The organism is Stenotrophomonas sp. TWI169 (assembly GCF_039674705.1).
In the GTDB taxonomy this organism is placed as follows: Bacteria; Pseudomonadota; Gammaproteobacteria; order Xanthomonadales; family Xanthomonadaceae; genus Stenotrophomonas; species Stenotrophomonas maltophilia_P.
Genome location: NZ_JBDJOB010000002.1, coordinates 1 through 115,343 on the forward strand (window position 1 = coordinate 1; position 115,343 = coordinate 115,343).

Sequence of the window (115,343 nt, forward strand, 5' to 3'; positions counted from 1 at the left end):
GCCGCGCCTGTTGCCGGTGGGTGGTGGGGTGGGTGGGGTCCGGGGGGGTGTCCGCGCCAGGTAGCCCGCGGCCAAGCCTCCAGGGATGGATTCACGGCGTCCCCCGCGAACCCAACCCGTCCCGCCAAACCCTCGGCCCCGCTGTTGCTGTTGCCGTTGCTCCGGCTTCAACGGCGGGTGCAGGGCCGCAGGCCCTGCAATGCAGAACCCCTTACTTCACCCGCAGGCGGCTGTGCCGGAAGCCGTAGCAGAAATAGATCACGAACCCGAAGAACGTCCACACGCCCATCAGCATCCAGTTGTGCATGGTCATCGTCGACAGCAGCGCCAGGCAGCTGAGCACGCCCAGGCTGCAGATCAGCCACGCCATCGGCATGCGGAACGGGCGCGGCAGGTCCGGTTGGGTGCGGCGCAGGATCAGCACGCCCGCACACACCGCCGCGAAGGCGATCAGCGTGCCCATCGAGGTCAGTTCGCCGAGCACGTCCAGCGGGAACAGCGCAGCCAGCAGGGCGATGCCGATTCCGGTGATGACCGTATTGATATGCGGAGTGCGGTACTTCGGATGGATCCGGGTGAACACGGGCGGCAGCAGGCCATCGCGACCCATGATCATGAAGATGCGCGGCTGCGCGATCACCATCACCAGTACGACCGAAGAAAGGCCGACCAGTGCCCCGATTTCCACCACCACCCGCAGCCAGCCCAGCTGGGGATGCGCCGCGACGGCGGTGACCACCGGCTCATCGGTGCCGAGCAGGGTGTACGGCACCAGGCCGGTCATGACGGCCGCCATGGCGATGTACAGCACCGTGCAGACCACCAGCGAGAGCATCATGCCGATCGGCATGTCGCGCTGCGGACGGTGTGACTCCTGGGCCGCCACCGAGACCGCCTCGAAACCGATATAGGCGAAGAACACCATGGCAGCGCCACGCAGCACGCCCTCCATGCCGTACTTGCCGGGCCCCTGATTCTCCGGAATGAACGGGGTCCAGTTGGCCGGATCGACGTACTTCCAGCCAACCACGATCACCAGCACGATCAGGCCGGTCTTGAGCACCACCATGGCCATGTTCATGGCCGAGGACTTGCTGATGCCCACGTAGCACAGCCAGGTCAGCAGCAGCACCAGGATGGCCGCCGGCAGGTTGGCGATCGCGCCGGTCGGGCGCAGCTGCCCGTCCAGCGGTGCGCTCACCAGTGCGGCCGGCAGGTGGATGTCGAAGTGACTGAGCAGGCTGAGGAAGTAGCCGGTCCAGCTGACCGCCACTGCCGAGGCGGACACGCCGTACTCCAGCACCAGCATCCAGCCGATGAACCAGGCCGAGAGCTCGCCGAAGGTGGCATAGGTATAGGTATAGGCGCTGCCCGAGACCGGCACCATCGAGGCGAACTCGGCGTAGGCCATGGCGCAGAACGCGCAGCAGATGGCGGCCAGCACGAAGGACAGCATGATGGCCGGGCCGGCATGGTTGGCTGCGGCCTGTCCGGTGATGACGAAGATGCCGCCGCCGATCACTGCGCCGATGCCCAGGGCGGTCAACCCCCAGGGTCCGAGGTGGCGGCGCAGGCTCAGGCCATTGGCGTCTTCATGGGCGGCATGCGGGTGCTTGGTGGCCCAGAGTTGCTTGAACATGTGTGGGGATCTTGTCGATGCGCGCCGGGTGGGTGCGCGGGCGGAAACACTGGCAGGAGCAGACGGGCCGGCGCAGGGCCGGCCCGCAGGTTCAGGCGGACTTGGCCAGCTTGCTGTTGCGCATGCCGTAGCCGAAGTAGATCAGCAGGCCCAGCACGGTCCAGCCGACGAACAGATGCCAGTGCACCACGAAGGCCTGCCAGAACAGGAACAGGCAGGCCGCCGCGCCCAGCGGGCAGATGATCCACACCACCGGCACGCGGAACGGACGATGCAGCTCCGGACGGGTATAGCGCAGAACCAGCACGCCGATGCATACGGTTGCGAACGCCAGCAGGGTACCCATCGAGACCAGTTCGCCCAGCACGTTCAGCGGCATCAGGCCGGCCAGTGCCGCAGCGATCACACCGACCACGATCGTGGCCCAGTACGGGGTGCGGAAGCGGGCATGGACCTTGCCGAAGAACTTCGGCAGCAGGCCGTCGCGGGAGATCGTGTAGGCGATGCGGGTCTGGCCCATCATCATCACCAGCACCACCGAGGACAGGCCGGCGATGGCGCCGATCTCGACTGCGGTCTTCAGCCAGGACAGGCTGGCATAGGGCTCCAGCGCGGTGGCCACGGGCTTGTCGGTGCCCAGCAGGTGATACGGCATCATGCCGGTCAGCACGGCGCAGACGATGATGTAGACGAGGGTGCACACGGCCAGCGACCCGAGCAGGCCGATCGGCATGTTGCGCTGCGGGTCCTTGGTTTCGCCGGCTGCGGTGGAAACCGCGTCGAAGCCGATATAGGCGAAGAACACGATGGTGGCGGCACGGAACACGCCGCTCCAGCCGAACTCGCCGGATACGCCGGTGTTTTCCGGAATGAAGGGCTGCCAGTTGGCCGGATCGATGTGGGCGGCGCCGAAGCCGATGAACAGGCAGATCACGGTGACCTTGATGGCCACGATGATGGCGTTGACGAAGGCCGACTGGGTCACGCCGACATACAGCAGGCCCGAGACCGCAGCGACGATCAGGACCGCCGGCAGGTTGAACAGCTTGCCGGAAGAGATGAACTCGCTGCCGGTCCATGCGATCGGTGCCGCACTGAGTGCGTCAGGGAACGGCATGTGCAGCGTGGTGGTGATGAAACTGATCAGGTAGGCCGACCAGCCCACCGCGACCGAGGCCGAGGCGAACAGGTACTCCAGTACCAGGCACCAGCCGATGAACCAGGCCATGCCCTCGCCGAGCGTGGCGTAGGAGTAGGAGTAGGCGCTGCCCGATACCGGCATCATCGCGGCGAACTCGGCGTAGCACAGGCCGGCGAGTGCACATGCGATGCCGGCGAAGACGAACGAGAGCATCACTGCCGGGCCGGCGTGGTTGGCCGCGGCCTGACCGGTCAGTACGAAGATGCCTGCACCGATCACCGCCCCTACGCCAAGCAGGATCAGGTGTTTCGCCGTGAGGGTCCGTTTCAGCGTGGCTTCGCCGTCCAGGCTGCCTTCGATGGGTTCGCCGGCATCGACGTGCCCGGCCGGTTGCACCGGCTTGACCCTCAACAGAGCTTTCAGCATGCAGTACTTCCCTAATGATCGGTTTGGGGGCCGTCGATACGTTGCCGGCAGCCCTGAATGGTGAAGGCCGCGCGAACGGCCCGCTGTACCTTAGCCAAAGCTGAAGCCAACGCACAAGCGCAATCGCAACAATGAGCGGCGATAATGAACAGTATTTTTCCGAACCACCCCCATTCATGAGCCACACCGCCGAAACCCTTGCCGCGCTTGATGATCGCCTGCGCAGTCTGCTGCGGGACCATGCGCGCCTCGAGCCCGCCCACGACGCCCTGGCTGCCGAATTCGGCACATTGCTGGACGATCCGGAAGATCCGTTCCGGCGCGAGCGGTTGGCCGGCCACTTCACCGCCAGCTGCTGGCTGGTCAGCGCCGATGGCCAGCGCCTGCTGCTGACCCATCACCGCAAGCTGCAGCGCTGGCTGCAGCTGGGCGGCCACGCCGACGGCGACCGCGACCTGGCCCGGGTGGCGCTGAAGGAGGCAGAGGAGGAGTCGGGGCTGTCCGGGCTGGTGCTGGACGATCCGGCGATCTTCGACCTGGACAAGCACTGGATCCCCGAACGCGGGGACGTGCCGGGGCATTGGCACTACGACGTGCGCTTCGTGATCCGGGCGCTGGGTGGCGAGGACTTCGTGCTCAGCGAGGAATCGCTGGACCTGGCCTGGCGGCCGGTGACCGAAGTCGCGGCCGACCCGGAATCGGACGAATCGATGCAGCGCATGGCGCGCCGGTGGTTGGCGCGCTGACGGGGACGTCCACCTCATGCGCGGGCCGCCGGGCATGGCCCGGCGCTACCGTGATCGTGTGGACAGTGCCGGGCCGTGCCTGGCGAACCTTCAATCAATACAGGATGCGGGTGCGCAACGTGCCCGGAATGGCTGCCAGTTCTTCGCGCACCGCGGTGGCCTGCTCCTCGCTGGCGGTGATGTCGATCACCACGTAACCCACCTTCGGGTCCGTGCGCAGGAACTGGCCGTCGATGTTGACGTTGTGGCGCGAGAAGATCTCGTTGACCTTGGACAGCACGCCCGGCACGTTCTGGTGGATGTGCAGCAGGCGCAGGCTGTCTTCGTGTTCGGGCAGGGTCACTTCCGGGAAGTTGACCGCCGACAGGGTGCTGCCGTTGTCGCTGTAGCGCACCAGCTTGGCGGCGACTTCCACGCCGATGTTGTCCTGCGCTTCCAGCGTGCTGCCGCCGACATGCGGGGTCAGGATCACGTTGTCGTGGCGGGTCAGCGGTGATTCGAAGATGTCGCCGTTGCCCTTCGGCTCCACCGGGAACACATCCAGTGCAGCCCCACCGACATGGCCGCTGGCCAGCGCTGCGTCCAGCGCATCGATGTCGACCACGGTGCCGCGCGCCGCATTGATCAGGTGCGCGCCCTTGCGCATCTTCGCCAGCTCGGTGCTGCCGATCATCCACTGCGTGGCCGGGGTCTCCGGCACGTGCAGGGTAACGATGTCGGCACGTGCCAGCAGGTCGTCCAGGCTGGCCGCGGCACGCGCATTGCCCAGCGCCAGCTTGGTTTCCACGTCGTGGAAGATCACCTGCATGCCCAGCGATTCGGCCAGCACGCCGACCTGGGTGCCGATGTGGCCGTAGCCGATGATGCCCAGCGTCTTGCCCCGTACCTCATGGCTGCCGCTGGCGGACTTCGACCAGCCGCCGCGGTGGCATTCAGCGTTCTTCTGCGGGATGCCACGGGTCAGCATGATCGCCTCGGCGATCACCAGTTCGGCCACGCTGCGGGTGTTGGAATAGGGCGCGTTGAACACCGGGATGCCGGCCAGCTCGGCCGCGTCCAGATCGACCTGGTTGGTGCCGATGCAGAAGCAGCCCACCGCGATCAGGCGCTTGGCCTCGGCCAGCACCTCGGCGCTGAGCTGGGTGCGCGAACGGATGCCGACGATATGCGCCTCGGCGATGCGCGCCTTCAGTTCGTCCTCGGGCAGCGCCTTGGTGTGCGCCTCGATCTGGCTGTAGCCGGCGGCGCTGAATACCTCCACGGCGGTCTGGCTGACCCCCTCCAGCAACAGCACGCGGATATCCTGCTTCGGGAACGAGGTCTTCTTCGGCGACATGGGGCAACACGGCCAGTGGGACAGGGGCTGACCACTATGCCAGATCGGACCGCCCATGGTGCAGTGCGCAATTGGTTGCATCCGTAGCTATCTGTGCGGCACTGCGGGGCTGGACGCTGGCGCGTGCCACTGGCACGCTTGCCCGTTCGTCACGCACCGCGCTGGACCGACATGACCGATTCCCGCATTGCCTCGCTGCTGCAGGCCTGTCCCGGCCTGAAGCTGAAGACCGACCCATCCGACCTGGAGCATTACGGTCGTGACTGGACCCGGCGCTGGACGCCGGCGCCGCTGGCGATCGCGCTGCCGGCCACGGTCGAGGAGGTGCAGGCGGTGATGCGCTGGAGCGCGGCCGAAGCGGTTGCGGTCGTGCCCTCCGGCGGCCGTACCGGGCTGTCCGGCGGCGCGGTAGCCGCCCACGGCGAACTGGTGCTGAGCCTGGAACGGATGAACAAGGCCCTGGCCTACGACGCGGTCGACCGGACCCTGGTGGTACAGGCCGGCATGCCGCTCGAAGCGCTGCACAACGCCGCGCTGGAGCATGGATTGATCTATCCGGTCGACTTCGCCGCGCGCGGATCGTGTTCGATCGGCGGCAACATCGCCACCAATGCCGGCGGCATCCGCGTGATCCGGTACGGCAACACCCGTGAATGGATCGCCGGATTGAAGGTGGTCACTGCCAGCGGCGAACTGCTGGAATTGAACAAGGGCCTGATCAAGAACTCCAGCGGCTACGACTTCCGCCAGCTGCTGATCGGTTCAGAAGGCACGCTGGGCGTGATCGTCGAGGCGACGGTGAAGCTGACCGATCCCCCGCCGGCCAGCAACGTGATGCTGCTGGCGTTGCCCAGCTTCGAGGTGCTGATGCAGGTATTCGCCGCCTTCCGTGCGCGCCTGCAGCTGCAGGCGTTCGAGTTCTTCACCGACCGGGCGCTGGAACACGTGCTGGCACATGGTGCGCAGGCGCCGTTCGACGAAGTGCATCCGTACTATGTCGTGACCGAGTTCGCTGCCAATGACGAGGCACAGGAAGCCGCGGCCATGGCGGCCTTCGAGGACTGCATGGGCAACGGCTGGGTCAGCGACGGCGTGATCAGCGCCAGCGACGCACAGGCGGCCCAGCTGTGGCGCCTGCGGGAGGGCATCACCGAATCACTGGCGCGCTACAAGCCCTACAAGAATGACGTCTCGGTGCGTATCTCGGCGATGCCGGCATTCCTGGCCGAGACCCAGGCGCTGATCGGCCAGGCTTATCCACACTTCGATGTGGTCTGGTTCGGCCATATCGGCGACGGCAACCTGCACATCAACGTGCTGAAGCCGGACGACACCAGCGACGCCGAGTTCCTTGCCCAGTGCGAGCAGGTGACCAAGCTGCTGGCGCAGGTGCTGGCGCGTTTCGATGGCAGCATTTCGGCCGAACATGGGATCGGCCTGGTCAAGAAGGGTTACCTGGACAGCACGCGCGGACCGGCGGAAATCGCGTTGATGAAGGCGGTCAAGCGTGCGTTCGATCCCGAAGGGCGGCTGAACCCGGGCAAGCTGTTCGACGCCTGATCTGGGCAAACCCTTCACGCACCCGTTACGCTCCACCCATTCCTTCAACCGGCCTGCGACCGATGATCCGACCGTTCCTGCTGATTGCCCTGCTGTCCCTGCCGCTGGCCGGCTTCGCTTCCAGCTTCGCCGGCACCTCGGCCGGTTCGGCAACCGGTGCATCGTCCGGCTCGTCGGGCAGCAGCTCGGGCGACGACAAGGTCGTGCGCGCAGCGCGCGATGATGCCGCGGCCTTTGTCGCCAGCGACGGCCAGATCCGTGGCGCGCGCCTGCAGGCCGCGCTGGTCCATCTGCGCGAGCAGGACGCTGCCGCGCAGCAGCAGAGCGATCTGGAACTGGCGCGCGCCCTGCTGGCGCGTTGATCCGGGCCGCATGCCGCCCGCGGTTTCGCTTGCCGTGGCGCCGGCCGATGCACGGCTGAACGTCTTGCGTACGCGGGCAGCAGCAGATGCCGGCCGCGACCCGGCGCTGTCCAAGCGTGCCCTGCATGCAGGATGGGGTATCGCATTGGCGTGGCTGGCGATACCGGTGGCGCATGCGACCGACCGCCTGCAGCTGGACCCCGCAGGCCTTGATGCAGCACAACAACGGCTGGCCCGGCAGACTCTGGCCGACGTGCAGTCGCTGCTGCCCGAGGGGCTGCTGCGCGCGTTGCCGCCGCAGGTGCAGGTGCGCTGGAGTGAGGCCCTGCCGGCCGATGTGCACGGTCGGGCCTTTGGCGGACGCGTGTCGCTGCGTCGCGACCTGCTGGATGAGGAGGTGCCCGGCGCCCGCCGCGCGCGACGCAGCGCGCTGGTGCACGAACTGGCCCACGTTGCCGACCGCAACGGTGCAGGCTGGTCGCGCAGCGCGCGCTGGCGCGATCTGTCCGGCTGGCAGCGCAGGCCGTGGCATCTGGGCCGCGGTGACAATGATTTCCGTGACCGCAGCCCGGATCCCTACGAGCTGACGGATGCGGCCGAGTACCTGGCAGTGAATGCCGAGCATTTCCTGCTCGATGGTGCGTTCGCCTGCCGCCGTCCAGCCCTGGCGCAGTGGTACCGGGCGCATTTCGGCACGCCGCCATCGCTGCCACGCCCGCACTGTCACGCGACCCTCCCATTGCTGCAGGCCGAAGCGGAGGAGGGGGCAGCCTCGTTGCTGCAGCTGGATCCCGCGCGCGTCTATGCGGTGGACTACCTGTTCGCTGAAGGCAGCCGGCAGCCGATGAGCCGCTGGGGCCACAGCATGCTGCGGCTGGTCATCTGCCGGCCGGGCCGGACGCCGGGACCAGCGTGCCGACTGGATCTCGAACATCACCGCGTACTGTCCTTCCGCGCGTTCGTGGGTGATGTGCAGATTTCCAACTGGCGTGGCCTGACCGGCGACTATCCGTCGCGCTTGTTCGTGCTGCCGCTGCAGCAGGTGGTGGATGAATACACCAAGGTCGAGCTGCGTGGCCTGCAGTCGCTGCCCCTGCGCCTGCAGCGCGAAGAAATCGCCAGCCTGCTGGAACGCACCGCGCAGGTGCATTGGACCTATGACGGACGCTACTACTTCGTCAGCAACAACTGCGCGGTGGAGACTGCGAAACTGCTGCAGGCCGGCGTGCCCCGGCTCGGCCAGGCCGGGCTCGCCCAGCTCACCCCGCGGGGACTGCGGCGTCGGCTGGCACGGCTGCATGTTCTGGACGACCAGGTCCTGGCGGATCGGGCGGGTGCGCAGGCCCAGGGGTATTACTTCGCCTCCGCGCGTGATCATTACCAGCAGCTTTTTTCCGTGGCTGCCACCCAGCTCGCCTTGCCGGCGCGCGACGTGCGCGCATGGCTGAATCTGCCCGCGCGCGAGCGCGGCCCCTGGCTGCTGCAGGGTGATCTGCGCGCAAGTGCTGGCCTGCTGCTGCTGGAACAGGCCGCGCAGCGACGCGCGGAGCTGCGCGCGCGTGATGTGCTGAAGCGCCGTCTGCTGGCGGCGCCGGAGAGCGCTGAGGCACGCAGTCTGCGTGAACTGCTGGACCTGAGCGGGCAGTGGCTGCGTCCCGGGGAGCTGCTGGCGGACGGCGGCTACGGCTTGCCGCTGCCTGAGGAGCAGGTACTGCTGGCCGACCGCGTTGCGCTGGCCAGCGCCCAGGCGGTGCCGGCATGGCGGACCCTGCGCATGCAGCTGCGGCAGCAGCTGCCGGCGTCGCAGCGGGGGGAACTCGATGACATCGACGCGAACCTGGCGGTGCTGGGTGAGCGTCTGCGACGGCAGGCGACGCCTACTGACGCGGCAGTTCGATGACGAAGCGGCTGCCGCCGCTGCCACCGGGCGCGCAGTAGACCTTTCCGCCATGTGCATCGGCGATGGCCTTGACCACGGCCAGGCCCAGGCCGCTGCCACCACCCTGGCGCGAACGTGAACCGTCGGCGCGCATGAAGGGGCTGAAGATGTCCGCGTGCAGTGCCGGATCGATGCCGGGGCCCTCATCCTCGATGGCAACCTGCACGTGTCCCGGGGTGTCATGCACGGCAATCCGCACCCGGCCCGGGCTGGCGTAGCGCCGTGCGTTCTCCAGCAACGCAAGAAGCGCCTGCCGCAGGCGGGTCGGATCGCAGTGGGCGTTGTGCTCCTCGCGGCTGGTCTCCAGTTCCAGCACGAAGCCGGCCGCGCGGAACTGGGGATCGACCAGGGTCATCACCGAGTGCACTTCGGCCACCACATCGGTACGGGCGCGGCGCACGTCCAGCCGGGCGTTGTCCGCCAGGCTCAGCACGCGCAGATCCTCGATCAGCCGCGACAGCCCTTCCACCTGCGCCAGCAGGCTGCGGAACTGCGATTCGTCGGGGTGGAACACGCCTTCGGCCAGGCCCTGCAGGCGACCGCGCAGGATGGTGACCGGCGTGCGCAGTTCGTGGGCGATGGCGGCGTGCCACATCATCCGTTCGCTTTCCATGTGCTGCAGGCGGCGCGCCATCGCGTTGAAGTCGTCGACCAGCGCGGCGACCTCGCCGGGAGAGTTGCCGTCGGCGCTGGCACGTGCGCCCAGGTCGCCGCTGGCCAGCGCGCGCACGCTGTCGACCAGCGAATTCAACGGGGACAGGATACGGTGGGCGAGGCGGAACGATGCGGCGATCGCAAGGGCCAGCCCGGTCAGGATGACACCGACCATCCAGGCCAGTTCGGGACCGGTGGGCAGCCAGCTTTCCGGCTCGACCGTACTGGCCGGCGAAAACTCGACCAGCACCGCATACAGCAGCCAGGACGAGAGGATCATCATCACGATGACGCCGATCACCATCAGCGACATCGAGACGACGATGTGCCGGCTGAGCCCGGACCGGCGCATCAGCGGTCGGCCATCAGGCGGTAACCGACGCCGCGCACGCTGGCCGGGATGTTGACCATGCCCACGTCGTCCAGCTTGCGGCGCAGCTTGCTGACATGGCTGTCGACCGTGCGCTCCAGCGCTTCACTCTCAGGCAGGCATTCATGCATCAGTTCGCTGCGGCTGAAGATGCGGGTCGGTGCCAGGGCCATGCAGTGCAGCAGCTTGAACTCGGTCAGCGTCAGCAGGACTTCATGGCTGTAGCCATCGCCTTCCACATGCACGGCATGGGTTGCCGGATCGATCAGCAGCTGCCCGATGCGCAGTGCCGCCGGTGCATCCACGCGTGAGGATCTGAGCGTCCGCCGCAGCACCGCGCGCACGCGCGCAGCCACCTCGGCCGGGTTGAACGGCTTGACCACGTAGTCGTCGGCACCCATGCGCAGCGCGGTCAGCTTGTCCAGGTCCTGGTCGAGCGCGGTCAGCATGATCACCGGCGTTTCCCCGCGCTGGCGCAGCTGGCTCAGCACGCTCCATCCGTCCAGCCGCGGCAGTTGTACATCCAGCAGGACCAGGTCCGGACGCATGTTGCGGTGCAGGTCCAGTGCACTGTGGCCGTCGCCGGCGCGCAGGGTGCGCAGGCCCTCACGTTCAAGATAGGCAGTGAGGATGTCGGCGATCTCGGCCTCGTCCTCCACGATCAGGACCAGGGCGGCGAGGGCAGTGGAGGCGTGCATGCGTGGATCAGGCCATAAGGTGCTTGCCTCCATCGTATCTCCACACTTCCTCCATCGAAACCCCATCATCGCCGCGCAGACTGCGCGCTTCATGACCTATCCGCCGCGCCTGCGGCATTGTGCACAGCAATGAGAACCTTCAGGACCCCGGCCGCGTTGATCGCGGTCCTCGCCTTGGCCATGACGGCCTGTTCCTCGCCCGAAGCCAGCCCCGAACCCGCACCGCGCGTGAGTGTGGTCACCGTCGGCCCACAGGTCGTGCAGCGCGACGATGAGCTGCCGGGCCGCGTGACGGCCGTGCGTACCGCACAGATCCGTGCGCAGGTCGGCGGCATCGTGCAGCGTCGCCTGTTCGAGCAGGGGGCCGAAGTCACCGCCGGGCAGGCGTTGTTCCAGATCGATCCGGCGGCCTTCCGTGCGGACGTCGATTCGGCGCTGGCGGCCCTGCAGCGCAGCGAGGCGGCGCTTGCCCGCAGCCGTGTGCAGTCGCAGCGGCTGCACGCCCTGGCGGCGGCGCAGGCCGTCAGCCAGCAGCATCGCGACGACGCCAGCGCCGAGTACGAGCAGGCGCGCGCCGCGGTGAATGAAGCCCGGGCGATTCTTGCCCGCCGCCAGCTGGACCTGCGCTATGCGACGGTCAGCGCGCCGATCAGCGGACGCATCGATCAGGCATGGGTGACCGAGGGAGCGCTGGTCGGCGTGGCCGATGCCGAGCCGATGGCGGTGGTGCAGCAGATCGACCAGGTCTACGTGGATGTTCGCCAGCCTGCGTCCCAGCTGGAGTCGCTGCAGCGCAGCGCCGCGAGCGGTGGACAGTCGTCGGTGGCGATCATCGGCCCGGCGGGCCGGCCGTTGTCGGAACGTGGCGAGCTGCTGTTCTCCGGCATCAGCGTCGATGCGCGTACGGGCGATGTGATGCTGCGCATCCTGGTGAACAACCCGCAGCGCCAGCTGCTGCCCGGAATGTACGTACGGGCAAGAGTGCCGCGCGGTGCTCCGTCCAGTGCGCTGGTTCTGCCGCAGCAGGCCGTACTGCGCAGTGCCGGTGGTCAGGCCTACGCCTGGGTGGTCGGCAGTGACGGCAAGGCGGTGATCCGCACGCTGGAGATCGATGGCAGCGTGGATCGGCAGTGGCTGGTCCGGAATGGCCTGAAGGCGGGCGAGAAGGTGGTCGTCGAAGGCCAGGAGCGCCTGCAGGAGGGCGTGGTGGTCCAGATGCACGACTGGTCACGGCCCGTCGCCATTGCCGGGGCTGCACCGTCAGGTCGTCAGGGCTGAGTCCGCCAGGACCCGGCCGATCCAGGAAAACCCAACATGGCACGTTTCTTCATCGATCGCCCGGTGTTCGCCTGGGTGCTGGCGATCTTCATCATCCTTGCCGGTGTCCTGGCGATTCCGCGGTTGGCCGTGGAGCGCTACCCGGCAGTCGCTCCGCCCAGTGTCAGCATCTATGCGAGCTATCCAGGCGCAAGCCCGCAGACATTGAACGATGCGGTGGTCGCGCTGATCGAGCGCGAACTGTCCAGCGTCAAGCACCTGCTGTACTTCGAATCGTCGGTGGATACCTCCGGGGAGGCGTCGATCACGGCGACCTTCCAGCCGGGAACCAACCCCGAACTGGCCCAGGTCGATGTGCAGAACCGGATCAAGGCGATCGAGCCGCGGTTGCCGCGCAGCGTGCGCCAGAACGGGCTGTACGTGGAGGCGGCCGATTCCGGTTTCCTGATGCTGGTCGGCCTGCGTTCGCCGGATGCCAGCGTCAGCGAGGCCGCGCTGGGTGACTTCATGGCGCGCAACATCATCGAGGAACTGCGCCGCATCGACGGTGTCGGTCGCGTGCAGCTGTTCGGCGCGGAGCAGGCGATGCGCGTCTGGCTCGATCCCACGCGGCTGACCGGGTACGGCCTGACCATCGGTGACGTGGCCAGCGCCATCGAGCAGCAGAACCTGGAGATCGCACCGGGTCGCATCGGCGACTCCCCCGGTCTGCCCGGCCAGCGCCTGACCGTGCCGCTGACCGCCGATGGCCAGCTGTCCACGCCCGCGCAGTTCGCTTCGATCGTGCTGCGTGCGCGGGCGGATGGCTCGCGGGTACTGCTGGGTGACGTCGCCCGGGTCGAACTGGGGGCGCAGAGCTACGCCTGGGGTACCCGAGAGGATGGTCAGCCTGCGACGGCGGCGGGCGTCCAGCTGCGGCCCGGAGCGAACGCCGTACGCACTGCGGCAGCGGTGCGCGAAAGGATGGCCGAGCTGGCGCCGCTGCTGCCGCGTGGTGTCGAGGCGAGCATTCCGTTCGATACCGCACCCTTCGTCAGCATCTCGATCCGCAAAGTAGTGCAGACACTGCTGGAGGCCATGCTGCTGGTGTTCGCGGTGATGTACCTGTTCCTGCAGAACTGGCGCTATACGCTGATACCTGCCGTGGTCGCGCCGATTGCGCTGCTGGGTACGTTCGCGGCGATGCTGGCGCTGGGGTTCTCGATCAACGTCCTCACCATGTTCGGCATGGTGCTGGCGATCGGCATCATCGTCGATGATGCGATCGTGGTGGTCGAAGGCGTGGAACGGATCATGGCCGAGGAGGGGTTGCCACCCCGCGAGGCGACGATCAAGGCAATGCGCGAACTGACCGGCGCGGTGATCGGCATCACCCTGGTACTGACCGCGGTGTTCATTCCGATGGCGTTCGCCAGTGGTTCGGTAGGCGCGATCTACCGTCAGTTCACCGTGGCGATGTCGGTATCGATCCTGTTCTCCGCACTGCTGGCGCTCAGCCTCACGCCTGCACTGTGCGCCACGCTGCTGCGCGGAAGTACACGCGGGCATCATGGCCGCAGTGGCCTGTTCGGCGCCTTCAACCGCGGCTTCGAGCGGATGACCGGCCGCTACCAGCGTGGCGTGGCCGCTGTGCTGCAGCGAAGCGGGCGCGTGATGGGGGTGTTCGTCGCACTGGTGGCAGCGCTTCTGCTGGGCCTGAACGGGTTGCCCGGGGCATTCCTGCCGGAGGAGGACCAGGGGTACTTCATGACCTCGATCCAGCTGCCGGCCGAGGCGACCACCGAGCGCACGCTTGCCGTCGTTGAAGCGTACGAACGTCACGTGGCCTCGCGCCCCGGCGTTGCATCCAACCAGTCGATCCTCGGGTACAGCTTCTCCGGCTCGGGGCCGAGTGCGGCACTGGCCTACACGATGCTGAAGGATTGGGGGGAGCGTGCCGGTGCGACGGCTGCCGGCGAGGTGGAGGCGGTACGGAAGGCGATGTCGACGCTGGTCGAGGGCGAAGTCATGAGCGTGATGCCGCCGGCCATCGACAGCCTCGGCCGCTCGTCAGGCTTCTCGCTGGCGCTGCAGGCGCGGACCGGGCAGACCCAGGCCGAGCTGCGCGCTGCCCTCCAGCAGCTGCTGCAGCTGGCCCAGGCCAGCACACTGCTGTCCGATGTGCATGCCGATGGAATGCCCGCAGGTACCAGCGTCCGGCTTGACATCGATCGCGCCAAGGCCGAGGCGATGGGCGTGGCGTTCAGCGAGATCAGCGGAACGCTGTCGGCGGCAATGGGCTCGCAATACGTCAACGACTTTCCGAACAAGGGACGGCTGCAGCAGGTCATCGTCCAGGCCGATGCGCCGTACCGGATGGAGCTGGGCGACGTGCTCAAGCTGTATGTCCGCAACAGCGAAGGGGGCATGGTGGCGCTGTCGGAGCTGGTCGATCCGCAGTGGACGGAAGCGCCCCTGCAGCTGCAGCGCTATCTCGGCTTCCCGGCATTGAATCTGTCCGGCGCGCCCGCGTCGGGCGTTTCCACCGGGCAGGCGATGGACGAGATGGAGCGCCTGGCCCGGCAGCTGCCGGCGGGCTTCGCACTGCAGTGGACCAGTCAGTCGCTGCAGGAGCGCGAGTCCGGCGCGCAGGCCCCGTGGTTGCTGCTGCTGTCGATGCTGGTGGTGTTCCTGGTCCTGGCGGCGCTGTACGAGAGCTGGTCCATACCAATGGCGGTGATGCTGGTGGTGCCGCTGGGCCTGCTGGGAGCCGTAGCGGCGGTGCTGCTGCGGGGCATGCCCAACGACGTTTTCTTCAAGGTCGGCATGATCACGGTGATCGGCCTGTCGGCGAAGAACGCGATCCTGATCGTCGAGTTCGCGCGACAGCTGCAGCAGCAGGGACGCGGGCTGGTGGAAGCGGCCGTGGAGGCAGCGCGCCTGCGCCTGCGGCCCATCGTGATGACGTCGCTGGCGTTCGCGCTCGGCGTGGTGCCCCTGATGGTGGCGCAGGGTGCCTCGAAGGAAACACAGCAGGCAATCGGTACCGGTGTGTTCGGTGGCATGGTCAGCGCGACCGTGCTCGCGGTGTTCTTCGTGCCGGTGTTCTATGTGGTGGTGCAGGGGGTGCGGCAACGGATCGCGCGGCGCCTGCGCAGGCGCCGGCCACTGCCGGAAGGATCTACGGATGGGAACGGATAACGGTCAAACGCTGCACGACGTACAGCTGAAGGCGCTGGAACGGCGCCTGTGCCAGGCCCTGATCGAGGGTGATCGGCAGGCACTGTCGCTGCTGTTGTCGCCGGCGATGTTCATGATGGATGGCGATGGCGGGCGTCTGTTTGATCTGCCCTGGCTGGATGACTGGTTGGGCGGGCACCTGCAGGTGCGGGTGCTGCATCTGCAGGCGGTGGACACCCTGCTGTGCGGTCGGCTGGCGCTGCTGTCCAGCCCGGTGCAGATGGTGGTCGTCCGGCACGGGCAGGAGCAGGCATTGCGGGTGCGTCTGTTGCGGGTCTGGGCCTGTAGTTCCGGCGGGGAGGGCGCGCAGCTGCTGTCGATGACGGTGCTCGCGGCGTGAACGCGATCACATCGGTTTCAGCGCCGGCTCATCGCCGGATGATAGGGTGGTTATCTTCAGTACGGTCGACAAGGAGTCGAGTCATGCGTGTAGTTTCCAGTCTGTCGACGGCTTCGCTGGCCCTGGTGCTGGCGGCCTGCCAGCCATCGACACCGCCTGCCGCAGCAGGTGGCACGGCTGACCCGGCGCCGCCGGAGCCGCAGCCGCTGTCCACGAACTCGACCGCCAGCCAGACGGCCTATCAGTGTGGCGATCTGGCCGTGCGTGCGACGTTCAACGGCGAGGACGCAGCCACCGTGGTGATCGGGGATCGCACGTTCGCCATGACCTCCGAGCGTGCTGCTTCGGGGGCGAAGTACGGCGACGGGCAGGGCAACAGTTTCTGGACGAAGGGCCACGACGACGGGCTGCTCAGCCTGAAGGGCGAAGTGGACCGCGAGTGCCGCGCGGTGGAGACCACGGAAGGCGACGGCCGTGCCGGTGCTGCCGCGTTCAGGGCGACCGGCAACGAACCGGGCTGGCTGGCGGTGGTCGACGGTGACACGCCGGGCCTGCAGGTGCAGGTCGATTATGGCCAGCGGCACTTCGACGTGGGCGCGCCCAACCAGGGGGCGGACGGGTGGAGTGGCAAGGCTGCGGACGGTACCGACATCAAGCTCACCTTCCAGCGCACGACGTGCACGGACGACATGAGCGGCGAGCCGTTCGAGGCGAAGGCGATGCTGACCGTCGGCACGCGCCAGTACCATGGGTGTGGCAATTTCGGCGCCAGGCAGCCGTAAGTTGGTCGGCAGAGCCGAGCGGGGCTCGGCTCTGCCAGGCGCGTGCGGTCAGCTCAGTCCGCGCGGCCTGCGAACTCGCCGGTGGCAGTGTTCACCAGCACGCGTTCGCCATTGACGATGTACTCCGGCACCATGATCTCGATCCCGGTATTGAGCTTGGCCGGTTTCGGACGCTTGGTGGCGGTGCCGCCCTTCAGTTCCGGCGGGGTCTCGATCACTTCCAGCACCACCGAGGCCGGCAACTGGATGGCCACCGGCTGCTCGTCGATCACCTGCACGTAGATGCCGGTCAGGCCATCGGTGATGTAGCCGGCGTCGTCGCCGATGACGTCCGCATCCAGGGTGTAGGGGGTGTAGTCCTCGTCATCGAGGAAGACGAACGCATCGCCATCCTTGTACGAATAGGTGGACTGGCGGCGCAGCAGTTCGACCTCGACCAGATTGTCGTCGGCATCGAAGCTGGCATCGAGCTTGTTGCCGCCCGGCACGCTGTACATGATGAAGCGGAAGCGGACGTTGCCACCCCGGCCCTGCGGGGAGCTGCGCTCGATGTCGCGGATCTGGTAGACGCCGTTGTTGTACTCGACGACGTTGCCCTTCTTGATGTCGTTGGCTTTCATGGTGATCTGGGTCGTTGGGGGTGGACGCCGTCCCGGCGCCCGGGGGAATCACTTCGGAGCGAGGCGGGTAGCGCCGTCCAGGCGGATGGTCTCGCCATTGAGGTAGGTGTTGCCGAGGATGAAGCCGACCAGGCTGGCGAAATCCTCCGGCTTGCCCAGCCGCGACGGGAACGGGATCGAGGCGGCAAGCGACTGCTGTACGGCTTCGGGCATGCCATCGACCATCGGTGTCCAGAACACGCCCGGGGCGATGGTGTTGACGCGGATGCCGAAGCGCGAGAGCTCGCGGGCCATCGGCAGCGTCATCGACACCACACCGCCCTTGCTGGCGGCGTACGCGGCCTGGCCGATCTGGCCCTCATAGGCGGCGATGCTGGCGGTGTTGATGATGACACCCCGTTCGCCATCGGCGCCGGCCTCGTTGTGCTGCATGCGGTTGGCGGCGGCCTTGGCCACGTTGAAGCTGCCGACCAGGTTGACCATCACCGTGCCCTGGAAGCCGGCCAGCGGCATCGGACCTTCCTTGCCGAGCACACGGCCAGCGCCGAGGATGCCGGCGCAGTTCATCGCCACGTTGAGCCCGCCGAGGAAATCGTGGGCCTGGTCGATGGCCGCCGCCACGGCAGCTTCATCACTGACGTTGACGTTGAAATAGCGGGCGTTGTCGGCACCCAGCGTGGCGACGGCGGCGCTGCCTTTGTCGTCGTTGAGGTCGAACAGGGCCACCTTGCCGCCTTGGGCGACGAGGTGCTCGGCCACGGCCAGGCCAAGGCCGGAAACGCCGCCGGTGATCACGGCACGTACGGAAGACAGCTGCATTGCACGGTCCTGCAGGTTCGAGAACCGCCGATTCTAACGGAAGCCACGACCGCTGCCGTTGTGCACCGCGCCGCCCGGAGCCCGGGCGACGCGCCCTGATGAATCAGACGGCCGCGAGGGCCTGGCCGGTGCGGCTGGCGGTCGCACGCCCGAGCAGGCCGGCCAGCCAACGACCGGTTTCCGCCAGCGCCGGCAGGTCCACCCCGCTGTCCAGGCCAAGGCCCTGCAGCAGATAGACCACGTCCTCGCTGGCGACGTTGCCGCTGGCGCCTTTCGCGTAAGGGCAGCCGCCCGCGCCGGAGACGGCGCTGTCGACCACGCGCACGCCTTCTTCCAGGCAGGTGGCGATGTTGGCAATGGCCTGCCCGTAGGTGTCATGGAAGTGCACGGCCAGCGCGCTCATCGGGATCTCCGCGGCGACTGCCTGCAGCATCGCCCGCGCCTTGCGCGGCGTGCCGACGCCGATCGTGTCGCCCAGCGAGATCTCATAGCAGCCCATCTGGTGCAGGGCGCGCGCCACCCGCACCACATCGGCCAGGGGGACCTCGCCCTGGTAGGGACACCCCAGCACGGTGGAGACATAGCCGCGCACCCGTACGCCATCGGCGGCGGCGCGGCGCAGGATCGGCTCGAAGCGGGCCAGCGACTCGTCGATGCCGGCGTTGGTGTTGGTGCGGTTGAACGCCTCGGAGGCGGCCGTGAACACCGCCACTTCCTCCACGCCGACCGCGAGCGCCCGCTCGTAGCCCTGTTCATTCGGTACCAGCACTGGATAGTGGATGCCGGGCCGGCGCTGGATGCCGGCATAGACCTCAGCGGCATCCGCCAGCTGCGGCACCCACTTCGGGCTGACGAAACTGGTCGCTTCGATGCTGCGCAGGCCGGTGGCCGACAGGCGGTTGATGAGCTCGATCTTGTCGGCCGTAGAGACCGGTTGCTTTTCGTTCTGCAGGCCGTCCCGCGGGCCGACCTCGACGATGCGGACGTAGTCGCTCATGCCTCCGTCTCCGCAGCGGGGCGCTGGCAGACCGCCTCGATGTTGTTGCCGTCCGGGTCGAGCACGAAGGCGGCGTAGTAGTTCGGGTGATACCAGGGACGTACGCCGGGACCGCCATTGTCGCGTCCTCCGGCGGCCAGGGCGGCGGCATGGAACGCGTCCACCTGCGCGCGGCCGGTACAGGCGAAGGCGACGTGCACGCCATGGCTGACGCTGCCGCCATTGCCGATCCAGAAGAACGGCTTGCCATCGCGGCCGAAGCCGACCTGGTCGTGGGTGCCGGTCTGCTCCGCGGTGACTTCCATCACCACGCCGATCTGCAGTGGGGCCAGTGCCTGGCTGAAGAACGCCCTGCTGCGCGCCAGGTCGGTGCTGGTCAAACCAAGATGATCGAGCATGTTCAGGCCTCCGTGACCCAATGGGGGGCGCGCTTGTCGAGGAAGGCGCCCAGGCCTTCCTGACCCTCGGCCGAGACCCGCAGGCGCGCGATCAGGGCGGCATTGTCGCGGTCGAGCGCATCGCGGTCATGGCTGTCACGGACCTGCCGGACCAGGCGCTTGGCCGACGCTGAGGCGATCGGGCCGGCCTTGTCGAGCAGGGCCAGCTGGCGCTGCACCGCCTCGTCCAGCCGCTCCGGTTCCACCAGCTGGTGCACCAGGCCGATGCGCAGCGCGGTGTCGGCGTCGAAGTGCTCGCCGGTCGCGAACCAGCGGCGGGCCTGACGCGGCCCGATCGCCTCGATCACGTACGGCGAGATCACGGCCGGCAGCAGGCCAAGGCGGCTTTCGGTCAGGCCGAACCGGGCGCTGGTGCTGGCGATGGCGATGTCGCAGCAGGCGACCAGACCGACACCCCCGCCGAAGGCGGCACCGTGGACCCGGGCCAGGGTCGGCTTGGGCAGTTCGTCCAGGGTGCGCATCAGGCGCGCCAGGGCCAGAGAATCCTCGCGGTTGTCAGCCTCGCTGGCAGCGGCCATGCCCCGCATCCACTGCAGGTCGGCACCGGCCGAGAAGGATGCGCCGTGGCCGGCCACCACCACCGCGCGCACCGCGTCTTCCCGCCCGGCCGCCTCCAGCGCGGCGGTCAGCCGGGCGATCAGGCCGGCATCGAAGGCGTTGTGCAGCTCCGGCCGGTTCAGCCAGAGGGTGAGGACGGCGCCACTGCGCTCGATCTGCAAAGCATCGTTCATGGGATTCCAGGGTCACTCCATACCTGTATGGATCATAGCGGGCCATTGGTCATGGGCCATGACGCGACGCGGGAATGTTAGAATCGAGAACCATTTACATCCAGCAGAGAACAGGCTAGATGACGCTGTCCGAACTGCCCCTGCATACCTCGGCCGTGGTCGACTCCGTGCAGGACCTGCATGCCAACGATGCCATTGCCCGCCGCCTGCGCGAGCTGGGCTTCGTCAAGGGCGAGGAGGTCCGCCTGGTGGCCAAGGGCCCACTGGGGGGAGAGCCGTTGCTGGTGCAGGTCGGGTTCACCCGTTTCGCACTGCGTATCAGTGAAGCCAAGCGCGTCGTGATCGACGCTGCCAGCCAGGAAAGACGTGCATGACCGCATCCGCCACTGCCGCCCCCCTGCGCATCGCGCTGGTCGGTAACCCGAACAGCGGCAAGACCGCCCTGTTCAACCAGCTGACCGGCAGCCGGCAGAAGGTCGCCAATTACACCGGCGTGACCGTCGAGCGCAAGGAAGGACGCCTGCGCGCACCCTCCGGCCGCGAGTTCGCCGTGCTTGACCTGCCGGGTGCGTACAGCCTGCACCCGGCGAGCCTGGACGAGGCGATCACCCGCGACCTGTGCCGCGGCTTCTATCCGGGCGAGGCCGCGCCGGACGTACTGTTGTGCGTGATCGATGCCACCAACCTGCGCCTGCACCTGCGCTTCGCACTGGAACTGCGCGAGTTGGGCAAACCGATGGTGGTGGCGCTGAACATGGTGGATGCGGCCGAGCGCCGTGGCATCCAGCTGGACGTGGCAGCGCTGGAGCGCGAGCTGGGCGTGCCGGTGGTCGAGACCGTGGCGGTACGCAAGCAGGGTGCGCGTGCGCTGGTCGAGCGCCTGGACCGCATGGTGCCGCACCTGGATGCGCCGGTACCGCCGGCCGAGGACGGCATCGACTACCACGCCCGGGTACGCGACATCCTGGCGGTGGCCGTGCGCATGCCGGCACGCACCGCGAAGATCGACGACACGCTTGACCGCTGGCTGCTGCATCCGGTGTTCGGACTGGTGACGCTGGTCGTGGTGATGTTCCTGATCTTCCAGGCGGTGTTCGCCTGGGCGACACCGCTGATGGATGGCATCGAGGCCGGCTTCGGCTGGCTGGGCGAGGTGGTCGGTGGCGCGCTGCCGGAGGGGCCGCTGACCAGTCTGCTCACCGACGGCATCATCGCCGGCCTGGGAGGCGTGGTGGTGTTCCTGCCGCAGATCCTGATCCTGTTCGCGTTCATCCTCGCGCTGGAAGAGTCCGGCTATCTGCCACGTGCAGCGTTCCTGCTCGATCGGCTGATGGCCGCGGCCGGCCTGTCGGGGCGTTCGTTCATCCCGCTGCTGTCCAGCTTCGCCTGCGCGGTGCCGGGCATCATGGCCACCCGCAGCATCCAGGATCCACGCGACCGGCTGGCGACGATCCTGGTGGCGCCGCTGATGACCTGTTCGGCCCGCCTGCCGGTGTATGCCCTGCTGATCGCCGCCTTCATTCCCGATGGCAAGGTCGGTATCTTCAACCAGCAGGGCCTGGTGCTGTTCGGACTGTACGTGGCCGGCATCCTCAGCGCGCTGGCGATGTCGTGGGTCATGAAGAAGTGGCGCCGCGACAAGAGCGAGCATCCGCTGATGCTGGAGCTGCCCTCGTACCGTATTCCGCATCCGCGTGATCTGGCAGTCGGCCTGTATGAGCGCGGCATGATCTTCCTGCGGCGCGTGGGCGGCATCATCCTGGCGTTGACCGTGCTGCTGTGGTTCCTGCTGTCGTTCCCCGGTGCGCCCGCCGACGCCACGCTGCCGGCCATCGATTACAGCTACGCCGGCCGCATCGGCCATGCAATGACCGCGGTTTTCGCCCCGCTGGGTTTCAACTGGCAGATCTGCATCGCACTGATTCCGGGCCTGGCCGCGCGTGAAGTGGCGGTTTCGTCGCTGGCGACGGTGTACGCGCTGTCCGCGGCCGACGACGATGCGGCGATCTCGGCGCTCACGCCGGTGGTGGCCGATGGCTGGTCGCTGGCCACGGGCCTGTCGCTGCTGGTGTGGTTCATCTATGCGCCGATGTGCATCTCCACGCTGGCCACCATCAAGCGTGAGACCAACTCGTGGAAGAAGATGGGTTTCGCGGCGTTCTACCTGTTCGCAGCGGCCTACGTTGCAGCGCTGATCACCTACCAGGTGACCGTGGCGCTGGGAGGCGGCTGATGGACGCAGGACTGCTGCTCCAGTACCTGCTCGTTGCGCTGGCCGTGCTGGTCAGCGCGTGGGTCGTACTGAAAAAGCAGTTCCCCGGCACCGTGCGCAGGATGCGCGGTGCCTTGGCACTGGCGCTGCTCAAGCCCGGCCGCGCCGGCTGGCTGCAGGCGCTGGGCCGCAGGATCGCGCCGCCTGTCAGTGGCGGCGGCGGTGCCTGTGGTGGCTGCGACAGCTGCGGGCCGACGCCGCCGAAGCAGCACTGACGATGGCGGGAGAGAGCGGGGGCTGCTGCGCTCGCCGAAGCGTCAATCCCGCACCAGCCCACCGTCCACCACCAGATTCTGGCCGGTGACCGCGCGCGCCCAGGGGCTGGCGAAGAACAGCGCGGCGTCGGCGAACTCGGCCGGCGTGGTCACGCTGCGCAGTGGCGTGTTGGCGGCGATGTAATCGAACACCGCCTGCGGTGTCGCCGCGCTGGCATCGGTGCTGCGCAGCAGGCCGCCGGACAGCATGTTGACGGTGATGCCCTGCGGCCCCAGGTCGCCGGCCAAGGTGCGGGTCAGCGAAAGCAGGGCGGCTTTGGCGGCCGTGTAGTCGTGATAGGGCACCACCGGGTTCTGGAACAGATTGGTGCCGATGTTGAGGATGCGGCCGAAACCGCGCGCCTGCATGCCGGGCAGGGCGGCCTGCACGGTGTTGAGCGCGCCGCGCACGCTGCCTTCGAACTGCGCCTGGAACGCCGGCCAGCCAATGTCGGCGGCGCCGTCGCGCGCATCACCATTGAAGGAGAAATCGGCCAATGCGTTGTTGACCACGGTGGTCACGCCCTGGCCGAAATGCGCCAGCGCCTGCTGCAGCAGTGCCTCGATCTGGCTCCGGTCGGTGACGTCGGCGCGGAGCGCGAGTGCCTGCCCGCCCAGCTCCACCGCCAGCGCACGTGCGGCCGCCTCGCTGCGGTGGTAGTTGATGATGACCCGGGCACCCTGCGCGGCGAATGCGCGGGCGATATGCTGGCCAAGGCCGCGGCCAGCGCCGGTGACCAGTACCAGCTGTTCGCTGATCTGCATGGGAGATGCGGTCCATTGCATGAAGAGTCCTGCAGCGTAGCAGCGATGATGCTTGCCGGACCGGGCATGCTGCCGCTAGCCTGCGGGGCATGAACCAGACTCCCCTGCGATTGCTCATTCACGGCGCTTCCGGGCGCATGGGCCAGGCCCTGCTGCGGCTGGCCGCCGATCATCCCGAAACCCTGCAGATCGTGGCGGCGGTGACCGGCCGCGCGCCGGCCCAGCGGGTGGTCGACGGAGTGCCGTTCTTTGCCGCCAGCGAGCTGGCAGGGGCGCCGGCATTCGATGTGGCCATCGACTTCAGCCTGCCGGAAGGCTTCGATGCGATGCTGGCCCTGTGCGTTGAACGCGGCGCAGGCCTGGTATCGGGTACCACCGGCATCTCCAGTGCGCAGCGCCAGGCGCTGGACGCCGCCGCGGCGCGCATTCCGCTGGTATGGGCTTCGAACTTCAGCCTCGGTGTCGCGGTGCTGGACGAGCTGGTCGAGCGCGCTGCGCAGGCCCTGTCGGGCTGGGACTGCGACATCGTGGAATCGCACCATACGCAGAAGAAGGATGCGCCCTCGGGAACGGCACTGACCCTGGGCGCAGCCGCACAGCGGGGTGGGGCGGATCCGCAGTACGCCAGCCTGCGGGCCGGCGATATCGTGGGTGAGCATCTGGTGCAGTTCACCGGCCTGGGCGAGCGCATCGAACTGGTCCACCGGGCGACCAACCGCGACATCTTCGCCCGCGGTGCGCTGTTTGCCGCCCGCCAGCTGCAGGGGCGGACGCCCGGGAGCTACCGGGTGCGCGACCTGCTGGACACCCCGGCGGACTGATTCACGGGGTCGGATCCCTTTCCCACGGAAAGGGATCTGACCCCTCGCCGCGATTGGGGTCAGAGCCCTTTTCCCACATGAAAAGGGATCCGACCCCGGCCATCGCGCTTTGCACACGCGGGCGTATTGAAATGAATACGCAGTCGCCTGTTCATGAAGCGACTCAACCGCTGGCGCGAGCGCTCCGGCAGCGCTACAATTCGCACTCGCCGAATCACCAAAGCCGGACCGGTCCTGAACCGTACGTCCGCGCTTTTTTGCAACCGGATTTCCGTGAAGCACAGGCGTGACTTCGGCACCCCCTCGGTAGCCAAAGTGAGATTTCCGTGACCCAAGCCGCAATCCTCGTCCTCGAAGACGGCACCGTATTCGAGGGCGAATCCGTAGGCGCGCCCGGCCTGTCCGTCGGTGAAGTGGTGTTCAACACCGCCATGACCGGTTACCAGGAAGTGCTGACCGATCCGTCCTACGCCCGGCAGATGGTCACGCTGACCTATCCGCATATTGGCAACACCGGCATGACCGACCAGGACGACGAAGCCTCCAAGGTGTGGTCGGCCGGCCTGATCGTGCGCGATGTGCCGCGCCGCCCCAGCAACTGGCGCAGCCAGGTGTCGCTGCAGGACTGGCTGATCCAGCGTGGCGTGGTGGCCATCGCTGGCATCGATACCCGCAAGCTCACCCGCATCCTGCGCGAGAACGGCGCCCAGAACGGTGCGCTGATGGCAGGTGACATCGATGTTGAGAAGGCGCTGGAAGCCGCCCGCAAGTTCCCGGGCCTGAAGGGCATGGATCTGGCCAAGGTCGTCACTACCGAGAAGACCTATGTCTGGACCGAGGGCCAGCTGGACCTGGATGCCAACGCCTTCGTCAGCGTGCCGGCCCGCTTCAAGGTCGTGGCCTACGATTTCGGCGTGAAGACCAACATCCTGCGCATGCTGGCCGAACGCGGCTGCGAAGTGACCGTGGTGCCGGCGCAGACCCCGGCGGCTGAAGTGCTGGCGCTGAAGCCCGACGGTGTCTTCCTGTCCAATGGCCCGGGTGACCCGGAGCCGTGCGATTACGCGATCGCCGCGATCAAGACCTTCATCGACGTGAAGATTCCGACCTTCGGCATCTGCCTGGGCCACCAGCTGCTGGGCCTGGCCTCGGGCGCGCAGACCGTCAAGATGGGCCATGGCCACCATGGTGCGAACCATCCGGTGCAGGACCTGGACAGTGGCCGGGTGATGATCACCTCGCAGAACCATGGTTTCGCGGTCGATGAAGCCACCCTGCCGGCGACGTTGCGCGTGACCCACCGGTCGCTGTTCGATGGCACCAACCAGGGCATCGCACGCACCGATGTGCCGGCGTTCTCCTTCCAGGGCCATCCGGAAGCGTCGCCGGGCCCGCACGACGTCGGTCCGCTGTTCGACCGTTTCGTGACCCTGATGGAACAGGCCAAGGCGTGATCCGCAGGCCACCGGCCACCGGTGGCACCGCGATGGACCGTAAGCCCCCGCATTGCTGCTGCCTCCCGGCGCGGCGCTGCGGATCGAGATTCCTGATCGACAGCGTGCGATCACTCCCCCTTGTCACGCTGTACTGACTTAGAGAAGAAAATGCCCAAGCGCACTGACCTAAAGACCATCCTCATCATCGGTGCCGGCCCGATCGTCATCGGCCAGGCCTGCGAGTTCGACTACTCCGGCGCCCAGGCCTGCAAGGCCCTGCGCGACGAGGGTTACCGCGTGGTGCTGGTCAACAGCAACCCGGCCACGATCATGACCGACCCGGAGATGGCCGACGCCGTCTACATCGAGCCGATCAACTGGCAGACGGTCGAGAAGATCATCGCCAAGGAGAAGCCCGACGCGCTGCTGCCGACCATGGGGGGACAGACCGCGCTGAACTGCGCGCTGGACCTGGCCGACAACGGCGTGCTGGAGAAGTACAACGTCGAGCTGATCGGTGCCAAGCGCGAAGCGATCCGCATGGCCGAAGACCGCGAGCTGTTCCGCGTGGCGATGGGCGAGATCGGCCTGGAGTGCCCGACCGCCGCCGTCGCTCACACGCTGGACGAAGCGCTGGAGATCCAGACCCGCGTCGGCTACCCGACCATCATCCGTCCGAGCTTCACCCTGGGCGGCAGCGGCGGTGGTATCGCCTACAACCGCGAAGAGCTGGTGGAAATCGTCAGCCGCGGCCTGGAACTGTCGCCGACCACCGAAGTGCTGGTGGAAGAGTCGGTGCTGGGCTGGAAGGAATTCGAGATGGAGGTGGTGCGTGACACCGCCGACAACTGCATCATCGTGTGCTCGATCGAGAATCTCGATCCGATGGGCGTGCACACCGGTGACTCGATCACCGTGGCCCCGGCGCAGACCCTGACCGACAAGGAATACCAGCGCCTGCGCGATGCCTCCATCGCCGTGCTGCGCAAGATCGGCGTCGATACCGGCGGCTCCAACGTGCAGTTCGGCATCAACCCGAAGACCGGCCGCGTGGTCGTCATCGAGATGAATCCGCGCGTGTCGCGCTCCTCGGCGCTGGCCTCCAAGGCCACCGGCTTCCCGATCGCGAAGGTGGCCGCCAAGCTGGCCGTGGGCTACACCCTGGACGAACTGAAGAACGAGATCACCGGTGGCCTGACCCCGGCGTCGTTCGAGCCGTCCATCGACTACGTGGTCACCAAGATCCCGCGCTTCGCCTTCGAGAAGTTCCCGGCCGCCGATGCACGCCTGACCACCCAGATGAAGTCGGTGGGCGAAGTCATGGCGATGGGCCGCACCTTCCAGGAATCGGTACAGAAGGCGCTGCGCGGCCTGGAAACCGGCAAGGTCGGCTTCGACCCGACCGGTCTTGACCTGGCCAACGAGGAAGACCTGCAGACCCTGCGCCGCGAGCTGAAGGCACCGGGTCCGGAGCGCCTGTTCTACGTGGCCGACGCGTTCCGCGCCGGCATGAGCGTGGAAGAGATCCATGCGCTGTCGTTCATCGACCACTGGTTCCTGGACCAGATCGAGGAAATCATCGCTGCCGAAGGTGAAGTCGCTGCCGATGGCATCGATGCACTGGACGCCGCCCGCCTGCGCAGGCTCAAGCGTGCCGGTTTCTCCGACGCCCGCCTGGCCCAGCTGACCGGCACCAACGAAGCGGCCATCCGCGCACTGCGTCGTGCCCACAAGGTGCGCCCGGTCTACAAGCGCGTGGACTCCTGTGCTGCCGAGTTCGCCACCGGCACCGCCTACCTGTATTCGACCTACGAGGACGAGTGCGAGGCCGCGCCGAGCAACCGCGACAAGATCATGATCCTGGGCGGCGGTCCGAACCGCATCGGCCAGGGCATCGAGTTCGACTACTGCTGCGTGCATGCGGCGCTGGCGCTGCGCGAGGATGGTTATGAAACCATCATGGTCAACTGCAACCCGGAAACCGTTTCGACCGACTACGACACCTCCGACCGCCTGTACTTCGAGCCGCTGACGCTGGAAGACGTGCTGGAGATCGTCGAGCTGGAACAGCCGAAGGGCGTGATCGTGCAGTACGGCGGGCAGACGCCGCTGAAGCTGGCGCGCGCGCTGGAAGCCAATGGCGTGCCGGTGATCGGTACCAGCCCGGACTCCATCGACCTGGCCGAGGACCGCGAGCGTTTCCAGCAGCTGGTGGACAAGCTGGGCCTGAAGCAGCCGCCGAACCGTATCGCCCGCAACGACCAGGAAGCCCTGCTGCTGGCCCGCGAGATCGGCTACCCGCTGGTGGTGCGTCCGAGCTACGTGCTCGGTGGCCGTGCGATGGAGATCGTGTACGGCGAAGCCGATCTGGCCCGCTACGTGCGTGATGCGGTGAAGGTGTCCAACGATTCGCCGGTGCTGCTGGACCGCTTCCTCGACAACGCTGTCGAGTGCGATGTCGACATCATCGCCGACAAGGATGGCAACGTGCTGATCGGTGGCGTGATGGAGCACATCGAAGAGGCCGGCGTGCACTCGGGCGACTCCTCGTGCTCGCTGCCACCGTACTCGCTGTCGGCCGAGACCCAGGCCGAGCTGCGTCGCCAGGTGGTGGAGCTGGCCAAGGCGCTGAACGTGGTGGGCCTGATGAACACCCAGTTCGCGATCCAGACCAGCGACGAGGGCGACGACACCGTCTACCTGCTTGAAGTGAACCCGCGTGCCTCGCGCACGGTGCCGTTCGTGTCCAAGGCCACCGGCATGCCGCTGGCCAAGATCGCCGCACGCTGCATGGCCGGCAAGACCCTGGCCGAGCAGGGCGCGACCGAAGAGATCGTGCCGGACTACTACTCGGTGAAGGAAGCGATCTTCCCGTTCGCCAAGTTCCAGGGCGTCGATCCGATCCTCGGGCCGGAAATGCGGTCCACCGGCGAGGTGATGGGCGTCGGTCGCAGCTTCAACGCCGCCTTCGCACGCGCGCAGGAAGCCGGCGGCATCAAGGCCCCGCCGATCGGCAAGGCCTTCGTGTCGGTGCGCGACCCGGACAAGAAGCGCGTGCTGCCGGTCGCCAAGGCGCTGCTGGCGCGCGGCTACAGCCTGGTGGCCACCCGTGGCACCGCCGCCTGGCTGCAGCAGCATGGCATGCAGTGCGAGATCATCAACAAGGTGGTCGAGGGTCGTCCGCACATCGTCGATTCGATCAAGAACGGCGAGATCGTCTACATCGTCAACACGACCGAAGGTCGCTCGGCGATCAACGACTCGTTCTCGATCCGTCGCGAGGCGCTGCAGCACCGCGTCACCTACTCGACCACCATTGCCGGCGCCAAGGCGCTGGTGGATTCACTGGAATTCCGCGGCACCGGCCCCGTCTGGTCGCTGCAGGAGCTGCACAAGGAGTTGAATGCATGAGAGCCCCCATCACGATGAAGGGCGCGCAGAAGCTGCGCGACGAACTGGATCACCTGAAGTCGGTCAAGCGGCCGAAGGTGATCGCCGCGATCGCCGAAGCGCGTGAGCATGGCGACCTGAAGGAGAATGCCGAGTACCACGCCGCGCGCGAGGAACAGGGCTTCATCGAAGGCCGCATCAAGCAGCTGGAAGGCGAGCTGTCGCACGCCGAGATCATCGACGTGAGCAAGCTCAATGCCGGCTCCAAGGTGGTGTTCGGCGCCAGCGTGACCCTGGCCGACATGGAAACCGACGAAGAGAAGAAGTACCAGATCGTGGGTGACCTCGAAGCGGATATCAAGCTGGGGTTGATCGCGATTTCCTCGCCGGTGGCGCGCGCGATGATCGGCAAGCTGGAAGGCGATTCGATCGTGATCGACGCCCCGGCTGGGCAGCGCGAGTACGAGATCGTCAGCGTCAGCTACGTGGACTGAGCACGTGGCGACGGCGACCCTGCTGTTGCCCGCACGCAGCCGCTTTGCCGCGGCTGCGCTGCCGGACGATGTGGCACGTGCGCTCGGCCGTGCCACAGCGGTGCAGGTCGAGCCGGGTGAACGGGCGCAGCTGATGCGCCATTTCAAGGTCGCCGCGCCGCACTGGCCGGTGGCCGCGCTGACCCGCCAGCGTGACGTGGGCGATGCGGCCGGTGCCAGCTGGCTGCGCGCCGATCCGGCCTGCATGGTGCCGGACATGCATGGCGCGCGGATGATGGCCTACGGCGAAACCCTGCGACCAACCCTGGCAGACAGCCTCGCCCTGCTGCCGGTGCTGCAGCCGTTGTTCGCCGAGGCCGGCTTCGTGCTCGACGCGCCTGATCCGTCGCGCTGGTATCTGCGGCTGCCGATCGATACCGCACTGCCGGCGTTCGACGGTCCCGACGAGGTGCTCGGCGATGACCTGTTCTCGCACCTGCCGGAAGGCGAGGGCGGCCGCCGCTGGCGGGCGCTGATGACCGAGGCGCAGGTGCTGCTGCACAACCACTCCTGGAACCAGCAGCGTGCCGCGCAGGGCCAGCAGCCGATCAATTCGCTGTGGTTCTGGGGCGGTGGCGTGATGCCGGTGTCGGTCAGCACGGTGCATGCGCAGGTGCGCAGCCGCGATGCGCTGCTGCAGAGCCTGGCGCAGGCCGCTGGCGTGGCGGTGGATGGTGAGCAGGCTGTCGATGCGCTGGTTGACCTGCGCCAGCTGCGTTCGCTGCAGCAGTTGGGCAACGAGGCGATCCGCCCGCTGCTGGCCGCGTTGAAGCGTGGCGAACTGCAGCGGCTGGTGCTCGATTTCGAGGACGGCCTGCAGTTCCAGCTGGATCGCGGACAGCGCTGGCAGTTCTGGAAGAAGCCGCGCCAGCTGCACGACTGACCGGGGACTCGGTCGAGCGGGGGTCGGATCCGTTTTCCATCGGAGAACGGCTCTGACCCCGATGTTTGCCGGGGTTGCCGCCAGCGGCCGGCACTACCGCAGGTGCCGGGCGCAATCCCGCCAGCCTCTCCCACGCGCGGTATCATCCCTCTGTCTTTCGTAACCGGCGATGCCGATGTCCCTTGCCGCCGATCCAGCGCTGCCGTCTTCCGATACGCCGACAATCCGACGCCGTGAGGCAGCGACGCCGGCTGCATGGCCGGAGGGAACGCTGCCACTGCTTGCACGTCTCTATGCCAGCCGTGGCGCGGGGACGCCGGAACTGGCGCTGCCGAAGCTGGGCAATCTGCATGCCCCCGAACTGCTGACCGGCATCGACGCTGCGGTCGACCTGCTGGTCGAGGCCATCGCCAATGACAAGCGCATCCTGGTGGTCGGCGATTTCGACTGTGATGGCGCTACCGCCTGTGCGGTCGGCGTGCGCGGCCTGCGCATGCTCGGCGCACAGCATGTCTTCCACGCGGTGCCCAACCGGATGGTGCACGGCTATGGACTGTCGCCCTCGCTGGTGGAGGAACTGGCCGCGCTGAAGCCGGACCTGCTGGTCACCGTCGACCATGGCATTGCATGCCATGCCGGCGTCGCGGCCGCCAAGGCGCGTGGCTGGCAGGTGCTGGTCACCGACCATCATCTGCCGGGCCCGCAGCTGCCTGCGGCCGACGTGATCGTCGATCCGAACCTGGATGGCGACGCATTTCCCAGCAAGTCGCTGGCCGGTGTCGGCGTGATCTTCTACGTGCTGATGGCGCTGCGCCGGCGGATGCGCGAGGCCGGCGTGTTCGCCGATGGCAAGGGCCCGGACCTGACCACGCTGCTGGACCTGGTGGCGGTCGGCACCGTGGCCGACCTGGTGGCGCTGGATCCGAACAACCGCGCACTGGTCAGTGCGGGCCTGCGCAGATTGCGTTCGGGGCAGGGCTGTGTCGGCCTGAAGGCGCTGATCGAAGCCAGTGGGCGCGACGCGGCGCGGCTGACCGCGACCGACATCGGCTTCGCCCTGGGCCCACGCCTGAATGCCGCCGGTCGGCTGGAAGACATGGCGCTGGGCATCGCGCTGCTGCTGACCGAGGACCCGCGGCAGGCGCGGGAGATCGCGCAGACGCTGGAGCAGATCAATGCGGAACGCCGCGCCGTGCAGCAGTCGATGACCGACGATGCCGAGCAGGCGCTGACCCGAGTTGTGCTGGACATGGCCGGGCAGCGGCCGGTGGCGGCCTGCCTGTTCGATGCCGAGTGGCATCCGGGCGTGGTCGGTCTGGTGGCCTCGAAGATGAAGGATCGCCTGCACCGGCCGGTGATCGCCTTCGCGCCGGCCGAGCCCGGTGCCGACACCCTGCGTGGCTCCGCGCGTTCGATTCCGGGCCTACATATCCGTGACGCGCTGGCATTGGTCGATTCACGGCATCCCGGCCTGATCGAACGCTTCGGCGGTCACGCCATGGCGGCCGGCCTCAGCCTGCGGCTCGATCATGTCGACGCCTTCAAGGCGGCCTTCGTTGCCGTCGTGCTGGAGATGCTCGACCCAGCGGCACTTCAACAGCAGGTGCTCAGCGACGGTGAACTGGCGGCGGACGAGCTCGACCATCGCCATGCCGATGCGCTGCGCCTGGCCGGTCCTTGGGGCCAAGGCTTCCCGGAGCCGCTGTTCGATGGCCATTTCGAAGTGGCCAACTGGCGCGTGCTGAAGGAGCGGCACCTCAAGCTGGAACTGCGGCTGCCGGGCGTACCCGGCACGATCAACGCGATCCATTTTGGCGGCTGGCATGGCAATGCGCCGAGCCGCCATGTGCACCTGGCCTACCGGCTGGCCTGCGACGACTATCGCGGTGGTAGCGCCATCCAGCTGATTGTCGAGCATTGCCTGCCGGCGTGAGGCAGCGTTCGCGCACTCCCGCCGGGGCCAGCGTTGGCGACGGGGTCGCGGGGAAGGAAATGTGAGGAAATTCGCAGTTCCTTGAATTTCCTTAATGAATTCATCTCTTTATCCAGAGGCAAAAGCGTCAAAAAGCTGGCGCATGTCACCTGCCGGTGGCAAAGTCGGGCCACGACCAACATGGGACGACGGAACGCCCGATGTACGCCGAATCACTGCTTCCCGGCGCCGCACTGCAGCGCCTGCACCAGGACCGACGCCTGATCCGCGTCGAAACCGCACTGGATCCGGACACTTTCCTGGTCAAGCGTTTCGAGGGCAGCGAGGCGGTGTCCAGCCCGTTCGCCTACCGTATCGAACTGCTGTCGGTCCAGCCGCGGCTGGAGCTGAAACAGCTGGTCGGGCAGCCGCTGCGCCTGCAGCTGGGCGATGAATTCGGCAACCGCAGCGTGCACGGCTACGTTCGCGAGTTCGCCAGTACCGGCCAACAGGCCCAGTTCAGTGCCTACCGGGCCGAGCTCGCGCCCTGGTTCGCCTTCCTCGATTACACCTGCAACTGCCGGATCTTCCAGGACCGCAACGTGCTGCAGATCATCGAGGAGGTGTTCCAGGGCTACGCACAGCTGGCGAAGTTCCGCTACGACCTCAATGCCGGCAAGCTGCCGCCGCTGCCGTACTGCGTGCAGTACAACGAGTCCGATTTCGCCTTCGTCAGTCGCCTGCTGGAAGATGCCGGCCTGTACTACAGCTTCGTCCATGACGAAGAGGGCCATACGATGGTGATCAGCGACGATTCAACGCTGAGCACCGCGCACGGCGAACCGCAGCCCATCGCGTTCGTGTCCGACCAGGGCACGTTGGCCAGCACCGGTCTGCACCGCTGGGGTGCACGCCGACGCGTCGGGCCCAGCGTGCAGACCCTGCGCAGTTTCGACTTCAAGCAGCCGGGCCAGACGCTGGATGGCAACCAGGGCAATCAGGTGCCGCTGGGCCTGCTGCCGCCGCTCGAGCAGTACCGCTACGACGGTGCGGCGCGTTTCACCAACAGCCGCATTGGCCAGGCGCTGGCGGCGGTGCGCAACGAGGAAGTGGCGTGGCCGACCAAGCTGTTCGAGTGCGCGGGCAATGCCGGTGAACTCGATGCCGGCGCCTGCTTCGAACTGGAGCGGCACCCGGATTTCATCGGACGTGACGATACCGACCGCAGCTTCTTCGTGGTGAGTGTGCAGCGGGAAGGCCACAACAATTTCGCTGCCGATTTCGGCAGCGCTGAAGCCCCGAGTGTTGAAGTGCAGGCCGAGGTGCTGCGCCGTCGTATCCCCTACAGGCCGCTGCGGCGGACGCCGTGGCCGCGCATGCCGGGACCGCAGACCGCCACCGTGGTCGGTCCGCCGGGGGAGGAACTGCATGCCGACCGCTATGGCCGGGTGAAAGTGCAGTTCCATTGGGACCGCCAGCTCGATCGCCGCGAGAATGCCTCGTGCTGGATCCGCAGTGCGAGTCCGTGGGCAGGCGCCGACATGGGTGGCGTGTCGCCGCCGCGCGTGGGCCAGGAGGTGATCGTCGATTTCCTCGATGGCGACCCGGACCGCCCCATCATCACCGGTCGTGTCTACAACGAGGACAACATGCCGCCGTTCGGCATGGAGGTGAGCGGCCTCAAGTCGAAGACGGTCAAGGGCGCGGGCTGGAATGAGATCACCATGCATGATGGCGCCGGTGGCGAGCTGCTGAACATGCGGGCGCAGCGTGACATGGTCACCACCGTGCTCAACGACCAGAACGCCAGCGTCAAGAACAACAAGTCCACATCGGTGTCGGTCAACCATCGAATGGACGTCGGCGCCAACCAGGACATCAGCGTCGGCGGCAACCGTGGCATCACGGTCACCGGCACCGACACGCTCGGCGTTACCGGCACCCGCACCACCAATGTGACCGGCGCGGTGACCGAGAAGTACGAAGCAGGGGAAACCAAGACGATCTCTGCGGCCGGCTATACCGAAACCATCACCGGCGACTTCAAGACCACCCTGACCGGCAACTTCACCAGCCAGCGCACCGGCACGTGGACCGAGACCGTCACCTCGACCTCCAGTCGCACGGTTGGCGGACTGGTGACGGAGACGCTGAATGCCGCGCGGGAGGTGACCATTACCGGTCATGACAAGCGCAGCGTGCAGGGCAAGGTCGACGACAGCAATGTCGGCGAGCGGGTGATCGACGTCACCGGCAATTTCAGCCAGGACGTGACCGGTACGCACAGCCAGGGCTCGGATGGCGCGATGAGCCTGGAGTCGGCGGTCAAGCTGTCCACCAAGGTGGGTGGCTCGGTCATCGAGATCACCGACAGCGCCATCAAGATCACCGCCGGTGGCTCGGAAGTGGTCATCGACGCAGGCGGTGTGTCAGTCAACGGCAGCGAGATCAAGCTCAACTGCTGAACAGCACGGGAGATACACCATGCAGGACACCCCCATGCTGCGCGGCCTGAACGCATTGCGCGATGCCTGGCTGGAGGCCAGCGCCGACAGCAGCAGGCGCCTGTTGGTATGGCGTCTGCCGGCTGCCGCCAGCCGCCTGCTGGCCGCGTTCTTCGAGATGCAGCGCAACGACGCAGGGCGTGATACGCCGGACTGCTTCCTGCGCATCGATACCGCCTATGAGCTGGGCTTCCGTTACAGCCGGCAGGTCAAGCAGGATCTGCTCGACCGTTATCTGGCCAGCCAGGACGATCTGCGCGCGCAGCAGGTGCCATTGGGCTGGCGTGGCCCGAGCGAGGCGCATCCGGACAGCGCGCAGGGTGTGGTCGATGTGCTGGAGAGTTTCATCGACCATCACGGCGAGCATCTGCGCCTGCTGGCTGCCGTGCTGGAACCGGAGCGTTGCGTGCCCGGTGAAGGCTTCGAGCGCTGGCTGGATGCGGCGCTGGCCGCTGCGCCGGGAGAGCGCCTGCGACTGGTGCTGGTGGATACCGAAGAGGACCCGCGCTGGCAGCCGCTGCTGGAGCGTCATGCCAGGACCGCACGGGTGGTCACCGCACCGGTCGACATGTTTGCGATTGCCCGGGATACCGCCGCGCAATCCGGTGGTCGCGGTCCGGAAGTGCTGTACCGGCAGCTGCTGGCGGACCTGATGCTGCTGCTGGAGCGAGGCAGTCCGTCGCAGGTGGTGGCCCGCGCCGGACGCGCGCAGGGCCTGGCGCAGCGGCATGGCTGGCAGGACCAGCAGTCGGTGGTGCAGATGATGGTGGCTGGTGCCTGGCTGAAACATGGCGATCACAGCCAGGCGATCAACAGCTACCGGCAGGCACGCAGCGCCGCCGAAGGTGCACGTGCCGGCGGCAATCCTGCCGCGCCGGAACTGGTGATGCAGAGCTGGTTCGGTGAAGCGGGCTGCTGGTTGGCGGCCAAGCAACCCGAGCGTGCGGCACACACCTACCTGCAGGCATCCGCGTCCGCAGCCAGCATTCCGCACCCCATGTTCGCACTGGAGGGCCAGCGCATGGCGGGCTGGTGTCATGTGCAGGCGGGCCAGCGAGAGGCTGCGCGCACGCAGCTGCTGGAGGCGATCCGCATCGCCAAGCCGCTGTCGCCGGCCGATCGCAAGGCGACGACGCTGCCGCAGGCATTGTGGGATCTGCTGCAGCTTCAGGACGCACGACGCTGCCAGCAACTGCAGCAGGTCGCCACTGACTACCTGCAGGCCAGCACCGGCCTGCTGGAGAAGGCGGACGCGCAGGGGCGCGCACTCGGCCCGCGTCCTCCGCGTCCGGCGCTGGATGCCATCGACGCCGAGCTCGATGCCGCGCTGGAGCGCGGTTTTCATCGTGCGCAGCAGGAACGCGAGCGGCTGATCCAGGGCGGTGACGAATTCTTCCGCAAGATCGTGGCCGTCGGCCGTGATTTCCTCGACCCGGGCTGGAACGGCCTGCCGGCGATCGAACACCCGCTCGACCACGAGATTCCGGTGTGGAGCGAGCCCCCGGCGATGCAGCCGCTGCCCGATCCCAGTGGCCTGCTGCAGCCGCCCGTGGCGGCGCCTGCAGGGCCCGCCGTTACAGGAGTGGCTGTTGCATGAAGTCGAACAAGACCGTGGTGATGCTGGTGGCCATCGTGCTTGGCATCATCGTCGTGACCTGGATCAGCGCCGAGTACCGTGACGAAGTAAAGGCGTTCCTGCGCGCGTTGTTCCGCGCCTTGTAAAGCAACAGGGAGTGTTGCCGTGAGCATCGCCGCCAAGCATTTCGATCCGCAGTTGGGTATCGACATCCACATGTATGCGGTGCCGCCGTGCCCGCTGCCGACGCCGCACATCGGCCTGGTGCTCGATCCGTTCGACTACATCCCGTTCATCGGTTCGACCATCAAGGTCAACGGCGTGCATCGCGGCACCGCCGGTACCGGCGGCCTGGATATCCACATCCCGCTCGGTGTGTGGGGGCCGCCGTTGGCGGCACCGATGGGCCCTCAGTTCGACGGCGAAGAGATCTTCATGGGCAGTCGTACCGTGTCGGCCGATGGCGAGCCGTTCTCGCGGCTGGCGATGCCGGTGCTGGACTGCAATCTGGCCGGTATGATCAACCCGTTCCGGGTGAAGAAGCCGAAGAAGCCACTTCGGGCGATGTCACTGCCGACCGGCCTGAACGTGGCCATTCCCACCAGCGTCAAGGTGGGAGGACCGCCGACGGTGTCATGGACCGCGCTCGCGTTCCGCGCCGCCTTCGCCGGACTGGGCAAGCTGCGCAAGAGTGCGTTCTTCCGCAAGAAGATGGATGCCTTTGCCAATTGGCGGCGTGGCAAGTGGGGAAACCTGCCTTCGGGTTTCCTGAAGTGCAAGGTGCTTCGCGCCGAGCCGGTGGACATCCGTGATGGCAGCGTGGTGGTCAACCACCAGGATTTCGATGTACCGGGCCGCTTGCCGCTCACTTGGCAACGCAGCTACGGCTCGCGCCACGCGGACGCGCCGGGTCTGTGCGGCGCGGGCTGGCAGACGCCGGCAGACATCCGCCTGGAGCTGCTGGCCGATGGCAGCGTCTGGCTGTCCGGCCCCGACCAGGTCGCGTTCTTCCCCGAGCTGCCGCCCGCTGAGGGAGAGGCTGGGGCGATTCTCGATTTCGTCGATGGCGCGCGCCTGCTGAGGCGGCGCGGGCAGTGGCGGGTGCGCTTCAAGAACGGCCTGCAGTACGTGTTCGGTGGCGAGCTGCCTGCAGGTGTCAGCGCGTTGCCGGGCCCGCAGTCCTGGCCGATCGAGCGCATCGAGGATGCGCATGGCAACCACTGGCGCTTCGAGCGTCGCGACGGCCATCTGGTGCGCATCGTCGAGAGCGGTATCGGTGACCTGCAGGGCCGCTTCATCGAAGTGGAGGCGCGCCACGGCCACATTGAGCGCATGGCCCTGCACGACCCCGCCACCGGCCTGGCCCATCCGCTGGTGAGCTACCGGTACAGTGCCGAAGGTGACCTGCTGGCGGCAGTCGACGCACTGGGGGCGCCACGCACGTTTGCCTATGAACGTCACCGCATGGTGCGGCATACCGACCGCGTGGGCCTGTCGTTCCACTATGCGTTCGATGCGCAGGGCAGGGTGGTGCATTCGTGGGGCGATGGTGGTCTCTACGATTATCACTTCGAGTACGACGCGCTGCTGCGCGAGACGCGGGTGACCGACTCGCTGGGTCACCTGAGCGTGGTCAAGTTCGACGAGAACCAGCTGCCACTGTGCGAGATCGATCCGCTCGATGGCGTGACGCTGTTCGAGTACGACGATTTCGGGCGGACCGTGGCGGTGACCGATCCGGAAGGACTGCGAACGGCGTTTGCCTATGATGCGCATGGCAACCTGGTCTGCCTGACCCGCGCCGATGGCACGTCGATCCAGATGGAGTACGACCTGGACGACCACATGGTGTCGTTGCGTACGCCGGATGGTGTCGACTGGCAGCAGGCCTACAATGGCCAGGGCCTGCTGGTCAGCCAGACCGATCCATTGGGTGCAACCACCCGCTTCGACTACGACGCACAGGGCCAGTTGCAGGCGCAGACCAACGCACGGCACGCGGTCACGCAACTGCGCTATGACCGTCATGGACTGGTGGCCGCGGTTATCGATGCGCTGGGCCATCAGAGCCGGTTTGAGCATGATCCACTCGGCAACCTGCTGCGCCAGGTCGACCCGCTGGGGCAGGTCAGCCGCTACGAGTACGACGCCAAGGGACGCCTACTGGCCACCGCTGGCCCCGACGGCAACGGTGTGCGTTGCGAGTATGATGCCGAAGATCAGCTGCTGCGCTATACCGACGAAGCGGGCGCGCAGACGCGGCTGCAGTACGTGGGCATCGGACAGATCAGCAAGCGCCTGCAGGCCGATGGGCACAGCGTGGAGTACCGCTACGACACCGAAGAGCAGCTCATCGCGGTCATCAACCAGCGCGGCGAAACCTATCAGCTGGTGCGCGACGCGCTGGGCCGCATCGTCGAGGAAGTGGACTACTGGGGGCAGTCGCGGCGCTATACCTATGACGCGGCCGGACGACTGACCGCCACCGTGGATCCGCTGGGCCAGCGCATCGCCTTCACCACCGACAAGCTCGGGCGCATCACCCGCAAGACGCTGCCGGATGTACGCCATCCTGGACAGCAGGTACAGGAACACTTTGTCTACGACGTGCAGGGCCAGATTGTCGAGCTGCGCAATCCGGTGCGTACAGTGAAGCGCCGGTATGACCCGCTGGGGCAATTGCTGGAGGAACTGCAGGACGGGTTCCGCGTCGGCTATGCCTATGATGAAGTAGGCAACCGCGTACTGCGCGAGACCGCTGCCGGCAATCGGTTAGCGTTCGGCTACGACTTGCGCGACCAGACCGTATCGGTGGCCATCAATGACGAGCCGCCGATCTCGATGGAGCGCGACGCGCTGGGCCGCACCACGCGCGAGCAGCTGAGCCCGCAATTGCAACGCGAGTTCACCTACGACAGCCGCAACCTGCTGACCTCACAGTCGGTGTTGAAAGATGCCGCCCCGTTGTTCGAGACGCGTTACGACTACGACCGCAGTGGCAACCTGACCAAACGTAGCGACAGCGCACAGGGCGTTGATGAGTACCGCTACGACGCGATCGGGCGCCTGCTGCAGCATATCGACCCGAAGGGAAGGGTCGAGCGCTACTTCAACGATCCGGCCGGCGACCGGCTGCGCACCGAAGTGAAGCAGGTGCAGGCGCGCAAGGTGGTAGGCGGCGACGACGACGACCTGACCACCTGGACGCGCGAAGGCACCTATCAGGGCGTGCACTACGTGTTTGACCGGGCGGGTGATCTGGTGCGCAAGGGCGCACCGCAAGGGGATGCGCCGGATGACCTGACGCTGATCTGGGATGCCAACCATCGGTTGGCGGAGAGCCGCCGCAACGGGCAGTCAACGTACTACGGCTATGACCCGCTGGGGCGGCGGGTGTTCAAGCGCAACCCGACGCAGACGACGTGGTTCTTCTGGGATGGTGATGCGTTGCTGGGCGAAGTGCAGCAGGCCAATGACGCCGAAGAGGCGGCGCCGGTGTGGGTGGGGAATGTGGGCAGCCTGGTCGAGGTACGGCGTCGGCAGCGGCAGCTGGAGAGGCTGCATGAGCGGGTGCGGGAGTATGTGTACTACCCGGGTACGTTTGTGCCGTTGGCGTTGGTTGTAGAGCGCTCCAGCAGGGGCGTAAGCGCAACTAGCAGTGCTCCAACTCCCGCAGCGAGCGGCGCAGATGCTCTGCTACATCGTAATCGTGCTTCAATACCAGTGAGTTCCACAGTTGGGGCCAGTAAACGCGGTATCGGTTTGTTGGGCGGTGGAGCATCATTGGGCTCAAGTGGGTTAATCATTGCCGCCGAGGTGGTCGAGCGCGGTGAAAAGCCACCCGAGCCGCTTCACAGTGAAGCGGCATTTGCCGATCCCGTTTCAAGCCTAGTGGGCGAGCTGGGATCTTCAGGTGCCAAGGTCAAGGAAAACCAACCGGGCAAGGAGGTATGGGTCTATCAAGTTGATCCTAATGGACGGCCCATCCGGCTGCTTTGTCGCGACGGGAGGTGCGGCTGGTCAGGCTCGTATGATGGTTGGGGCAAGTTGCATGAGGAACGCTTCGATGACGGGGTTCACAACTTCATCAGATTCCAAGGGCAGTACGCGGACCTTGAAACCGGCCTCCACTACAATAGATATCGCTATTACGATCCGCACGCGGGTTCGTATGTTTCAGAGGATCCAATTTCTATTGCTGGTGGAGTAAACATATATGGATATGCAAGGAATCCGTTTCGCTGGTTTGATGCGCTGGGGCTCTATGTAACAAAAACACTTGCTGAGTGGTTGAAGGATTACCCAGATCTATTGCAGGAGGCTAGGGATAAATTCAAGAGCGCGCCTGAGTGGCAGGGCATCGACCCGGATAGTACGCCCGTGTTCTATCGGCCGAAATCGGAAGTGGACGTTATTCGCGCTAAACCTGGAGAATCCGGTGGCCATCATCCTCACGGCTTGGCGCTGGGTGGGCCAGAGGGGCAGGTACTAACGATTACGAATGAAACGAGAAAGATTAAGAATCCGAATCATAGTGCTGCAACTGGATTGCAGAGAAGAATAATAAATGTGATAAAGGCGCAGTGTAGGAGCTGATATGAATATTCTGTATTCGAATTTCCTGGATTTTCTTGTGGGAAAGGGCTGGATTTTGGTTGGTAGGGATGGTGGTGATGGATCGCCACCTGTTATCGATGATTCGATAAATGCAGATGTTCCGGCCTTTTACTTGGAGTTTCTTTCGAATTTCACATCGCTCTCGAACAAGGATGAGTCACGGTGGTTCGTCTCAATCGAGGAGTTTGCGGGTGTCTCGGATGGCGCGTTCTCCTGGGATGAGTTTGAGAAGATGAGCATTGACGCTGCAATGACGGATGCTGATGGCGAGGATGTTCGAAAGTTCTGGGCAGAGTATTTGCCGATTTTTATGGCGGTCGACGGAGACTATCAATTCGTTGGGCTGGGCCGGAGCTCTGGGGCGGTTGTGCACGGCGTTGAGCCCGAGTTTGAAAGTGTTACTAGGCTTGCCGAGACATTCGACGAATTTCTCACTGCGGCGATGAATGGCCAGTACGACGAACTATTCTTTGGGCGCTAGTTGCCGGGTGCGCACCGGCAGCATCCGCTGGCGCGCAGACGCGGCTGCAGCACGTGGGCATCGGCCAGATCGGAAAGCGCGTGCAGAAAGTTGTTCTGATGCATGGCAGACACGAAGCAGCATTCCCGACTCCGGGTGCTGAGCTGGTGTTCTTCAACGCCCCTTTCAACACTGAGAGGCTCGCCCGGATCGAGCAGGTTCACCTCTGGTCACCTCCCGACGACAAGCTCGAAGCGCTTCCGGAGATCCTCAGGGAAATGCGGGGTCTCAAGACGCTCAGCATCGGGCCGGGATCGATCGCACCGTCGATCATGGATGGACTCGAGGAGGGGCTTCTGCCTGAGAGCATCGGGGCATTGAGCATCCATCTTGGCACGGGGACGTTGGCCTGGCCGGGCGTTGTGCTACCCAATCTGAGGACGCTGTATGTCGACGTGCCGGTGCGCTTCGACACATCAAGCTTCCCCGCGTTGAAAGTACTTTCGCTCTATCCAGACAGGTCATTGAAGAATCTCAGGCAGGCCCTGGCCCTGCCTCTGGAAGAACTGAACATTCTGAATGTCCCCGTGGATGGTGAGATCTTCAACATCCTGTCTGCATCGGCTGGTGGCCTCGAACGCCTGGGACTGTTGGGTGGCACGAAGCTGAAAAGCCTCGATGGCATCGAGACACTTGCCGCGTTGACGTCGGTATGGCTGAAGAATCTGAGTTCGCTGACAGACATCCGTGCACTGGTGGGGCTCGAGCAGCTCAGGAAACTGGATATCCAGTACTGCAAGAAGATTGCCAACATCGAGGTCATCAATGATCTTTCCGCGCTTCGTGAGTTGACGCTCGTGGGTTGCGGAAAGGTGGGTCTTAAGAAAATACAGGCAAAGATCGAATCGCTTCAGAAGCGCACCATCGGGGCGACGACCTAGCCACATTGCATGTGCGGTGCCGTGCCCGCTGAAACTGCATGAGGTTCATGCGTGACTGAAACTGCATTCTCCCGCGTTTATGCCTCGGGTTCGTTGGAGGTGAGTGCCCAGGTCCTTCGGGATTTCGGACTGGAACCGTCGACGAGTGAGCTGATGCTTCGGCTGGGACTTCCTTCACGGCTGGCGGGCGATGTACCTGTTGTTCAGTTCGAAGTGCCCCACCTGGTCGAGATCGATGGCACCGGACTTCTGGCTATCGCGCGAGAGCCATGGGGCGAGGATCTGCTGCTGTGCCTGTCGGCGAGTGGCGAGGTACTTGCCGTGGGCGATGGCGTACGTCAGATCGTGAATGGACGCCTGTCGAGCTTCCTTGGGTTTCTCGAAGCGTATGAGGCATTCCAGGCCCGGGCAAAGGCGGATGATTCCGGTCCGATGGTCTACTCCCAGGCGGAGATGCAGGCCCGGCTGGAGGCATTCGAGCGGGGTGAGATTTCCAAGCGCTCTGCAAAGCCGCGATTCGATCGCAGTAGGGCGATCAGGACGCTGGTGTCGGAGTGGAGGAGGCTTGATGCCGCTGCACTGACGGGAGGGTCACGGTGGTCAATTGTTCTGGAACAGATCCAGGATGGCCTTGTTTGAGATGTCGGTCCTGTAAGGCGACATTCGGGCAGCAGAATCCGGACGACCACTGGGTGGCGTCCGGCAGCAATATCTTCCAGAGCCATCGCGGACGATCACCCGATCAACCCCGATCCGGCCTGCCATGCGTTGAACAGTTCGTCCTCGCTCTGGAGACGTACCATGTCGCCCGTCCTTCGTCGTGTACTGTGCCTGCTGGCGCTGCTGCTCTGTGCCTTCACCACGGCCGCCCAGACCCACGGCCGTCCGGCCGTCCGCCCGGTTCGTGCGGTCCCGTTGCTGCAGGTCGCGGGCGCCGAGCAGCCCATCGTGCTGAGTCGGGCCTCGATCGAAGGGGAGGTCCAGGCGGGTATCGCCCAGACCCGCGTCACGTTGGAGTTCCATAACCCCAACCGCCGGGTCATGGAGGGCGAGCTGCAGTTCCCGCTGGCTGATAGCCAGCAGATCACCGGCTTCGCCCTGGATATCGATGGCCAGTTGCGCGAGGCGGTGCCCGTGCCGAAGGACCGGGGGCGTCAGGTGTTCGAGGACATCGCGCGTCGCGGCGTCGATCCGGGCCTGCTGGAGCAGACCGCCGGCAATCAGTTCCGCCTGCGTGTCTACCCGTTGCCCGCCGGCGGCAGCCGCCGTGTGCAGCTGGTGCTGCGCGAACCGCTGGCGTTTGCCGCCCACGGCTGGCAATGGACCTTGCCGTTGCAGTTCGCCGCCAGCGCGGCCTCGGTCGAGCTGACGCTGCAGGCGCCGGATGCGGCGACCACGGGCGCAGGGCCGTTCCGCTTCACTGAGGGGCAACTGCATTGGCAGGGCCGAGGCGCCCTGTTGCCGGCGCAGCTGCAGTGGACGCTCCCGGCATCACGTCAGGCACGGGTACAGGTCGCACCGTGGCAGGACGGTCACTATCTGCTGGCACAGCTGCCGGTGCCGGTCGATAACGCGCCGCGTACGCTGCCGACCGATATCGGCCTGCTGTGGGATGGCTCCGGCTCATCAGGCCGGCGTGACCGTTCGCGGGAGTTTGCACTGCTGGACCGTTACTTTGCTGTGCTGGGAAACGGCACGGTCGCGCTGACAGTTCTGCGTGACCGGGCCGAGCCGGTGCGTCGCTTCCGCATCCGCGGCGGTGACTGGTCGGCATTGCGGCAGGCGTTGCAGGCCGTCCGCCCGGATGGCGCCAGCGCGCTGGCGCAGTGGCAGCCGCAGGCAGCCGTGAAGGAGTACCTGCTGGTCAGCGACGGTCTGTTGACCTACGGCCCGCAGGTGTTGCCGACGCTCGCCGCCGACCAGCGCCTGTTCGCGGTCAGCAGTGCGGGCGCACATACCGATGTCGTTCGGCTGCGCGGTTGGAGCGAATCACATGGCGGTCGCTTCATCGCCCTGGGGACGGATGTCGATGCCGCTGCACGCGAACTGCTGTCTTCGCCACTGGACGTGCAGGTCGATGCGGGCCGCGGTGTACAGGACGTGGTGATCGATCGTCGCAGTGAAGCCCAGGGCTGGCTGTGGCTGCAATCGCGGCTGGCGGCGGACGGCGTGCCGATGCGGGTCCGCGTCGGCGGCCAATGGCTGGCGCTGCCCGCGACACAGACGAGCGGCAATGGAGAACTGCTGGCCGGCCTGTGGGCGCAGGCGCGCCTGCAGCAGCTGGCCGCCGACCGTCGCGGCAACCGTGAGGCGATGCAGCGCCTGTCGCAGCAGTTCGGCCTGGTCGGTCCGGATACCTCGTTGATCGTGCTGGAGACGCTGGACGATTACCTGCGCTACGCGATCCGGCCTGCCGGCGCGCTGCGGACCGAGTACGACGCCCGCTTTGCACGCGTGGTCGCTGACCGCAGCGCCGCCGAGCGCCGTCGCCTGGACGACATCGCCGCACAGTGGCAGGAGCGCCGGGAGTGGTGGCGCCGCAGCTGGCCGAAAGACACACCGCCGCAGTTGCAGGGAAAGGCGTTGGACAGGGTTGCCGTCTCTGCTTCGGCCGCCGCGCCGGTAGCGATGCTGGCGGCCGCACCTCCCGCGCCCGCACCGATGCTTGCGGCCGCGGAACGCGACGTCCAGGTGTCGCGTGCACGCGCCCGTCGCTCGGCACCTGCACAGGAAGCCGCACGCGATGCGAGCACAGGGAGCGGCGCTGCCGCAGCGGCAGGGGCGGCAGCGAACAGCGGTGCGCTCGGCATCCAAATGGCCGGATGGCAGCCAGATTCGGACATTGCCCGGCGCCTGCGCCAGGGGCCGTCCTCGCAGCTGTACGACCGCTACCTGGCCGAGCGCGCCGCGCATGCCGACAGCAGTGCGTTCTTTCTCGACGTGGCCGATCTGTTGCTGGAGCAGGGGCAGCGGGACCTGGCCCTGCGCGTGCTGTCCAACCTGGCCGAGATGGACCTGGACAACCGTCATCTGCTGCGCGTGCTCGGCTACCGCCTGATGCAGGCCGACGCACCGATGCTGGCGGTGCCGGTGTTCGAGCAGGTGTTGGCGATGGGCGAGGAGGAGCCGCAGAGCTTCCGTGATCTCGGCCTGGCCCTGGCGGCGGCGGGCCGGCCACAGCAGGCGCTGGCGCCGCTGTACCAGGTGGTGACGCGGCCTTGGGACAGCCGGTTCAACGGCATTGCACTGATCGCGCTGGACGAGCTGACCCAGCTGGTTGCACGCAGCACGCCAGGGCTTGATACCTCGGCCATCGACCCGCGCCTGCTGCAGCCGATGCCGCTGGACCTGCGGGTAGTGCTGTCGTGGGATGCGGACAACAGCGACATGGACCTCTGGGTGACCGACCCGAACGGCGAGCGCGCGTACTACGGCAATCGTCTGACCTACCAGGGAGGACAGATGTCACAGGACTTCACCGGAGGCTATGGACCCGAGCAGTTCTCACTGCGTGATGCCAAGCCGGGCAGGTACAAGGTGGAGGCCAATTATTTCGGCAGTCGCCAGCAGCTGGTGACCGGTGCCACGACCCTGATGCTGCGCCTGACCACCCATTGGGGCACGCCGAAGCAGAAGGACCAGAGGGTGACGATGCGGTTGAAGGATCGTGCCGAAACGGTGCTGGTGGGCGAGTTCGAGGTCAGATAGCGCCGAGCTCAGTTCGGGCAGGCTTGAGTCGGAGCCGGGCATGACCCGGCTCCACGCGATGGTGTCACGGTGCCGTCGCCGCGCCTGCCACCGAAGGCGATGGCGGATGGACGCGCAGGCCGAACAGGGGACGCAGCCAGCGGACGCGACGGATCAGCAGCTCGTGGATCAGCAGGCAGCCGGCGACGGTGCCGGCAACCAGCAGAGCCGGTTCCAGCCAGGGGCCGAGCTGAAGGGGCCGCAGCCAGTAGAGCAGGACGATCAGCACGGTCTGGTGCAGGATGTACCAGCTGAAGACCGCCTCTCGGCAGTAGTCGAGGCCACGCCACGGCTGGTCGAGCAGCACGCGGGCCCAGCCGAACATCGCCAGCAGTGCGCACCAGGTGTACAGAGCCCGGCCGACGCGCTCGGTCTGCGCCCATGGCAGCGACAGCACCCATGGATCGAGCTGGTCAAGGTCGGGCATCCGGCCCAGGGCGCGGATGCCGAGTTCGACCAGCAGCCCGATCAAGGCCAGCGCCAACGTCAGGCGCCGGCCGCGCACGAGCAGGTCCCAGCCGCGTTGCCAGCGTGCGGCCCAGAAACCGGCCAGGAACAGGGGCAGGGACTCGGCATGCACGTAGAGGTCGTTCAGCAGCGCATGGGTGGGCGGCCACGCAGGCATCACCACCAGCAGGGCCCAGGCCAGCCAGAGCACCGGCAGCACCAGGCCGATGATCGCGATCAGGCGGTCATCGGGCCGCCATGACGGCAGCCGCGCCCACAGAGCCTGCATCGGACCGGCCAGCGCGATGGCCAGCAGGGTGTAGGGCACCAGGTACGCCAGATACCACAGGTGATTCCAGGTGAAGCCGTAGGCTGCGCCGTCGAAATGCGCGCCCGGCCACGGCCGGAACTGCCAGTAACGCCACAGGAAGGCGCCGAGTCCTGGCGTCACATCGCCCTTGTCCACCGCTTCGCAGTAAGCCTGCAGCGAGACGACCGCGACGATGCCGAACAACAGCGGCAGCAGCAGGCGTCCGCTGCGTTTCAGTGCGAACCGGTGCCGCCCGTGCCGCGGCAGCGAGAGGCCCAGAGCGATACCCGAGATCACGAACAGCAGTGGCATGCGCCAGCGGTTCAGAGCGATCATCGGCCACTGCAGCCACTCGGCGGTGTAGGCGCTCTTGAGATGGAAGCCCCAGCCATCCACATAGGCCATGGCCGCGTGGTAAAGGATGAGCAGGGCGAAGGCGAGCACGCGGAGCGTGTCGATGTCATGGCGTCGGGTCATGGCCGCAACCGGCAGGAAGGTGACGCCAGACTGCGTCCGCAAAGGTGGCGGCGTAAGCGGCAGGGGGCCACCGGTGCCGCGGTAGTGACCAATGGCGGGCGTGCCGGGATCAACGGGGAGGCTACGCTCGCTCCCTTGATGCACGCTGAGGGACCGCGACGAGATGGATGCAGCAATGGCTCAGGGCAGACTGCCGCGCTGGCGAACGTCAAGTCGTCTGCTGGTGTGGGCCGCGATCCTGTCGGCGACCGCAGTGACGAACGCGCTGGTGGAAGTGATGGATTCCGGGCGCCACGGCACCGCCCTGGCCCTGTGGGAGCCCCTGGTCTGGGAGTTCAGCAGTGCCGGAGCGGTGCTGCTGACCCTGCCGCTGCTGTGGTGGGGGTGCGAGCGCTGGCCGTTGCATGCCGACACCTGGAAGCGCCTGCTGCCGCTGTACCTGCTGGCCAGCGTGGGGTGGTCGCTGCTGCACGTGGTGGGGATGATGGTGATCCGCCACCTCGCGTACGCCTCACTGGGCCATCACTACCAGGACGATGACGGCTGGTTGCAGCGCTTTGCCTACGAGTACCTGAAGGATGTCCGCACGTTCGCGTTGTTCGTGGCGCTGGAGCACCTTGCCGGCTGGTTCGGCCGCCGCCGCCAGGGTGAGGCATCCCTGCTGGCCGCGCCGGATGTCGGTCCGCCGGTCGAGCCGGTCGAGCGCCCGCAGCACTTCCTGGTGCGCAAGCTGGGCAAGGAATTCCTGGTCGCCACCGAGGACGTCGAGTACGCCCAGGCCGCTGGCAACTACGTGAATCTGAGGGTCCGCGGCCATGACTATCCGCTGCGGATCACCATGGCGGTGCTGGAGCTGCGGCTGGATCCGCTGGTGTTCCTGCGGCCGCATCGCAGCTGGCTGATCAACCGCGGGCAGCTGCGCTCCATCGAGCCGCTGGATGGCGGCGAGGCCCTGCTGCACATGGCCGATGGGGCCAAGATTCCCTGCAGCAGGCGCCAGCTGCCGCTGCTGCGGCAGGCGCTGGCGGGAGGATAGGGGCGGGCGGACCTGCGGAGCGCCCGCCCCCTTCGTGCTTACTTCCTGTCCTTCTTGATCATCGCGTCGATGCGCGCGGCGCGGGCTTCCGAGCCGGGGTGCGACGACATCAGGCCGCCTTCGCTGGACAACTTGCGGAACATGCTGGCCAGGGCTGCCGGATCATAGTTGTGGCGCTTCATGAACTGGTAGCCGTACTCGTCCGCCGCGCTCTCTTCCTTCTGCGAGAACTGGGCGTTGACGAAACCCTCGGCCAGGTCGCCGAGCTGGCCCTGGCTGAGCTGGGTCAGGTTGCCGTTGCCCGACGCTGCCAGACCTTCGCGGCCGGCCGATGCGAGCAGTGCGGTGCGCATCTTGGTCTTGCTGTGGCCCAGCTTCACGTGGCCGATTTCGTGGCCGATCACGCCACGGACCTCGTCATCACTGGCCATGTCCATCAGGCCGGTGTAGACGCGGACGCAGCCGTTGGCCATCGCCCAGGCGTTGACATCGGCGGTCCGGTAGACCTTGAAGTTCAGGTTCAGGCCGTCCTCGTTGGCGAGCCCCTGGGTGATCTTGGCCAGGCGCTGGGCATAGGGATCGTTGGCGGGTGCCAGCTGGTTCTCCTTGTCCATGTAGGCGCAGGCCTGGTCGGCGGCCGCCGAGACCTCTGCGTCGGACAGGGTCAGCGCCTTGCCGGCCTTCAGGCCGGTGCTGGTCAGGCCCTTCAGGTCGATGGCCGAGGCATTGGCGGCCAGCAGGCAGGCGGCCAGGCACAGGGTGGAACGCATGATCTTCATTGAAATGGTGCTCCTTGGATTGGGATGGGCCGCGCGTCCCCCTGTTGCCGCGGCGGCCGGGAAGTCTACCGGCTTCAGCCCGGCCCGTGTCCAGCCGCCGGCCGGGCCGCTGGGGGTGCCTCGCCGCCTGCCGGGCGCCTGCGTTATCATTGGCAGTCATTTTTTGAACGCACGACCGCCGACATGATCGAACTGAATCCTGTCCGCCAGCGCATCACCGATCTGACCGATCGCGTGCTGTCGCTTCGGGGGTATCTTTGACTACGACGCCAAGAAAGAGCGTCTTGAAGAAGTAACGCGGGAGCTTGAAAACCCCGACGTCTGGAACAACGCCGAGTACGCCCAGAACCTGGGGCGCGAGCGATCCAGCCTGGAAAAGACCGTGGGCGGCATCGCCTCGGTGCTCGATGGCCTGAAGGATGCGACCGAGCTGCTGGAGCTGGCCGAGTCCGAGCAGGACGAGGACACCGCGCTGGCCGTGGTTGCCGATCTGGACAAGCACCAGTCGCACGTCGAGAAGCTGGAGTTCCAGCGCATGTTCTCCGGCGAGATGGACAATGCCGCTGCGTTCGTCGACATCCAGGCCGGTGCCGGTGGCACCGAAGCCCAGGACTGGGCCGAGATCCTGCTGCGCATGTACCTGCGCTGGTGCGAATCGCGTGGCTGGAAGACCGAGCTGATGGAAGTTTCCGGCGGTGATGTGGCGGGCATCAAGTCGGCCACCCTGCGCGTGGAAGGTGACTATGCCTATGGCTGGCTGAAGACCGAGACCGGCGTGCACCGCCTGGTGCGCAAGTCGCCGTTCGACTCGGACAACCGTCGCCACACCAGCTTCACCTCGGTGTTCGTTTCGCCGGAGATCGACGACAACATCGACATCACCATCAACCCGGCCGATCTGCGCACCGACGTCTACCGTTCGTCCGGCGCCGGTGGTCAGCACGTCAACAAGACCGAGTCGGCGGTGCGTATCACCCACATTCCGACCAACATCGTGGTGGCGTGCCAGACGGGCCGCAGCCAGCACCAGAACCGCGACAACGCGATGAAGATGCTGGCCGCAAAGCTCTACGAGCTCGAGATCCAGAAGCGCAACGCGGAGAAGGATGCCGTGGAAGCGACCAAGTCCGACATCGGCTGGGGCAGCCAGATCCGCAATTACGTGCTCGATCAGAGCCGCATCAAGGACCTGCGCACGGGCATCGAGCGTTCCGATACGCAGAAGGTGCTCGATGGTGACCTCGATGAGTTCGTCGAGGCCAGCCTGAAGGCTGGCCTGGCGGTGGGGTCCAAGCGCGTCGATGCCTGATGCGCACGCCTGCGCCGATATCATCGCCTTCCGCAACGGAGGGCGATGATGCGCAGCGAGAGTGAACGCAGGGAGCTCGGCGGTTTCCTCAAGGCCTGCCGCGCCCGTGTCGACCCGGCCACGCTGGGCCTGCCGGCCGGGCGCAGGCGTACCCCCGGCCTGAAGCGCGAGGAAGTGGCGCTGGCGGTGGGGGTCAGTGTCAGCTGGTACACCTGGATCGAGCAGGGACGTGAAGTGCGTGCGTCGCCGGAAGTGCTCGAGCGCCTGGCCCGGGTGTTGCGGATGAGCGATGACGAGCGCGCATATGCGTTCGCGCTGTCCGGCTATGGCGTTCCGCTGGAGTCGCCAGATGAAAGCGTGACTGATGGCCTGCGCCAGCTGGTGGACGCGATGCAGCCGATCCCGGCCTACGTACGCAACACCCGTTTCGACATCCTGGCCTGGAATCCGGCCATTGCCGAACTGTTCGTCGACTACAGCCAGCTGGCGCCGCATGAGCGCAACACGCTGCGGCTGATGTTCCTGTATCCGCCTTATCGCACGTTGATCCTCAACTGGGAGGAGATGGCCCGGGGCCTGCTGGCCGGCTTCCGCGCGGCGATGGCGCAGGCGCAGGACAAGGCGCCTTTCCTGGCGCTGGCCGAGGACATCGCTGCCCACAGCGATACGTTCCGGCAGTGGTGGCCGGAGCATGATGTGCGCCGCTTCGACGAGGGGGCGAAGAAGCTGAACCACCCCACGCGCGGGTTGCTGGACCTGCAGTACGTGGCGCTGGTGCCGGAGAGCCGGCACGACCTGTCGTTGGTCACCTACCTGCCGCGAAAGTAGGTGGGTCGGCAGGGCTGCGCCCTGCACCCGCAGAGGCTTCAAGCCACGGCAACAGCAACAGCAACAGCGTGCATTCCGTGGGATGGCGGGGCGGTGCGGGTTGTCAGGACACGCCGTAAACCCATCCCTGGGGGCTCGATGGCGCCATCCATGGCGCCAACGGTCCTGACAACCCACACCGCCCCACCTCTGACAGATCTCGCGCTGTTGTTGGTGGGTGGGTGTCGACCTTGGTCGACACATCTGTCAGATATCGGATGAAATTCCGGGGTCATTTCTTTTTTCCTGGGGAAAACGTATCTGACACCGAGAGTACTTCCAACAGATCGCGGGAAACTGTGTCCGCGGCATGGATGCGGCTGCCAAGCCCCCATGGCGGGGTTCACGGCGTCTCCCGCCATCGGCCCCACCCCCGCCATCCCGCAGGAATCCAGCTTCTGCTGTTGCTTGGCTGTGGCGTAGGGGGCAGGGCACAGCCCTGCCAGCAACCCCATTCAGGCAGGTAAGTGCAGGTCACAGGATAAGCAGACGCCTTGTTGCGCGGCAGCTTCGGGTCCACATTCCTGACAGGAGACGGGCAATCGGCCCGTTGCCGAGACAACAGGAGCCCTGCATGTCCGCTGCCCCCGCCATTGCGATTTCCCTCGATCCGGCCACCGGCCAGGAAATCGCCCGCCATCCCTTCGTTACCGACGCCGAGCTGGAGGTGATCCTCGATCGAGGCCAGGCCGGCTTTGCCGCCTGGAGCGCGCAGTCGCTGGAGCAGCGCGCCGATGTACTGCGTGCGATGGCCGCGGTCCTGCGCCGCGACCGCGAATCGCTTGCGGCGCTGGCCACCGCCGAGATGGGCAAGGTCCATGCCGAATCGTTGGCCGAAATCGAGAAGTGCGCGGTGCTCTGCGAGTGGTATGCGGATAACGGCGCACAGTACCTGCGCGACGAGCCGACGCTGGTTCCCGATGACAAGGCCTACGTGTCCTACCTGCCACTGGGCGTGGTGCTGGGCATCATGCCGTGGAATTTCCCGTACTGGCAGGTGATGCGCGCAGCGGTGCCGATCCTGATGGGAGGCAATGGTTTCCTGCTCAAGCCGGCCGAGAACATCGTCGGTACCGCCCATCTGCTCGACGCCGCCTGGCGCGACGCGGGCCTGCCGGATGGCACCTTCATCGCCGCCAACATCAGCCGTGAGGGCACCAGCCGTGCCATCGCCGATGACCGCATCGCAGCCGTCACCCTGACCGGCAGCGTCGGCGCAGGCCGCAGCATTGCCGCGCAGGCCGGGCAGGCATTGAAGAAGGTCGTGCTGGAACTGGGGGGCTCGGACCCCTTCATCGTGCTGGACGATGCCGACCTCGACGCGGCGGTGGATGCGGCACTCGCCTCGCGCTTCCAGAACACCGGACAGGTCTGCATCGCCGGCAAGCGCATCATCGTCGAGGACGGCGTGTACGACCGTTTCGTGGCGCAGTTCTGCGCGAAGGTGCAGGCGCTGACCGTCGGTGATGGCCGTGAACCGGGCAACCGCATCGGTCCCATGGCCCGGCAGGACCTGCTCGAGCAGCTCGATGCGCAGGTGCGTGCATCGGTAGAGGCCGGTGCGCAGCTGCTGGTCGGCGGTCATCAGCTGGATCGTCCGGGCAGCTTCTATGCCCCCACGGTGTTGGCCGGTGTCGAGCCGGGCATGCAGGCGTTCGATACCGAGACCTTCGGCCCAGTGGCTTCGATCAGCCGCGCACGCGATGCCGATCATGCGGTGGAGCTGGCCAACCAGAGCGAATTCGGCCTCAGCGGCAACCTGTGGAGCGGCGATCGCGAGCGCGCGATGCGGCTGGCACGCAGGCTGCAGACCGGGGGCGTGTTCGTCAACGGCTTCTCTGCGTCCGACCCGCGCGTGCCGATCGGTGGCGTGAAGAAGAGTGGCTTCGGCCGCGAGCTGTCGCATTTCGGCATCCGCGAGTTCGTGAACGCGCAGACCGTGTGGTTCGACCGTCGTTGACGCACGGCTTGCATCCTTCCTGTAACGATCCACCACCAGTCCAGTGAAGAGGGACGGCATTCCCATGTCCAAGGGTTCAGATCTGCTTGTCGCGGCGCTCGAGAACGAGGGCGTCGAACGTATTTTCGGTATTCCCGGCGAAGAGAACCTCGATGTCGTCGAGTCGCTGCGCCATTCCAGCATCGAGCTGGTCATCACCCGCCATGAGCAGGCGGCGGTGTTCATGGCGGCCACCTACGGACGCCTGACCGGCAAGCCGGGCGTGTGCCTGGCCACGCTCGGCCCGGGTGCCCTCAACTTCACCACCGGTGCGGCCTACGCGCTGCTGGGCGCATGGCCGGTGATCATGATCACCGGGCAGAAGGGCATCGTCGCCAGCAAGCAGGCGCGCTTCCAGATCGTCGACATCGTCAGCACGATGAAGCCGCTGACCAAGCAGGCGCGGCAGATCGTATCGGCGCGTACCATCCCGACCATCGTCCGCGAGGCATTCCGTGTCGCGCAGGAAGAACGTCCGGGCCCGGTCCTGCTGGAACTGCCGGAGGACATCGCGGCCACTGAAGTCGAGGATGTGGCCTTGATCCCGACGCATGCGGTGGATCGACCGATCGCCAGTCCCGAGGCGCTCGATCGCGCCGCGCAGACCATCCGCAATGCGAAGCGTCCGCTGCTGATGATCGCCTCCGCGGCGTCACGGCCGCAGTCCAGCGACGCGCTGTCAGCCTTCGTGCTGCGTGCCGGCATTCCCTTCTTCACCACGCAGATGGGCAAGGGTGCGGTAGCGGGCGGATCGGGCCTGTACATGGGGACCGCCGCGCTGACCGAGCGCGACTATGTGCACATGGCCATCGACCAAGCCGACGTGATCGTCACCATCGGCCATGAAGTGACCGAGAAGCCGCCTTTCGTGATGCGACCCGGCGGACCGACCGTCATCCACATCGGCTATTCGCAGGCGGCGGTCGAGCAGGTCTACTTCCCGCAGGTGGAGGTGATCGGCGATATCGGCCGCTCGCTGACCCAGCTGGCCGACCGCATTGAAGGCCAGGTGGCCCATGCCGATGCACTGCTGCCGCTGCGGGCCACCATCCTCGACCATCTCGCCGACCGTGCCGAAGAGGCCGGGTTCACCCCGCAGCGGCTGGTCCACGACGTGCGCCGGGTGATGCCGCCCGACGGCATCGTGGCGCTGGACAATGGCATGTACAAGATATGGTTCGCGCGCAATTACCGCACCCAGGTAGCCAATACGCTGCTGCTGGACAATGCGCTTGCCACGATGGGTGCGGGCCTGCCTTCGGCGATCATGGCCTCGATCCTGTACCCGCAGCGCCGGGTGCTGGCGGTGTGTGGCGACGGCGGCTTCATGATGAACAGCCAGGAGCTGGAAACCGCGCGGCGGCTGGGGCTGAACCTGGTGGTGCTGATCCTCAACGATGGTGCCTACGGCATGATCCGCTGGAAGCAGGCGGTGGATGGCTTCACCGACTATGGGATGACCTTCGGCAATCCTGACTTCGTCAGGTACGCTGAGGCCTATGGTTGCAAGGGCCACGAAGTGACGGCCATCGAGCAGTTCATCCCGACGCTGGAGGCGGCGTTCAACGAAGGCGGGGTGCACCTGGTGTCGGTGCCGATCGACTATTCGGAGAACGAGCGGGTGCTGGTGGATGAATTGCGGCAGGCGTTCCCCGGGAATGCCTGAGGTAGCGCCGGGCCACGCCCGGGGATTCCTGCCGACTGACCGCCGGGCATGGCCCGGCGCTACCGGGCCGTGGGCGCCGGCCAGGGCCGGGGCAGGGTGGTTTTGCTATGCTGTGCAGCCGGCCGTGCCGGGCGCAAGACTCCCCCAACTACACGATTCCCGCAGATCCATGAGCGAAGCTACCGAAACCCCTTCCGTCGACGAAAACAAGTTGATCGCCGAGCGCCGCGAGAAACTCAAAGCGCTGCGCGGGCAGGGGATCGCGTACCCGAACGACTTCCGTCGCGAGGACTTCGCCGGCCAGCTGCAGGACGAGTACAGCGACGCCGAAACCTGGACCGCCGAGGCCCTGGAAGCCAATGGCCGCCAGGTGCGCATGGCCGGGCGCCTGATGGCCAAGCGCATCATGGGCAAGGCCAGCTTCGCCCAGATCCAGGACGAGTCCGGCCGCATCCAGCTGTTCCTGCAGGGCGCGGCCCTGGGCGATGACTACGCTGCTTTCAAGGGCTGGGACGTGGGTGACATCATCGCCGTCGAGGGCGGCCTGACCCGTACCCGCACCGGTGAACTGTCGGTCAAGGCCGCAACGATCCGACTGCTGACCAAGTCGCTGCGTCCGCTTCCGGACAAGTGGCATGGCCTGGCCGACGTCGAGCAGCGCTACCGCCAGCGTTACGTCGATCTGATCGTGACCCCGGAGTCGCGCGCGGTGTTCATCAAGCGCTCGAAGATCATCCGTGCCATGCGCGCGTGGCTGGACAACCGCGACTTCCTCGAAGTCGAGACGCCGATGATGCATTACATCCCCGGCGGTGCGGCGGCCAAGCCGTTCACCACCCATCACAACGCGCTGGACCTGGACCTGTACCTGCGCGTGGCGCCGGAGCTGTACCTGAAGCGCCTGACCGTCGGTGGCCTGGAGCGGGTGTACGAAATCAACCGCAATTTCCGCAATGAAGGCGTCAGCACCCGGCACAACCCGGAGTTCACCATGATGGAGCTGTACGAGGCCTACGCCACGTACAACGAGATCATGGACCTGACCGAAGGCGTGATCCGGGACGTGGCCAGGACGGTGAACGGCACTACCGAAGTGGAGTGGGACGGCGCGAAGATCGATCTCGGCCCGGCGTTCCGCCGCTGGCGGATGGACGAGGCCGTGCGGCACCACAATCCGGAGATCTCCGCTGCCGACTGCACCGACCGCGAAGCGCTGGTGCGGCACTGCGAGCGCCTGAAGATCAAGGTCAAGCCGTCCTACGGCTGGGGCAAGCTGCTGCTGGAGATCTTCGAAGCCACCGTCGAGCACACCCTGATCCAGCCCACCTTCATCACCGACCATCCGGTGGAGGTCTCGCCGCTGGCGCGTGCCAACGACAACGACCCCGGCTACACCGATCGCTTCGAGCTGTTCGTGAACGGCAAGGAGCTGGCCAACGGCTTCTCCGAGCTGAACGATCCGGAGGATCAGGCCCAGCGTTTCCAGGCCCAGGTGGCCGCCAAGGAGGGGGGCGATGACGAGGCCATGCACTACGACGCCGACTACATCCGCGCGCTGGAGTACGGCATGGCGCCGACCGGCGGCCTCGGCATCGGCGTCGACCGCCTGGTGATGCTGCTGACCGGCAGCAGCTCCATCCGCGACGTGCTGCTGTTCCCGTACATGCGTCCGGAGCACTGAGCCGGGGTTTTGTGACTCCCGTTTGTGCGCGCCGTCCCGAAACGGGACGGCGCAATTGACGTCTCTGGCACTCGGCGTATCGTAATTGCACTACCTTGACGCCGGCTATGGCTTGATCGGTGACGGGGAAGAGCGCAATGTGGAGAGCCCGCTTCACAATGTGACCACGATCATGAACCGGGACGCATGACACGGGAGTCAGTCCGATGCAGGGTGCCAGCGTGCGCAGCGGCAGCGTTTCCACGCCTGCTGATGACCAAGCGTGGTCGAGAAACCAGGCGGAGTACACGTTGAACATCGTCATCGTCGATGACCAGACCTCCGCGCGGACGATGCTGCGGCACGTCATCGAGGACATCGCGCCGGAACTGAGCGTGCATGACTTCGGCGATCCCCTGACCGCGCTGGCCTGGTGCGAATCGCACCCGGTCGACCTGCTGCTGCTCGACTACCGCATGCCGGAAATGGACGGGCTGGAATTCGCCCGCCGCTTCCGGCGCCTGCCCAAACATCGCGACATCCCCGTGATCCTGATCACCGTGGTGGGCGACGAGCCGATCCGGCAGGCCGCGCTGGAGGCAGGCGTGATCGACTTCCTGGTCAAGCCGATCCGCCCGCGCGAACTGCGGGCGCGCTGCTACAACCTGCTGCAGCTGCGCCAGCAGACCGAGAACGTGAAACAGCGCGCGCTGTCACTGGAACAGCGCCTGCTCGCCAGCATGCACGAGGTCGAGGAGCGGGAGCGCGAGACCTTGTCGCGATTGGCTCGTGCGATCGAGTTTCGTGACGCCGGCACCAGTGCCTACCTGGAGCGGATGGCCCGCGTGGCCGGGCTTATCGCCGAGCAGCTGGGCCTGCCGGAAGACGAGGTGCGGCTGATCGAGATGGCGGCGCCCCTGCACGACATGGGCAAGATCGCCATACCGGATGCGGTGCTGCTCAAGCAGGGCAAGCTCAATGAAGAGGAGCTGGCGATCATGCGCCGTCACCCGCGCATCGGCCATGAACTGCTCAGCGGCAGCCAGAACCGCTTCATCCAGGTCGGTGCGCTGATCGCGCTGCGCCACCATGAACGCTACGACGGCAGTGGTTACCCCGATGGGCTGGTAGGCGAAGCGATTCCACTGGAAGCGCGCATCGTTGCCGTCGCCGATGTCTTCGACGCCCTGATTTCCCCGCGTCCATACAAGGAAGCCTGGACGATGGAAGCAACGCTGGCCTATCTGTATGCCCAGCGTGGCCGCCTGTTCGACCCCCGCTGCGTGGATGCGCTGCTGCGGGGCCGCCAGCAACTGCTGGACATCTGCGCGCAGCACTCGACGGCCTCCACGCGACCGGGTGGATGAGATGCAGGACCTGTTCGCACGGCTGAAGCGCCGGCTGTCGCAGCGGCCCGACTCCGAGCACGGGCAGGTGATAGTGCGGATCGCGCTGATCTCGCTGATCCTGGTTTACGTACTGCTGTCCGGGGCCCGGATGCATCGCCTGGAGCAGTACCAGGGCGTGCTCGTGACCGTGCTGACCGGGCTGTCGATATCCCTGCTGCTGTTCGCCTGGTTGCTGTGGAAGCCGGGGCGCTCCGATGCGCGCAGGGTGGTCGGCATGGTCGCCGACTATGGGTTGATGACGGTCGGCATGGTGCAGATGGGCGAGCCTCTGGCCTGGGTCTATGCGGTGGTGATGTGGGTCACGGTGGGCAATGGCCTGCGCTTCGGCAACCGCTACCTGGGCGTGGCGATCGCCATGGCCCTGGTCAGCTTCGGTACCACCGTGTTGTTGACACCGTATTGGCGTGACAACCCCAGCCTGGCCGTGCCCCTGTGGCTGGGCCTGGTGGCGGTTCCGCTGTGCTGCTCCTCCCTGTTGCGACGACGGATGCGACATCCCCCCATGGACACTCCTGCCGTTGAATCCTCCCCGGCCCGGTCGCTGCTGGCCCGGGTGAAGCAACGGCTGTCCGGACGCGAGGACAGCGAGCACGCGCAGAACCTGATCCGCATCGTGATCACCGCGCTGTTCATCAGCTATCTCGGCTGGCGCTACCTGAGCGCGGGTGGCGAGACGCTGACCACGACGTGGCTGATCCTCGCCTTCGAGCTGGCCATCTCGGCGGGCCTGCTGGTGGCGATCCTGGTCGATCCCGGGGTGTCACACGTCCGCCGCGTGATCGGCATGCTGACCGACTACACCTGCATGGCCTGGATCATGACCATCCAGGGTGAGCCGGCAGCTCCGCTGTACGCGGTGATGCTGTGGGTCACGATCGGCAACGGCATGCGCTACGGCAGCACCTACCTGCGGGTGGCAACCGCAATGGGGTGCCTGGCTTTCCTGTGTACCGTGATGCTGTCGCCCTACTGGCGCAGCCACGACTACCTCGGCTGGGGCCTGCTTCTGGGCCTGGGCGCGATTCCGCTGTACTTCGATTCGCTGCTGCATGCCTTGACCCGTGCGGTGGCCGAAGCGCGCCAGGCCAACGAGGCCAAGAGCCGTTTCCTGGCGAACATGAGCCACGAATTCCGTACGCCGCTCAACGGCCTGGCCGGCATGACCGAAGTGCTGGCCACCACGCGACTAGATGAGGAGCAGCGCGAGTGCCTCAGTACCATCCAGGCGTCCACCCGCAGCCTGCTGGCGCTGGTGGAGGAGGTGCTGGACATCTCGGCGATCGAGGCCGGCAAGGTCCGGGTGGAATGGCATGAGTTCGCGCTGGCCGACGTGCTGCAGGCGATCAACCTGATCCTCACCCCGCAGACGCGTTCCAAGTCATTGGAGTATCGCGTCGACGTGGACGACAACGTTCCGCCACGGTTGTTCGGCGACGCCGGCCATCTGCAGCAGATTCTGCTGAATCTGATGGGCAACGCGGTGAAGTTCACCGACAGTGGCTTCGTCCATCTGCGTGTCAGCAGCCATGACGAGCGTGGCAGCGAGCGTGCCCGGCTGCGTTTCGAGATCCTCGACAGCGGCATCGGCGTACCCGTGGCCCTGCGCAGCCGCCTGTTCAACGCCTTCGAGCAGGCCGACGTCGGCCTGGCCCGCCGCCATGAAGGCACTGGACTGGGTACGGCGATCGCCAAGGGGCTGGTCGAATCGATGGGCGGGCAGGTCGGTTACCTGCCGAACACGCCGCGCGGCAGCGTGTTCTGGGTGGAAATCGCGCTGGACGTGGCGCCGACGCCGGACGTGCAGGGCGAGCTGCCGGAGGGCGGAAACGTCATTGCGTTCTCCAATCCATTCCTGCGCCATCGGGCCCGTGTACGCAGCCTGCGGGTGCTGGTTGCCGATGACCATGCCGCCAACCGCATGGTGCTGCAGCGGTTGCTCGAGAAGGCCGGCCACAAGGTCACATGCGTCAATGGTGGGGTCGAGGTGCTCGACGCTCTCGAGCAGGCCAATTACGACGCAGCCATCGTTGATCTGCACATGCCCGGAATGAGCGGCCTGGACCTGCTCAAGCAGCTGCGGGTGATGCAGGCCAGTGGCCTGCCGTATGTGCCGGTGATGGTGCTCAGCGCCGATGTCACCCCGGAATCCATCCTGCGCTGTGAGCAGGCAGGTGCACGTGCATTCCTGGCCAAGCCGGTCGTCGCGACGCGTCTGCTGGAGGTGTTGGCCGATGTGGCCGCCAACACGCGTACCGAGCCGGGCATCCAGTCGGTACCGGCCATGGAGGTCGGTGACGGCGTACTCGACACCGCCGTGCTGGACGAGCTGGCGTCACTGGGCATGGGCGATGGCTTCGAACGCAAGTTCATCGACCAGTGCCTGGTCGATGTGGACGCGAGCATGGCGCAGATGCAGGCCTGTGGCGAGCGGCTGGACTGGGAGGACTTCCGCGAACACGCCCACGCCCTGCGTGGCGTGGCGAGCAACCTGGGCCTGGTCCAGGTTGCTGCCGCCAGTGGCGAGATGATGCGCATGGCCGACTGGCAATTGAAGGCCGAGTGGACAATGCGCCTGTCCAGCCTGGCAGGTGCACTGCGCATCGGCAGGAAAGCTCTGGCGTCCCGCGTCGCAGGCATCCAGCAACGCGACGACGGGGAACGCACGCCCTCCTGACCGCCAGGTCTGTCAGCCCGCCTCGCCATTGCGGCGGGCCTGGGCGCGGACCAGCCGGTCCATGGTCCGCAGCGACTTCTCGCCCAGCTGCATGGCGGTGTCGACCCAGATCTCGGTGATGCGCATCATTTCGTGCAGCGGCACCATGGTGGCGATCTCGTTCACTTCGCGCATCGCCGCCCAGGCGTGCGGAATGCGCCGGCTGTCCCGGATCACCTGTTCGACCGCCGCAACGCCTTCGCCCACCGGCACGACGACATCCACCAGGCCCATGTCCTTCAACTGCCGGGCGGTGAAGAGGTTGCCCTCCAGCATGATCTTCTCGGCCAGCCGCGGGCTGACCCGCTGGCACAGGAAGGAGTAGGCGCCCATGCCCGGGAACAGGTCGAACAGCACCTCCGGCAGTCCCATCAGCACGCCTTCTTCGGCGACGATGGTATGGCAGCTCAGCGCGGCCTCGAAGCCGCCGCCCAGTGCATTGCCCTGGACCAGCGCGATGCTGTGGGCGCGTGCGCCCAGCCCGGCGTGGAACGCATGCACGCCGCGCACGCAGCGCTGCGCATAGTCGAGCAGGCGGGCACGGTCGCCCTCGCGGATCAGCCGGCAGAACAGTTCCAGGTCGCCGCCCAGGTTGAATACGTCACTATCGGAGGCCAGGACCACGTGAGGCGAGAGAACGTGGGCGGCACTGAGACGGTCTCCCAGTTCACGCTGATAGTCGACGATGTCGTCTACCAGGCGTGAGGCAAAGCACGGGCGGCCCGGCTGGTTGACCAGGTTGGCATGCATGTGGATCCAGTAGACATCCCGTTCGGTTTCCTCGGTGATGCGCAGGGTCGGGTGCTGCGACGGACGGGTGATGATGGGGCGTACTGCAGACATGGGTGTTCTCCGAGTGACCGTCCGGCCAACCGCAGAGCGGACGGAGAGATGGAATGTGAGGGAGTGGGCGGAACGTGCGGTGGCGAGTGATTCTATGCACCGCTCGTGAACCGCCTGCAAGCGGCCGCCGCCCGCGCTGGCCGCCAACGAAAAGGGCCCCGCCGTCGCCGGCGGGGCCCTGATCTGCGTCGAACCGTGGAAACCCTTACTGCGCGGGCGTATCGCGCAGCTCGCGACGGAGGATCTTGCCGACATTGGTCTTCGGCAGTTCCTTGCGGAACTCCACGATGCGCGGGTGCTTGTAACCGGTCAGATTTGCCCGGGCATGCTCCTTGACCATTTCGGCGGTCAGGTTCGGATCCTTCTTCACGATCACCACCTTGACCACTTCGCCGGACTTCTCGTCCGGCACGCCGACCGCGGCCACTTCCAGCACGCCCGGCATCATCGCGATGACGTCTTCGACCTCGTTCGGATACACATTGAAGCCGGACACCAGGATCATGTCCTTCTTGCGGTCGACGATGTAGAAGAAACCCCGTTCATCCATCTTCGCCATGTCGCCGGTATGCAGCCAGCCGTCACTGTCGATCGCCTGGGCGGTCTCTTCGGGGCGCTGCCAGTAGCCCTTCATCACCTGCGGGCCCTTGATGCACAGCTCGCCCACCTCACCCAGTGGCAGGATGTTGCCGTTGTCGTCCTTGATGCACGCATCGGTGGACGGGATCGGCAGGCCGATGGAGCCGTTGTACTCCGGCAGGGTAAGCGGGTTGATGCAGGCGGCGGGCGAGGTTTCGGTCAGGCCGTAGGCCTCGACCAACGTCACCCCGGTAACCTTCTTCCAGCGCTCGGCCACAGCGCGCTGCACCGCCATGCCGCCGCCCAGGGTGAACTTCACCGACGAGAAATCGATCTCATCGAAACCGGGCGTATTGAGCAGACCGTTGAACAGCGTGTTGACGCCGGTGATGGCGGTGAAGCGCGTGCCCTTGAGCTCCTTGACGAAGCCCTTCATGTCGCGCGGATTGGTGATCAGATGATTGCAGCCGCCGAACTTCATGAAGACCAGACCGTTCGCGGTCAACGCGAAGATGTGGTACAGCGGCAGCGCGGTGATGATCACTTCCTTGCCCGGCTCGATGCCGGAGGTCGACAGCCATGCCGAGGCCTGCTGCATGTTGGCGATCAGGTTGCGGTTGGTCAGCATCGCGCCCTTGGCCACGCCGGTGGTGCCGCCGGTGTACTGCAGGAACGCCACGTCGTCGTGGTCGATCTCGACCTCGGGCAGGGTGTGGCGGCTGCCGAGCTTGAGTGCCTGCTTGAAGCGGATGGCGCCCTTCACGTGATAGTTGGGCACCATCTTCTTAACGTACTTCAGCACGAAGTTGACGATCGCGCCCTTCGCGCCGAGCAGATCGCCCAGGCCGGTGGTGACCACCTGCCTGACCGGCGTGTCGGCGATGACCTGCTGGACGGTGTCGCCGAAGTTGTCGACCACCACCAGCACCGAGGCGCCGGCGTCGACCAGCTGATGCTTGAGTTCGCGTGCGGTATACAGCGGGTTGACGTTGACCACGGTCAGGCCCGCACGCAGCACGCCGAAGGTGGCGACCGGGTACTGCAGGCAGTTGGGCATCATCAGGGCGACGCGGTCGCCCTTCTTGAGCTTGAGCTCACCCAGCAGGTAGGCCGCGAACTGGTCAACCAGCGCATCGGTCTCGCCATAGGTGAGGACCTTGCCGAAACTGGAGTAGGCGGGGCGGTCGCGGTACTTGGCGACGGAGGCGTCGAAGACGGAGGCTACCGAATGGAACTCGTTGACGTCGATCTCGGCGGGAACGCCTTTCGGATAGCTCTGCAGCCAGGGACGATCCAGACTCATATTCCCCCTCCAGGAATCGTGATTGTTGGGTCCGACCCTGAGCGTACTGACAGCGGCCGGTCATTGCAGCATACCCCGCCGTAGGGGAAACGCGAAGAGGGCATCGCGCGACGGCCTGTGCGATCGCGTCAAATGCCGCCGGGCATGGCCCCGCGCCACCGAGCTGGCAGCGCTGGGCCATGCCCGGCGGGTGTTTCAGGGTGCGTGCGGTGCTCAGCCCTGCCTGCGCACCGGCGCACCATTGGCCTTGTAGTAGGGCGCGGTGCTGCGGGGCAGCGGCGCACGGCCGCGGATCACGTCGGCGAGCTTTTCGGCGATCATGATGGTCGGCGCGTTGAGATTGCCGGTCACCACCTGCGGCATGATCGAGGCGTCGACGATGCGCAGGGCCTCCAGACCATGCACGCGGCCCTGGCCGTCCACCACCGCCATCGGATCATCGGCGTGGCCCATCTTGTTGGAGCAGGACGGGTGGTATGCCGTTTCAGCATGCTCACGGACGAACGCGTCGATCTGCGCATCGGTCTGCAGTGCACTGCCCGGCGAAATCTCGCGGCCGCTGTATGGAGCCAGTGCCGGCTGCGCGAAGATCTCGCGGGTGATGCGGATCGCCGCGCGGAACTCGCGCCAGTCCTGGTCGTGCGACATGTAGTTGAACAGGATGCTCGGATGCTCGCGCGGATCCTTGGAGCGGACATGGATGCGGCCACGGCTGGGCGAGCGCATCGAGCCGACATGCATCTGGAAGCTGTGTGCCTTGATCGGATTGGACCCGTTGTAGTTGATGGCCACCGGCAGGAAGTGATACTGCAGGTTGGGCCAGTCGAACTCGGCATCGCTGCGGATGAAGCCGCCGGCCTCGAACTGGTTGCTGGCGCCGATACCGGTGCCCAGGAACAGCCATTCAGCGCCGATTGCCGGCTGGTTGTACAGCTTCAGCGCCGGCGCCAGCGAGACCGGCTTCTTGCATTCGTACTGGAGATACATCTCCAGGTGATCCTGCAGATTGGCGCCGACGCCCGGCAGGTGATGCACCAGGTCGATGTCGAGGCTGCGCAGCAGATCGGCCGGGCCCACGCCGGAGCGCTGCAGGATCTGTGGCGAGGCGATGGCGCCGCCGCACAACAGCACCTCGCGGCGGGCAGTGGCACGCTGCGGCTGGTCGTTGCGCAGCCACTGCACGCCCACCGCGCGCTTGCCGGAGAACAGGATGCGGTCGGTCAGCGCGTGGGTGACGATGGTCAGGTTCGGGCGCGGCCTGGCCAGATCCAGATAGCCGCGGGCGGTGCTGGAGCGGCGGCCCTTCGGCGTGACCGTGCGGTCCATCGGGCCGAAGCCTTCCTGCTGGTAGCCGTTGAGGTCATCGGTGCGCGGATAGCCTGCCTGCACGCCGGCTTCAACCATGGCTGCGAACAGTTCGTTGTTGCCGGCCTTGGGGGTGGTCACCCGCAGCGGGCCATCGCCCCCGTGGTAATCGTTGGGGCCGATGTCGCGGGTCTCGGCCTTGCGGAAGTAGGGCAGGCAGTCCAGATAGGTCCAGTCGTCCAGGCCGGGCATGCTCGCCCAGTTGTCGTAGTCCATCGCGTTGCCGCGGATGTAGCACATGCCGTTGATCAGCGACGAACCGCCCAGGCCCTTGCCACGGCCGCAGTCCATGCGGCGGTTGTTCATGAAGGGCTCTGGATCGGTCTTGTAGGCCCAGTTGTAGCGCTTGCCCTGCAGCGGAAACGCCAGCGCCGCCGGCATCTGGGTGCGGAAGTCGAGCCGGTAGTCCGGGCCACCCGCTTCCAGCAGCAGTACGCTCACATCGGCATCTTCGGTCAGGCGGGTGGCCAGCACGTTGCCGGCCGAACCGGCGCCGATGATGATGTAGTCGTACTCGTTATGGGTGCTCATGGTTGTTCTCCTTCAGGCCGGGACACGCTGCAAACAGGCGTCCCGGCGGAATGTCGGATCGGCGCGGTGGCCGGACGAGGGGCGCGGCTCAGAACACGCTGGCGTAGTCGCCCAGTTCGACCTGCACCGACTTGATGCGGGTGTAGTGGCCCAGGGTCGAGAGGCCGTTCTCGCGGCCGACACCGGACTCCTTGTAGCCACCCACCGGCATTTCGGCTGGCGATTCGCCCCAGGTGTTGATCCAGCAGATGCCGGCTTCCAGGCGATGGATGATGCGGTGGGCGCGGCTGATGTCCTTGCTGACCACGCCGGCGGCGAGGCCGAAGGTGGTGTCGTTGGCGCGGCGGACCACTTCATCTTCGCTGTCATAGGCAAGGATGCTCATGACCGGCCCGAAGATCTCTTCCTTGACGATGGTCATGTCGTCGCGGCAGTCGGAGAACACGGTCGGCAGCACATAGGCGCCCTGGGCCAGCGTGCCGTCGGTGGCACGGCCGCCGCCGATCAGCAGGCGCGCGCCTTCGGTCTTGCCGCTTTCGATGTAGCGCAGCACGTTCTCCATGTGCGGGAAGCTGGTCAGCGGGCCGAAGTTGGTGTCCGCGGCCATCGGATCGCCGATGCGGATGCGCTTGACGCGCTCGACCACGGCGGCCTCGAACGCGGCCAGCATGCCGCGCGGCACAAACACGCGGGTGCCATTGGTGCACACCTGGCCGGAGCTGAAGAAATTGGCCATCACCGCGATGTCGGCGGCGCGGTCGAGATCGGCGTCATCGCAGATCACCAGCGGCGATTTGCCGCCCAGTTCCATGGTCACTTCCTTCAGCGAGGAGGAGGCGGCTGCAGCCATCACCTTCTTGCCGGTGGCCACGCCGCCGGTGAAGGAGATCTTCTCGATCACCGGATGTTCGGTGAGCCAGTTGCCGATTTCGCGACCGGGGCCCTGCACGACATTGAACACGCCGGCCGGCACGCCGGCTTCGGTGTAGATCTCGGCAAGCCGGAGGGCGGTCAGCGGCGTGACCTCGGACGGCTTGAACACCATCGCATTGCCGGCGGCCAGTGCCGGCGCCGACTTCCACAGGGCGATCTGGATCGGGTAGTTCCAGGCACCGATGCCGGCGACCACGCCCAGCGGTTCACGGCGGGTGTAGAAGAAGCTGGATTCGCGCAGCGGCAGCTGGATGCCTTCGATGGCGGTCGCCAGGCCGGCGTAATACTCCAGCACATCGGCGCCGGTGACGATGTCCACCGTGGTGGTTTCCGCCAGCGCCTTGCCGGTATCGAGCGTTTCCAGGCGGGCCAGTTCGTCATTGCGCTCGCGCAGGATCTCCACGGCGCGGCGCAGGATGCGCGAACGTTCCATGGCGGTCATTGCCGCCCATGCCTTCTGGCCTTCGGTGGCGCTTTCGACGGCGCGTTCGACGTCGGCCTGGCTGGCGACCTGCACCTCGGCGATGACCTCACCGGTGGCGGGGTTGACCGTGGCGAAGGTCTTGCCGCTGGTGGCATCGACCCGGCGGCCATGGATGTAGAGCTGTTGGACGGGCAGGGTGGTCATGGGGCGTACTCCTCGAAAGGGGGCGGGAAGCTGAAAGCGCTTATAGCGCGTCGGCCTGCAACTGGAAGTCGATGTAGCCGTAGGCGATGCGTCGGGCCTTGTCAGCATCGAAGGCGCCGCCGACCAGGCTGCCGCGCAGCCAGAGGCCATCGATCATCGCGGCCAGGCCGCGGGCGGCGAGGCGTGCCTGTGGGCGTGGCAGCACGCGGTTGAACTGGTGGCACAGGTTGGAGAACAGGCGCTGGTCGTTGGCATGCTGCAGGCGCGCCAGTTCCGGCTGGTGCATGCTCGCGGCCCAGAAGGTGAGCCAGACACGCATCGCGGTGCCATTGATCTGGCTGTCATCGAAGTTGCCATCGACGATGGCGCGCAGCTGGTCGCGGGGATCGTCGCCGACCCCGGCCCGGCAGCGGGCGACCGCGTCCCGCAATTCGCGCAGGATCTGCCGCATCGCAGCGTTGAGCAGGCCGTCCTTGTCGCCGAAGTAATGGGCGACGATGCCGCTGGACAGCCCGGCCTTCCTGGCGATGGTGGCGACGGTGGCATCGGCCATGCCCATCTCGTCGATGGTCTGGAAAGTGGCCCGGATCAACTGTTCGCGACGGACCGGCTCCACGCCCTTCTTCGGCATTGTCTCTCCACGGATTGCGACCCGAGGCGTCGGGTTGGCCATCATTATGCTTTTTATTGATTGAACGTTCAATCAATAAACCCTAGGATGCGCTCGCGCCCCACGCCATGGGCCCGGTTTCCCGGTCCGGCCCCGCCCATGTGCTCCTTCGGACTGATGAGACGATCCCATGTCTTCCCAGGCTCACCCCAAGCGCTCGCCCCTGCGCTTGAACCGCTTTGTCTTCCTCAGCTCCTCGGTGTCGATCGGCATTCTCGGGCTGCTCACCGTCCTCTATCCCGATGCCAGCGAGCACTGGCTGCAATGGGCGCAGGCCGAAGTCTCGGCTGCGTTCGGCGCGTGGTACATGCTGCTGGTCGTGCTGTGCCTGGGATTCGTGCTGTGGCTGGCGTTCTCGCCCTATGGCCGTATCCGCCTGGGCCACAACGAGGAATCGCCCGCCTTCGGCTACGTCGCGTGGGTGTCGATGCTGTTCTCGGCGGGTATCGGTATCGCACTGCTGTACTACGGCGCCTATGAGCCGCTGGACCATTTCCTCAACCCGCCGGGCCAGCCGGGCGGCACGGTGGCGGCCGGGCGCGAGGCGATGGTGCTGACCTTCCTGCACTGGGGCCTGCATGGCTGGGCGCTGTACGCGCTGGTCGGGGTGGCGCTGGGCTATTTCGCCTATCGCCGCAACCTGCCGCTGGCATTGCGCTCGGCGCTGTATCCGATCTTCGGTGAGCGCATCCATGGCCGCATCGGCGACATGGTCGATGGCTTCGGCATTCTCGCCACGCTGATCTCCATGGTCACCAATCTCGGCATCGGTGCGCTGGTGCTGCAGTCCGGCCTGGTCTATCTGTTCCACATTCCGGATACACCGCAGGTACTGGTCGCGATCGTGCTGGTGATGATGGTGGTGGCCACCATCGGCGTGGTGGCGGGGGTCGAGAAGGGCATCGCTTGGCTGTCCAACCTCAACGTGCGCCTGTTGTGCGCGCTGTTGCTGTTCGTGCTGGTTACCGGCCCGACCCTGCATCTGTTCGATGGCCTGGTGCAGAACACGGGCGACTATCTCGGCGCATTCGTGCGCAAGAGCTTCGACATGTATCTCAACGATCCGCAGGGCCGCGCCTGGATGGGTTCCTGGACGCTGTTCTACTGGGCGTGGTGGATCGCCTGGGCGCCGTTCGTGGGCCTGTTCGTGGCACGCATCTCGCGCGGCCGCACCATCCGCGAGGTCGTGATGGGCGTGCTATTGATACCGCTCGGCTTCACGCTGGCGTGGCTGTCGATCTTCGGCAACACCGCCATCGACCTGGTGCTCAACCATGGCCAGGCGGTGCTGGGGCAGGTGGCGCAGCACGATGCAGCGATGACCCTGTTCAAGCTGCTGGAGTACCTGCCCGGCGCACCCTATGTAGCCGGTGCCGCAGTGGTGATCGGTTTCGTACTGTTCCTGACCCCGGTCGATTCGGGCACGCTGATGATCGCCAACCTGTGCACCCGCCGTGTCGACGACGGGGTGGAGGATGGTCACGATGCGCCGATCTGGCTGCGCGTGTTCTGGGCGGTGGGCATCACCGTGGCCAGCATCGGCCTGCTGCTGGCGGGCAACTTCAGCGCGATGCAGACGGCCGTGGTCCTGTGCGGTCTACCGTTCTCGTTCACCTTGGCGTTCTACATGCTGGGCCTGCTGCGCGCATTGCGCACCGATCCGGACGCGCCGCGGCGCTGAGCGCAGTGCCGGCCCTTGGCATTACAGGCGCAGGGCGGCTTCCAGCAGAGCTGTCGCCCATGGGGGCGTGCGCTGCAGCTGCCGCAGGTCATCGGCGGCCGGCCATTGCAGGTGGCCGTCCTCCATCTGCAGCAGCAGCTGTGGATCGGGCACGGCCTCGCCCGGCGCGGCGTCGGCGCTGTTGTCGTAGACCTGCAGCTGCGCCAGCACCGGCATCAGCCCGATCAGGTTCTGCTGCGCCAGCGGCCAGCGGCGGCGGATGTCGACTTCGGAAATGGGGTGGCCACCGGCCTGCACCCGTGCGCGTACCCGGGCGATGTGCTGCTCCGGGCTGGACAGTCCACAGAACCACATCAGCACGTCATGGGTGCGGCTGGCCTCACGCAGCAGAGCGGTGATCGAGTTGCCCCCCAGCGTGGTCTCGAAGGCATGGTTACGGGCGTGATCCAGGGCGTCGCGGATACGGTTGACACCCTCCTGCCAGGCTTCGGCATTGGCCTCCATGGGGTCCAGGCCGGCCCGCTCGCGCAGCCCGCGGGCGAACGTATCGGGGTTGAACCATTCCAGGCCGGCTTCGCGCAGCACGTGGCCACCCACCGAACTCTTGCCGGCGCCATTGACGCCGGCAAGCACATACAGGAACGGGCGTGGCATCAGTGGCCCGTGCCCGCCTTGACCTGGCCCTTCAGGCGGGCAGGGCGACGCAGCAGCGCGCGTGCAGCATCACCGGCCTGGGCGTGCTGCAGCACCGCCAGGCGCTGGTCGAAGCCGGCACGCAGATCCGCCAGGGCCGGGTCCTGCCCACGCAGTTCCTCCAGCGAGCTTTCCAGCGCTTCGACCTTGGCCTGCAGCGCACGGTACTGCTCGATGGAAACGATCACGGCCTGCGGTTCGTTGTGATTGGTGACCACCACCATGTGCTGGTCGCGCACTTCCTGCATGACCTTGCGCCAGTGTTCCTTCACCGACGAGGCGGTGGTGTGGGTCAGCTCGTTGATCGGGTCGAAGCGGACGGGGGCGTGCAGCATGGCGGTGCTCCAGGGGACCTGTGCGATCACCTTACGCCTGTTTCATGCAAATTGCATGAATGGTGAAAAATATCAAAAATATGATTCATGGGCGATTCGGCCCCGGCGGTAACGCCGGGGCCGGGTTTCCGCCCGCCGGATGCCGCGCGCCGGGTCAGCGGGCAGCCAGCTGACGCAGCACGTACTGCAGCAGGCCGCCGTGGTGGGCGAGGAGGCGCGGTTGCGAACCACCGGTTCGCGCGCCTCCGCAGCGCCCCGGCGGTGACGCCGGGGCCGGGCTTCCGCCCGCCGGATGCCGCGCGCCGGGTCAGCGGGCAGCCAGCTGACGCAGCACGTACTGCAACAGGCCGCCGTGGCGGAAGTATTCCACTTCCTTCGGTGTCAGCAGCATCACCGACACCTCGAAGCGCTTCTGCGTGCCATCGGCCCGGGTCGCGGTGACCGCGGCGCGCTTGCTGGCACCGTCTTCCAGGCCGGTGATATCGATGACTTCCGAGCCATCCAGCCCCAGCGACTGCGCGTTCTCACCATTGCGGAACTGCAGCGGCAGCACGCCCATGCCGACCAGGTTGGAGCGGTGGATGCGTTCGAAGCTCTCGGCGATGACCGCCTTCACGCCCAGCAGCAGGGTGCCCTTGGCGGCCCAGTCGCGCGACGAACCGGTGCCGTACTCCTTCCCGGCCAGCACGACCAGCGGCACCTTGTCGGCCTTGTACTTCATCGCCGCGTCGTAGATCGCCAGCTTCTCCGGCTGACCACCGCCGGCCGGGTAGTACAGGGTGTTGCCACCCTCCTCGCCGCCGAACATCAGGTTCTTGATGCGGATGTTGGCGAAGGTGCCGCGGACCATCACGTCATCATTGCCGCGGCGGCTGCCGTAGCTGTTGAAGTCGGCGGGCTGCACGCCCCGGGCCTGCAGGTAACGCCCCGCGGGCGAATCCTTCTTGATGTTGCCGGCCGGCGAGATATGGTCGGTGGTGATCGAGTCGCCGAACAGACCCATCACACGCGCGCCATGCACGTCGTCGATGCTGCCGGTCTGCATGGTCATGCCATCGAAGTACGGCGGGTTCTTGATGTAGGTGGAGTCATCGCTCCACTCGTACAGATTGCCGTCCGGCGAGGCGATGGTGTTCCAGCGCGTATCGCCCTTGAACACGTCGGCGTAGTTCTGCTTGAACATCTCCGGGCCGATGGTGGCGGCGATGACATCGCCGATTTCCTTGTTGCTCGGCCAGATGTCGCGCAGGTAGACCGGCTGGCCGTCGCTGCCGGTGCCCAGCGGCTGGGTGGTCAGATCGATGTCGGTGGTGCCGGCGATGGCGTAGGCGACCACCAGTGGCGGGCTGGCCAGGTAGTTCATTTTCACTTCGGGATGCACGCGGCCTTCGAAATTACGGTTGCCCGACAGCACGGAGGTCACCACCAGGTCACCGGCGGCGATGCCCGCACTGACCTCGGTCGGCAGCGGGCCGGAGTTGCCGATGCAGGTGGTGCAGCCGTAGCCGACCACGTAGAAGCCGATCTTCTCCAGCTCCTTCAGCACCCCGGCCTTTTCCAGATAGTCGGTGACCACGCGCGAGCCTGGGCCCAGCGAAGTCTTCACCCAGGGCTTGCGATCCAGGCCCTTGGCCGCCGCGTTGCGCGCCAGCAGGCCGGCACCGATCATCACCGCCGGGTTGGACGTGTTGGTACAGGAGGTGATCGCGGCGATGACCACCGCGCCATCCTTCAGGCGGACCTTCCGGCCTTCGATCTCGATGTCGGCGAAGCCCTTGGCCAGCTGTTCGTTGCCGACCGCGGTGCCGCCGCCCTCGTTGAGGAAGGAGGCCACATCGTCGCTGCGCTTGTCGCGGTTGCTGGTCAGGCCGACCAGGGCTTCGCGGTAGTTCTTCTGCACGTCTTCCAGCAGCACGCGGTCCTGCGGGCGCTTCGGTCCGGCCAGTGACGGCTTCACCGTGCCCATGTCCAGCTCCAGCGTGGTGCTGTACTGGGCATGGGGGCTGTCCGGTTCGTGCCACAGGCCCTGCGCCTTGGCGTAGGCCTCGACCAGTTCGATCTGTTCTTCGCTGCGACCGGACAGGCGCAGGTAGTTCAGTGATTCGGCGTCGATCGGGAAGATGCCGCAGGTGGCGCCGTATTCCGGTGCCATGTTGCCGATCGTGGCGCGGTCGGCCAGTGGCAGGTGCTGCAGGCCATCGCCATAGAATTCGACGAACTTGCCGACCACGCCCAGCTTGCGCAGCATCTGGGTGACGGTCAGCACCAGGTCGGTGGCGGTGGCGCCCTCAGGCAGCCGGCCGGTGAGCTTGAAGCCGACCACCTGCGGGATCAGCATCGACGACGGCTGGCCCAGCATGGCCGCTTCGGCTTCGATGCCGCCCACGCCCCAGCCAAGCACGCCGATGCCGTTGATCATCGTGGTGTGGCTGTCAGTACCGAACACGGTGTCCGGGTAGGCCACGGCCCTGCCATCCTTGTCCGCGGTCATCACCACGCGGGCCAGGTTCTCTAGGTTCACCTGGTGGACGATGCCGGTGTTGGGCGGCACCACCTTGAAGTTGTCGAACGCCTTCTGGCCCCAGCGCAGGAACCCGTAGCGTTCCTGGTTGCGCTGGAATTCGATCTTGCCATTGAGATCGAGCGCGTCCGGCTTGCCGAACACATCGACCTGTACCGAATGGTCGATCACCAGTTCCGAAGGGATCTGCGGGTTGATCTGTTCCGGCTTGCCACCCAGCTTGACCACCGCATCGCGCATGGCGGCCAGATCGACGACACACGGTACGCCGGTGAAGTCCTGCAGGACCACGCGCGCGGGCATGAAGGCGATTTCGGTGTCCGGCTCGGCCGCCGGGCTCCAGCGGGCAACGGCCTCGATGTGCTCCTTGCCGACGGTGACGCCGCCGTCTTCGTGCCGGAGCAGATTCTCCAGCAGGATCTTCATCGAGTAGGGAAGGTGGGAGATGTCGAAGCGCTGGCCCAGTGTGGGCAGGCTGAAGTAGTCGTAGGTCTTGCCGCCGACGTCCAGCTGGCTGCGGGTGGAGAACGAATCGCTCATGCGGGATGACTCCTTCTTGCGGATGGCTTGCAGTGGCCCGTGCATGGACGGACCTGCTTGCGTATGCCGGGGCTCTCCGCCACCGGATCCCCGCCAGTATGGCGGAGCCGGCGCGGCCGGGAACGTCCTCGGCGCAGGACGCAAGGTTACATGGCTGTATGTAGTGCCGATGTCACGGCTTGCCCCGCCACTGGCTCATCAGCATCTGCAGGAAGCGTTCGGCCGTGGGCGAGAGCAGGGCACCACGGCGGCGCACGATGCCGATGGTGCGCGAGACCACCGGATTGCCGATCGGCCGGGTCACCAGGATGGGATGGTCGCCGTCCGGGGTAGCCATCTTCGGCAGCACCGACACGCCGATCCCGGCCTCGACCATGCCCAGGGAGGTGGACAGGTGGGTCACTTCGTAATGCCAGCTCAGCTTCAGGTTCTCACGGGCGAGGGCGCCATCGAGCAGGGTCCGGTTGCCACTGGTGCGATGCACGGTGATCAGCTGGTGCTGGGCAAGATCGGCCCATTCCACGCGGCGCTTGCGGGCCAGCGGATGATCGCGGCGGCAGGCCAGCACGAACGGGTCCTCGGCCAGTACATCGAAATCCAGGTTGGGATCGTTGGCACCCATGAAATTGATGCCGAACTCCACTTCGCCGCGTTCCACTGCCTGCAACCCCTCGGTGGCGGGAATGTCGAGGATGCGGAAGCGGACGTGCGGATGCGCGTCGTGGAAGCGTGCCATGACACTGGGCAGGAAGTAGAACGCCGCGGTGGGCAGGCAGGCGATGGTGACCGTGGCGCCGCGCGTGTCGTCGTGCCCGCGCAGCGAGAACAGCGAACCATCGAATTCCTCCAGCATGCGCCGTACCAGCGGCAGCAGGTTCTCGCCGACCGCGGTGGTGCTGACGCTGCGGGTGGTGCGTTCGAGCAGCGGTGAGCCGACGGCCTGCTCCAGCTTCTGGATCCGGCGGCTGAGCGCGGGCTGCGAGACGTGCAGGGTTTCAGCGGCGCGATGGAAGCTGCGCGTCTCGGCGACGAGCAGGAACGCGCGCAGATCGAGGATTTCGCAATTGATGCTCATACGGTATCAATCATCCAAAAATCAGCAATTCACAGATCAATCCGGCTCATGCCAGTATCGAATCACAGAGGGGTCATTCATCCCCTATACGCATCAATCTAGCACACGTATGTCGAACGATCTGCTCAGTATCCCCTGCGTCCTCATGCGTGGCGGCACGTCCAAGGGGCCGTTCTTCCTGGCCTCGGACCTGCCGGCCGACGCCGGCCTGCGTGACCAGCTGCTGCTGGAGGTGATGGGCTCGGGCCATCCGCTGCAGATCGATGGCATCGGCGGTGGCAATGCGCTGACCAGCAAGGTGGCGATCGTCAGCCCCGCCAGCCGCGCCGATGCCGATGTCGACTATCTGTTCGCGCAGGTCCGGGTCGAGCAGCGGGTGGTGGATACCACCCCCAACTGCGGCAACATGCTGGCGGCGGTCGGTCCCTTCGCGATCGAACGCGGACTGGTTCCTGCGCGCCACCCGCGCACCGAAGTGCGCATCCACAACGTCAACACCGGCAAGCTGATCGTGGCCACGGTGGAAACCCCGAACGGCCAGGTGGCCTATCGGGGCGACACGCGTATCGCGGGCGCGCCTGGCGCTGCCGCGCCGGTCCGCCTGGCCTTCCTCGATGCGGCCGGTGCACGTACCGGCCGGCTGCTGCCCAGTGGGCGGCCGCAGGATATGATCGACGGCATCGCCGTCAGCCTGGTGGATTGCGCGATGCCGATGATGATGGTGCGCGCGGCCGATATGGGTGTCCGCGGTGACGCCTCGCCGGCGGAACTGAACGCGGATCATGCGCTGCTGGCGCGGTTGGAAGCGATGCGCATCGAGGCGGGTACGCGCATGGGCATCGCAGACGCGGGCAGCAAGGTGATTCCCAAGCCAGTGCTGCTTTCCGCACCGCAGCAGGGCGGCGACCTGCAGGTGCGCTACTTCATGCCCCACCAATGCCACACCGCGCTTGCCATCACCGGCGCGGTCGGTCTGGCCACCGCCGCAGTCACGCCCGGCACCCTGGCCAACACTTTCGTCGGATGCCTGCCGATGCCGGGCAGCATTACCCTCGAACATCCGAGCGGCCTGCTGGAAGTGGGCCTGAGCCGCAGCTCGGACGATGCGCCGGTCGTTGCCAGCGTGGTCCGTACCGCGCGCCGCCTGTTCGAAGGGCGCGTGTTCGCGACTTCGCCTGGCACTGCCGAAACCCATTCCACCGAAGCCCGCCAATGGACCTCAGCGGCATGACCTGAAACCGGTCGGGGCCGCGCAGATGCGCGTGGCCAGGCCACTACAACGCAGATGCTTCACTCCTGGGAGGGATGATGTACAAGCAGTTCTTCATGGCCGCGCTGTGCGCGGCGAGCCTGGCCGTGTCCGGTTGCGGCAAAGACGATGCCAGCGGGGCCTCGGCGCCCGGCGGCGACAATGCGCCGGTGCGGATCAGCGTCGGTTCCTACAACCTCAACAACCTGCCGTTCTTCATCGCCGACGCCAAGGGCTACTTCAAGGACGTCGGCCTGCAGGTGAAGACCGAGAACTTCGCGCAGGGCGGCTCCAAGGTGCTGCAGGCCCTGGTCGCCAATTCGACCGACGTGGCGGTCGGCTTCTACGACCACACCATCCAGATGCAGGCCAAGCACAAGGACGTGGTCGGCTTCGTGCTGCTGTCACGCAATTCGGGCCTGGTGATGGCTGGCCGCGAGGATGCCAGCTTCGATCCGGCGCGCCCGCAGACCATCAAGGGCCAGAAGATCGGCATTACCGCCCCGGGTTCGTCATCGGACTTCTTCGTGCGCCACTTCCTGGCCCAGCACGACATCCCGGTGGACAGCATCTCGCTGATCGGCGTGGGTTCTGGTGCGGCGGCGGTGGCGGCGCTCGAGCAGGGCAAGATCGACCTGCTGGTCAACTACGATCCGGCCGCGACCCTGATCACCGAGCGCAAGGTCGGCAGGATCATCATCGATGCGCGCAGCGACGAGGGGGCACGCCAGGTGTACGGCGGTCTCTATCCCACCTCGGTGATGTACGCCAACCGCAGCTTCCTGGAAGCACGTCCCGAAGCAGCCGAGAAGATCGCCCGCGCCGAGCAGATGGCATTGAAGTTCATCGCCGACAACAGTGCCGAGGACATCGTCGCTGCGCTGCCGGACAGCTACGTCTCCGGCGACCGCGCCACCTACGCGCGCGCCGTGGAGAACGCCCGCGCCATCTTCACCACCGATGGCCACTTCACGCCCGCGGACCTGGAAACGCCGTTGAAGGTGCTGCGCGAGTTCAACAAGGACGTGGCCAACGCGGACATTGACCTGTCCCGGACCTACACCAATGCCTTCGTCGAGCGCGCCAGCGCCGCGACGCAGGCAACCCAACCGTAAGCGGAGATAACCCATGGCCCTCAATGCCACCGTGCGCCAGTTCAATGGCGCACCGCAGCTGGAGCCCGCACAGACCATGGTCGCCATCAACAAGGTGACCATGTCCTTCGGTGACTTCACCGCCGTGCGCGATGTCGATATCCAGGTCGGTAATGGCGAGTTCCTCGCCATCGTCGGTCCCACCGGGTGCGGCAAGAGCACCATCCTCAATTCCGTGGCGGGCCTGCTCAAGCCCAGCGCCGGTGACGTGAGCATCGACGGACGCGCCGTCAATGGCGTGCAGGCGTCCGTCGGCTACCTGTTCCAGCAGGACGCGCTGCTGCCGTGGAAGACCGCCTTCCAGAATGTGGAACTGGGCCTGAAGTTCCGCGGCGTCGATGAAGCCGAGCGCCGGCAGAAGGTCACCACCTGGTTGGCCAAGGTCGGCCTGACCGGCTTCGAGCACCGCTATCCGCACCAGCTCTCCGGCGGCCAGCGCAAGCGCGTGCAGATGGCACAGGCATTGATCGTGGAGCCCAAGGTGATCCTGATGGACGAGCCGTTCTCGGCATTGGACATCCACACCCGCCATCTGATGCAGAACGAACTGCTGCGGCTGTGGCAGGAAGACCGTCGCTCGGTGATCCTGATCACCCACGACCTGGAAGAGGCCATCGCGCTGGGCGACCGCGTGGTGGTGCTGTCCTCGGGTCCGTCAAGCCGCGTGGTGCGCAGCTTCGATGTGGACCTGGAACGCCCCCGCAACGTTGCCGAGATCAAGCTCGACGAACGTTTTACCGACCTGTACCGCGACATCTGGGCCTGCCTGCGCGGCGAAGTGGAGAAGAGCTATGCACGCCAGGACTGACCGTTTCATCCAGATCGCACTGGTCATCGCCGTGTTCGGTGGCTGGGAAGGCGGCATCGCGCTGGGCTGGATCGACCCGTTCTTCTTCCCCGCGCCCACGGCCATCGCCCAGCAGGCGTGGAACTGGTTGTCGGATACCTCGTTCTACCAGCACGTGTACATCACCCTGACCGAAACCGCGCTGGGCTACCTCATCGGTACCGGGCTGGGCGTTGCAGGCGGTGTGTGGCTGGGCCTGAGCCGGCGCTCGGCGCGCATCCTCGATCCCTTCATCAAGGGCTTCAATGCCATCCCGCGCGTGGTGCTGGCGCCGATCTTCGTGCTGTGGCTGGGTCTGGGTCTGTGGTCGAAGGTGGCACTGGCGGTGACGCTGGTGTTCTTCACCACGTTCTTCAATGCCATGCAGGGCGTGCGCGAAGTGAACCCGGTGGTGCTGGCCAATGCCCGCATTCTCGGCGCCAGCCGCAGTGACCTGCTGCGTCACGTGTACTTCCCGGCGGCGGCGAGCTGGATCCTGTCCTCGCTGCGCACCTCGGTGGGCTTTGCCGTGGTCGGCGCGATCATCGGCGAATACCTGGGTGCCTCGGCCGGTCTGGGTTACCTGATCGCGCAGGCAGAAGGCAACTTCAATGCCGTGGGCGTGTTCGCCGGCATCATCATTCTGGCCGCCTTCGTGCTGGTCATCGATGCACTGCTCGACGTGGTCGAGAACAAGCTCATCACCTGGCGTCCAAACGCCCAGGCCCAGGCCACCAGCTGAGCCTGCCTGGCGCGCCGCTGGAATGATCCGGCGGCGCGCCCTTCCGTAATTCCCCCGCATCATCGCAACGGGCCAGCGCCAGGCCAGGGGGCCGGCTGGCTGGAGAGAACACCATGCATAGCCATCCCGTGCTGCCGCGTGCAGCGCTGACGGTCGCCCTTGGCCTGCTGCTGGCCAGCGGCCATGCCGGAGCACAGGCCGCCACAGCCCCACCGGCCCCGCTGAGCCAGGCCGAACTTGCCGCGCTGGTGCAGCAGCAGGCGCAGCAGATCCAGCAACTGCAGTCGCGACTGGATGCGCTGGAAGGCGTCGGTACGACCGCCGGCAACGCGGCGGCTGCCCCTCCTGCGTCTGCCCTGGAAACCCGTGTTGCGGCGCTGGAAACCCAGCAGTCCAAGGCGCCGAAGGTGTCGTGGTCGAAGGGCGCGCCGGAATTCAGCAGCGCTGACGGCAACGTGATCTTCCGCCCGCGCGGTCGTCTGTTCGTGGACGGCTCCAGCACCGACGGCTCGTCCAGCAGCGACCGCAACATCTCCGGTACCGAGATCCGTTCGGTGCGCCTGGGCGCGGAGGGCCGCTACGGCACGCTCGGCTGGGTGGTGGAGGGCGACTTCGCTGACAACGAGGTGGCGTGGAAGTCGGTGTATGCCACTGTGGACCACAGGCTGTTCGGCCTGCCTGCCGACCTCACCGTGGGCAACCGCCTCAACGACCGCGGCATCGATGGCTCCAGCAGCACCTCCAACACGCCGTTCCCGGACCGCAACGTGGTGGGCACGCTGATGCTGCCGCAGCGGGGCCTGTTCGGCGTCGGCCTCACCGAGCGCGTGTACGGAAAGGGCTGGCACGCCAGCCTGTCAGTGGCCGGCAACGACCTCAACAATGCCGGTGACAACAACGACAGCCAGACCTGGGCCACCCGCGTCCACTGGAACCCGATCGACAGCAAGGCCGCGACCGTGCATCTGGGGGCGTGGGCGTTCCACGAAGAGATCGCCGCAGGCTCCTCGGGCGTGCTGCGCAGCTCCGCCATTGCCGGCCACTTCAACGATCTGGTCAAGATCACACCGGGCACGCTGGTCGGCACCGATCGCAGCACCGCCTACGGTGTGGAGGCGGCGGGCTTCTTTGGCCAGGGCTGGGCCACGGGCGAGTGGGGTACGCGCAACCTGCGCGGTGCCGATGCCAGCGGCCGTTACGACCTCGATCACCAGGCCTGGGCGATTTCCGCCGGCTGGTTCCTTGGCGGGGCCAGCCCGGCGTACTCGGGCAAGACCGGCACCTGGGGCCGGGTCAAGGTGGCCGATCCGGTCACCCGTGGCGGGCGGGGCGCATGGGAGCTGCGTGCGCGCTACGAAGACGTGGACTACTCGGAACTGCCGACCGGCGGCACCGGACATGCGTGGACGGTGGGTGCCAACTGGTATCTCAACGACTACAGCCGGGTGATGCTCGACGTGATCCGCTGGCAGACCGACAACCCCACCGGTACGGTGCGCGGCAAGGACGAGGGCACGACGGTCAATACCCGGCTGCAGGTTGCGTTCTGAGTGAAGGCATCAAGCTGAACGGACAATGCCGGCCACGTGCCGGCATTGCCGTAAGGGGGGGGCGGCTGGCGGTATGACGCCTTGAGTATGTATAATTCGTACATACCGAAGAGGGCCTACCCATGGAAGCCACTGTCGCCGAACGCGGTCAGATCACCCTGCCCAAGGCTGTGCGTGACGCCCTGGGCCTGACCAAGGGCACCCAGCTCAAGGTCGAACTGGACGGCAGCCGCATCATTCTGCGCAAGAGTGTCGACGACGCGATTTCACGGGCGCGCGGCAAGTTCGCGCTGGACGGCTTTGATTCCGCCGACGCCGCCGTACGCGCGGTGCGCGACGAGGACTAAGCCGTGATGATCGCCGTCGATTCCCCTGTGCTGGTCGAACTGCTGAGCAATGGCCCGCAGGCCGACGCCGTCGAGGCCTGCCTGCGGCAGAGCCTGGTCGGCGGCAAGGTGGTGGTGTGCGGGGCGACCCTGGCCGAAGTCTGCGCCAGCCTGCGTGGCGGGGCCGAGGTGCTGGAAGCGCTGGAAGAGATGGGCGTCCACTTCAACGCGCTGGAAGCCAAATCGGCATTGCGCGCCGGCGAGATGCATCGCCGCCACCGCCAGCGTGGTACCCAGCGCCGCAGCCTGGACGACTTCATGGTGGGGGCCCATGCACTGCTGCAGTGCGACGGGCTCATCACCTGGAACGACACGTTTTACCGCGACTACTTCAAGGGCCTGAAGCTGATCGTGCCGCACGCCTGAGCCCGTTGCATTCCTTTCACTGTTCCATAACCGCATTACCCGGGAGTTGTCATGTTGGAAGCCTATCGCCACCACGTAGCCGAGCGCGCCGCGCTTGGCATCCCGCCGCTGCCGCTGACCGCCCAGCAGACGGCAGACGTCATTGAACTGTTGAAGAACCCGCCGGCGGGCGAGGCCGAGTTCCTGCTCGACCTGCTGACCCACCGTGTGCCGGCCGGCGTGGACGACGCCGCCAAGGTCAAGGCCTCGTACCTGGCCGCGATCGCGCTGGGCAGCGAGCAGAATCCGCTGATCAGCCGCGAGCGCGCCACCGAGCTGCTGGGCACCATGCTGGGCGGTTACAACGTGGCCCCGCTGGTGCAGCTGCTGGACGACGCCAGCGTCGGCACCATCGCCGCCGACGGCCTGAAGAACACCCTGCTGGTGTTCGATGCGTTCCACGACGTGCAGGACAAGGCCAAGGCCGGCAATGCCAATGCCCAGGCCGTGCTGCAGAGCTGGGCCGACGCCGAGTGGTTCACCAGCAAGCCGGAAGTGCCGCAGAGCCTGACCATCACCGTGTTCAAGGTGCCGGGCGAAACCAACACCGACGACCTGTCGCCGGCGCCGGACGCCACCACCCGTCCTGACATTCCGATGCACGCCCTGGCGATGCTGAAGAACAAGCGCGATGACGCGCCGTTCACTCCGGAAGAAGACGGCAAGCGCGGTCCGATCCAGCAGATCCTGTCGCTGAAGGAAAAGGGTCACCTGGTAGCCTACGTCGGCGACGTGGTCGGCACCGGCTCTTCGCGCAAGTCGGCGACCAACAGCGTGCTGTGGTGGACCGGCGACGACATCCCCTACATCCCCAACAAGCGCGCCGGTGGCGTGTGCCTGGGCGGCAAGATTGCCCCGATCTTCTACAACACCATGGAAGATGCCGGCGCGCTGCCGATCGAGCTGGATGTCTCGAAGATGGAGCACGGCGACGTTGTCGAGCTGCGTCCGTATGACGGCAAGGCACTGAAGAACGGCGAAGTGATCGCCGAGTTCGAAGTGAAGTCCGAAGTGCTGTTCGACGAAGTGCGTGCCGGCGGCCGCATTCCGCTGATCGTTGGCCGTGGCCTGACCGGCAAGGCGCGCGAAGCGCTGGGCTTGGCCCCGACCACCCTGTTCCGCCTGCCGGTGCAGCCGGCCGACACCGGCAAGGGTTTCTCGCTGGCGCAGAAGATGGTCGGCCGCGCCTGCGGTCTGCCGGAAGGCCAGGGCATGCGCCCGGGTACCTACTGCGAACCGAAGATGACCTCGGTGGGCTCGCAGGACACCACCGGTCCGATGACCCGTGACGAGCTGAAGGATCTGGCCTGCCTGGGCTTCTCGGCCGACCTGGTCATGCAGTCGTTCTGCCACACCGCCGCGTATCCGAAGCCGGTGGACGTGAAGACCCACCACACGCTGCCGGAGTTCATCTCCACCCGCGGTGGCATCTCGCTGCGTCCGGGCGACGGCGTGATCCACAGCTGGCTCAACCGCATGCTGCTGCCCGACACCGTCGGCACCGGCGGCGACTCGCACACCCGTTTCCCGGTGGGCATTTCGTTCCCGGCCGGCTCGGGCCTGGTGGCCTTCGCCGCCGCCACCGGCGTGATGCCGCTGGACATGCCGGAATCAGTGCTGGTGCGCTTCAAGGGCCAGATGCAGCCGGGCGTGACCCTGCGTGACCTGGTCAACGCGATTCCGCTGTACGCGATCAAGTCGGGCCTGCTGACGGTTGCCAAGGCTGGCAAGAAGAACATCTTCTCCGGCCGCATCCTGGAAATCGAAGGCCTGCCGGAGCTGAAGGTCGAGCAGGCGTTCGAGCTCTCCGACGCCTCGGCCGAGCGTTCGGCCGCCGGTTGCTCGGTGCGCCTGAACAAGGAACCGATCATCGAGTACCTGACCAGCAACATCACCCTGCTGAAGTGGATGATTGCCGAGGGTTACCAGGATCCGCGTTCGCTGCAGCGTCGCATCGAGAAGATGGAGGCCTGGCTGGCCAACCCGCAGCTGCTGGAGCCGGACGCCGACGCCGAGTACGCTGCCGTCATCGAGATCGACCTGGCCGACATCCACGAGCCGATCGTGGCCTGCCCGAACGATCCGGACGACGTGAAGACCCTGTCCGAAGTGGCCGGCGCCAAGATCGACGAAGTGTTCATCGGTTCGTGCATGACCAACATCGGCCACTTCCGTGCGGCCGCGAAGCTGCTGGAAGGCAAGCGCGACCTGCCGACCCGTCTGTGGGTGGCCCCGCCGACCAAGATGGACGCCTCCGAGCTGACCAAGGAAGGCGTTTACGGCACCTTCGGTGCGACCGGCGCGCGCATGGAAATGCCGGGCTGCTCGCTGTGCATGGGCAACCAGGCGCAGATCCGTGAGGGCTCCACCGCGATGTCGACCTCGACCCGCAACTTCCCGAACCGTCTGGGCCGCAACACCAACGTGTACCTGGGTTCGGCCGAGCTGGCCGCGATCTGCTCGCGTCTGGGCCGCATCCCGACCAAGGAAGAGTACATGGCCGACGTCGGCGTGATCGCCGCCAGCGGCAGCGAGATCTACCGCTACATGAACTTCGACCAGATCGAGGAGTACCAGGACGTGGCCAATACGGTCGCCGCCTGATGCGTTGAAACGAAAACCCCCGGCGAAAGCCGGGGGTTTTTTCATTTCACCATGACTCCAGTGCCGCATTTGGTTGGTACGCGCCTAGACCCGATACAGCAGGTTTATCAATAAGTCAGGCGCATTCAACATATGCCGGTGCTTTCCGAAACCTGACCCGACTTCTCCGCCACAGGCTCCTATGAGGCTCCCGGGAATCGGGTTGTTCCGAGGAGTCATCATGGCAAAACTCACGCTCACCAAGTCCGCAGTCGATGCGGCACACCCCCAAGCGAAGGCTGTCGAACTGCGGGATACGCTGGTACCCGGCTTCTTGTGCAAGATTACCCAGCGGCCGCAAGGTGTTCATGCTCCATTACCGCACCAACGCGGGCGAGCGCCGCAAGCCCGCCTTGGGCCAGTATGGGGAATTGACGGTCGAACAGGCCCGCTCGCCGGCGCAGGAATGGCTGGCCCAGGTGCGCCGGGGCGGCGACCCGGCCGCAGACAAGGCCACAGCGCGTAAGGCTCCCACGGTCAAGGAGTTGTGCGGCAAGTTCATGGAGGACTACTCCAAGCAGTGCAACAAGCTCAGCACGCAGGAAGGCTACCAGAGCGTCATCGACCGCAACATCATCCCGATGCTGGCCCGCATGAAGGTTCAGGACGTGAAGCGCCCGGACGTGCCGGCGATGATGAAGAAGATGGCCCACAAGCCCGCCGACGCGAACCGGACATGCAGCGTCATGCGCCGCATGTTCAATCTGGCCGGGGTGTGGGGCTATCGTCCCGACGGCACCAACCCTTGCCGCCACGTTCCGATGTTCCCCAACGGCAAGACTACCCACCTCATCAGCGACGAGGACATGGGAAAGCTGTTCCGCCATCTCAACAAGATCGAAGCCGAGGAGCTGGAGAACTACGTCATTCCACTGGCGATTCGCCTGCAATTCGAGTTCGCTGGACGCCTTTCCGAAATCGTCACGCTCCAATGGGATCGGGTGGATCTGGAGAACCGGCGCGTGGTGTGGCCTGACAGTAAGACCGGCGGCATGTCCAAGCCCATGAGCGAGGAAGCCTGCCGGTTTTGCCAGCAGGCCGTCCCCCACGTCGTCCAACTGCGCGAATCCTGCATCGTAAAGGTCTGCTCGCAGCCCTTCGATCTGCTGCGATAGCGGAATCTCGGCCAGATTAATCCCGACTTCGGGATCATCGTCCCGGCACTTCGCCAGAAAGGCGCTCAGGCGCGGCGGCGTGATGCCGTCGGACAGGGCAATGCGCAGTTGGCCGTCATAACCGGTAGCGACCGCCTTGGTCCCTTCACGGGCTTGCTGCGAGGCGGTGAAGATGCGCGGCACATGCTCCTTGAAAACCTGTCCGGCACGCGACAAGCGCGTGCTGCGGGAGTTACGGATGAATCATCGCACGCCCAACTCTTCTTCCAGATCCTTGATGGCCCTAGAAAGCGGCGATTGCTCGATGTGCAGTCTCTCGGCTGCACGGGCGAAATGGAGCTCTTCGGCCACAGCCAGGAAGCAGCGAAGATGACGTAGCTCCATTCAATAACTCCTGCCTCAGAGCGTCATTGCGTTGCCGCTGTTTGTGCGGCGGGGCCTTGGTCGGGATGAGAGAGCAAGGCCCTGTTAGTCCCTCCCGCGCCCAGTGCCTTGTACAAGGCAATGCCGCCTTGCAACTGCGCCAGTTGGCTGAGGGCGAGCGCATCGCTTGCCTGGTTCAGGCTGCGCTGCGCCACCAGCACCGGCAAGTAGGCGCTCAATCCCCGCGCGTAGAGTTGGGTGGTCTGCTCCAAAGCTTGTTGGCTGTCGACCACTGCTTTCTGTAATGCGGCTTGCCGCTGGCGTTCGCTGGTCCATGTCGTCAAGGCATCTTCGACATCGCGCAGCGCCGATCGCACGTCCCGTTCGTAGACACGCCGTACGGCGTCGGCGTTGGCCTGCGCCGCTGTAACGCCGGCTTTGGTGCGGCCTGCGTCGTAAAGCGGCTGGCTTCCCTGCATCGCCGCCGACCACGCCAGGCTGGCGCCGGAGAACAGATCATGGATGACGCTGGCTGTCGTGCCTATTCCCAGAGGAATGCGGAATGTGGGAAAGCGTGCGGCCTCGGCTACGCCGATCCGCGCGGTGGCGGCGGCCAGGCGTCGTTCGTCCGCACGCAGGTCGGGGCGTTGGCGAATAACTTCCGAAGGCAGTGACAGCGGCAAGTCGGCCGGCATGGGCAATGCCGGTGCGGACGTGGCGAGGTCGGCATGCCAATCCCCGGGAAAGCCGCCCGCAAGCACGCCGATGGCATGGCTGAAACGGGAGATGTCCGCTTCCAGTAGAAGCGGTTGCGCCTCGGCCGTTTCGCGCTCAGCGCGGGCCTGAGTGACGTCGGCCAGCGTGCCCAAGCCGCCGCGGTGTGCCTGTTCGGCCAGGCGTTCGGCTTCGGCCAGCGTACGGATATTGTCTTGCGCAATGGCCAGACGCAGTTGCGCGGCGCGCAGCCCGGCGTAGTCGGATACCAATTCGGCCACGAGACTCACTTGCAGCGCGCGATGGTCTTCGGCGAGCGCCTGGATGCCGGCGTCAGCGGCTTCGACCGCGCGGCGCGTGCCTCCGAACAAGTCCAGTTCCCAACTGGCATCGAATCCCAGGTGCCAGGTTCGTGCCCGCCCGCCGGGCTGCGCGCTGAGTGCCTTGCTACTGCGCACCGCCTCGCCGGCGGCGCCGACCGAGACTTCGGGCATGGCGGCTGATGCGATCTGCACGCGTTCGGCGCGTGCCTGGCGCAGGCGTGCCAAGGCAATATCTAGGTCCTGGTTATGTGTCAGGGTCTGATCGACCAGGCGGTCGAGCAACGGGTCCTGGAAGGCGCGCCACCAGGTGCGCAGGCCATCGTGGTCGCCATCGGACATGGCGGCGTTGGCCTCGATCCAGTGCGCGGGCACATCCAGTGTCGGCGTGCGGTAGTCCGGGCCCACGGTGGTGCAGCCGGCCAGGACGGCCAGCAGTGAGGCCAGCATTGCCTGCCGAAGGCGCGGTGGTGTGCAGGGGACGGGTGCATGCATGGCTTTGTCCTCACATCCAGCGGTGTAGCAGCGAAATCAGGCGGCTCTGCGGCACCGGCGTGCCTGCCGAAGGCGTGACCTCGATGCTGCCGGTCATGCCGGCGGCCAGCACGACCTCGTCCGGAACATGATCGAACTCGAGGCGCACGGGAATGCGCTGCGCCAGCCGGACCCAACTGAAGCTGGGCTCCACGCTCGGCAGGCCCTGTGCGTCGGCCTGCTGGTTGCTATCGGTGATGCCGCGCCCGATGCTGGCCACCCGTCCTGGTAACACTTGGTCGAAGCCCATCAGGCGGATTTGCGCTGCTGCGCCGGGCTTGATGTCGCGCAGTTTGGTCTCCTCGAAATAGCCGGTAATCCAAAAGCTATGGGCGTCGATCAGGGCCAGGTTCGGCTGGCCCGCCACGGCGTAGTCGCCCTTGTTCAAGCGTAGGCGCGTGACGTAGCCATCTGTTGGCGCACGCAGTTCGGTGCGCGCCAGATCCAGCTTCGCCCTGTCCACGGTGACCCGCGCGCCGCGCAGTTCGGCCTGGGCGATGGCCACGGCCTGATTGGCTCGCTGGATGTCCTCAGCGGGCACCAAGCTTTCCATACCCCGGCGGCGGCGCGCCTCCTCACTCTTCTGGCGCAAGGACACCTCGGCCGCCGCCAGCTGCGCCTCGGCCTGGGCCAGTGCCAGCGCGAAGCTGGCATTGTCGATGCGATAGAGCACCTCGCCGCGTTTGACGTATTGGTCGTCCGCGACCGAGACCTCGGCGACGGTGCCTGACACCTCGGGGGCGATGCGCACGATCTGCGCGCTGACACGGCCATCGCGGGTCCAGGGGGCGACGACGTAGGCGCGCCACAGCGCACTGACCAGAAAGCCGGCGGCAACCACCACCACGAGGGTGAGTCCTGCCCGCAGCAAGTGCTGGGCGGAAATTGAGCGTTCAGACATAAAGCACCAACAGGGAAACAAGGCAAAGGGAAATCGCGAACTCGAACAGGCCCGGGTGCCAGACCCAGCGCAGCACGCCGCTGCGCGCTAACACGAAGCGAAGGCCCAGATAGATCGGCAGCGCCAAGCAGGCGTAGGCAAAGAACGGCGGCAGGTAGATGCCGGCGAACGAGAACTCACTGAGCATGGGCTTGGCCTCCAGAGTGGTATGGAACGCCGTTCGCATGACGCTCCAGCAGCGCGGCGATGTCGAACAACACGGCCGTCACGCGCCTCATTTCATCCATCGCAGCGTTGGATCGCACCGGCAAACGCGCCAGCGACGTCGCCGCACGGCGGGCATGACGAGCGGCGCTCACGGGATCACCGGACCGTTGACGCATGTAGCGCAGCGAGCGCTCCACCACACGCGGCCATTCGGCGTCTGGAGATGCGTGGCGCAGCCAGCGGCGAAGGCGTAGCAACTCTCGGCCCAGATGCAGACTGGTCAGTGCGTGGGCAATGGCACGATCCATCGCCTGCGGCTGCGCTTTGAGCAAGGCGCCGAGTTGCGCGATACGGTGCTGCTGACGCCATTGCCAGGCCGGCGCATCCGTCGGCTCTGCCCGCAAGGTGTCCAGCGCCGAGTCCCGGATTCGCTGGCGCAAGCGTGTTAGGTCACGCGCCCCGTTGCGGGGCAGCACGATCCTGAAGCCGAGCAGCGTGAAACACGTCGCCAGGATCCAGGCCACGGCCCCGTTGAGGAACAGCGCAAAGTCGTAATGCATCGGGTTATCCGCCGCCGCCAGTGTCGTGAACGCCACCAGATAGGCCACGCCGGCCAAGGCATAGCGTGGCATCGTGGTGGCAAACACGCCGGGCAGCCAGAACAGGCTCAAGGTCACCAGCAGCAGCGGCAAGCCCGAGACATGCGGCAGCACGATGAAGGTGCACAGGAAAGCCATCACCACGGCGGTCACCGTGCCCTTGATGAATTCGACCGCACCCAGCGCGGGATTGGGCGCGGTGGACAGCAGCGCGCAGGCCGCCGCCAACCCCGCCAGCATCATGTTGCCTTCCGTCCAGCCGGTGGCGATCCAGAAGGCACCGCCCATCAGCACGGTCAACAGGGCGCGCACGCCGTTCTGAAGGGCTGCGGCGGTATCGCGGTGGAACGGCACGGACACGCGAGCCGGCGTCGGCCTGGGGTGGTGGAACCGTTCGATGCCTTCGAGCGCTTGCAGGTAATCGTCGAGCTGCTCGATCAAGCGGTCGCCCGCGATCATCAGCGTGGCTTGCTCGGAGGCGTCGTCGAGCGAGGTGACCGTGAGAGTGTCCACCAGCCGAGTGCGCAGATCGGTCAGAAGCTGGATGGCATGTGCTCTTTTGGCCGGGCCGGATTCCCGCCCCAGCGACTGGCCCACCTCCCGCCATACCTTTTCCCAGTCCGGTTGCAACCCGCTCAGTACGGCGAGACTGGCGCTGTGTCCGTGCAGGGGCGGCGCACCGCCCACCAACGCGGAAAACAGCGAGACCATGGTGTGCCGCACCGTGCCGGCACGATGGGCCAGGTCGGCAGATTCGGCCTTGCCCAGCGCCAGCAGATCATCCACGCCGTAGACCTCGGTGATGAGGGCGCGCCGTCCGGCATCGAGCGGCTTTGTATCGAGTCCGCCGCTTCCTTGAATGGCTTGGTGATGTGTCGCAAGCATGCCCGCCGTGGCGGCCGCAAGGCGGTCGAGCAGCGAGGCCAGGCGGCTGTGCACGCTGCGGCTGCTGAAAAGGGCCGAGACCAGCGCCAGGCAGACCACGCCGACCATCACGGATGCCCCGCGTCCCATTACTTGGTCGAAGGTGCGTTCGGGATGCTGCATGGCGCCGTAGGCCGCCAGGCCCACGGTATAGCCTGCCAGCGTGGCACCGTAGGCCCGGAAATGACGCAGCAGGGTCATGCCCACCACGCACATCCCCAGCCACAGGCCGAAACCGAGCAGGAACAGCCAGGGCATTTGGCCAAAGACGCTCATCAGCACGAAGGCCGCCAACATGCCGACCAATGTGCCCAGCACCCGCCACACGCCCTTGCCGATCACGCCGCCCTGGACGGGGTTGATGACCAGCAGCACGCTGGACGCCGCCGCATAGGGCGCGTGCAGTTCCAGTAGATAGGCCGCCACCAAGGCCAAGCAGGCGGCCAGGATCGACCGCATCACATAGGTCGCGCGTGGGGTGCTCAGGTCGAGATAAGGCAGGCCACGCGCCAACCGCTCCCGCAACCGGTAGAGGCGTAAGGAGACGCCTGAATTCGCGTCAGGCACTTTCGCCAAATGCACGATGCAATCCTTCTCCAGTGATCAATACGCATCACTGTAGGCAGGGTCGATCATTACGAAAAGTGAATTTATTGCACTCGCATGATTGCGCGATACGCATGCATTTGCGCGAGCTGTTATGGCTTGGCGCGCTTGGCCGCTTGCGCCTGGCTCTCGTTGCAGAGCGTATGGATGGTCTGCCGCAGCCATTGATGGGCCGGGTCGCCGTCCAGGCGCGGGTGCCAGGCCTGGGTCAACAGCACCGTTTCCAGCGGTGTCGGCAAGTCGAACACGCGAATGCGCAGGCCTGCGGACAGCGCAGTACTGGCCAGATGCCGGGGCAACGGCAACAGCAGATCCGAATCCTGCAATGCGAACAGCGCCGTGTACGGATTGGGCAGCACCAGGGCGACGTGTCGGCGCAGCCCCTGCGCCTCCAGCGCGGCATCGACCGGCCCGGCGGCTTTGCCGCGCCGCGACACATTGATGTGCTCCCAGCGCGTGAGGCGCTCGGGTGTGATTTCTTCGTCGAAGATCGGATGGTTGATGCGCGCGACGCCCACGAACGTGGTGGTGAAAAGGGACTGCACGCGAATCTCAGGCCCCAGCTTGCGCGAGGCGCTGATGAACAGGTCGATGCGGCCGCTGCGCAGCGCCTCTTCGTCCACGTCGTCTTCCTCCGGCGAAAAGCGCAGCATCGCCCGCGGCATCTCCCGCGCCATCGCATTCAGGAGATGGCCCAGATGGATGCTCACGAACTCGTCGGTGGCGCGGACGTTGAAACGCCGATCCAGCGATTTCAGGTCGATCTCGGCATTGGCGGCGAACACCTGCGAGGCCTGTTCGACCGCCAGCCGCACCTGCTCGCGCAATGCCAGCGCCCTGGGCGTGGGTATGAGCTTGCGTCCGACCTGGACGAACACCGGATCGCCCAGCGCCTCCCGGATGCGGCTCAATGTGCGGCTCATTGCCGGCGCGCTCAGATGCATGCGGCGCGCGGCACCGATGACGCTGCCCTCGTCGAGCAGTGCATCCAGCGCCAGCAGGAGATTGAGGTCGGGACGCGACATGGCTGGTTCTCTAACGGTTTACCTTGATGCAATCATATATTCTTCTGGATAGCGCAAGAAGCACTCATTGGAAAGCGATCTTTCGCCCCACCAAGAAGAGATAACCGTCTAGGGAATCCACTTTCATGAAAACTGAAATCAACGTGGCCGTCGCAGTTGTGGGCCCCGGTGCGATCGGCACCACGATCGCGGCGATGCTGCATGAGGTTGGCCGTACGCCCTTGCTGTGTGGACGGACGCCCCGCGATCACCTGACGCTGCAGGAGGATGGCCGCTCCATGACCGTCCCCGGCCTGGTTCGGACGAGCCCAAAGCAGATCACTCGCACGGCTGATCTTGTGTTTCTGGCAGTCAAGGCCACGCAGATCGAGGCGGCGGCAGGCTGGCTGACCGCGCTTGTCGGGCAGCAAACCGTCGTGTGCGTTTTGCAGAACGGGATCGAACAGGTTGACAAAGTTCGCTCGCAAGCGTCACCCGGACACATCGTTCCCGCTGTCGTGTGGTTTCCTGCGCAGGCGCAATCCGATGGCTCGGTCCGCCTGCGCGGCGAGGCGCGCCTGACTCTGCCAGACACGGCTGCCGCGCTTGTCGTGGCCCAGGCACTGCAAGGCACGCGGTGCGCCGTGGACTTGGCCGAAAACTTCAGTACCCTGGCCTGGCGCAAGCTGTTGCAAAACGCGGTGGCGGGCCTCATGGCACTCACGCACCGTCGCTCGGGTATGTTCGTCCGCGCTGACATCGCCGGGCTGGCGCTGGCCTATTTGCGCGAATGCCTGGCCGTGGCAAACGCAGAGGGCATTGAACTCGGTGTGGAAGTGCCGCAAGAGATCCTCGGCAAATTCCAGTCGGCCCCTGCGGACATGGGCACCTCCATCCTCACGGATCGGGAAGCAGGCCGGCCGCTGGAATGGGATATCCGCAATGGCATCATCGCGCGTCTCGGCCGGCTTCATGGCGTTCCGACGCCGATCAGCGACATCCTGGTGCCGCTGCTCGCGGCTGCGAGCGACGGCCCAGGCTAAGGTGCATTTGGGCTTGCCCCGCCCCTCCGGACAGATCAGGTGTGACTTGGCGCTCCGCAATACTTCTGGGCTTGCCAGCGCGAAGCGCCTATGCAGCACCTGGCTCGAAAAGCGGCAACGGCAAACAGTGGTCAAAATCAGACCTAACCTTTTGACCTGAAATATCTTTCACGCCGCTGCATAGCTTCGCAAAGAACTTGACAGCGGACATTGTTCATGTGGTGCGGAGCGTGCGTTCGTCGCTATTACCCGCGGGCGAGGGCGAGCAGGCGCTCGGCGATCCGTTCCAGCGGCACCTGTTCCTCGGCCGCGCCGAGCTTGAACGCGGCGCCGGGCATGCCCCAGACCACACTGGTGGCTTCATCCTGCACCAGCGTCGGAGCGCCTGCCTGGCGCATTTCCAGCAGGCCGCGCGCGCCGTCATCGCCCATGCCGGTGAGAATGGCGCCGATGGCATTGCCCCCGGCACTCTGGGCCACCGAACGGAACAGCACATCGACCGCAGGCTTGTGCCGGTTCACGGCTGGGCCGTCATCGACGCGGCAACGCCAGCGCGCACCATCGCGGATGATCCGCAGGTGCCTGCCGCCCGGCGGCAGATAGGCATGGCCGGGCAGCACGGCTTCGCCGTCGCTGGCCTCGCGCACGGCCATCGCCGAATGCCGGTCGAGGCGTTCGGCGAAGGCGCTGCTGAAGCTGGCCGGCAGGTGCTGGGTCATCACCACCGCTGGTGCATCGGCGGGCAGGCCTTCCAGCACCACGCGCAGGGCTTCGGTGCCACCGGCTGACGAACCGATCGCAATCAGGCGGTCGGTGGTGCGGAACTGTGGTGCCACCGGGCGCGATGCCGGTGCCGCATCCAGGGTGAGTTTCGGTGCCGCAGCCCGCAGCAGCGGCCGCACCCGCGAGCGTGCGGCCATCTTCACCTTGCCGATGATTTCTTCGGCATAGCCCTGCAGTCCGCGCGCCACATCGAGCTTCGGCTTGGAAACGAAATCCACGGCACCCAGTGCCAGCGCCTGCAGGGTCGTGTCGGCCCCGCGCTCGGTCAGCGAAGAGATCATCACCACCGGCAAGGGATGCAGGCGCATCAGGTTTTCCAGGAAGGCCAGCCCGTCCATGCGCGGCATTTCTACGTCCAGGGTGATCACGTCCGGGGCGAGGCGCTTGATCTTCTCGCGTGCCAGCAGCGGATCGGCGGCGGTGCCGACCACGTCGATGGCCGGATCGCTGGAGAGGATTTCGGTCAGCATCTGCCGCACGACGGCGGAGTCGTCCACGATCAGGACCCGGCAGGGGGCGTTGCCGGTCAGGGTCATTCGAACAGCTCCACGCCACCGGTGACCGGGGCCCTGGACAGACGGGCACGCACTGCCGATTCGGTGGCGGCCACTTCCGCTTCGTGGGCATGTGGCAGGCGCTGCACGACCACGCGCCCGGTATCGGCAAAGAACCAGATCTTGCGTGGATGGATGCCGCACAGATCTTCGGCGATGATCGGAATGTGCTCGGCCTGCAGGTACTGGCGCACGAACTCGGCGTTGCGGGTTCCTACTGGATTGCTGGTGAAACCCTTGAGCACGTTGGCGCCGCCGAACACCTTGGCTTCCAGGCGCTTGCGGTGCGCGCCGCGCTTGAGCATGTCGTTGATGAGAAGCTCCATCGCATAGCTGCCGTAGCGTGCAGGCGCGCCGTCACCGGCATTGCCTTCCGGCAGCAGGAAATGGTTCATGCCGCCTATCTTCAGCACCGGATCGCGCAGGCAGGCAGCCACGCAGGAGCCCAGCGTGGTGGTCAGCGCAGTGGTGTCGTCGACCACCAGGTACTGGGTCGGCAACAGCTTGGCGGCGAGGGTCTGGAAGCGCGCGTCCTGGTAGCGCATCACCTCGTCGGTGCGCAGCGAGGCGTTCATGCCCCGGCCCCCTGCGCGCGGCGGTACAGGGTGCGGCCACAGGGCTGAATCAGATCGGCCGCGTGCAGGTAGTTCTCCGAGTGGCCGGTGTAGAGCAGCCCGTCATCGGTGAGATGCTGCACCAGCCGGCCAAGGATGGCGCGTTGGGTCGGCTTGTCGAAATAGATCATCACGTTGCGGCAGAACAGCGCATCGAACGGGCCGCCAACGTCGTAGCGCGGGGCAAGAAGATTCAGCGGGCGGAACTCGATCAGTTCGCGCAGTGCGGGCAGCACCCGGCACTGGCCCTCGTTGGGGCCACTGCCACGCTGGAAATACCGTCGGCGCAGCTCCGGATCGAGGCTGGCGACGCGGTCGATGGCGTACACGCCACGGCCTGCGGTGGCCAGGACCTGTGTGTCGACATCGGTGGCGATGATGCGGACCGGCGGCTTCAGGCTGCCGAACGCCTCGCACGCGGTGATCGCCATGGAGTAGGGTTCCTCGCCGGTGGACGCGGCGCAGGACCACAGCAGCAGCGGGGCGTGGCCGGAGCGCTGCCGCAGTTCCTCGCGCAGCTTGTCGAAATGGTGGGGCTCACGGAAAAAGGAGGTGAGGTTGGTGGTCAGGGCGTTGGTGAACGCCTGCCATTCGTCACCGCCCTCCTGTTCCAGATGGTCCAGGTACTGCTGGAAGCTGCGCATGCCGAGTGTGCGCAGGCGACGCGACAGGCGGCCATAGACCATGTCGCGCTTGGCGGGCGCGAGGGCGATGCCCACCCGCTGGTAGATCAGGTCGCAGACACGGCGGAAATCGCGGTCGGCGAACTCGAACTCGCGCGGACCGGTGACGATGGGGCTGGGACTATGCACGGGGGACGTGTCCATCGGCGTGGGCGGTGGCCGCAGCCACCGCGGGTTCTCAGAATTCCTGCCAGTCGCTGGCGACGACGGGGGGAGTGTGGGCGCGGCGGACCGGCGCGGCCGGCGCATGCGCGCGTGCCGTGTTGGCGGTCACCGTTGGTTCCACCCGTGCGGCCACCGCCTTCACTGCGGCGGCCACTTGGTTGTCGAGGCGGAAGATCGCCACGGCATCGGCCAGCTGCGCGGCCTGTTCCTCCATCGCCCGTGCAGCGGCGGTGGCTTCCTCCACCAGCGCGGCGTTCTGCTGGGTGGTCTCGTCCATCTGCACCACGGTCTGGTTGACCTGCTCGATGCCGGCGCTCTGTTCCTGCGAGGCCGCGGAAATCTCGGCCATGATGTCGGTCACGCGCTGCACCGAGGCAACGATCTCGCCCATGGTGGCGCCGGCCTTGTGCACCAGCGCAGAACCATCGGCGACCTTGCCCACCGAGTCATCGATCAGGCCCTTGATCTCCTTGGCGGCAGCGGCCGAGCGCTGGGCGAGGGTGCGCACTTCGCTGGCGACCACGGCAAAGCCGCGGCCCTGCTCACCGGCACGGGCGGCTTCGACCGCGGCATTGAGGGCCAGGATGTTGGTCTGGAAGGCGATGCCGTCGATGACGCTGATGATCTCGGCGATCTTCTTCGAGGAGGCTTCAATGGCGGACATGGTGGTGACCACCTGGCCGACCACTTCGCCGCCCTGGGAGGCGACGCCATGGGCACCGATGGCGAGCTGGTTGGCCTGGCGGGCGTGCTCGGCGTTCTGGCGCACGGTGGAGGTCAGTTCCTCCATCGAGGCGGCGGTTTCTTCCAGGTTGGCGGCCTGCTGTTCGGTACGGCGCGACAGGTCGTTGTTGCCCGAGGCGATTTCGCCGGCGGCCAGGGTGATGCTGGAGGCGCTGGCCTGGATCTGGCCAACGATGCGGGTCAGCTGGGTGACGGTGGCATTGGCATCGTCACGCATCCGTGCGAACACGCCCTGGTAGTCGCCCTGCATGCGGGCGGTCAGGTCGCCTTCGGCGATGGCTGACAGCAGCTGTGACAGCTTGCCGAGGTTCTCATCGCTGACTGCCATCATCGCGTTGAGGTTTTCCAGCATGGTGCGGAAATCGTGATCGAAGCGCTGTGCGTCGCCGCGACGGCTGAAGTCACCGGCAGCGGCGGCGCCGGCCAGCTGCTTGATCTCGGCATTGATGCGGCCGAGGTTGTCCTTGACGGTATCAACGGCGTGGGTCATCGCCGCCTTCTCGCCCGGGTAGCGGGCGATATCACGGCTCAGATCGCCGACGGCGTATTGCTGGACGACATCGAGCACATCATGAAGGGTCTGCACGTGGCCGCCGACCAGCGCATTGGTCTCCTGCACCATCAGCCCATACTCGCCGGGGAATGCGCTGGCATCGATGCGGTAGCTGAGTTCACCGGCGTCGTGGCGACGTGCCATCTCACGTTGGCCGCCGATCACGGCGTGCAGCTGCCGCTGCATGGCGGACATCGCATCCAGCAGGCGGCCGGGCTCGTCATGCGGCTGCGGGCCGATATGGCTGTCCAGTCTGCCAGCGGCGATGCCTTCGGCCACGGCCGTAGCCTGCTTCAACGGTACCGCGATGCGGTTGCCGATCAGCCAGCTCAAGGCCAGCACGATCAGAACCACCACGCCACCGGAGATCGCCATGATCGTGGTGAACACCAGGGCCTGCTTCTGCACGTCGTCCGTGTAGACACCACTGCTGATGACCCAGTTCCACGGCGCGAACAGCCCGGCATAGGCGATCTTGCCGACGGTGCCTTCGCTGCCGGGCTTGGCCCAGCGGTAGTCGACGAAGCCGCCCCCGGCCTTGGCTGCCTCGACCTGCTGGTAATAGATGCGCACCCCTTCATCGGTGCGGAAATCCTTCATGTCCTTGCCGACCAGGTCCTTGCGGAACGGGTGCATGAGTACCCGGTAGCCGGTGTCGTAGACGTTGTAGTAGTAGGTGTCGTTCTCGGCACGCATCCTCTCCAGCGCCTGCAGGGCGGCGGCCTTGGCTGCCTCTTCGCTGAGCTCGCCGGTACCGGCCAGGCGGTGGTAGTGCTGGACAATGCCGTAACTCAGTTCGACCTGGGTCTTCAGCGAGGTCTTGCGCGTTTCAGTCAGGTCGAGGTACTGCATGCGGGCGGCGATCACCGACAGCGCGACCACGCCCAGCGCGATGAGCAGCGTGAGCAGATTGAGCTTGCGCCGGACGGAGAGATTGCTGAAGTAGTGTTGCCAGCGATGCATGAGGTTCATCGAGCAGGACCAGTTTGAAGCAGGCGGGCGGCGCCGAGCCGGCCACGGCGGAATACACCATGACACCCCCGTTATCGGCCGCGGGCGCGCGGGATTGAGGTGCAGTGCCGGAACGCATTCAGGTTTCCTTGCAGCGGCGGCTGCGGCGCTGCCTGCGGCAGGCCTTTCAAGCAACAGCAACAGCAACGGCAACGGCAACGGCAGGTCATGGCGATGGGTTGCTATGGTTTGGCCGGGTCGGGGTGGGCAGGCAGGACACGCCGTGAACCCATCCATGGGGGCTCGATGGCGCCATCCATGGCGCCAACGGTCCTGCCTGCCCACCCCGACCCGGCCCGCCAGGGCTTCACTTCGGCGGCCGGCAAAGGCGTTGGGTTTCCACGTGGGAAGAGGGGTCGGATCCGTTTTCCTGTGGAAAACGGATCTGACCCCTGAAGTGGCCTGGCTTTTGCTTTTTGCTTTCTTTCTTCAATCCGGGGTGGACGCGCACGGAAACTGTCCGTGGCCGGGAGGGTGGGTTGCGCAGGGGCGTAAGCGCCATGGATGGCGCGCCCGAGCCTACAGGGACGTATTCACGGCGTCCCCTGCGCGACCCACCCTCCTGGCCCAAACGAAGGAAATCCGCAGCTCTCCGCGGCCACCCCGAGGGGCTTCGCCGTTGGCTGGACAATCAGATGCCCCTTAAACGAAAGCGCCCCGGCGCAGGGCCAGGGCGTTGTCGTGCGTCAGGTCAGGCAGGAATCAGAACTCCTGCCAGTCTCCGTCGGCCAGTTCCGCGGCCATCGGGCGACCGCCGCTGCTGCGGCGGGCCGGCGGTGCAGCCGGCGCCGGGGCGGCGGGTGCAGCGGTGCGCGGGGCGGGGGCGGCGACGCGGGGCGCGACCACGGTTTCGGCTTCATCGAGCACGAAGATGGACACCGCTTCACTCAGATGGCCTGCCTGTTCCTCCATGGCCCGCGCAGCGGCGGTGGCTTCCTCCACCAGCGCGGCGTTCTGCTGGGTGGTCTCGTCCATCTGCACCACGGTCTGGTTGACCTGCTCGATGCCGGCGCTCTGTTCCTGCGAGGCCGCGGAGATCTCGGCCATGATGTCGGTCACGCGCTGCACCGAGGCGACGATCTCGCCCATGGTGGCCCCGGCCTTGTGCACCAGTGCAGAACCATCGGCGACCTTGCCCACCGAGTCATCGATCAGGCCCTTGATCTCCTTGGCGGCAGCGGCCGAGCGCTGGGCGAGGGTGCGTACTTCGCTGGCGACCACCGCAAAGCCGCGGCCCTGTTCACCGGCACGGGCGGCCTCGACCGCGGCGTTGAGGGCCAGGATGTTGGTCTGGAAGGCGATGCCGTCGATGACGCTGATGATCTCGGCGATCTTCTTCGAGGAGGCTTCGATGGCGGACATGGTGGTGACCACCTGGCCGACCACTTCGCCGCCCTGGGAGGCGACGCCATGGGCACCGATGGCGAGCTGGTTGGCCTGGCGGGCGTGCTCGGCGTTCTGGCGCACGGTGGAGGTCAACTCCTCCATCGAGGCGGCAGTTTCTTCCAGGTTGGCGGCCTGCTGTTCGGTACGGCGCGACAGGTCGTTGTTGCCCGAGGCGATTTCGCCGGCGGCAGTACTGATTGCCCGGCTGGACTGCTTGATGCGGGTGACGATCTCGCTCAGCTGCGCGGCAGTGGCATTGGCATCGTCACGCATGCGTGCGAATACGCCCTGGTAGTCGCCATGCATGCGCACGGTGAGGTCACCCTGCGACAGCGCGGCGAGCAGGCCGGAAATCTGTTCGATGCTGCCGGCGTTGGCGTCGAGCAGGCCGTTGATCTGCTGGGCCAGCTGCAGGAAGAAGCCTTCCTTGTCGCTGGTTTCGATCCGGCCGGACAGGTCGCCGGCGGCGGCGCGGGCGATCACCCGGGCCACTTCGGCCTCGACCTGCGCTTCCTGGGTACGGTCACGCCATTCCACCACGCAGCCGACGGTGTCGCCGTCCTCGTTGCGGATGGTCGACACGACCTGGGCGAACTGGGCATCGCCGTACTGCATCGGGCGGCGGGCCACGCCGTGCTGCTTGAGGTTCGCCAGCAGGGACGGGTCCATCTCGCCACGGTGTTCCAGCACCGTGACCGGCTTGCCGATCAGCGAGTCCTGCGCATCGAAGTCAGGCAGGTCGCGGCGCACATCGTCCTGGTACTGGCTCAACGTCTGCTGCAGGGCACGGTTGCTGTAGACGATGGTGTTGTTGGTATCGGTCAGGTAGACGCCGGTCGAACTGTAATCCAGCGCGGTCCGGATGCGCAGGTTCTCACGGGCGATGGCCTGGTCGGTCTCGATGCGCTCACGCAGATCACGCTGCATGCGCTGCATGGCCTGCATCAGTTCGCCCACTTCATCCTGGCGGCTGACATCGATGTGACCGTCGAGCTTGCCGCCGGCGACATCATTGGCCACCGAGACGGCACCACGCACGCTGCCGACGAGGGCGCGGGCGAACAGCCACACCAGCACCAGGCCGAGCGCGGCGCCACCCAGCAGGGCGATCACGGTCAGGACGGACGAAGCGGCATAGGTGGATTCGGCCTGTTCGCGCGAGGCGCGTGCGAGGCGGTTGTCTTCGGCAATCAGGGCTTCCAGCGCCGCGGCGGCCTTGCGGTGCTTGGTGCGGGTCTCGCCGACGAAGGTATCGATGGCGTCGTCCGGCAGGTCCAGTTCCAGCATCTCGGTGACGCTGTCGTAGGAGGCCAGGGCGTCCTTCCAGTCCTTGGCGAAGGTGTCGAACAGCTTCTTCTGCTGGGCGTTGTCCACCAGCTTCGGATAGTCCTTGATGGAACTGTCCATGCTGGTACGCAGCGCTGCAGCCTGCTTGCGCGCGTCGGCCTTGACGTCATCGCTGGCACGGATCAGCTGCTGGTAGGCACTGTTGCGGTACTCGCCGAGCATGCCGCGCATCTCGCCGGCCAGGCGGATGCTTTCCATGCGCGAACCGGCCAACTCGGTGGTGACGTTGTTCAGCGAATGCAGGCCACGATAGGCGACGATGCCCTGCAGCAGCATCACCAGCAGGATGACGCCGAAGGTCACCATCAGCTTCGGCATCAGTTTCAGGTTGTTGATCCAAGGCATGGGCGTTGCGATCTCCTAAGGCAGACGCGCACGGGCATCGGGCCCGGTTGCGGCGGCGGCCACGCCGGCACCAGGACCGGCGTGACTGCGACGGACAGCGGATTACTTGATGTTGGCCAGCTTCAGGCCGGCCGGCGAGCTGACTTCGATCTCGGCGCGCGAGGCATCACGCTGGATCTTGCCGATCACGCACACGGTCTTGCCTTCCAGCGTTTCCAGCGGGAACGAGAACTTGCTGCGGTTTTCACCGGCGATGCGCGCCGAGAAGGTGTGGCGCGGGAAAGCGCCGCCCATGTACAGGAACGTCGGCTGGCCTTCGGAACCTTCGGCGAAGCGGGCCTTCTCGACCTTGCCGCAGACCATGCCGTCCTTGCCCACCGAGCGCGGGGCCAGTTCCGGCGGGATCATGTCCGAGGACTGGGCGAGGGCGGACGACGCGGTGGTGGCCAGGGCGGCAGCCGAAACGAGCGCGAGCAGGGACTTCATCGGGGTGGTTCTCCGGGAGGGTGATGGTTTTTTGCCGGTGGTACGCGTTCCCGCGCGGCCGGCCTCTGTCCCCCTATCGGCACCGCCGCAGGGAACTGAAGGGTTTCGTGACAGCAACGTGAAGCGGTACGCAGACTCAGGCGGCGGCGTCCTCGAGCAGGGCCGGCTGGCCCATGTCCGCGCTGTCCAGCAGGGTCTCGATGTCCAGCAGGATCAGCATGCGGTCGTCCTGGGTGCCGATGCCCGAGATGAACCGGGTATCGACCGCAGCGCCGAATTCAGGGGTCGGGCGGATCTGTTCGGACGACAGCGGGATGACGTCCGAGACGCTGTCCACCACGATGCCGACCACACGGTCATCGACATTGAGCACGATCATCACGGTAAAGGCGTCGTAGCGCGCGTTCTCCAGGCGCAGCTTCAGGCGCAGGTCGATCACCGGCACGATGGTTCCGCGCAGGTTGATTACGCCCTTGATGTAATCCGGTGCGTCCGGCACCCGGGTGACGGCATCGTAGCCGCGGATTTCCTGCACCTTGAGGATATCCACGCCGTAATGCTCGGCGCCGAGCGTGAAGCTGAGGAATTCGCCGCCGGCGCTGGCGGCGGAGCGGGTCTGGTCGTTCATCGAGGGGTCCTGGTTCTGCCGGAAGTCCCGGTGTCAGGCTCGATATCGGCCCCGCGCGGGGGGACTTTAGGCAGGGCCGTGACAGGACATTCCCGTCTGGTGAGGACCGGATGGCGCCAGGCCACGGCCGGCGCCAGCTACATCTCTCCGTTCCGGCGTGCCTTGCGCTGGCGGTCGATCCGGAAGATGTAGCGCTGGATGGCGCTGTCGCCACCGCGAGGCAGGCTGTCGAAGCGCATCCCCACGCGCTTGATTTCGGTACCGTTGGGCTGGCGCTGCGGCAGCAGGTTGCAGACCACCAGTTCGATATCCAGATCCGGCCCATCCGACAGCGACAGCACCGCCGCGTAGCGCTGCTGCAGGCCGAACACGGCGCAGTCGCTGGGCACCGCGACGGCAAGGCCACCGCCGCTGATGTCCACCACGCGCATCGACAACGCCTCGGGGCGTCCGTCCGCAGCCGGCAGCAGCAGCTGGGGCGAGTCGGTGATGGGGGTTTCCAGCCGGTACAGTTCGCGCCGCTGCAGATGCATCAGTTCCTCTGGCAGCGCAGCGCGGAAGGCGACGTGGCCGTCGTTGTCCACGCGCTGCAGCCCCTGCAGACGGAAGCGCACCAGCACGCGCTCAAGCTGGGCGAAACACAGCACATGATCGGCCTGCTCGGCTGCCCGGTTGGACGCCTCCTGCGGGCTGCCATCGATCAGCAGCACGTCCTCGTCTTCGTCCAGTTCCAACAGCGCGGTCGGGAACGAGCGATCGCGGCCGTCGATATGCGCGTTTATCAGGGAGCGCTGCTCGATCAGCGAGCGCAGCAGCTGCCGCAGCTGGCGCGGATTACGGACCAGGAAGCGTTCATCCGCGGCGTCGGCCGCATGGACATCGTGCACTGCTGTGTCGTTGCCGTCGGACATGGAATCTGTGGTCAGGGGCGGGCGCCTGCGCGCGCCGGCGCGTGGCTCGATGGGGATATCGGCCACCGCGCCGGATTATGAAGTGTGAGTTTCATCACCTTCCATCGGCCGGGCCGGGATCGAAGGAATGGGCCGGAGGCATCATTCCTCGATACCGGCGATCTGCCGCACACGCTGCATCACCGCCGGATTGTCGTCCCCTCCGTTCAGGTGGAAGCGCGCTACCGCGGCCGCCAGCAGCTGTGCCTGTTCGGCCATGCCGTGGGTGGCGGCGGTTGACGCCTCCACCAGCGTGGCGTTCTGGCGGGTGCTGGCGTCCATCTGCGCGATGCTCTGGTTCACCTGCTCGATGCCCATGCTCTGTTCCTGCGAGGCGGAGGAGATCTCGCCCATGATCTGGTTCACCTGCTGCACCGCGGCCACGACCCGCTGCATGGTGCTGCCGGCCTGTTGCACCAGTGCGGCGCCATCGCTGACCTTGCCGACAGAGGCGTCGATCAGGCCCTTGATCTCCTTGGCAGCACCCGCCGAGCGTTGGGCGAGGGTGCGCACTTCGCTGGCGACCACGGCAAAGCCGCGGCCCTGCTCACCGGCACGGGCGGCTTCGACCGCGGCATTGAGGGCCAGGATGTTGGTCTGGAAGGCGATGCCGTCGATGACGCTGATGATCTCGGCGATCTTCTTCGAGGAGGCTTCAATGGCGGACATGGTGGTGACCACCTGGCCGACGACCGTGCGCCCTTCGCCGGCGATGTCGGCCGCATCGGTGGCCAGCTGGTTGGCCTGCCGCGCATGTCCCGCGTTCTGGCGCACGGTCGCGGTCAACTCCTCCATGGTGGCGGCGGTTTCCTCCAGGCTGGCCGCCTGCTGTTCGGTGCGGCTGGCCAGGTGACCGTTGCCCTGCGCCAGTCCGGCGGCGGCGCCGGTGAGGCGGCTGGAGGCTGCCTGGATGCTGCCGACGATGCGGGTCAGCTCGGCGATGGTGGTGTTGGCATCGTCGCGGATGCGGGCGTAAACGCCGTGGAAGTCGCCCTGCATCTGCACGGTGAGGTCGCCGCGCGAGAGCGAGGACAGCAGCTGCGAGATCTGCTCGATGCTGCGTGCGTTGGCATCCAGCAGGCCGTTGAGGCGTTCCGCCAGCTGCAGGAAGAAGCCTTCCTTGCCGGCGGTTCCTACGCGGCCGCTGAAGTCGCCCTGCGCGGCGGCATCGACGATATGGCCGAGTTCTTTTTCGACCTCGATCTCGGCTGTGCGGTCGGCCCACTCCACCACGAATCCCTGGCGCTGTTCGTCGTCGCCGATGATCGGATTGACGATCAGCTGCAGGGCCCGGCCGCCGACGCGGATCTGCGTGCGATAGGTGCCGGTGAGGCGGTCGAGCAGGGTGGCCTGGTGGGCCGGATTGCGGTGGAAGATGTCGATGTTGCGGCCCAGCAGGTCGGCGGCGCTGAACTGTGGCAGGTCACGGCGCAGGTCGGCTTCGGCGGCGGCCAGCATTTTCTGCAGTGGACGGTTGACGAAGACGATGTTGCGGTCACGGTCGGCGATCATCACGTTGGTGGTGACATCGTCCAGCGCGCTGCGGATGCGCAGCGATTCGCCACCGGCCGCCAGCTCGCGCTGGCGGCGCTGCAGCAGCCGGGTGCTGGCCTGGACCAGGGCGGCGGCCAGCGAGTCCTGCGGGAACTGGCTGGCATGCAGCGCCTCGGGCAGGGGCTGGTCGTCGGCCAGGCCGCGTGCCAGGTGTGCCAGTTGCTGCGGGTCGTGGCCGAGCAGCAGAAGCTGGCGGCGCATCTGGACGGCCATCACCGACAGCAGGCCGGCCTCGATGGTGACGTACAGGGCGTGCAGGACCAGCACGCCCAGACCACTGCCGGCGGCGAATACCGGGTACGGCAGGCCGCGCGTCTGCAGGGCGAAGAACAGCACGTGATGCACGGCGATCGCCACGGCGGCCACCACGATCGGCAGCCAGTCGCGGTAGTACAGCAGCAGTGCGATCAGCACGATGACCGTGAAGTGGGTCTCCAGCTGTCCGTGCGTCTGGTGGATCAAGGTGGCCGACAGCACCATCCACGCCAGCGCTGTCGTGCAGCGGCTGAGGCGGCTGCCGGGTTGCAGGTGGACCTGCACCGCGCTGACCAGCAGCGCAGGCAGTGCGACCAGCAGCCACGGTGTCCATTGACCATGGCGCACGGCCAGTGCCAGCGAGGCCAGGACCAGCCCTGCACTGACCAGCAGGAACAGGCGGTCGGCACCCGCGGCCAGCGTGCGCAGGTAAGGCGGTGTCGGCTGACCGGTCGGCGCGGCGGTATTACGGGTGGAGGCATGCATGCGCTACTCCTTGTGGCATGGGCAATGATGGGAAAGGATCACGGGCGCCTGTGCATTGCGCAGCAGCCCCGCAACCAGTGGAGCGGCTGCGAGCGGACGGCCGCCGCAGCCCGCGTCGAGAAGGGAGGGCCCGGCATAGACAAGGCGCTGCTGGTACAGCACCAACCATTCGAAGGGCAGCGGCGTGCGGGCCTCCCGCAGGTCGATGCCGTCGGGTGTGCGCGCCGGTGGTGCGCAGCCACACACGATGGACTGCCGCAGCAGCAGGGGATGCTGATGGCTGGCGGCAAGCACGGCGGGCGACAGCTGCGCCAGCACGTCCGCGGCGCGCCAGCGGCCGGCCGGTGGCTGTGAAGCATCGGCCTGCGCCCACAGCGCGGCGAGGGTCCATCCCAGCCACGCAGCGAGCAGCAGCACGCCGGCCAGCATTCGCCCACGCTGTACCGGTATCGGGTCGGGGTCGTTGCTGGCTGGCATCGCTGGCTCGCGTAGGACCGTGTCCCGTTAGCGGCGAGCGGCGGCTGAACCTGAAGAAAAATTCAATCAGTTGGCCGGGGCAACGCTGGAACTGTGATGCGTTGCGACGACCGGCGAGGAGTCACGGCGATCAGACCGGGCCGGTCGAGGGCCGGATCCCTGCCAGTGTGCAGGAATCCGACGCGTCCCAGTTCCGATGCGGTCAGAACTCCTGCCAGTCGCCGTCGAGTGCCAGCGCCGGCTGCGCCGCCGCGGCGCGTGCGACGCGCTGGGGGGCCGGCCTGGCCGCTGGAGCTGCCGCTGGCGTTCTGCGCTGCGCCGCCGCGACCACCGCCGGTAGCGGTGCTTCGTTCTGTGACTCCAGGCGGAAGCGGGCCACGGCCTCACCCAGCTGCACAGCCTGTTCCTCCATCGCCCGTGCAGCGGCGGTGGCTTCCTCCACCAGCGCGGCGTTCTGCTGGGTGGTCTCGTCCATCTGCACCACGGTCTGGTTGACCTGCTCGATGCCGGCGCTCTGTTCCTGCGAGGCCGCGGAAATCTCGGCCATGATGTCGGTCACGCGCTGCACCGAGGCAACGATCTCGCCCATGGTGGCGCCGGCCTTGTGCACCAGCGCAGAACCATCGGCGACCTTGCCCACCGAGTCGTCGATCAGGCCCTTGATCTCCTTGGCGGCAGCGGCCGAGCGCTGGGCGAGGGTGCGCACTTCGCTGGCGACCACCGCAAAGCCGCGGCCCTGTTCACCGGCGCGGGCGGCCTCGACCGCGGCGTTCAGGGCCAGGATGTTGGTCTGGAAGGCGATGCTGTCGATGACGCTGATGATCTCGGCGATCTTCTTCGAGGAGGCTTCGATGGCGGACATGGTGGTGACCACCTGGCCGACCACTTCGCCGCCCTGGGAGGCGACGCCATGGGCACCGATGGCGAGCTGGTTGGCCTGGCGGGCGTGCTCGGCGTTCTGGCGCACGGTGGAGGTCAGTTCCTCCATCGAGGCGGCGGTTTCTTCCAGGTTGGCGGCCTGCTGTTCGGTACGGCGCGACAGGTCGTTGTTGCCCGAGGCGATTTCGCCGGCGGCCAGGGTGATGCTGGAGGCGCTGGCCTGGATCTGGCCAACGATGCGGGTCAGCTGGGTGACGGTGGCATTGGCATCGTCACGCATCCGTGCGAACACGCCGTTGAACTGCCCGTCCATGCGCGCGGTGAGGTCCCCGGCAGCGATCGACTGCAGCAGCTGCGAGAGCTGGCCGAGATTGCTGTCGGCGACCTCCATCATGGTGTTCAGGTGATCGATCATCACCTTGAAATCATGCTGGAAGCGCTGTGCGTCGCCGCGCTGGCTGAAGTCGCCCGCGGCGGCTGCGGCCGCGAGCTGCTGGATCTGCGTATTGATCGCCAGCAGGCTGGACTTGGCCGCATCCATCGACTCATGCAGGATGGCGCGGCTGCCGGGCAGGCGGCGCGCGTCCGGTGCGAGATTGCCGACGGCATACTGGTTGAGTACGTCGATCGCATCGCGGATCGCGTCCAGGTGCTCGAAAATGACCGTATTGATGCCGCTGGCGAGCTGGCCGTAGACACCCGGGAAGTCTTCCGGGATGCGATGGCTGATATCCGGTCCGGCATGCATCTGCGCCATCAGCTGCGTCTGCTCGGAGAATCGGCGCAGCATTGCGGTCATTTCCGCGGTGGCGGACAGCATCTGGCCGGCCTCGTCGTTGCTGGTGGCGCGGGTGCTGACGCTCAGGTCACCGCGGGCGACTGCCTGGATGGCCTGCACGGCCTTGCCGAGCGGACCGGTCACGGCCCGCGAGATGACCGTGGCCAGCGCGGCGGCCAGCAACGACAGCAGTACGATGCAGCCGATGATGGCGATCATGCTGGCGCGATGGGTGGCGTTGGCATCGGCGATCCGCGCGTCCATCAGGCCGGCGATGTGGGCACCCAGTGCCTTCAGGGCGTCGAACAGTTCACGCCGTGCCGGGCGCGACTGCTCGTCGGAAATCTGCTGCGCCATGATGCCGTCGCCGGCGGCCACTGCGTCACGCATGGCCTTGTTGGCGGCGAAGTAGCGATCCACCTGCGCCGAGGCGGCGCGATACAGTTCGCGTTCCTTGTCCTGGGCCGGCAAGGCGGCATAGGCCGCCAGTTCATCGCGTACGGCTTTGGCGGTGGTGTCCATGCGCTTGTTGTAGTCGGCCACCTTGTCCGGCTGGTCCAGCATGGTCAGCTGGGCCAGCTCGTAGGTACGGAATTCACCAAGCTGCGAGCGGGCTTCGCCCAGATGCTGCACCGACGGAATATCGTTGCTGGCCATCGCCCCCAGCTGGTCGTTGGCCTGGCTCAGGCGCAACAGTGCGAACGCACCCAGCAGCAGGGTCATCAGGGTGGTGAGGGTGAACCCCACGGCCAGCTTGCGGGCGATGGGCAGATCGTGGAACCACTTCATGCAGGTGCTCCAGGTGGGCAGAGTGGCGGGCGTGCGTGCCGGCCGGGGAGTGCAGCGTGAACCGGAGCCGATGCGCGTCCGGTCACGACTGTCACTGCGAGATAGCGGCGCACGGCCGGCGGACTTTATGGATGGGCGTCACATCCGGATGCGTAGGGACGGCGGCGCGGACGCGTTGCAGGGGCCGTGTTCCGGCCTGCACGCGGGGGGGTTCCTGCGGCGCCGTGGGCCGACGGAGTTCACGAAATGGAGCGGGAGGCGCACACTCGCCTTGCTACCGGGCTGCACACAAACGAAAGCCGCCGCCCGTGTGGGGCGGCGGCCCTGGATCACCTGCGCTCGGACTCAGGCGGCCTGCGGCACGCGCAGCGAGCGCACCAGCCCACCGATGTCGACGATCAGTGCAACGCGGCCATCGCCGAGGATGGTGGCGCCGGACACGCCGCCGATACGCCGGTAGTTGTTCTCGATGTTCTTGACCACGACCTGCTGCTGGCCGACCAGTTCGTCCACTTCCAGTGCGATCTTCTGCCCGTCGCCTTCCACCACCACCACCAGCGATTCGCTGCCGGGCATGCGGGCGCCGTACCCGTAGTACTCGCTGAGGGACAGGATCGGCAGGTACTCGCCACGCACGCGCAGCACGCGCCCTTCGCCGGCCATGCTGCGGATGTCCTCCGGCTGCGGCTGCAGGGCTTCCAGCACATAGGCCAGCGGCAGGATCAACGTCTCGCCCGCCACCGCCACGGTCATGCCGTCGAGGATGGCCAGGGTCAGCGGCAGCCGGATCAGGGTACGCGTTCCAGTGCCCAGGCTGCTTTCGATCTGTACTTCACCGCCCAGTGCCTGGATGTTGCGACGGACGACGTCCATGCCCACGCCGCGCCCGGAGAGATCGGTGACGGCGTCGGCGGTGGAGAAGCCCGGCTGGAAGATCAGGTCCCAGACCTGCGAGTCGGTGGGATTGTCGGGCACGCTCAGGCCGCGTTCGGCCGCCTTGGCGAGGATCCTGGCGCGATCCAGGCCGCGTCCGTCGTCGCTGACTTCGATGACGATGTGGCCTCCCTGGTGCGACGCCGCCAGGGTGATGGTGCCGGTCTCGTCCTTGCCTGCGCCCTTGCGCACGTCCGGCATTTCCAGCCCGTGGTCGATGGAGTTGCGGACCAGGTGGACGAGCGGATCGGCGATCTTCTCGATCAGGCCCTTGTCCAGTTCGGTGCCTTCACCGATGGTGCGCAGGCGGACCTGCTTGCCGAGGCGGGTGGAGAGGTCGCGGACCAGGCGCGGGAAGCGGCGGAACACGGCGTCGACCGGCAGCATGCGCACGCCGATGACGGCTTCCTGCAGGTCGCGGGTGTTGCGTTCGAGCTGATCCAGGCCGGCGAACAGGCTCTCGGCAAGCACCGGATCCAGTGCATGCGAGACCTGCTTGAGCATGGCCTGGGTGATGACCAGTTCACCGACCAGATTGATCAGTGCGTCCACCTTGTCGACACTGACGCGGATCGAGGTTTCCGCGTCCTGGCTGGTGCCAGGGGTGCCACTGGCGGCAGGGGCGGCGGCAACGGGGGGTACTGCAGCAACGGGCGTGGAAGGGGCGTTGGCTGTTGTATCGGGGGCGCGGGTGGCCAGGCTCGGCGGCGCGGCCGGACGGATGTCCAGTTCGCAGTCGTCCAGCACCCACGCAAAGGTGTCTTCGATCTTGCTGCGCGGCACCTTGCCGACCAGGCCGAGGTCCCACGCAAGATGGGCTTCGAGAGGGTCAAGCTGGGCGAAGCCGGGCAGGCGTTCGAGCCGCGCAGCGACCTGCAGCGAGCCGAGATGTTCCAGTTCGCGGATGATGCGCAGCGGATCATTGCCACTCATGAACAGTGAGGGCGCGGGGGTGAAGCCGATCTGCCAGGCTTCGGGCGTATCGTCCACCGGTGCTGCGGCGGCAGCCGCGGCCGGGGCGCTGGCTGCCGGCTGGCCGGACAGCACTGCCTCCAGCCGCGCCTTCACCGCGGCGACGGCCGCCGGATCGGCCGCCTGGCCGTGCTCGGCCTCGCGCAGCAGGGCGCGCAGCACATCCACGGACGACAGCATCGCATCGACCGCGTGGCCTTCCAGCGCGCGCTTGCCGGCGCGCAGCTCGTCCAGCAGCGTTTCCAGTACGTGGGTGAGCGCGGCGATGGCATCGAAGCCGAACGTACCGGCACCGCCCTTGATGGAGTGGGCGGCGCGGAACACCGAGTTGATGATCTCCGCGTCCTGCTGCCCCGACTCCAGGGCCAGCAGGCCGGCCTCCATCGCGTCGAGGCCTTCGCGGCTCTCTTCGAAGAAGGTGGCGTGGAAGCGTTGCAGGTCCATGCTCATGCAGTGGTGATCCGGAAGCGAAGAAGGGGAACGGTGCGGGGCGATCAGCCCAGCACTTTCTGCACGGTGGCGACCAGCTGTTCCGGGTTGAACGGCTTGACCAGCCAGCCGGTGGCGCCGGCGGCCTTGCCTTCGGACTTCTTGTCGGCGGCGGACTCGGTGGTCAGCATCAGCAGCGGCGTGAACTTGTAGTCCGGCAGCTGGCGCAGCTCGCGGATCAGCGCAATGCCGTCCATGTTCGGCATGTTGACGTCGGTGACCACCGCGTTGAAGCGCTGTCCCTTCGCGCGGCCGAGCGCGACCGCGCCGTCTTCAGCTTCTTCGACGGCAAAACCGGCCGAGGTGAGGGCGAAGGACACCATCTGGCGCATCGACGCCGAATCGTCCACCACCAAGATACGTGCGCTCATGCAGCGTTCTCCACAGATTTCAGGTTGTCATGGGGTACGTCCAGGCCCAGAGCCTGGGTGACGCCCAGCAGGCGCGCGGCGTCACGGAAGGTTGCAGTGCAACCGTGGAAGCCGGTGTCCAGGCCCGCCTCGCGGCGTGCCTGCACGAATGCACACAGCACCTGCACGGCGGCGGTGTGGACGCGGCCGACCTGGCTTGCATCCAGGGTCAGCTCGCCAACCTGCGCTACCAGCGGGGCGAGGCGGTTCTTGAGCTCGGTGCTGGTCTCGATGCCGAGATCCTCACCCAGTTCGACAGTGCTCATCGTTGCTCCGGACAAACGGTTCCGTCATCCATATCGGCACCCGCCAGGGGTTCTTTAGGGGGCGGTGAGGCCCTGCGTGCCCGTTCCGACGGGCCCGGGCAACGCGTGGCCCCCGCCTCAGTTGAGCAGGCGGGTGGCGTCGAGCAGGATCATCGGCCGTTGGCTGACGCGGGCCACACCACGGAAGAGGTCGTTGGAGATCTGGCAGATGCGGGCGGTATCCGGTGGCTCGATCTGCGAATCAGTGAGATTGGCGACGTCTTCCACGGCCGAGACGCGCAGGCCGATGGTCTCGCCGTCTTCCTCCAGCACCACGATGCGGGTCTGTGCGTCGTCCTCGGCCGCCGCTGCGCCCAGGTGCAGCCCAAGGTCCATCACGGGCACCACCTGGCCGCGCAGGTTCATGATCCCCAGCATCGCCGGCGCAGTGCCGCGCAGCGGCAGCAGGGGTACCGGCAGTACCACCTCCTGCACTTTCAGCAGTTCCAGTGCATAGGCCTGGCTGCCACAGCGCATCCGCAGCCAGCGCGAGGTGCGCTCGTTCGCGCGGCGGTGCTGCGGATGCGGGCTGTTGGCGGGTCGATGGGCCTGCGCCTGCAGTTCCTGCCAGCTGGCAGGGCGGCTGGCGGCGGGTGCTTCGAGGGCGACACGCGGCGGTGCAGCCGCTGCCGGCGGCGCAGCGGCGGGTGCCGGGGGCACGATCCGCGCGGGCGCCACCGGATCCACCCCTTCGCCGCTGGCGGCGGCCTCGAAGGCAGCCTGCAGCGCGGGGCTGTCGGTGTGGGCCAGCAACGGGCTTTCCGCGCCGTCGGTCTCGTAGATCACCTCATCGGGCAGATCGTCCCAGGTCGGCTGGCGTTCGGCAGCGGCCGGTGCAGCGGACTGGCTGGCGGCCTCGAAGGCGGCCGCCAGAGCGGCGTCATCCACGGGCACCACGTCGCTGCTGCCGGTTTCGTAGATGACCTCTGCCGGCAGGTCGTCCCAGGTCGGCTCGCGTTCGGCGATCGCCGCCGGAAGCGCCGTGTTGCCTGCATCGGGGTTGGCCGCCACCGGGGCGATCGCTTCGCCCAGCAGCTCGTCCAGATAGTCGTCCAGCACGCCGGTGGTGTTCATGCGGCCTGCTCCAGCGCGCGCGCATCCTCGCCAAGGATCCAGTTCAGCGCGCGACGGTAGGCCGCGAGCCCGCGGCCGGGATAGTCCTCGCCGACGCTCGGCAGGGTCAGGCCGGCCGCGTTGCTGACCCGCGTGTCGATCGGAATCGCATCCTCCCAGACGCGTGCGCCGTGACGGTCCTGCATGCTGCGCAGTGATTCGTTGCCGGTGCGGGTGCGGCGGTCGAACAGGGTGGGCAGGATCGAGATCGGCAGCGGGCGCCGGCGCGAGCGCTCGACCATCTCACCGGTGCGCACCATGCCGTCCAGCCCGTGCAGTGCCAGCGGCTCGGCCTGCGTCGGAATGATCAGGCGGTCCGCTGCCGCGAGCGCATTGATCATCAGCAGGCCGAGTGTGGGCGCGCAGTCCAGCAGGATGTAGTCGTGCTGGCCCTGGTGCCGTGCCAGCGCGTTCTGCAGCGCCAGGCCAAGGCCCGGCTGGTTGGCGCTGCGGCGCTCCAGCGTGGCCAGTGCCGGCTGTGCACAGACGTAGTCCAGGCCGCTGACGCTGCTGGTGTGGCAAAGGCTGGACAGCTCGGCCGGAGGTGCGCCGAACAGCTCAAGTACGCCGGTCGGTGGCGGGTCCACCGGCACGCCGAAGGCGCGGCTGAGCGAGGCGTGGGGATCAAGATCGATCAGCAGCACGCGATGGCCCTGCGTGGCCAGGTTGCGACCGAGGGCCAGGGTGGTCGTCGTCTTGCCGACTCCGCCCTTCTGGTTGGCGACTGCCCAGATGCGCATGGGTTTACTCCTTCATTGCCGGGGGAGCGGCGGCGCCGACACGGCTGCCAGCCGGCACCGGTGGCAACTGCACCGGTGCGATTGGGGACGGGGAGGGCACTGTGGCGGGTGTTGCCGCAGGCCCGGCGGACGGGTCGGCCGCGCCGTTGGCGGCGTTCAGGCGCTGGCCCAGCGGGTCGACCGAGTGCGAGGTATCGGCCAGGATGATGACCATCACCCTCCGGTTGCGGTTGCGACCCTGCGCACTGTCGTTGTCCTCGCGCGGGCGGAACTGGCCGTAGCCGACCATGGCCAGACGCGAGGGCTGCAGGCCCTGGTCGGCGAACAGGTGGACCACGCTGGCGGCCCGCGCGGCCGACAGTTCCCAGTTGGAGGGGAAGGTGGCGGTGGCGATCGGCACGTTGTCGGTGTGGCCTTCCACCCGCACGCTGTTGGGTACGTCGCGCAGCACACCGGCCAGGCTGGACAGCGTCCCGCGCGCGTGCACGTCCAGCGCCGCCGAGCCGGTCGGGAACAGGATGTCGCTGTTGATCTCCACTTCGATCCACAGCTCGGTGCGGCGCACGCTGATCATGCCGCGCTCGATCAGCGGCGACAGCGCGGCGGTCAACCGGTCGGCGATGCTGCTGAGCTGGCGCTCGGCACGGGCGATCTGCTGCTGGTCGTGCACCGAGACCGGCATGCGCATCTGCGAGGCCATGGCCGGCAGCAGGGTAGGGTCGTGCGAGGGTGCCGGTGCGGAAGGGCCGATCTTGGTGCCGGACTTGATCACCGAAGGACTGTCCCAGCCGCCCCCCTGCACCTGCTTGTTGCCGACCTGCACCGGATTGATGGTGCGCGGCGCGCCACCAAAGGCATCGGTGAGCGCATCGGCCATGATCCGGTACTTGCCTTCGTTGATCGAGGAGATCGCATACATCACCACGAAGAAGGCCAGCAGCAGCGTCATCAGATCGGCATAGGGGATCGCCCATGCTTCATGGTTGGCGTGCTCTTCGTGGTGTCTGCGGCGGGCCATGTCAGTGCAGGAAGCCGGACAGGTTGGTTTCGATGTTCCGCGGGTTCTCGCCCTGCGCGATCGAGATCAGGCCTTCGATGACCATCTCGCGGTCGCGGCTGTTGTGGGCGATCACTCCCTTCAGCTTGGCGGCGATCGGCAGGAACAGCAGGTTGGCCGACGCGATGCCGTAGATGGTGGCGGTGAAGGCGGCGGCGATGCCATGCCCCAGCTTGCTGGGGTCGGCCAGGTTCTTCATGACGGCGATCAGGCCCAGCACCGCACCGATGATGCCCAGCGTCGGCGCATAGATGCCCATGCCCTCGAAGACCTTGGCAGCGGCCTGGTCACGGTGTTCCTGGCTGCCCAGCTCGATCTCCAGCATGTGCCGGATCGATTCGGGCTCGACGCCATCGACCAGCAGCTGCAGGCCTTTGCGCAGGAACGGATCCTGCTGCGCTTCCACCTGCGCTTCCAGGCCCAGCAGGCCCTGGCGGCGGGCGATGTTGCTCCACTCGACAATCTGCTGGATCAGCTCGCGACGATCGCTGTGCGGCGGGCGCACGACCCAGCGCACGATCCGGAAGGCATGCCTGAATACGGCGGGTGCGGTGTGCAGCAGGATCGCGGCGATGGTGCCGACGATGACGATCACGAACGCCGCAGGCGACCACAGGGACGCCAGTCCGGCGCCCTTGAGGATGCTGCCGCCGACCAGCGAGGCCAGGGCGAGAAAGAGTCCGATGAGGCTGAGTCTATCCATGGGTCCGGTATCGGCGTGTGTGAATGGGACTTGAGACACCGGTCGATCGCGTACAGACGGTAGTCACAGTTTCTGGTTCGCCAGGCATGGCCCGGCGAGCGTCATCGCAGGCCATCTACGTCGAGGATGAGGGCCATCCGGCCATCACCGATCAGCGTCGCACCGGCGTAGCCGCGCAGGCCGCGCAGGGCCTTCGGCAATGGCTTGATGACCACTTCCTCGCGCCCACGGACCTGGTCCACGACCAGGCCGAAGCGCGCCTCGCCGGCCTGCAGCACCACGATGGTGAGCAGCGCCGAGGCGGCGGGCGTCACATCCAGCCACTGGCGCAGATCGACCAGCGGCAGGGTGTGCGAGCGACGATCCAGCACCGCCCGGCCATCGAACCAGCCCAGCGAGGTGCGCGGTGCATGCAGCACTTCCATCACGCGCGCCAGCGGCAGCGCATAGACGTCCTCGCCGGCCTGCACCAGCAGGGTTGGCAGGATCGCCAGGGTCAGCGGCACGCGGATCAGGAAACGGCTGCCCCGGCCCAGTTCCGACTGGATCTGGATCTGCCCACTGAGCTCGCGGATGCGCGACTGCACCACATCCATGCCGACGCCGCGGCCGGAGATGTCGGTCACCTGCTGCTTGGTGGAGAAGCCGGGCAGAAACACCAGGTGCAGACATTCCTCGCTGCTCAGCCGGGCCGCCGCCTCCGGGTCGATCAAGCCCTTTTCGCGTGCTTTCGCGCGCAGTTTTTCCGGATCGATGCCGGCGCCATCGTCCTGCACCTCGATGCTGACGTAGTCGCCTTCCTGCTGGGCCGACAGACGCACGTGGCCCATGCGTGGTTTGCCCTGTGCTTCGCGCAGATCGGGCATCTCCACACCATGGTCGATGGCGTTGCGGACCAGGTGCACCAGCGGGTCGGCCAGGGCCTCGACCAGGTTGCGGTCAAGCTCGGTTTCGGCGCCGACCAGCTCCAGGTCCACTTCCTTCTTCAGCGAGCGGGCAACATCGCGGGCGACCTTGGGGAAGCGCGAGAACACCTTGCCGACCGGTTGCATGCGCGTGCGCATCACTGCCGACTGCAGGCGCGCGGTGGCGATGTCCAGGGTCGACACGGCGCGGTCCAGTTCCTCGTCGCGCAGGCGCGCACGCAGGGTCTTGAGCCGGTTGCGCGACAGCACCAGCTCGCCGATCAGGTTGACGATCGCATCCAGCCGCTTGGTATCCACGCGCACGGTGTGCTCGGCCTCGGCCACCGGCTTGTTGGCCGCGGGCTTGGC

At 66.5% G+C, this 115,343-nt stretch carries 88 protein-coding genes and 3 pseudogenes (1 of these 91 running past the window's edge); 44 read left to right on the forward strand and 47 right to left on the reverse strand.

Going from position 1 to position 115,343, the window contains the following annotated elements:
• Positions 1-211 precede the first annotated feature (211 nt).
• Together ABE543_RS01770 and ABE543_RS01775 are read right to left on the reverse strand one after the other, a co-directional pair.
• Positions 212-1,639, reverse strand: a complete 1,428-nt coding sequence (locus ABE543_RS01770) for an amino acid permease (protein ID WP_346475215.1) — start codon at positions 1,637-1,639, stop codon at positions 212-214.
• 91 nt (positions 1,640-1,730) lie between these two features.
• Positions 1,731-3,206 (reverse strand): amino acid permease, encoded by a 1,476-nt coding sequence (locus ABE543_RS01775; RefSeq protein WP_053519499.1) that lies wholly within the window; start codon positions 3,204-3,206, stop codon positions 1,731-1,733.
• A 131-nt stretch (positions 3,207-3,337) separates the two neighbouring features.
• Between ABE543_RS01775 and ABE543_RS01780 the strand changes: the two genes are divergently transcribed.
• On the forward strand, positions 3,338-3,952 hold the full coding sequence (locus ABE543_RS01780; RefSeq protein ID WP_081279755.1) for an NUDIX hydrolase: 615 nt from the start codon (positions 3,338-3,340) through the stop codon (positions 3,950-3,952).
• Positions 3,953-4,046: 94 nt separating this feature from the next.
• Here the strand turns inward: ABE543_RS01780 and serA are convergent, their stop codons facing one another.
• Entirely contained in the window at positions 4,047-5,288 is a 1,242-nt protein-coding gene (gene serA / locus ABE543_RS01785; protein WP_111186471.1) for a phosphoglycerate dehydrogenase, read from the reverse strand.
• A gap of 171 nt (positions 5,289-5,459) precedes the next feature.
• On the opposite strand from serA, the gene ABE543_RS01790 reads away from it, so the two are divergent.
• From ABE543_RS01790 to ABE543_RS01800, 3 genes are all read left to right on the forward strand, one after another.
• Positions 5,460-6,848, forward strand: a complete 1,389-nt coding sequence (locus ABE543_RS01790; protein ID WP_053519502.1) for an FAD-binding oxidoreductase — start codon at positions 5,460-5,462, stop codon at positions 6,846-6,848.
• A 62-nt stretch (positions 6,849-6,910) separates the two neighbouring features.
• A complete protein-coding gene (locus tag ABE543_RS01795; protein WP_053519503.1) occupies positions 6,911-7,210 on the forward strand; it encodes a DUF2388 domain-containing protein in 300 nt (99 codons plus the stop codon).
• A gap of 145 nt (positions 7,211-7,355) precedes the next feature.
• The gene (locus tag ABE543_RS01800) at positions 7,356-9,110 is read left to right on the forward strand and encodes a DUF4105 domain-containing protein (protein ID WP_262218474.1); all 1,755 of its coding nucleotides are present in this window, start codon (positions 7,356-7,358) and stop codon (positions 9,108-9,110) included.
• Here ABE543_RS01800 and ABE543_RS01805 read toward each other — a convergent pair.
• Positions 9,088-10,155, reverse strand: a complete 1,068-nt coding sequence (locus ABE543_RS01805) for an ATP-binding protein (RefSeq protein WP_053519504.1) — start codon at positions 10,153-10,155, stop codon at positions 9,088-9,090. The two genes, ABE543_RS01800 and ABE543_RS01805, sit on opposite strands and share 23 nt — an antisense overlap.
• A complete protein-coding gene (locus ABE543_RS01810) occupies positions 10,155-10,871 on the reverse strand; it encodes a response regulator (protein WP_180876004.1) in 717 nt (238 codons plus the stop codon). The genes ABE543_RS01805 and ABE543_RS01810 overlap by 1 nt, the downstream gene beginning before the upstream one ends.
• A 129-nt stretch (positions 10,872-11,000) precedes the next feature.
• Between ABE543_RS01810 and ABE543_RS01815 the strand changes: the two genes are divergently transcribed.
• The 4 genes from ABE543_RS01815 (at position 11,001) to ABE543_RS01830 (ending at position 16,490) form a co-directional block, all read left to right on the forward strand.
• The gene (locus tag ABE543_RS01815) at positions 11,001-12,149 is read left to right on the forward strand and encodes an efflux RND transporter periplasmic adaptor subunit (RefSeq protein WP_111186469.1); all 1,149 of its coding nucleotides are present in this window, start codon (positions 11,001-11,003) and stop codon (positions 12,147-12,149) included.
• A 36-nt stretch (positions 12,150-12,185) separates the two neighbouring features.
• Positions 12,186-15,329, forward strand: a complete 3,144-nt coding sequence (locus tag ABE543_RS01820; protein ID WP_346475216.1) for a multidrug efflux RND transporter permease subunit — start codon at positions 12,186-12,188, stop codon at positions 15,327-15,329.
• A complete protein-coding gene (locus ABE543_RS01825; RefSeq protein WP_277381718.1) occupies positions 15,316-15,708 on the forward strand; it encodes a nuclear transport factor 2 family protein in 393 nt (130 codons plus the stop codon). The genes ABE543_RS01820 and ABE543_RS01825 overlap by 14 nt, the downstream gene beginning before the upstream one ends.
• Positions 15,709-15,791: 83 nt before the next feature.
• Positions 15,792-16,490, forward strand: a complete 699-nt coding sequence (locus ABE543_RS01830) for an MliC family protein (RefSeq protein WP_053519509.1) — start codon at positions 15,792-15,794, stop codon at positions 16,488-16,490.
• Positions 16,491-16,543: 53 nt separating this feature from the next.
• On the opposite strand, the gene yeiP is transcribed toward ABE543_RS01830, so the two are convergent.
• From yeiP to ABE543_RS01855, 5 genes are all read right to left on the reverse strand, one after another.
• Positions 16,544-17,110, reverse strand: a complete 567-nt coding sequence (yeiP, locus tag ABE543_RS01835; RefSeq protein ID WP_005409468.1) for an elongation factor P-like protein YeiP — start codon at positions 17,108-17,110, stop codon at positions 16,544-16,546.
• Between the two features lie 48 nt (positions 17,111-17,158).
• Positions 17,159-17,929 (reverse strand): SDR family oxidoreductase, encoded by a 771-nt coding sequence (locus ABE543_RS01840; RefSeq protein WP_346475217.1) that lies wholly within the window; start codon positions 17,927-17,929, stop codon positions 17,159-17,161.
• Positions 17,930-18,032: 103 nt separating this feature from the next.
• Entirely contained in the window at positions 18,033-18,926 is an 894-nt protein-coding gene (locus ABE543_RS01845; RefSeq protein ID WP_053519511.1) for a hydroxymethylglutaryl-CoA lyase, read from the reverse strand.
• Positions 18,923-19,324, reverse strand: a complete 402-nt coding sequence (locus ABE543_RS01850) for a VOC family protein (RefSeq protein ID WP_346475218.1) — start codon at positions 19,322-19,324, stop codon at positions 18,923-18,925. The genes ABE543_RS01845 and ABE543_RS01850 overlap by 4 nt, the downstream gene beginning before the upstream one ends.
• 2 nt (positions 19,325-19,326) lie before the next feature.
• On the reverse strand, positions 19,327-20,115 hold the full coding sequence (locus tag ABE543_RS01855) for an enoyl-CoA hydratase/isomerase family protein (RefSeq protein ID WP_053519513.1): 789 nt from the start codon (positions 20,113-20,115) through the stop codon (positions 19,327-19,329).
• A 119-nt stretch (positions 20,116-20,234) separates the two neighbouring features.
• On the opposite strand from ABE543_RS01855, the gene ABE543_RS01860 reads away from it, so the two are divergent.
• From ABE543_RS01860 to ABE543_RS01870, 3 genes are read left to right on the forward strand one after another with little or no spacing between them, the layout of a single operon-like run.
• Complete coding sequence (locus ABE543_RS01860) at positions 20,235-20,489, forward strand: FeoA family protein (RefSeq protein WP_053519514.1); 255 nt, start codon at positions 20,235-20,237, stop codon at positions 20,487-20,489.
• Entirely contained in the window at positions 20,486-22,348 is a 1,863-nt protein-coding gene (feoB, locus tag ABE543_RS01865) for a ferrous iron transport protein B (protein WP_053519515.1), read from the forward strand. The genes ABE543_RS01860 and feoB overlap by 4 nt, the downstream gene beginning before the upstream one ends.
• Positions 22,348-22,602 carry a DUF6587 family protein gene (locus ABE543_RS01870; RefSeq protein ID WP_065175605.1) on the forward strand — a complete coding sequence of 85 codons (255 nt, stop codon included), beginning with the start codon at positions 22,348-22,350 and terminating at the stop codon, positions 22,600-22,602. The genes feoB and ABE543_RS01870 overlap by 1 nt, the downstream gene beginning before the upstream one ends.
• A gap of 42 nt (positions 22,603-22,644) precedes the next feature.
• Here ABE543_RS01870 and ABE543_RS01875 read toward each other — a convergent pair whose 3' ends face one another.
• Complete coding sequence (locus ABE543_RS01875) at positions 22,645-23,406, reverse strand: 3-oxoacyl-ACP reductase (RefSeq protein WP_277381720.1); 762 nt, start codon at positions 23,404-23,406, stop codon at positions 22,645-22,647.
• Between the two features lie 89 nt (positions 23,407-23,495).
• Here ABE543_RS01875 and dapB point away from each other — a divergent pair, with 89 nt between their 5' ends.
• From dapB to ABE543_RS01945, 14 genes are all read left to right on the forward strand, one after another.
• The gene (gene dapB, locus ABE543_RS01880; RefSeq protein WP_346475219.1) at positions 23,496-24,227 is read left to right on the forward strand and encodes a 4-hydroxy-tetrahydrodipicolinate reductase; all 732 of its coding nucleotides are present in this window, start codon (positions 23,496-23,498) and stop codon (positions 24,225-24,227) included.
• 326 nt (positions 24,228-24,553) lie between these two features.
• Positions 24,554-25,681 (forward strand): glutamine-hydrolyzing carbamoyl-phosphate synthase small subunit, encoded by a 1,128-nt coding sequence (gene carA / locus ABE543_RS01885; protein ID WP_053519346.1) that lies wholly within the window; start codon positions 24,554-24,556, stop codon positions 25,679-25,681.
• 150 nt (positions 25,682-25,831) lie between these two features.
• Complete coding sequence (gene carB, locus ABE543_RS01890) at positions 25,832-29,074, forward strand: carbamoyl-phosphate synthase large subunit (protein WP_053519344.1); 3,243 nt, start codon at positions 25,832-25,834, stop codon at positions 29,072-29,074.
• A gap of 8 nt (positions 29,075-29,082) precedes the next feature.
• Positions 29,083-29,547, forward strand: coding sequence for a transcription elongation factor GreA (greA, locus tag ABE543_RS01895; protein ID WP_346475289.1), 465 nt, complete (start codon positions 29,083-29,085; stop codon positions 29,545-29,547).
• Positions 29,548-29,551: 4 nt separating this feature from the next.
• Positions 29,552-30,469, forward strand: coding sequence for a phosphoglycerate mutase (locus tag ABE543_RS01900; RefSeq protein ID WP_197571295.1), 918 nt, complete (start codon positions 29,552-29,554; stop codon positions 30,467-30,469).
• A 175-nt stretch (positions 30,470-30,644) separates the two neighbouring features.
• Entirely contained in the window at positions 30,645-32,402 is a 1,758-nt protein-coding gene (recJ, locus tag ABE543_RS01905) for a single-stranded-DNA-specific exonuclease RecJ (protein WP_164152632.1), read from the forward strand.
• Between the two features lie 200 nt (positions 32,403-32,602).
• On the forward strand, positions 32,603-34,846 hold the full coding sequence (gene tssI, locus ABE543_RS01910; RefSeq protein WP_065175609.1) for a type VI secretion system tip protein TssI/VgrG: 2,244 nt from the start codon (positions 32,603-32,605) through the stop codon (positions 34,844-34,846).
• 19 nt (positions 34,847-34,865) lie between these two features.
• Positions 34,866-36,482 (forward strand): hypothetical protein, encoded by a 1,617-nt coding sequence (locus ABE543_RS01915; protein ID WP_262218548.1) that lies wholly within the window; start codon positions 34,866-34,868, stop codon positions 36,480-36,482.
• Positions 36,479-36,607 carry a hypothetical protein gene (locus ABE543_RS01920; protein WP_006441023.1) on the forward strand — a complete coding sequence of 43 codons (129 nt, stop codon included), beginning with the start codon at positions 36,479-36,481 and terminating at the stop codon, positions 36,605-36,607. The genes ABE543_RS01915 and ABE543_RS01920 overlap by 4 nt, the downstream gene beginning before the upstream one ends.
• A 19-nt stretch (positions 36,608-36,626) precedes the next feature.
• Complete coding sequence (locus ABE543_RS01925) at positions 36,627-41,057, forward strand: RHS repeat-associated core domain-containing protein (protein WP_262218549.1); 4,431 nt, start codon at positions 36,627-36,629, stop codon at positions 41,055-41,057.
• Between the two features lies 1 nt (position 41,058).
• The gene (locus tag ABE543_RS01930) at positions 41,059-41,559 is read left to right on the forward strand and encodes an SMI1/KNR4 family protein (RefSeq protein WP_053519334.1); all 501 of its coding nucleotides are present in this window, start codon (positions 41,059-41,061) and stop codon (positions 41,557-41,559) included.
• A gap of 53 nt (positions 41,560-41,612) precedes the next feature.
• Positions 41,613-42,479: a hypothetical protein gene (locus tag ABE543_RS01935; protein WP_197571299.1), complete on the forward strand. Its 867-nt coding sequence runs from the start codon at positions 41,613-41,615 to the stop codon at positions 42,477-42,479.
• A gap of 51 nt (positions 42,480-42,530) precedes the next feature.
• Positions 42,531-43,118, forward strand: coding sequence for an SUKH-4 family immunity protein (locus tag ABE543_RS01940; protein ID WP_197571300.1), 588 nt, complete (start codon positions 42,531-42,533; stop codon positions 43,116-43,118).
• A gap of 162 nt (positions 43,119-43,280) precedes the next feature.
• Complete coding sequence (locus tag ABE543_RS01945) at positions 43,281-46,187, forward strand: VIT domain-containing protein (protein WP_346475220.1); 2,907 nt, start codon at positions 43,281-43,283, stop codon at positions 46,185-46,187.
• 64 nt (positions 46,188-46,251) lie between these two features.
• Here the strand turns inward: ABE543_RS01945 and ABE543_RS01950 are convergent, their stop codons facing one another.
• Positions 46,252-47,460, reverse strand: coding sequence for an acyltransferase family protein (locus ABE543_RS01950; protein WP_346475221.1), 1,209 nt, complete (start codon positions 47,458-47,460; stop codon positions 46,252-46,254).
• 175 nt (positions 47,461-47,635) lie between these two features.
• Here ABE543_RS01950 and ABE543_RS01955 point away from each other — a divergent pair, with 175 nt between their 5' ends.
• Positions 47,636-48,496 carry a LytTR family DNA-binding domain-containing protein gene (locus tag ABE543_RS01955; protein WP_193396347.1) on the forward strand — a complete coding sequence of 287 codons (861 nt, stop codon included), beginning with the start codon at positions 47,636-47,638 and terminating at the stop codon, positions 48,494-48,496.
• A 38-nt stretch (positions 48,497-48,534) separates the two neighbouring features.
• Here the strand turns inward: ABE543_RS01955 and ABE543_RS01960 are convergent, their stop codons facing one another.
• On the reverse strand, positions 48,535-49,275 hold the full coding sequence (locus tag ABE543_RS01960) for a M48 family metallopeptidase (protein ID WP_053519322.1): 741 nt from the start codon (positions 49,273-49,275) through the stop codon (positions 48,535-48,537).
• Between the two features lie 183 nt (positions 49,276-49,458).
• Here ABE543_RS01960 and prfB point away from each other — a divergent pair.
• The 7 genes from prfB (at position 49,459) to ABE543_RS01995 (ending at position 60,859) form a co-directional block, all read left to right on the forward strand.
• Positions 49,459-50,584, forward strand: a protein-coding gene (prfB, locus tag ABE543_RS01965) for a peptide chain release factor 2 (protein WP_111186457.1) whose coding sequence is annotated in 2 segments (ribosomal slippage) — positions 49,459-49,533 and positions 49,535-50,584 — 1,125 coding nt in all. Because the reading frame shifts where the segments join, the coding sequence is not laid out codon by codon here.
• A 45-nt stretch (positions 50,585-50,629) separates the two neighbouring features.
• Entirely contained in the window at positions 50,630-51,412 is a 783-nt protein-coding gene (locus tag ABE543_RS01970) for a helix-turn-helix transcriptional regulator (RefSeq protein ID WP_053519318.1), read from the forward strand.
• A 613-nt stretch (positions 51,413-52,025) separates the two neighbouring features.
• Positions 52,026-53,411: an NAD-dependent succinate-semialdehyde dehydrogenase gene (locus ABE543_RS01975; RefSeq protein ID WP_346475222.1), complete on the forward strand. Its 1,386-nt coding sequence runs from the start codon at positions 52,026-52,028 to the stop codon at positions 53,409-53,411.
• Between the two features lie 64 nt (positions 53,412-53,475).
• Complete coding sequence (locus tag ABE543_RS01980) at positions 53,476-55,116, forward strand: acetolactate synthase large subunit (RefSeq protein ID WP_197572396.1); 1,641 nt, start codon at positions 53,476-53,478, stop codon at positions 55,114-55,116.
• A gap of 169 nt (positions 55,117-55,285) precedes the next feature.
• Positions 55,286-56,797: a lysine--tRNA ligase gene (gene lysS / locus ABE543_RS01985; RefSeq protein ID WP_346475223.1), complete on the forward strand. Its 1,512-nt coding sequence runs from the start codon at positions 55,286-55,288 to the stop codon at positions 56,795-56,797.
• A 206-nt stretch (positions 56,798-57,003) separates the two neighbouring features.
• Positions 57,004-58,143: a two-component system response regulator gene (locus tag ABE543_RS01990; RefSeq protein WP_053520222.1), complete on the forward strand. Its 1,140-nt coding sequence runs from the start codon at positions 57,004-57,006 to the stop codon at positions 58,141-58,143.
• 1 nt (position 58,144) lies between these two features.
• Positions 58,145-60,859 (forward strand): response regulator, encoded by a 2,715-nt coding sequence (locus tag ABE543_RS01995; protein ID WP_322522772.1) that lies wholly within the window; start codon positions 58,145-58,147, stop codon positions 60,857-60,859.
• Positions 60,860-60,871: 12 nt separating this feature from the next.
• On the opposite strand, the gene ABE543_RS02000 is transcribed toward ABE543_RS01995, so the two are convergent.
• The 5 genes from ABE543_RS02000 to betI all read right to left on the reverse strand — a co-directional run bounded on the left by ABE543_RS02000 (position 60,872) and on the right by betI (position 67,711).
• A complete protein-coding gene (locus tag ABE543_RS02000; RefSeq protein WP_053520223.1) occupies positions 60,872-61,741 on the reverse strand; it encodes a crotonase/enoyl-CoA hydratase family protein in 870 nt (289 codons plus the stop codon).
• Between the two features lie 205 nt (positions 61,742-61,946).
• Entirely contained in the window at positions 61,947-63,623 is a 1,677-nt protein-coding gene (locus tag ABE543_RS02005; protein ID WP_065175618.1) for a long-chain fatty acid--CoA ligase, read from the reverse strand.
• 213 nt (positions 63,624-63,836) lie between these two features.
• Complete coding sequence (betA, locus tag ABE543_RS02010; RefSeq protein ID WP_053520386.1) at positions 63,837-65,519, reverse strand: choline dehydrogenase; 1,683 nt, start codon at positions 65,517-65,519, stop codon at positions 63,837-63,839.
• A gap of 88 nt (positions 65,520-65,607) precedes the next feature.
• Positions 65,608-67,080 (reverse strand): betaine-aldehyde dehydrogenase, encoded by a 1,473-nt coding sequence (gene betB, locus ABE543_RS02015; RefSeq protein WP_262218555.1) that lies wholly within the window; start codon positions 67,078-67,080, stop codon positions 65,608-65,610.
• A gap of 40 nt (positions 67,081-67,120) precedes the next feature.
• Complete coding sequence (gene betI, locus ABE543_RS02020) at positions 67,121-67,711, reverse strand: transcriptional regulator BetI (RefSeq protein ID WP_053520388.1); 591 nt, start codon at positions 67,709-67,711, stop codon at positions 67,121-67,123.
• A gap of 169 nt (positions 67,712-67,880) precedes the next feature.
• Here betI and ABE543_RS02025 point away from each other — a divergent pair, with 169 nt between their 5' ends.
• Complete coding sequence (locus tag ABE543_RS02025; RefSeq protein ID WP_053520389.1) at positions 67,881-69,431, forward strand: BCCT family transporter; 1,551 nt, start codon at positions 67,881-67,883, stop codon at positions 69,429-69,431.
• 21 nt (positions 69,432-69,452) lie between these two features.
• On the opposite strand, the gene ABE543_RS02030 is transcribed toward ABE543_RS02025, so the two are convergent.
• From ABE543_RS02030 to ABE543_RS02045, 4 genes are all read right to left on the reverse strand, one after another.
• Positions 69,453-70,085 carry an AAA family ATPase gene (locus ABE543_RS02030; RefSeq protein ID WP_263178122.1) on the reverse strand — a complete coding sequence of 211 codons (633 nt, stop codon included), beginning with the start codon at positions 70,083-70,085 and terminating at the stop codon, positions 69,453-69,455.
• The gene (locus ABE543_RS02035) at positions 70,085-70,459 is read right to left on the reverse strand and encodes a type II toxin-antitoxin system Phd/YefM family antitoxin (RefSeq protein WP_053520391.1); all 375 of its coding nucleotides are present in this window, start codon (positions 70,457-70,459) and stop codon (positions 70,085-70,087) included. Before ABE543_RS02035 ends, ABE543_RS02030 begins: the two co-directional genes overlap by 1 nt.
• A gap of 307 nt (positions 70,460-70,766) precedes the next feature.
• On the reverse strand, positions 70,767-73,520 hold the full coding sequence (gene acnA, locus ABE543_RS02040) for an aconitate hydratase AcnA (RefSeq protein WP_193396855.1): 2,754 nt from the start codon (positions 73,518-73,520) through the stop codon (positions 70,767-70,769).
• A gap of 172 nt (positions 73,521-73,692) precedes the next feature.
• The gene (locus ABE543_RS02045; RefSeq protein ID WP_053519987.1) at positions 73,693-74,595 is read right to left on the reverse strand and encodes a LysR family transcriptional regulator; all 903 of its coding nucleotides are present in this window, start codon (positions 74,593-74,595) and stop codon (positions 73,693-73,695) included.
• A 109-nt stretch (positions 74,596-74,704) separates the two neighbouring features.
• Here ABE543_RS02045 and ABE543_RS02050 point away from each other — a divergent pair, with 109 nt between their 5' ends.
• The 9 genes and pseudogenes from ABE543_RS02050 to ABE543_RS02090 all read left to right on the forward strand — a co-directional run.
• Positions 74,705-75,826, forward strand: coding sequence for a 4-oxalomesaconate tautomerase (locus tag ABE543_RS02050; protein WP_346475224.1), 1,122 nt, complete (start codon positions 74,705-74,707; stop codon positions 75,824-75,826).
• A 77-nt stretch (positions 75,827-75,903) separates the two neighbouring features.
• A complete protein-coding gene (locus ABE543_RS02055) occupies positions 75,904-76,959 on the forward strand; it encodes an ABC transporter substrate-binding protein (protein ID WP_053519997.1) in 1,056 nt (351 codons plus the stop codon).
• A 13-nt stretch (positions 76,960-76,972) separates the two neighbouring features.
• Positions 76,973-77,806: an ABC transporter ATP-binding protein gene (locus tag ABE543_RS02060; protein ID WP_164152601.1), complete on the forward strand. Its 834-nt coding sequence runs from the start codon at positions 76,973-76,975 to the stop codon at positions 77,804-77,806.
• Positions 77,790-78,566: an ABC transporter permease gene (locus ABE543_RS02065; RefSeq protein WP_053519990.1), complete on the forward strand. Its 777-nt coding sequence runs from the start codon at positions 77,790-77,792 to the stop codon at positions 78,564-78,566. Before ABE543_RS02060 ends, ABE543_RS02065 begins: the two co-directional genes overlap by 17 nt.
• Positions 78,567-78,679: 113 nt before the next feature.
• The gene (locus ABE543_RS02070; RefSeq protein ID WP_346475225.1) at positions 78,680-80,116 is read left to right on the forward strand and encodes a porin; all 1,437 of its coding nucleotides are present in this window, start codon (positions 78,680-78,682) and stop codon (positions 80,114-80,116) included.
• Between the two features lie 122 nt (positions 80,117-80,238).
• Positions 80,239-80,463, forward strand: a complete 225-nt coding sequence (locus tag ABE543_RS02075) for an AbrB/MazE/SpoVT family DNA-binding domain-containing protein (protein WP_053519992.1) — start codon at positions 80,239-80,241, stop codon at positions 80,461-80,463.
• 6 nt (positions 80,464-80,469) lie between these two features.
• Positions 80,470-80,868: a type II toxin-antitoxin system VapC family toxin gene (locus tag ABE543_RS02080; protein WP_053519993.1), complete on the forward strand. Its 399-nt coding sequence runs from the start codon at positions 80,470-80,472 to the stop codon at positions 80,866-80,868.
• A 51-nt stretch (positions 80,869-80,919) separates the two neighbouring features.
• Complete coding sequence (acnB, locus tag ABE543_RS02085) at positions 80,920-83,511, forward strand: bifunctional aconitate hydratase 2/2-methylisocitrate dehydratase (protein WP_053519994.1); 2,592 nt, start codon at positions 80,920-80,922, stop codon at positions 83,509-83,511.
• Positions 83,512-83,731: 220 nt separating this feature from the next.
• A pseudogene (locus ABE543_RS02090) lies at positions 83,732-84,569 on the forward strand (integrase arm-type DNA-binding domain-containing protein); the annotation flags it as partial.
• Positions 84,570-84,572: 3 nt separating this feature from the next.
• Here the strand turns inward: ABE543_RS02090 and ABE543_RS02095 are convergent.
• The 6 genes and pseudogenes from ABE543_RS02095 to ABE543_RS02120 all read right to left on the reverse strand — a co-directional run.
• Positions 84,573-85,049 (reverse strand): annotated as a pseudogene (locus ABE543_RS02095) (LysR family transcriptional regulator); the annotation flags it as partial.
• Positions 85,050-85,072: 23 nt separating this feature from the next.
• A complete protein-coding gene (locus ABE543_RS02100) occupies positions 85,073-86,557 on the reverse strand; it encodes an efflux transporter outer membrane subunit (protein ID WP_346475226.1) in 1,485 nt (494 codons plus the stop codon).
• 10 nt (positions 86,558-86,567) lie between these two features.
• A complete protein-coding gene (locus ABE543_RS02105) occupies positions 86,568-87,443 on the reverse strand; it encodes an HlyD family secretion protein (RefSeq protein WP_346475227.1) in 876 nt (291 codons plus the stop codon).
• 46 nt (positions 87,444-87,489) lie between these two features.
• Positions 87,490-87,684: a DUF1656 domain-containing protein gene (locus ABE543_RS02110; RefSeq protein ID WP_346475228.1), complete on the reverse strand. Its 195-nt coding sequence runs from the start codon at positions 87,682-87,684 to the stop codon at positions 87,490-87,492.
• Positions 87,674-89,809 (reverse strand): FUSC family protein, encoded by a 2,136-nt coding sequence (locus tag ABE543_RS02115; RefSeq protein ID WP_346475229.1) that lies wholly within the window; start codon positions 89,807-89,809, stop codon positions 87,674-87,676. The genes ABE543_RS02110 and ABE543_RS02115 overlap by 11 nt, the downstream gene beginning before the upstream one ends.
• A 116-nt stretch (positions 89,810-89,925) precedes the next feature.
• Entirely contained in the window at positions 89,926-90,858 is a 933-nt protein-coding gene (locus tag ABE543_RS02120; RefSeq protein ID WP_197572264.1) for a LysR substrate-binding domain-containing protein, read from the reverse strand.
• A gap of 125 nt (positions 90,859-90,983) precedes the next feature.
• Between ABE543_RS02120 and ABE543_RS02125 the strand changes: the two genes are divergently transcribed.
• The gene (locus ABE543_RS02125; RefSeq protein WP_346475230.1) at positions 90,984-91,880 is read left to right on the forward strand and encodes an oxidoreductase; all 897 of its coding nucleotides are present in this window, start codon (positions 90,984-90,986) and stop codon (positions 91,878-91,880) included.
• 245 nt (positions 91,881-92,125) lie between these two features.
• Here ABE543_RS02125 and ABE543_RS02130 read toward each other — a convergent pair whose 3' ends face one another.
• The 19 genes and pseudogenes from ABE543_RS02130 to ABE543_RS02220 all read right to left on the reverse strand — a co-directional run.
• Entirely contained in the window at positions 92,126-93,199 is a 1,074-nt protein-coding gene (locus ABE543_RS02130) for a chemotaxis response regulator protein-glutamate methylesterase (RefSeq protein WP_155760180.1), read from the reverse strand.
• A complete protein-coding gene (cheD, locus tag ABE543_RS02135; RefSeq protein WP_053519995.1) occupies positions 93,196-93,792 on the reverse strand; it encodes a chemoreceptor glutamine deamidase CheD in 597 nt (198 codons plus the stop codon). The genes ABE543_RS02130 and cheD overlap by 4 nt, the downstream gene beginning before the upstream one ends.
• Positions 93,789-94,658 carry a CheR family methyltransferase gene (locus tag ABE543_RS02140; RefSeq protein WP_053519996.1) on the reverse strand — a complete coding sequence of 290 codons (870 nt, stop codon included), beginning with the start codon at positions 94,656-94,658 and terminating at the stop codon, positions 93,789-93,791. Before ABE543_RS02140 ends, cheD begins: the two co-directional genes overlap by 4 nt.
• 34 nt (positions 94,659-94,692) lie before the next feature.
• Entirely contained in the window at positions 94,693-96,948 is a 2,256-nt protein-coding gene (locus ABE543_RS02145) for a methyl-accepting chemotaxis protein (protein ID WP_164152593.1), read from the reverse strand.
• A 741-nt stretch (positions 96,949-97,689) separates the two neighbouring features.
• A complete protein-coding gene (locus ABE543_RS02150; protein ID WP_346475231.1) occupies positions 97,690-100,065 on the reverse strand; it encodes a methyl-accepting chemotaxis protein in 2,376 nt (791 codons plus the stop codon).
• A gap of 102 nt (positions 100,066-100,167) precedes the next feature.
• Positions 100,168-100,551: a hypothetical protein gene (locus ABE543_RS02155; RefSeq protein WP_053520421.1), complete on the reverse strand. Its 384-nt coding sequence runs from the start codon at positions 100,549-100,551 to the stop codon at positions 100,168-100,170.
• A 136-nt stretch (positions 100,552-100,687) separates the two neighbouring features.
• Positions 100,688-101,179: a chemotaxis protein CheW gene (locus tag ABE543_RS02160; protein ID WP_053520422.1), complete on the reverse strand. Its 492-nt coding sequence runs from the start codon at positions 101,177-101,179 to the stop codon at positions 100,688-100,690.
• Between the two features lie 137 nt (positions 101,180-101,316).
• Positions 101,317-102,090 carry a flagellar brake protein gene (locus tag ABE543_RS02165; protein ID WP_053520423.1) on the reverse strand — a complete coding sequence of 258 codons (774 nt, stop codon included), beginning with the start codon at positions 102,088-102,090 and terminating at the stop codon, positions 101,317-101,319.
• A gap of 141 nt (positions 102,091-102,231) precedes the next feature.
• Positions 102,232-104,424: a methyl-accepting chemotaxis protein gene (locus tag ABE543_RS02170; RefSeq protein WP_346475232.1), complete on the reverse strand. Its 2,193-nt coding sequence runs from the start codon at positions 104,422-104,424 to the stop codon at positions 102,232-102,234.
• A gap of 3 nt (positions 104,425-104,427) precedes the next feature.
• Entirely contained in the window at positions 104,428-104,901 is a 474-nt protein-coding gene (locus tag ABE543_RS02175) for a hypothetical protein (protein ID WP_128990761.1), read from the reverse strand.
• A gap of 202 nt (positions 104,902-105,103) precedes the next feature.
• Positions 105,104-107,347: a methyl-accepting chemotaxis protein gene (locus ABE543_RS02180; protein WP_346475233.1), complete on the reverse strand. Its 2,244-nt coding sequence runs from the start codon at positions 107,345-107,347 to the stop codon at positions 105,104-105,106.
• A gap of 345 nt (positions 107,348-107,692) precedes the next feature.
• A complete protein-coding gene (locus ABE543_RS02185) occupies positions 107,693-109,702 on the reverse strand; it encodes a chemotaxis protein CheA (RefSeq protein WP_053520424.1) in 2,010 nt (669 codons plus the stop codon).
• Positions 109,703-109,746: 44 nt separating this feature from the next.
• Positions 109,747-110,112: a response regulator gene (locus ABE543_RS02190; protein WP_005409521.1), complete on the reverse strand. Its 366-nt coding sequence runs from the start codon at positions 110,110-110,112 to the stop codon at positions 109,747-109,749.
• Positions 110,109-110,417 (reverse strand): STAS domain-containing protein, encoded by a 309-nt coding sequence (locus ABE543_RS02195; protein ID WP_053520056.1) that lies wholly within the window; start codon positions 110,415-110,417, stop codon positions 110,109-110,111. The genes ABE543_RS02190 and ABE543_RS02195 overlap by 4 nt, the downstream gene beginning before the upstream one ends.
• A gap of 117 nt (positions 110,418-110,534) precedes the next feature.
• Positions 110,535-111,530: a chemotaxis protein CheW gene (locus tag ABE543_RS02200; protein WP_283219838.1), complete on the reverse strand. Its 996-nt coding sequence runs from the start codon at positions 111,528-111,530 to the stop codon at positions 110,535-110,537.
• Positions 111,527-112,309, reverse strand: a complete 783-nt coding sequence (locus tag ABE543_RS02205; RefSeq protein ID WP_065176153.1) for a ParA family protein — start codon at positions 112,307-112,309, stop codon at positions 111,527-111,529. Before ABE543_RS02205 ends, ABE543_RS02200 begins: the two co-directional genes overlap by 4 nt.
• A 172-nt stretch (positions 112,310-112,481) precedes the next feature.
• Positions 112,482-113,327 (reverse strand): annotated as a pseudogene (gene motD, locus ABE543_RS02210) (flagellar motor protein MotD); the annotation flags it as partial.
• Position 113,328: 1 nt separating this feature from the next.
• A complete protein-coding gene (locus tag ABE543_RS02215) occupies positions 113,329-114,069 on the reverse strand; it encodes a flagellar motor protein (RefSeq protein WP_053520060.1) in 741 nt (246 codons plus the stop codon).
• Between the two features lie 101 nt (positions 114,070-114,170).
• On the reverse strand, positions 114,171-115,343 hold the 3' portion of the coding sequence (locus tag ABE543_RS02220) for a chemotaxis protein CheA (RefSeq protein WP_346475234.1). 660 nt of this gene lie beyond the right edge of the window; the window shows 1,173 of its 1,833 coding nt (coding positions 661-1,833); the start codon falls outside the window, past its right edge; the stop codon is at positions 114,171-114,173.

Excerpts from the sequence above, each read along its gene's own strand:
- ABE543_RS01770 (WP_346475215.1), bottom strand. The coding sequence starts at position 1,639 with ATGTTCAAGCAACTCTGGGCCACCAAGCACCCGCATGCCGCCCATGAA.
- ABE543_RS01775 (WP_053519499.1), bottom strand. The coding sequence starts at position 3,206 with ATGCTGAAAGCTCTGTTGAGGGTCAAGCCGGTGCAACCGGCCGGGCAC.
- ABE543_RS01780 (WP_081279755.1), top strand. The coding sequence starts at position 3,338 with ATGAGCGGCGATAATGAACAGTATTTTTCCGAACCACCCCCATTCATG.
- serA (WP_111186471.1), bottom strand. The coding sequence starts at position 5,288 with ATGTCGCCGAAGAAGACCTCGTTCCCGAAGCAGGATATCCGCGTGCTG.
- ABE543_RS01790 (WP_053519502.1), top strand. The coding sequence starts at position 5,460 with ATGACCGATTCCCGCATTGCCTCGCTGCTGCAGGCCTGTCCCGGCCTG.
- ABE543_RS01795 (WP_053519503.1), top strand. The coding sequence starts at position 6,911 with ATGATCCGACCGTTCCTGCTGATTGCCCTGCTGTCCCTGCCGCTGGCC.
- ABE543_RS01805 (WP_053519504.1), bottom strand. The coding sequence starts at position 10,155 with ATGCGCCGGTCCGGGCTCAGCCGGCACATCGTCGTCTCGATGTCGCTG.
- ABE543_RS01810 (WP_180876004.1), bottom strand. The coding sequence starts at position 10,871 with ATGCACGCCTCCACTGCCCTCGCCGCCCTGGTCCTGATCGTGGAGGAC.
- ABE543_RS01815 (WP_111186469.1), top strand. The coding sequence starts at position 11,001 with ATGAGAACCTTCAGGACCCCGGCCGCGTTGATCGCGGTCCTCGCCTTG.
- ABE543_RS01820 (WP_346475216.1), top strand. The coding sequence starts at position 12,186 with ATGGCACGTTTCTTCATCGATCGCCCGGTGTTCGCCTGGGTGCTGGCG.
- ABE543_RS01825 (WP_277381718.1), top strand. The coding sequence starts at position 15,316 with ATGGGAACGGATAACGGTCAAACGCTGCACGACGTACAGCTGAAGGCG.
- ABE543_RS01830 (WP_053519509.1), top strand. The coding sequence starts at position 15,792 with ATGCGTGTAGTTTCCAGTCTGTCGACGGCTTCGCTGGCCCTGGTGCTG.
- yeiP (WP_005409468.1), bottom strand. The coding sequence starts at position 17,110 with ATGAAAGCCAACGACATCAAGAAGGGCAACGTCGTCGAGTACAACAAC.
- ABE543_RS01840 (WP_346475217.1), bottom strand. The coding sequence starts at position 17,929 with ATGCAGCTGTCTTCCGTACGTGCCGTGATCACCGGCGGCGTTTCCGGC.
- ABE543_RS01845 (WP_053519511.1), bottom strand. The coding sequence starts at position 18,926 with ATGAGCGACTACGTCCGCATCGTCGAGGTCGGCCCGCGGGACGGCCTG.
- ABE543_RS01850 (WP_346475218.1), bottom strand. The coding sequence starts at position 19,324 with ATGCTCGATCATCTTGGTTTGACCAGCACCGACCTGGCGCGCAGCAGG.
- ABE543_RS01855 (WP_053519513.1), bottom strand. The coding sequence starts at position 20,115 with ATGAACGATGCTTTGCAGATCGAGCGCAGTGGCGCCGTCCTCACCCTC.
- ABE543_RS01860 (WP_053519514.1), top strand. The coding sequence starts at position 20,235 with ATGACGCTGTCCGAACTGCCCCTGCATACCTCGGCCGTGGTCGACTCC.
- feoB (WP_053519515.1), top strand. The coding sequence starts at position 20,486 with ATGACCGCATCCGCCACTGCCGCCCCCCTGCGCATCGCGCTGGTCGGT.
- ABE543_RS01870 (WP_065175605.1), top strand. The coding sequence starts at position 22,348 with ATGGACGCAGGACTGCTGCTCCAGTACCTGCTCGTTGCGCTGGCCGTG.
- ABE543_RS01875 (WP_277381720.1), bottom strand. The coding sequence starts at position 23,406 with ATGCAGATCAGCGAACAGCTGGTACTGGTCACCGGCGCTGGCCGCGGC.
- dapB (WP_346475219.1), top strand. The coding sequence starts at position 23,496 with ATGAACCAGACTCCCCTGCGATTGCTCATTCACGGCGCTTCCGGGCGC.
- carB (WP_053519344.1), top strand. The coding sequence starts at position 25,832 with ATGCCCAAGCGCACTGACCTAAAGACCATCCTCATCATCGGTGCCGGC.
- recJ (WP_164152632.1), top strand. The coding sequence starts at position 30,645 with ATGTCCCTTGCCGCCGATCCAGCGCTGCCGTCTTCCGATACGCCGACA.
- tssI (WP_065175609.1), top strand. The coding sequence starts at position 32,603 with ATGTACGCCGAATCACTGCTTCCCGGCGCCGCACTGCAGCGCCTGCAC.
- ABE543_RS01915 (WP_262218548.1), top strand. The coding sequence starts at position 34,866 with ATGCAGGACACCCCCATGCTGCGCGGCCTGAACGCATTGCGCGATGCC.
- ABE543_RS01920 (WP_006441023.1), top strand. The coding sequence starts at position 36,479 with ATGAAGTCGAACAAGACCGTGGTGATGCTGGTGGCCATCGTGCTTGGC.
- ABE543_RS01930 (WP_053519334.1), top strand. The coding sequence starts at position 41,059 with ATGAATATTCTGTATTCGAATTTCCTGGATTTTCTTGTGGGAAAGGGC.
- ABE543_RS01945 (WP_346475220.1), top strand. The coding sequence starts at position 43,281 with ATGTCGCCCGTCCTTCGTCGTGTACTGTGCCTGCTGGCGCTGCTGCTC.
- ABE543_RS01950 (WP_346475221.1), bottom strand. The coding sequence starts at position 47,460 with ATGACCCGACGCCATGACATCGACACGCTCCGCGTGCTCGCCTTCGCC.
- ABE543_RS01955 (WP_193396347.1), top strand. The coding sequence starts at position 47,636 with ATGGCTCAGGGCAGACTGCCGCGCTGGCGAACGTCAAGTCGTCTGCTG.
- ABE543_RS01960 (WP_053519322.1), bottom strand. The coding sequence starts at position 49,275 with ATGAAGATCATGCGTTCCACCCTGTGCCTGGCCGCCTGCCTGCTGGCC.
- ABE543_RS01970 (WP_053519318.1), top strand. The coding sequence starts at position 50,630 with ATGATGCGCAGCGAGAGTGAACGCAGGGAGCTCGGCGGTTTCCTCAAG.
- ABE543_RS01975 (WP_346475222.1), top strand. The coding sequence starts at position 52,026 with ATGTCCGCTGCCCCCGCCATTGCGATTTCCCTCGATCCGGCCACCGGC.
- ABE543_RS01980 (WP_197572396.1), top strand. The coding sequence starts at position 53,476 with ATGTCCAAGGGTTCAGATCTGCTTGTCGCGGCGCTCGAGAACGAGGGC.
- lysS (WP_346475223.1), top strand. The coding sequence starts at position 55,286 with ATGAGCGAAGCTACCGAAACCCCTTCCGTCGACGAAAACAAGTTGATC.
- ABE543_RS01990 (WP_053520222.1), top strand. The coding sequence starts at position 57,004 with ATGCAGGGTGCCAGCGTGCGCAGCGGCAGCGTTTCCACGCCTGCTGAT.
- ABE543_RS01995 (WP_322522772.1), top strand. The coding sequence starts at position 58,145 with ATGCAGGACCTGTTCGCACGGCTGAAGCGCCGGCTGTCGCAGCGGCCC.
- ABE543_RS02000 (WP_053520223.1), bottom strand. The coding sequence starts at position 61,741 with ATGTCTGCAGTACGCCCCATCATCACCCGTCCGTCGCAGCACCCGACC.
- ABE543_RS02005 (WP_065175618.1), bottom strand. The coding sequence starts at position 63,623 with ATGAGTCTGGATCGTCCCTGGCTGCAGAGCTATCCGAAAGGCGTTCCC.
- betA (WP_053520386.1), bottom strand. The coding sequence starts at position 65,519 with ATGAGCACCCATAACGAGTACGACTACATCATCATCGGCGCCGGTTCG.
- betB (WP_262218555.1), bottom strand. The coding sequence starts at position 67,080 with ATGACCACCCTGCCCGTCCAACAGCTCTACATCCATGGCCGCCGGGTC.
- betI (WP_053520388.1), bottom strand. The coding sequence starts at position 67,711 with ATGCCGAAGAAGGGCGTGGAGCCGGTCCGTCGCGAACAGTTGATCCGG.
- ABE543_RS02025 (WP_053520389.1), top strand. The coding sequence starts at position 67,881 with ATGTCTTCCCAGGCTCACCCCAAGCGCTCGCCCCTGCGCTTGAACCGC.
- ABE543_RS02030 (WP_263178122.1), bottom strand. The coding sequence starts at position 70,085 with ATGCCACGCCCGTTCCTGTATGTGCTTGCCGGCGTCAATGGCGCCGGC.
- ABE543_RS02035 (WP_053520391.1), bottom strand. The coding sequence starts at position 70,459 with ATGCTGCACGCCCCCGTCCGCTTCGACCCGATCAACGAGCTGACCCAC.
- acnA (WP_193396855.1), bottom strand. The coding sequence starts at position 73,520 with ATGAGCGATTCGTTCTCCACCCGCAGCCAGCTGGACGTCGGCGGCAAG.
- ABE543_RS02045 (WP_053519987.1), bottom strand. The coding sequence starts at position 74,595 with ATGAGCATCAATTGCGAAATCCTCGATCTGCGCGCGTTCCTGCTCGTC.
- ABE543_RS02050 (WP_346475224.1), top strand. The coding sequence starts at position 74,705 with ATGTCGAACGATCTGCTCAGTATCCCCTGCGTCCTCATGCGTGGCGGC.
- ABE543_RS02055 (WP_053519997.1), top strand. The coding sequence starts at position 75,904 with ATGTACAAGCAGTTCTTCATGGCCGCGCTGTGCGCGGCGAGCCTGGCC.
- ABE543_RS02060 (WP_164152601.1), top strand. The coding sequence starts at position 76,973 with ATGGCCCTCAATGCCACCGTGCGCCAGTTCAATGGCGCACCGCAGCTG.
- ABE543_RS02065 (WP_053519990.1), top strand. The coding sequence starts at position 77,790 with ATGCACGCCAGGACTGACCGTTTCATCCAGATCGCACTGGTCATCGCC.
- ABE543_RS02070 (WP_346475225.1), top strand. The coding sequence starts at position 78,680 with ATGCATAGCCATCCCGTGCTGCCGCGTGCAGCGCTGACGGTCGCCCTT.
- ABE543_RS02075 (WP_053519992.1), top strand. The coding sequence starts at position 80,239 with ATGGAAGCCACTGTCGCCGAACGCGGTCAGATCACCCTGCCCAAGGCT.
- ABE543_RS02080 (WP_053519993.1), top strand. The coding sequence starts at position 80,470 with ATGATCGCCGTCGATTCCCCTGTGCTGGTCGAACTGCTGAGCAATGGC.
- acnB (WP_053519994.1), top strand. The coding sequence starts at position 80,920 with ATGTTGGAAGCCTATCGCCACCACGTAGCCGAGCGCGCCGCGCTTGGC.
- ABE543_RS02100 (WP_346475226.1), bottom strand. The coding sequence starts at position 86,557 with ATGCATGCACCCGTCCCCTGCACACCACCGCGCCTTCGGCAGGCAATG.
- ABE543_RS02110 (WP_346475228.1), bottom strand. The coding sequence starts at position 87,684 with ATGCTCAGTGAGTTCTCGTTCGCCGGCATCTACCTGCCGCCGTTCTTT.
- ABE543_RS02120 (WP_197572264.1), bottom strand. The coding sequence starts at position 90,858 with ATGTCGCGTCCCGACCTCAATCTCCTGCTGGCGCTGGATGCACTGCTC.
- ABE543_RS02125 (WP_346475230.1), top strand. The coding sequence starts at position 90,984 with ATGAAAACTGAAATCAACGTGGCCGTCGCAGTTGTGGGCCCCGGTGCG.
- ABE543_RS02130 (WP_155760180.1), bottom strand. The coding sequence starts at position 93,199 with ATGACCCTGACCGGCAACGCCCCCTGCCGGGTCCTGATCGTGGACGAC.
- cheD (WP_053519995.1), bottom strand. The coding sequence starts at position 93,792 with ATGAACGCCTCGCTGCGCACCGACGAGGTGATGCGCTACCAGGACGCG.
- ABE543_RS02140 (WP_053519996.1), bottom strand. The coding sequence starts at position 94,658 with ATGGACACGTCCCCCGTGCATAGTCCCAGCCCCATCGTCACCGGTCCG.
- ABE543_RS02145 (WP_164152593.1), bottom strand. The coding sequence starts at position 96,948 with ATGAACCTCATGCATCGCTGGCAACACTACTTCAGCAATCTCTCCGTC.
- ABE543_RS02150 (WP_346475231.1), bottom strand. The coding sequence starts at position 100,065 with ATGCCTTGGATCAACAACCTGAAACTGATGCCGAAGCTGATGGTGACC.
- ABE543_RS02155 (WP_053520421.1), bottom strand. The coding sequence starts at position 100,551 with ATGAAGTCCCTGCTCGCGCTCGTTTCGGCTGCCGCCCTGGCCACCACC.
- ABE543_RS02160 (WP_053520422.1), bottom strand. The coding sequence starts at position 101,179 with ATGAACGACCAGACCCGCTCCGCCGCCAGCGCCGGCGGCGAATTCCTC.
- ABE543_RS02165 (WP_053520423.1), bottom strand. The coding sequence starts at position 102,090 with ATGTCCGACGGCAACGACACAGCAGTGCACGATGTCCATGCGGCCGAC.
- ABE543_RS02170 (WP_346475232.1), bottom strand. The coding sequence starts at position 104,424 with ATGCATGCCTCCACCCGTAATACCGCCGCGCCGACCGGTCAGCCGACA.
- ABE543_RS02175 (WP_128990761.1), bottom strand. The coding sequence starts at position 104,901 with ATGCCAGCCAGCAACGACCCCGACCCGATACCGGTACAGCGTGGGCGA.
- ABE543_RS02180 (WP_346475233.1), bottom strand. The coding sequence starts at position 107,347 with ATGAAGTGGTTCCACGATCTGCCCATCGCCCGCAAGCTGGCCGTGGGG.
- ABE543_RS02185 (WP_053520424.1), bottom strand. The coding sequence starts at position 109,702 with ATGAGCATGGACCTGCAACGCTTCCACGCCACCTTCTTCGAAGAGAGC.
- ABE543_RS02190 (WP_005409521.1), bottom strand. The coding sequence starts at position 110,112 with ATGAGCGCACGTATCTTGGTGGTGGACGATTCGGCGTCGATGCGCCAG.
- ABE543_RS02195 (WP_053520056.1), bottom strand. The coding sequence starts at position 110,417 with ATGAGCACTGTCGAACTGGGTGAGGATCTCGGCATCGAGACCAGCACC.
- ABE543_RS02200 (WP_283219838.1), bottom strand. The coding sequence starts at position 111,530 with ATGAACACCACCGGCGTGCTGGACGACTATCTGGACGAGCTGCTGGGC.
- ABE543_RS02205 (WP_065176153.1), bottom strand. The coding sequence starts at position 112,309 with ATGCGCATCTGGGCAGTCGCCAACCAGAAGGGCGGAGTCGGCAAGACG.
- ABE543_RS02215 (WP_053520060.1), bottom strand. The coding sequence starts at position 114,069 with ATGGATAGACTCAGCCTCATCGGACTCTTTCTCGCCCTGGCCTCGCTG.